The organism is Croceivirga lutea (assembly GCF_014235875.1).
GTDB lineage: Bacteria > Bacteroidota > Bacteroidia > Flavobacteriales > Flavobacteriaceae > Croceivirga > Croceivirga lutea.
Genome location: NZ_JACJUK010000007.1, coordinates 57672 through 164260, shown reverse-complemented (window position 1 = coordinate 164260; position 106589 = coordinate 57672). Strand labels below are relative to the sequence as shown.

68 protein-coding genes and 2 tRNA genes (1 of these 70 only partly in view) are annotated in these 106589 nt (G+C 38.2%); 14 read left to right on the top strand and 56 right to left on the bottom strand.

All coding sequences use genetic code 11. From position 1 onward, the window contains the following. Positions 1-1409 (top strand): galactose-binding domain-containing protein (locus H5V42_RS12990; protein WP_206682548.1); only part of this gene is annotated, 1409 nt, incomplete at its 5' end. Positions 1410-1783: 374 nt separating this feature from the next. On the opposite strand, the gene rhaT is transcribed toward H5V42_RS12990, so the two are convergent. The 9 genes from rhaT to H5V42_RS12945 form a co-directional block, all read right to left on the bottom strand. Then, on the bottom strand, positions 1784-2836 hold the full coding sequence (gene rhaT / locus H5V42_RS12985; protein ID WP_185783600.1) for an L-rhamnose/proton symporter RhaT: 1053 nt from the start codon (positions 2834-2836) through the stop codon (positions 1784-1786). A gap of 26 nt (positions 2837-2862) precedes the next feature. Continuing rightward, positions 2863-4260: a sulfatase gene (locus H5V42_RS12980; protein ID WP_185783599.1), complete on the bottom strand. Its 1398-nt coding sequence runs from the start codon at positions 4258-4260 to the stop codon at positions 2863-2865. Next, a complete protein-coding gene (locus H5V42_RS12975; protein ID WP_229665672.1) occupies positions 4253-5695 on the bottom strand; it encodes an arylsulfatase in 1443 nt (480 codons plus the stop codon). The genes H5V42_RS12980 and H5V42_RS12975 overlap by 8 nt, the downstream gene beginning before the upstream one ends. 85 nt (positions 5696-5780) lie before the next feature. Continuing rightward, on the bottom strand, positions 5781-7202 hold the full coding sequence (locus H5V42_RS12970; RefSeq protein WP_229665673.1) for a sulfatase: 1422 nt from the start codon (positions 7200-7202) through the stop codon (positions 5781-5783). Positions 7203-7407: 205 nt separating this feature from the next. Beyond that, positions 7408-8502: a PKD domain-containing protein gene (locus H5V42_RS12965; RefSeq protein WP_206682547.1), complete on the bottom strand. Its 1095-nt coding sequence runs from the start codon at positions 8500-8502 to the stop codon at positions 7408-7410. Between the two features lie 33 nt (positions 8503-8535). Further along, positions 8536-9948 carry an arabinose isomerase gene (locus tag H5V42_RS12960; RefSeq protein WP_185783596.1) on the bottom strand — a complete coding sequence of 471 codons (1413 nt, stop codon included), beginning with the start codon at positions 9946-9948 and terminating at the stop codon, positions 8536-8538. A gap of 63 nt (positions 9949-10011) precedes the next feature. Then, entirely contained in the window at positions 10012-11346 is a 1335-nt protein-coding gene (locus H5V42_RS12955; RefSeq protein ID WP_390809402.1) for a sulfatase, read from the bottom strand. A 177-nt stretch (positions 11347-11523) separates the two neighbouring features. Further along, a complete protein-coding gene (locus tag H5V42_RS12950; RefSeq protein ID WP_188669521.1) occupies positions 11524-12750 on the bottom strand; it encodes a mandelate racemase/muconate lactonizing enzyme family protein in 1227 nt (408 codons plus the stop codon). A 10-nt stretch (positions 12751-12760) separates the two neighbouring features. Next, a complete protein-coding gene (locus H5V42_RS12945) occupies positions 12761-15988 on the bottom strand; it encodes a family 78 glycoside hydrolase catalytic domain (protein ID WP_185783593.1) in 3228 nt (1075 codons plus the stop codon). Between the two features lie 227 nt (positions 15989-16215). Between H5V42_RS12945 and H5V42_RS12940 the strand changes: the two genes are divergently transcribed. Next, a complete protein-coding gene (locus tag H5V42_RS12940; RefSeq protein ID WP_185783592.1) occupies positions 16216-17115 on the top strand; it encodes an AraC family transcriptional regulator in 900 nt (299 codons plus the stop codon). Between the two features lie 101 nt (positions 17116-17216). Here the strand turns inward: H5V42_RS12940 and H5V42_RS12935 are convergent, their stop codons facing one another. From H5V42_RS12935 to H5V42_RS12880, 12 genes are all read right to left on the bottom strand, one after another. Further along, positions 17217-17429 (bottom strand): DUF1961 family protein, encoded by a 213-nt coding sequence (locus H5V42_RS12935; RefSeq protein WP_185783591.1) that lies wholly within the window; start codon positions 17427-17429, stop codon positions 17217-17219. 33 nt (positions 17430-17462) lie between these two features. Beyond that, positions 17463-17846, bottom strand: coding sequence for a hypothetical protein (locus tag H5V42_RS12930; protein ID WP_185783590.1), 384 nt, complete (start codon positions 17844-17846; stop codon positions 17463-17465). Between the two features lie 175 nt (positions 17847-18021). Next, positions 18022-19518 (bottom strand): sulfatase, encoded by a 1497-nt coding sequence (locus H5V42_RS12925; RefSeq protein WP_185783589.1) that lies wholly within the window; start codon positions 19516-19518, stop codon positions 18022-18024. Positions 19519-19612: 94 nt separating this feature from the next. Next, positions 19613-21040, bottom strand: a complete 1428-nt coding sequence (locus tag H5V42_RS12920) for a BNR-4 repeat-containing protein (RefSeq protein WP_229665674.1) — start codon at positions 21038-21040, stop codon at positions 19613-19615. Beyond that, positions 21033-24539, bottom strand: coding sequence for a glycosyl hydrolase (locus H5V42_RS12915; RefSeq protein WP_185783588.1), 3507 nt, complete (start codon positions 24537-24539; stop codon positions 21033-21035). Before H5V42_RS12915 ends, H5V42_RS12920 begins: the two co-directional genes overlap by 8 nt. An 8-nt stretch (positions 24540-24547) precedes the next feature. Continuing rightward, a complete protein-coding gene (locus H5V42_RS12910; protein ID WP_185783587.1) occupies positions 24548-26824 on the bottom strand; it encodes a glycosyl hydrolase in 2277 nt (758 codons plus the stop codon). Next, a complete protein-coding gene (locus tag H5V42_RS12905) occupies positions 26824-28392 on the bottom strand; it encodes a sulfatase (RefSeq protein WP_185783586.1) in 1569 nt (522 codons plus the stop codon). Before H5V42_RS12905 ends, H5V42_RS12910 begins: the two co-directional genes overlap by 1 nt. A 2-nt stretch (positions 28393-28394) precedes the next feature. Beyond that, complete coding sequence (locus H5V42_RS12900) at positions 28395-30869, bottom strand: heparinase II/III family protein (protein WP_185783585.1); 2475 nt, start codon at positions 30867-30869, stop codon at positions 28395-28397. 37 nt (positions 30870-30906) lie between these two features. Further along, positions 30907-31782 carry a 3-keto-disaccharide hydrolase gene (locus H5V42_RS12895; RefSeq protein ID WP_185783584.1) on the bottom strand — a complete coding sequence of 292 codons (876 nt, stop codon included), beginning with the start codon at positions 31780-31782 and terminating at the stop codon, positions 30907-30909. 11 nt (positions 31783-31793) lie between these two features. Beyond that, positions 31794-32684, bottom strand: a complete 891-nt coding sequence (locus H5V42_RS12890) for a ThuA domain-containing protein (RefSeq protein ID WP_241731902.1) — start codon at positions 32682-32684, stop codon at positions 31794-31796. A gap of 92 nt (positions 32685-32776) precedes the next feature. After that, positions 32777-34777 (bottom strand): hypothetical protein, encoded by a 2001-nt coding sequence (locus H5V42_RS12885; RefSeq protein ID WP_185783582.1) that lies wholly within the window; start codon positions 34775-34777, stop codon positions 32777-32779. Continuing rightward, positions 34774-35541, bottom strand: coding sequence for a 3-keto-disaccharide hydrolase (locus tag H5V42_RS12880; RefSeq protein ID WP_229665675.1), 768 nt, complete (start codon positions 35539-35541; stop codon positions 34774-34776). Before H5V42_RS12880 ends, H5V42_RS12885 begins: the two co-directional genes overlap by 4 nt. 193 nt (positions 35542-35734) lie before the next feature. Between H5V42_RS12880 and H5V42_RS12875 the strand changes: the two genes are divergently transcribed. Together H5V42_RS12875 and H5V42_RS12870 are read left to right on the top strand one after the other, a co-directional pair. Beyond that, positions 35735-37114 (top strand): 3-keto-disaccharide hydrolase, encoded by a 1380-nt coding sequence (locus H5V42_RS12875; protein WP_185783581.1) that lies wholly within the window; start codon positions 35735-35737, stop codon positions 37112-37114. Between the two features lie 37 nt (positions 37115-37151). Beyond that, positions 37152-38462 (top strand): Gfo/Idh/MocA family protein, encoded by a 1311-nt coding sequence (locus tag H5V42_RS12870; RefSeq protein WP_229665676.1) that lies wholly within the window; start codon positions 37152-37154, stop codon positions 38460-38462. 72 nt (positions 38463-38534) lie between these two features. On the opposite strand, the gene H5V42_RS12865 is transcribed toward H5V42_RS12870, so the two are convergent. From H5V42_RS12865 to H5V42_RS12855, 3 genes are read right to left on the bottom strand one after another with little or no spacing between them, the layout of a single operon-like run. Further along, a complete protein-coding gene (locus H5V42_RS12865) occupies positions 38535-41063 on the bottom strand; it encodes a heparinase II/III domain-containing protein (RefSeq protein ID WP_185783579.1) in 2529 nt (842 codons plus the stop codon). 2 nt (positions 41064-41065) lie between these two features. Next, positions 41066-42937: a DUF5060 domain-containing protein gene (locus tag H5V42_RS12860; protein ID WP_185783578.1), complete on the bottom strand. Its 1872-nt coding sequence runs from the start codon at positions 42935-42937 to the stop codon at positions 41066-41068. 31 nt (positions 42938-42968) lie between these two features. Further along, a complete protein-coding gene (locus H5V42_RS12855) occupies positions 42969-46499 on the bottom strand; it encodes a family 78 glycoside hydrolase catalytic domain (protein WP_185783577.1) in 3531 nt (1176 codons plus the stop codon). A 234-nt stretch (positions 46500-46733) separates the two neighbouring features. Here H5V42_RS12855 and H5V42_RS12850 point away from each other — a divergent pair, with 234 nt between their 5' ends. After that, on the top strand, positions 46734-48503 hold the full coding sequence (locus tag H5V42_RS12850; protein ID WP_185783576.1) for a sulfatase family protein: 1770 nt from the start codon (positions 46734-46736) through the stop codon (positions 48501-48503). 13 nt (positions 48504-48516) lie between these two features. Here the strand turns inward: H5V42_RS12850 and H5V42_RS12845 are convergent, their stop codons facing one another. The 22 genes from H5V42_RS12845 to H5V42_RS12740 form a co-directional block, all read right to left on the bottom strand. Continuing rightward, positions 48517-50142 carry a sodium:solute symporter gene (locus H5V42_RS12845; protein ID WP_185783575.1) on the bottom strand — a complete coding sequence of 542 codons (1626 nt, stop codon included), beginning with the start codon at positions 50140-50142 and terminating at the stop codon, positions 48517-48519. A 58-nt stretch (positions 50143-50200) separates the two neighbouring features. Beyond that, on the bottom strand, positions 50201-52372 hold the full coding sequence (locus H5V42_RS12840; protein WP_185783574.1) for a beta-xylosidase: 2172 nt from the start codon (positions 52370-52372) through the stop codon (positions 50201-50203). Positions 52373-52376: 4 nt separating this feature from the next. Next, complete coding sequence (locus H5V42_RS12835; RefSeq protein WP_185783573.1) at positions 52377-53789, bottom strand: cellulase family glycosylhydrolase; 1413 nt, start codon at positions 53787-53789, stop codon at positions 52377-52379. Between the two features lie 140 nt (positions 53790-53929). Continuing rightward, positions 53930-55498, bottom strand: a complete 1569-nt coding sequence (locus tag H5V42_RS12830; protein ID WP_185783572.1) for a RagB/SusD family nutrient uptake outer membrane protein — start codon at positions 55496-55498, stop codon at positions 53930-53932. Positions 55499-55508: 10 nt separating this feature from the next. Then, positions 55509-58556: a SusC/RagA family TonB-linked outer membrane protein gene (locus H5V42_RS12825; RefSeq protein WP_229665677.1), complete on the bottom strand. Its 3048-nt coding sequence runs from the start codon at positions 58554-58556 to the stop codon at positions 55509-55511. 543 nt (positions 58557-59099) lie between these two features. Next, the gene (locus H5V42_RS12820; protein ID WP_185783571.1) at positions 59100-60437 is read right to left on the bottom strand and encodes a sulfatase family protein; all 1338 of its coding nucleotides are present in this window, start codon (positions 60435-60437) and stop codon (positions 59100-59102) included. A 6-nt stretch (positions 60438-60443) separates the two neighbouring features. After that, positions 60444-63272, bottom strand: a complete 2829-nt coding sequence (locus H5V42_RS12815) for a family 78 glycoside hydrolase catalytic domain (RefSeq protein WP_241731900.1) — start codon at positions 63270-63272, stop codon at positions 60444-60446. A 366-nt stretch (positions 63273-63638) separates the two neighbouring features. Beyond that, a complete protein-coding gene (locus tag H5V42_RS12810) occupies positions 63639-64208 on the bottom strand; it encodes a hypothetical protein (RefSeq protein ID WP_185783570.1) in 570 nt (189 codons plus the stop codon). Between the two features lie 148 nt (positions 64209-64356). Then, a complete protein-coding gene (locus H5V42_RS12805; protein ID WP_185783569.1) occupies positions 64357-65244 on the bottom strand; it encodes a glycoside hydrolase family 17 protein in 888 nt (295 codons plus the stop codon). A gap of 18 nt (positions 65245-65262) precedes the next feature. After that, positions 65263-66690: an MFS transporter gene (locus tag H5V42_RS12800; RefSeq protein ID WP_185783568.1), complete on the bottom strand. Its 1428-nt coding sequence runs from the start codon at positions 66688-66690 to the stop codon at positions 65263-65265. Between the two features lie 27 nt (positions 66691-66717). Continuing rightward, positions 66718-68019: a glycosyl hydrolase family 17 gene (locus tag H5V42_RS12795; protein ID WP_185783567.1), complete on the bottom strand. Its 1302-nt coding sequence runs from the start codon at positions 68017-68019 to the stop codon at positions 66718-66720. Beyond that, entirely contained in the window at positions 68016-71450 is a 3435-nt protein-coding gene (locus H5V42_RS12790) for a hypothetical protein (protein WP_185783566.1), read from the bottom strand. The genes H5V42_RS12795 and H5V42_RS12790 overlap by 4 nt, the downstream gene beginning before the upstream one ends. Positions 71451-71548: 98 nt before the next feature. Next, entirely contained in the window at positions 71549-73768 is a 2220-nt protein-coding gene (locus H5V42_RS12785; RefSeq protein WP_185783565.1) for a PKD domain-containing protein, read from the bottom strand. Positions 73769-73814: 46 nt separating this feature from the next. Continuing rightward, entirely contained in the window at positions 73815-74651 is an 837-nt protein-coding gene (locus H5V42_RS12780) for a glycoside hydrolase family 16 protein (protein ID WP_185783564.1), read from the bottom strand. 23 nt (positions 74652-74674) lie between these two features. Beyond that, on the bottom strand, positions 74675-76087 hold the full coding sequence (locus H5V42_RS12775) for a carbohydrate-binding protein (protein ID WP_229665678.1): 1413 nt from the start codon (positions 76085-76087) through the stop codon (positions 74675-74677). A gap of 10 nt (positions 76088-76097) precedes the next feature. Continuing rightward, positions 76098-79286 (bottom strand): glycoside hydrolase family 2 TIM barrel-domain containing protein, encoded by a 3189-nt coding sequence (locus tag H5V42_RS12770; RefSeq protein ID WP_185783563.1) that lies wholly within the window; start codon positions 79284-79286, stop codon positions 76098-76100. A 314-nt stretch (positions 79287-79600) separates the two neighbouring features. Beyond that, positions 79601-82402, bottom strand: coding sequence for a helix-turn-helix and ligand-binding sensor domain-containing protein (locus H5V42_RS15355; RefSeq protein WP_185783562.1), 2802 nt, complete (start codon positions 82400-82402; stop codon positions 79601-79603). Between the two features lie 57 nt (positions 82403-82459). Further along, on the bottom strand, positions 82460-82735 hold the full coding sequence (locus H5V42_RS12760) for an ATP-dependent Clp protease adaptor ClpS (RefSeq protein WP_185783561.1): 276 nt from the start codon (positions 82733-82735) through the stop codon (positions 82460-82462). Between the two features lie 12 nt (positions 82736-82747). Next, entirely contained in the window at positions 82748-83584 is an 837-nt protein-coding gene (gene prmA / locus H5V42_RS12755; RefSeq protein WP_185783560.1) for a 50S ribosomal protein L11 methyltransferase, read from the bottom strand. A gap of 10 nt (positions 83585-83594) precedes the next feature. Further along, complete coding sequence (gene tpiA, locus H5V42_RS12750) at positions 83595-84344, bottom strand: triose-phosphate isomerase (protein WP_185783559.1); 750 nt, start codon at positions 84342-84344, stop codon at positions 83595-83597. A gap of 25 nt (positions 84345-84369) precedes the next feature. Beyond that, a complete protein-coding gene (locus H5V42_RS12745; protein WP_185783558.1) occupies positions 84370-85467 on the bottom strand; it encodes a BT_3928 family protein in 1098 nt (365 codons plus the stop codon). Then, positions 85464-86006: a DUF1599 domain-containing protein gene (locus tag H5V42_RS12740; protein ID WP_185783557.1), complete on the bottom strand. Its 543-nt coding sequence runs from the start codon at positions 86004-86006 to the stop codon at positions 85464-85466. The genes H5V42_RS12745 and H5V42_RS12740 overlap by 4 nt, the downstream gene beginning before the upstream one ends. Positions 86007-86078: 72 nt before the next feature. On the opposite strand from H5V42_RS12740, the gene folP reads away from it, so the two are divergent. Genes folP through H5V42_RS12725 form a run of 3 tightly spaced genes read left to right on the top strand, consistent with a single transcriptional unit; the run spans position 86079 to position 88538 of the window. Next, a complete protein-coding gene (folP, locus tag H5V42_RS12735) occupies positions 86079-86912 on the top strand; it encodes a dihydropteroate synthase (RefSeq protein ID WP_185783556.1) in 834 nt (277 codons plus the stop codon). 25 nt (positions 86913-86937) lie between these two features. Further along, entirely contained in the window at positions 86938-87723 is a 786-nt protein-coding gene (gene cdaA, locus H5V42_RS12730; RefSeq protein WP_185783555.1) for a diadenylate cyclase CdaA, read from the top strand. Next, on the top strand, positions 87723-88538 hold the full coding sequence (locus tag H5V42_RS12725) for a DUF3667 domain-containing protein (protein WP_185783554.1): 816 nt from the start codon (positions 87723-87725) through the stop codon (positions 88536-88538). Before cdaA ends, H5V42_RS12725 begins: the two co-directional genes overlap by 1 nt. Here the strand turns inward: H5V42_RS12725 and H5V42_RS12720 are convergent. Together H5V42_RS12720 and truA are read right to left on the bottom strand one after the other, a co-directional pair. Then, the gene (locus H5V42_RS12720; RefSeq protein ID WP_185783553.1) at positions 88535-90307 is read right to left on the bottom strand and encodes an ABC transporter ATP-binding protein; all 1773 of its coding nucleotides are present in this window, start codon (positions 90305-90307) and stop codon (positions 88535-88537) included. The genes H5V42_RS12725 and H5V42_RS12720 overlap by 4 nt on opposite strands. After that, complete coding sequence (gene truA / locus H5V42_RS12715) at positions 90304-91047, bottom strand: tRNA pseudouridine(38-40) synthase TruA (RefSeq protein ID WP_185783552.1); 744 nt, start codon at positions 91045-91047, stop codon at positions 90304-90306. The genes H5V42_RS12720 and truA overlap by 4 nt, the downstream gene beginning before the upstream one ends. A gap of 88 nt (positions 91048-91135) precedes the next feature. Between truA and H5V42_RS12710 the strand changes: the two genes are divergently transcribed. Both H5V42_RS12710 and H5V42_RS12705 read left to right on the top strand, forming a co-directional pair. Next, complete coding sequence (locus H5V42_RS12710) at positions 91136-91630, top strand: metallophosphoesterase family protein (protein ID WP_185783551.1); 495 nt, start codon at positions 91136-91138, stop codon at positions 91628-91630. Next, positions 91627-92550: an MBL fold metallo-hydrolase gene (locus H5V42_RS12705; protein WP_185783550.1), complete on the top strand. Its 924-nt coding sequence runs from the start codon at positions 91627-91629 to the stop codon at positions 92548-92550. Before H5V42_RS12710 ends, H5V42_RS12705 begins: the two co-directional genes overlap by 4 nt. A 59-nt stretch (positions 92551-92609) precedes the next feature. Here the strand turns inward: H5V42_RS12705 and H5V42_RS12700 are convergent, their stop codons facing one another. Beyond that, positions 92610-93020 (bottom strand): DUF4293 domain-containing protein, encoded by a 411-nt coding sequence (locus tag H5V42_RS12700; protein WP_185783549.1) that lies wholly within the window; start codon positions 93018-93020, stop codon positions 92610-92612. A 196-nt stretch (positions 93021-93216) separates the two neighbouring features. Here H5V42_RS12700 and rho point away from each other — a divergent pair, with 196 nt between their 5' ends. From rho to H5V42_RS12685, 3 genes are all read left to right on the top strand, one after another. Then, complete coding sequence (rho, locus tag H5V42_RS12695; RefSeq protein ID WP_185783548.1) at positions 93217-94893, top strand: transcription termination factor Rho; 1677 nt, start codon at positions 93217-93219, stop codon at positions 94891-94893. A gap of 147 nt (positions 94894-95040) precedes the next feature. After that, entirely contained in the window at positions 95041-95679 is a 639-nt protein-coding gene (locus H5V42_RS12690; protein ID WP_185783547.1) for a hypothetical protein, read from the top strand. A gap of 742 nt (positions 95680-96421) precedes the next feature. Beyond that, positions 96422-97078 (top strand): hypothetical protein, encoded by a 657-nt coding sequence (locus tag H5V42_RS12685; protein WP_206682545.1) that lies wholly within the window; start codon positions 96422-96424, stop codon positions 97076-97078. A 3-nt stretch (positions 97079-97081) separates the two neighbouring features. On the opposite strand, the gene H5V42_RS12680 is transcribed toward H5V42_RS12685, so the two are convergent. The 7 genes from H5V42_RS12680 to proS all read right to left on the bottom strand — a co-directional run bounded on the left by H5V42_RS12680 (position 97082) and on the right by proS (position 105999). Next, positions 97082-99154 carry an SPOR domain-containing protein gene (locus H5V42_RS12680; protein ID WP_185783545.1) on the bottom strand — a complete coding sequence of 691 codons (2073 nt, stop codon included), beginning with the start codon at positions 99152-99154 and terminating at the stop codon, positions 97082-97084. Further along, positions 99144-100607, bottom strand: coding sequence for a hypothetical protein (locus tag H5V42_RS12675; RefSeq protein WP_185783544.1), 1464 nt, complete (start codon positions 100605-100607; stop codon positions 99144-99146). Before H5V42_RS12675 ends, H5V42_RS12680 begins: the two co-directional genes overlap by 11 nt. Continuing rightward, a complete protein-coding gene (locus H5V42_RS12670; protein WP_185783543.1) occupies positions 100607-103699 on the bottom strand; it encodes a hypothetical protein in 3093 nt (1030 codons plus the stop codon). Before H5V42_RS12670 ends, H5V42_RS12675 begins: the two co-directional genes overlap by 1 nt. 175 nt (positions 103700-103874) lie before the next feature. Beyond that, the gene (gene rpsT, locus H5V42_RS12665) at positions 103875-104126 is read right to left on the bottom strand and encodes a 30S ribosomal protein S20 (RefSeq protein ID WP_185783605.1); all 252 of its coding nucleotides are present in this window, start codon (positions 104124-104126) and stop codon (positions 103875-103877) included. A gap of 64 nt (positions 104127-104190) precedes the next feature. Continuing rightward, positions 104191-104262: transfer RNA gene (locus H5V42_RS12660), tRNA-Glu, on the bottom strand. A 94-nt stretch (positions 104263-104356) separates the two neighbouring features. Beyond that, positions 104357-104428 (bottom strand) — tRNA-Glu (locus tag H5V42_RS12655). A gap of 95 nt (positions 104429-104523) precedes the next feature. After that, positions 104524-105999, bottom strand: coding sequence for a proline--tRNA ligase (proS, locus tag H5V42_RS12650; RefSeq protein WP_185783542.1), 1476 nt, complete (start codon positions 105997-105999; stop codon positions 104524-104526). Positions 106000-106097: 98 nt separating this feature from the next. Here proS and H5V42_RS12645 point away from each other — a divergent pair, with 98 nt between their 5' ends. After that, a protein-coding gene (locus H5V42_RS12645) for a hypothetical protein (RefSeq protein ID WP_185783541.1) crosses the window boundary here: on the top strand, positions 106098-106589 show its 5' portion. Its footprint extends 879 nt past the window's final position; the window shows 492 of its 1371 coding nt (coding positions 1-492); its start codon is at positions 106098-106100; its stop codon lies beyond the right edge, outside the window.

Below are 106589 nucleotides of genomic sequence, written 5' to 3'. Positions count from 1 at the left end.
ATAGAACGGACTGTTGTTCCGGGCGTTTGCAGGGTGCGAAACTTTACGTGGGAAATAGCGAAAGCAATGATCCAAACGATTTTACAGAGGTAGCTACGTTGACCGGTAGTGGAAATTTGCAAAATTTCAATAACCTCGATGTCAGCGGGCGTTATGTGATGGTTCGTCACGTACGGCAAGAGTTCCTGAGTTTGGCCGAGGTGCAGGTGTTCGGAGAGTTAAGCACCGACGCGCCTAAAGCGAATATAGCTTTGAACAAACCCACGGTGCAGTCTTCTACAGATTTTGACGGGCCCTCGTCCAGGGCCGTAGATGGGAATACTCTAGGGAATTATTTTACACAAAATAGCGTTACACACACCGGTAGAGAAGCTAATCCATGGTGGCGCGTAGACCTTGGTGACACCTATGATATTTCTGATATTGAAGTGTTCAATAGAACAGACTGTTGTTCCGGGCGTTTACAGGGTGCGAAACTTTACGTGGGAAATAGCAAAAGCAATGATCCAAACGATTTTACAGAGGTAGCTACGTTGACCGGTAGTGGAAATTTGCAAAATTTCAATAACCTCGATGTCAGCGGGCGTTATGTGATGGTTCGTCACGTGCGGCAGGAGTTCCTGAGTTTGGCCGAGGTGCAGGTGTTCGGAGAGTTAAGCACCGATACAACTACAGATAATAACCTAGCCTTGAACAAACCTGCGGTGCAATCAACATCTTCACCCGTTTGGCCGGGGTCTGCCGCCCTCGCAGTAGATGGGAATGCTTCAGGGAATTATTATACACAAAATAGTGTTACACACACTAGTAGAGAAGCTAATCCATGGTGGCGCGTAGACCTTGGTGACACCTATGATATTTCTAATATTGAAGTGTTCAATAGAACGGACTGTTGTTCTGGTCGTTTACAGGGTGCGAAACTTTACGTGGGAAATAGCGAAAGCAATGATCCAAACGATTTTACAGAGGTAGCTACATTGACCGGTAGTGGAAATTTGCAAAATTTCAACGGAATTTCCGTTCGTGGTCGATATGTATTGATTCGTCATGTTAGATCAGAAATACTTAGTCTAGCCGAGGTGAGGGTTTTTGGTTCACTGGCCACAGGTACTACAAACCTCAAAGCGTTTGTTGCTAGTAATGAGATAGAGGAAAATACCAGCGTTTCTTTATATCCGAATCCTACGTCCGGTGAGCTGTTTGTTAACTTCACGGAAAAATCAGAAAATGAAACTGTTTCACTGGTAGTTTTCGATGCTAACGGAAAGACCTTGTTCGAAAAGGACTATGGTTTCGATTATGGGATTGTCGAAAGAATAAATCTTGATTTTCTTCCCAACGGGATTTATTTTTTACAGATAATAAAAGGGACTGAAAGGCAAGTTGAATCCATTGTGATTTCAAAATAAATTTCTTTAAGTCAAACAATTAGCCTGAACTATTCCAAGCTGTGTTGCTGGATGGTTCAGGCTTTTTAATTTTCATTTATACAAGTATGTAAACCTAACTATCTTAACAAAATCAACCCCTTCTTTTTCCTAGGCAGTATCTTAACAGGTGTCAATAAGCTAGAAGGAACCCAATTCGCCTTAGCATCCCAATTTTACTATGATAGAATTGTTATCCATTCTTGAGTCTGTTCATGGTCATTAAAGTACCTCTGCGATAACCGCTACACTTCCCATGTTTAATTTTGAATAACTAACAAAGCCAATATGGTGTTAGGTTAGCACTTGTTCCTTATTGCAGGTTGCAGTTCAAAGCTGTAGTCAGATTACCATTTTTAAATAGAATTCCCGATCCCCACCAAAACCACCGACAAAAGAATAACCCCAATACCGGCGATTATGGTCATTTTGGTTTTTTTTGCGACTCCTTTCCATTCTTTGCGATAGATGCCCCACAGGTTCGCGGTTAAAATGATGGTGGACATATGCAGTATCCAAGAGCTGGCTCCGTTGCCTAGTTTACTTTCTCCCATTCCGTAAAAAAAGAACTGTAAAAACCAGATGAATCCGGCTAAAGCAGCGAAAGCCATATTTTTGGCAATAGGGGAGTCCGTATTCACGAAATCGGTATATGATTTGTTTTTAAGGCTTAATAGGATGGTCCAAACGAGGTTGGTGGTGAGTCCGCCCCAAAGGATGACCACAAAAGTGACGTTGTTGGCAAACAAACTATCGTGACCTGCTGCTATGGCCGCCTCCGCCAAGGGTTTGCCCGATTCAATACCGAAATTGAAAAAGGCACTTAGAATTCCGGAGAGTATGGCCACAACTAAGCCCTTTACGAGATTGAACTCCACCACGGTCTTCTTTTTTTCCGCGTCAGAAAGCTGTTTTTCTTTTAGCATTCCGGCCTTCCCGCAAACCGCAATGCCCAAAATACAAACGACCACCCCCAAGAGAACAACCTGCCCCCCCGTAGATGCCAACATTTCGGTAAAGGTCACCTTTCCCTCTGAAGGAACTAGATTGTAATAAATAGGCGGAACCAATGCCCCAAAGGCAGCGCAAAATCCAAGTACAACAGAATTGCCCAAAGACATCCCAAGGTAGCGTATCCCCAAGCCGTAGGATAGTCCGCCAACACCCCAGAGCAGTCCCATGACGTAGGTGAAAAAGAGTAAACTTCCTGATGCATCAGCAATGATTTCAGTAAAACCCGGAACGGTCAACCATGCGGCAATGGGTGGCACCACTAACCAAGACATGAGACCACCCACCATCCAATAACTCTCCCATGCCCATCCCTTGACCTTGTTATAGGGCATATAAAAACTACCGGCCGCTACGCCGCCTAAGGAATGAAATAATACGCCTAATAGTGCTTGCATACTTTTTGGACTAAAATCGGTTCAGATTATATTTTTTCTACATACTCAGGATTCAGCTGGTCTGGAATTGGCGCATCGGTTCTTTTCCACCATTGTTTCAAGAGGCCTAACAGCTCGTTGGTTTTGTCAGGATATTTTTCAACAAGATTATTCTTTTCACCAATATCATCAGCTAGGTTGTACAATTCCATCCCATCATCTTCAAAATAATAATGTAGTTTCCAATCGCCTTTTCTTATCACTGAACCAGGACGGGTTCTAAACAAAGGGTCCCTGTTTTCATTGTCATCTACATTATAGGCCTGTAAATAAATGGGAAAATGCCAAAATAGCAGACGTTCCAAGTTTTCTTCCTTCTCTTCCAAAAGCACCGCTAAATTTTCACCATCCAAGTTAAGGGAGTCTGACGCAACACCAGCGTAATGCAGAATTGTTGGAAATAGGTCCAGATTGGTTATCGGAATATCCGATGTTGTCTCTGGCCTTATTTTTTCATTAAAAACAAAGAAAAAAGGTTCCCTGATTCCACCTTCGTAATAACTACCTTTACCTGCCCTTAAGGGTTTTTGTTTGGTGATGCCGTACAAGCCTCCATTATCTGATGTAAAGACAATCACTGTTTTTTCAAACAATCCCTTCTCCTTTAATTTGTGGACAAGCAAACCGATATTCCTATCCAAATTATCGACCATGGAGGCATATTCGGCGTTTCCTTGACCCTGCCAGGGCGACTTTTTCGCGTATTTAGGAACAATACTATCTACGGGCATGATGGGCACATGTACTGCGTAAGGAGCATAGTTTAAATAAAAAGGTTTTTGAACCGTATCGATGAATTTTAGGGCTTTTTCAACAATCAAATCCGTAAGGTATTCCGCACTTCCTTTTTCTATGGTCACATTTTTATAGGGAGGATAGTAGCTTTTGGGGAGCCCGTTATGACCCCCTGCGATGTTCACATCAAAACCGTATTCCAAGGGGTTGTCGCTCAAATGCCATTTCCCGGCTTGGCAGGTCGTATAACCGTTTTCCTGCAGGACTTCTGGAAGTATCTTAAATTGAGTTGGTAGGGTGTGGGTATTTTTTGTGGGAATAAGTTTTCTGTCTTTGGCTTTTCCGCGTTCGGAAGAATTCACAGTATAAACACCGTGCCGGGGCGTCCATTGACCTGTCATTAAACAGGCCCTACTCGGGGCACAATTGGAAGCGGAAGCGTAGCCGTTGGTAAAGACCATACCTTGGCTGGCCAACTCATCTAAATTGGGGGTTTCGTAGTATTGACTGCCCATAAAACCCACATCTTTCCACCCCATATCATCTACATTGATGATGATGATATTGGGTCTGGTTATTTCTTTTGGTTTAGTACTGCAAGAACTTATTATGAGAATAAGCAAGGGTATAATACGGAGGAGTTTATTCATTGTTCTGGTAATTTTCAAATTCAAAGCGAAATACTTCAGATGGTGTTCGTTCTTCCTTCATGATTTGTTCAATCCTAGCTACGATTACCGGATTGTCTTCTGCTATATTATTTTCCTCACCAGGGTCTGCACTTAAATCATACAATTCAATTGCGGCATCTGGATTGTTGGCCATATTCAAACGAATCCCTTTCCAATCTCCCATTCGAACGGCCTGTTTGCCTCCCCGTTCATGAAACTCCCAGTACAGGAAATCATGTTTACGTTGTTCTTCACCGAGCAATTCTGGCAGAAAGGAAATTCCATCCGTATTTTCAGAATGGGATAAATCCACTAAATCTACAACCGTTGGAAGAAAATCCCAAAATGCGGATACATGTTCAGAAACAGAATTTTCCTTAATGGTTTTTGGCCAAAAGGCAATCATCGGTACCCGAATGCCCCCTTCATATACATCTCGTTTATATCCCTTAAATTGTGCATTACTATTAAAATAATCGGGGTCAGCACCTCCCTCTTGATGCGGACCATTATCAGAAGTGAAGACAATCAGCGTACTGTCAGCAATACCCAAATCTTCAACTTTCTTTCGAATTTCACCAACCTGCTTATCCAACAAATACACCATTGCAGCAAAGGCCGCATGGGCTTCCTTTTGTGAACCGTAAGGGCCTTTTCGATACTGTGTACCATCATCTAGACCAACATATTCCTTTTCGGGTAAATATTTTCCTCGGAATTTTTGGAGCAAGCTATCAGGTACCAAAAGCTCGGCGTGGGGAATAATGGACGGATAATACATAAAAAAAGTCGTGTCCTTATTTTTTTCTAGAAACTCCAATGATTTTTGATGTATCTCATCCGGCGCATACGTTCCTTCTTTTTTACCCTCATTGTCTATTAGGGCTACTTTATTTTGATTCTCCCATAAATGATAAGGATAGTAATTATGACCCATTCGCTGACAATTATAGCCATAGAACATATCAAATCCTTGCCGGTTGGGGTCACCTTCAGAACCGGGATACCCTAGGCCCCATTTACCAAAGGCCCCGGTAACGTAGCCTGCGGATTTTAAAAGTTCTGCAACGGTGATCACTGATGAATCCAATGGGTATTGCCCTTCTGGCCTAATTTCTTTGTTGCCCCTTATGAAGGTATGGCCCGTATGCAGACCTGTCATTAAAGCAGAACGAGAGGGCGCACAGACTGTGGAACCGGAATAGTTTTGCGTAAAAAGTATACCATCTTGGGCGAGCTTATCCAAATTTGGGGTTTCAAATTTTTTCTGTCCTGTAATGCTTAAATCGCCATAACCCAAATCGTCGGCCAAGATGTAAATGATATTAGGCTTCTTTTCAACAACCCTTTCCTTTTCTTGTGCTTTCTCCCCACAAGAAAAAAGGATTATTGGTAAAACAATACATAGTGCCAACCGAAAAGTTTGCCCCTTATTTTTTTTATTTTTAAAATTGATTTCTACCATTTGCTATCCAATCGAAAATTTTATTTACGCCATCCTAGTTTTTTTGTAAAAAATCCTCTCCCCATTTCTCCCTTAATTCCTTCGCCAATTGGCTTACTGTTTCTTGATGTTCTGGAAGCTCCGCCAAATTATTCAATTCTAACGGGTCTGTTTTATGATCGAACAACATTCGGGCATAGGCAACACCATCATCCTTTGTCCATTCGGTATAAAACAAATCACCTTTAATTAAAGTCACCGCATCCTTAAATTTAGATACCGCCCAATCCTTTTCTTGTGGTTCCCCATTTAAGAGAGGTACAAAACTTTGGCCTTGAACGGTCTTTGGCACCTCTAGGCCAACCAATTCGGCCAAACTGGGGTAAATGTCGATATATTCTGTAATCGCATTTGTTGTTTGCCCATTGGTTTTTCCAGGAACTTTTAGTAGTAAGGGTGTTCTTAAAGCAGTTTCAAAAGTGACATGTTTACACCATAATTTGTGGTCTCCCAAATTCCAACCATGATCACCCCATAGAATAACAATCGTATCATCTTCTAGATTCAATCGTTTCAATTCGTCTAAGACTAAACCTATTTGGGAATCAACATAACTCACACAAGCATAATACCCGTGAATGAGTTCTTTTGCCAATGGCTCTGGAATATCTCCTTTTTTGGGAATATTATTATACTGACGCAATTCGCCAAAATTATGAAATGCCTTTTTGGGTGTACTTTTTGGCTGCGTATGGCTTTCAGGTAATTCAATTTTGCTTCTATCATATAAATCCCAATATTTCCTTGGGGCATTAAAAGGTAAATGGGGTTTCATAAAACCGAGGGCAAGAAAAAATGGTTGGTCTCCATGCTGCAATTTTCTTAAATCCGCAATGCCTTTTTGGGCTATTTTACCATCAAAATAGGTGCTGTCCGCAATTTCAATGGTCTCGAAGGCCGGTCCGTAACCAATATCTAATGCTTCTTTTGCATTATTGGGCATTTGATAGTCCCTTACATTGCCTTTGGGAAACCATCTGGAATCCCACGCGGCAATATCATCTTTACCATTATGGTAAATCTTTCCGTTAGATATGGTCGTATAACCATTTTGTTTTAACAACTGGGGTAATGAGACTGCTTCTGGGTAATCTGCATCTTTCTGGGTTCGAGCATCTAAAAATCGATAACGTGTAGGTCTGGAACCGGTAAGTAAACTTGCCCTTGATGCACCACATACAGGCACATTACAATACGCACGATTGAAGACCATGCTCTCGCTGGCCAGTTTATCCAAGTTGGGTGATGCTATATGCTTTGCCCCATAAAAATTCAATTCAGGCCGTAAATCATCAACCGCAATAAACAGTATGTTTTTAGGTTTGTTAGGCTGGCTTACTTCTTTTTTTTGTGTCATATCCTTACATGATGCGGCCAAGAGACTGCAAGTAAATAGGTATATGATGAGTTTTTTCATTTTAAGAGATTGCTTGAGCGATTGGAAACCTTAAATGTTTATTTCTTAATCCCTGAAAATACAATTTGGAATTGCTCAGACTATCCTGTTAAGTCCTGTTTTGCTAGTTATGGCTTAACAAACCCGAACCAAAGAACAATTGAACAGCTTTGCCAGCTTATCAATCCTATTCTCATTTTCAATATTGACTTAAATTTCTGCCATACTATTTCGTAACAATATCCCAAACTTTGGAACGTATAGATTTTCCACTTTCATCTTCCACAGTGAGTACCACGGTCCAGTGTCCTGTGCTAGAATATTGATGTATAGGATGACGCTCTTCTGAGGTAGTACCATCACCAAAATCCCATGTCCACTTTTCAACGCTGCCTAAGGATTCGTCTTTAAACGCAAAAATCCGCCTGTCTCGATCAACTTCAACAAATGACCAATTAGCTTGCAATCCGGGTTGTAACGATTCAATCAAGGGCATTAAACGAAATGCATTCATATAATCGCCATCATGAATCATGTTGGTATTGTGGGCCAAGTTTATAAAATCTTTTCGCACTTTATTTTCATTGTCATAGTCTAGAACACACCACGACATGGAAATTATCTCGTTCTCTTTTAGTTCTGATACTACCGAACTATTGATGCCTTCAATAGCAGCGTAATCAAATGGTGTTATCCAAAACTCCATTTTAAGCGTACCTGATTTGCCTTGTTCTAAATTATGACTATAGGCTGCATTTGCAAAAGGAAAATCTTTAATCCAAGGGGTATTGCCCCAAACCATGGCCCAGTCTTTATGTATTGCGGGCATAAAGACATGATAGTTCTGCGCATGTGCACCGTGCCCTCTAAAATGTAATTCTTCGATTGGAATGTTTCGCTTATTTGCATTCCATTTTTTAATGAAATTTCCACCGGAAACATCAGCATCAACTACCAATTCAAAGATATCTTGTTTGATATTCAATTGTTCAAACTCCCAGAAATCATCATAAACTTCCACATAAAAATAAAGCCTATTCAAGTTTTTCACCCAGCCTACTTTTACTGAAATATCCAAATCGTTGGCATCAAGGTTAAAACCGATACCATTGACGGTTTCTTTCATTTGGTCCAAACCAATAGCATAGGAATCGGGAACCATATTCCAATCAGAAAAATCTCCGTCTATACGTGGCATTTTATGTTGTGGGAACTGGAAAATGGTATAAGTGGTATCTGGATTTGCAGTGGCATACAATCTATGCCCAGTGCAGGTAATTGTAAAACCAAAAACAAGAAATAAAAGAATATTTTTCATCATAATATGTTCATTAAACTCATTTCAATATCAACTTCAACAAACACGCACCACCCTAAGATTCAATAGATTCCCCAGTTTTTCAATTTTGTTCGCAATATGACCCACGCCAATAGCACAATGGTGCGATGGCCCTTGTTTGGACCATTCGTTCATAAACGCCCTTGCCCCAATGGAAAAACGGTAACGACTGTTGGTATTGCCAATGTGTAACACCGGTCCTTCAACGGATTCGCCTTCGGCCACTAACAAAAACACATCGTCTTTTCCTTCAACAACGGAGAGTAACGTTACCGGACCGTGCTTTACGGTCATTTGAATGGATAAGCCCTTGCCCGGTTTGCCATGATATACGGGCAAAGGAACTAATTCCACGTTTCCTTCTGCAATGGCAAAATGTGCAGGACCGTCATGCCCTAACATTACAATATCATCATTGAAATCCATCGCATAAAACTCAGAGAACGAACCACCAACCCCAAAGGCATCCATGATTTTCATGGCTTGGGCATTCTTGACTTCGTATTCGCCTGCAACCGGTACGTTTTTCCCTGTTAGCAAGGTGTTTCCAGCAATTACTGAAGTCACTATATTTTCATATTCGTTGCCGTTTTCGCCTTCGTAATAGTAGGCCAAAGACCCTAAGTCATGGTTTTGTACTAATTTGTCCAAGGCTATCGATGTTTTTGCAGCCCTTATCAGTTCGGCATCTTCGCAAGCATCAACGACTTCAAAGGTGTTTTGGAACTCCGCTAACTTTCCGTCGACTTCAACAGCGGTAACGGCATCCCTGTATTTTTTAAGTTCACACATTTCCACGATTTCGATGTGCGTACCAAAAGCGGCGGATTGTTTGGTCAAATCGGAATATACATCCAACATACCGCCGTAATAGTGACCTAAAACGCCCAAGCGATTGTGGTTCATCACAGATTTTACACGGGCGGCATCAATCCAATCTTGAATCTCGGTCCAAACGGCTGGCTCGTCTAAATATCCGGTCACAAATTCATACCCTATGCCTGAGCGGTTAAAAACATTCGCCAGTTCTGGTACGGAACAGGCTTGGCAATGCGCTAACCATTCGCCAGTCATTTTTCCGCGGTCGCCCAAGGCATTAAAACGTTCGTAATCTATGGCGGCCACGGGTTGTATGTTCAAAATCACCACAGGACAATTCAACTTTTGTACCACGGGTAAAACGGTTGAAGACAACGCATAAGTGGAGACATATAAGAATAGCATATCCACATCTTCCGTTTTTAGGGTTTGTGCCGTTTTGCGTGCCTTTTCCGGGGAATCCACCAAACCCACATTGACCACCTCGGCCCCAAAACCTTCCATCTTTTGAGCAATCTGATTTTGATAGCCTTGCAAACGTTCCAACAAACCCTCAAATTGTGGCCAATAGGTATCCAACCCTATTCCGAATAATCCAACTTTTATCATTATTTGATTTATTTTAATGTTACGTCAAAAGACCTCTTCCGTTTTACAGGTGACTTTCTAGCATCAATCCAACCTTGTTTTTAGTTTATACGTTAATTCTTCCACCAGTTCCTCATGTTGCCCTGCCACGTTCTTTGTTTCCTTTTCTGTTGACGTATGGTCGTATAATTCCACAAATCCGTCTTTATGAAGAATCATCCTATGGGTTGGCGTTCTTATGGTTGAAGCCTTGCCGTTATACGCTATGGCGTCATGACCTGTGGTATTTGGGTCCGCCACTATTTTTTTTAAGGACACCCCATGGCCGTACTCAGGGATTTCAATTCCGGCCAAATCACATAAGGTGGGAAAGATGTCCACGGTTTCAACAATAGCATCTGTACTGGCCCCTTTGTTTTTCATTTCTGGATGGTGAATTAGTAGGGGCGCATGTAATGATTCCTCAAATAAACTATGTTTTCCCCAAATGCCGTGTTCTCCCAAATGCCATCCGTGGTCTCCCCAAAGGACCACAATAGTGTTTTTGTCTGCCCCAGTTCTTTTCAATTCTGCCAGTATTTTGCCCACTTGGGCATCTGCATAGCTCACACATGCCGCATAGTGCCGACGAACATCATCGGCAAATTCAGGGTCCGTATTAGGATTTTTACCCCAGCGATGGTATCTCATAAATTCGCCTGAGCCGTGCCATGTGGTTTTTCCTTTTGGTTTTTGAGGATATTTTATCTCTGGAAATACAACGCCATTGTACCTGTCATAATACGTTTTTGGTGCACCAAAGGGTAAATGTGGTTTGATGATGCCGACCGCCATAAAAAATGGAATGTTGGTATTCTCGGCAAGTGAGTTCAATTGCCTTATAGCTTCATTAGTAATTGCCCCGTCTGGATACACATTATCATCTCCTGCTACGGTCTGAAATACATCCATTTCGCCCGACTTTACCCTTACCTCTCCATTGGCTAAACCGTGCATCATTCCACGTGGATGTTCCCATTCCGCAACGGGCACAAGATGTTTGTCCCAAGCATTAGGCATTTCAACTATTGAACTGTCATTCCAATTCTTGCCACCTCTCCCCCCTGGATGATGTGAAACTTTCCCGACAGAAACCGTAGTATAGCCATGCGATTTAAACCATGCTGGCATCGATTTATCCACCTTTTGAGTGCCTTCGTTCATTATATCTGCTCTTTGAAAAAGAGCATTATTGCCTACGGGGCCAAATTGTCCTGTCAATAATGTGTAACGCGATGGACCACAACTTGGGGAATTCACAAAATGTTTGCGGAATCTAATCCCTGTTTCCGCAAAAGCGTCAATATTTGGTGAGCTAATATGCGTTGCGCCGAAACTCTTTAATTCTGGACGAAGGTCATCTAGACAGATGAGCAACACATTAGGTTTTTTAACAACTTCTATTTTTTTACAGCTCGTAATGACAAGCGATAGCATCGCATAAAAAAAAGGACTGATTCTTTTAATTCTCATCATTATACTTTTTGAATAGTTTACAGATTAACATTCCTCAAAACGATTTCAATTTTTATGCTCGGGCATTTATTCGTTTAGTTTTTAAATGTCTATATATAATTTGGTCATGCTTTTTAGTCGTTCCTCGTCCAATACCAACCCAAATCCAGGTGCTTTCTCCAAGGCATAATAGCCGTTGGATAGTTTTTTGGTGGGTGATTTTATAATACAATCCATGTACAGGGCAGAATCCTCTTTTTTCTCAATGGCTTCTACCCAATCGGCTCCAACACCTATGGCCAGTTGTTGCCATGCCGAACAGGCTGGGCCTACCAAACTATCATCCCCCACCATAATTTTACCACCTACCTCACGTATTTTGTTTGCTAGTAGTGCCGTTTGTTTGAAACTGCCCATAGTAGATGGGTGCATGTTGAAGATGCGCCCCATATCAGGTCGAATCGTTTCCATACCTTTCCACGAAGGTCGCATGGGCTTATCGGGAATTAAAGAGAGTTCGCCCACCATCCCTTGTAAGGTCGCCCATTGATCGTTGCTCATTTCGGCAGGGTCCTCAATGGCATTTAAACCATTGTCCTTAAATACGTTTATGATATCGGCAAGTTCCTTCAAGGAACTCCAATTTTTGTAACCACTATTAACATCTGAAATTACTACTGAATTCTCTCCCAATACCCCTCGAATAATCTTCAATAATTTCAGGTCAAGCTCCTGCTCACCGTACATCTTGAATTTAAGGTGATGGCCTAGGTTTTGTTCCAGACTTTTTTCTGCTTCTTTTCGCACTTCTTCCTCATCTTTATACAGAATGCAATAAAGTCCAGGTACGGCATCACTATAGGGTAGATCAAGCAGTTCTACTCCGGGTTTTTCTTGCAAACGACCTGCAACATCTAATAGTGCCACATCCATAAATTCCATTTCCTTTAAGGAAGTGGCACTGTCGGGCACTTGTTGTGATTGCAACAATTCTTGAGCTGCCGAAACGGTCAGTCCCTTAAATTGTTTTACATAGTTTACCCAACTCACCGGTTGCAGATCGGGTACATTTCTTGAAGCTGGAATTTCAGACCAACCATAAAAGTCCCCTGCAGTCAATTTCATAAACAAATGTTGGCGGTTGTACCAGGTTCCGAAAGAAAAATACCTAGGTATATTGATATCGTATCTATACAATTCAATCTTGGTTATCTTTTCATCCAGTAGCGTAGTTTTTCTTTTATCCAAACAAGAACTCAATAAGGGATAGGTCGCGCCTACAAGTCCCAAGGCTGACACGTCTTTTATAAATTTCCTCCTATCATTCATAGTATGCCGATTAAAAAATTCTGATTTCTGAAATGGATGGCGGCGCAGTAGCCTTTTCAATTAAAATCCGGCACTTGGTGGTCGTTACCTTTTCGAAATTGTGTTTTTTCGTTACCTTATTTGTGCTGGCAATTGTTACATCCTGCCAAGTACCTTCTTTCCATATCTGGATTTTAAAGTCTGTAATGGCATTGCCTACCTCATTCAATTCAATCATGCTAAAGGTTTGGGGGGCAATCCAAACGACTTCCAAATATTGGTTTTCTACTTCTGCTGCCAACCAGCGGGTTTCATCATCGGAATCATTCGCTTTAAAGGCCTCAAAACCTGGTAGTTTTTCGGTTTCGATATACATGGAAGATGCACTTATCCTCCCCAATTGCGCTAAATTTTCTGTAGTACCCAATGGTGCTGGAAAGGATGTTTTTGGCAACTCCCCTACCTGAAAATCATAAATACCTGAAACCGCTTCAAAAATCACATAGTTACCTACTGCATCATTGGCTTCCACCCCTACATATTGCAGTCCCTCTGCATTCTCAGCAAGCACACCATTTTCCGACACCACTTCTTTAGAGGTTGCGGGCAGATAAATATTGGCCGTGGTATTAATAGGGACTTCCACATGGAAGGTCGCATCTTTCCCCGATTTTTTCCAATTGACCACCACGTTTCCATACATAGATTCGTACTCGGTGTTTGCAAATTCCAAATCGCTGACCACCGCGGGTTTTATCATCATCTGTTGCATACCCGGATGTTCTGGTTGCGGACGAATACCCCCAAAACCTTTAATAAAATAGCCGCCAATACCCGTGTAACAGGTATGGATTTGGCTGACTCCTACGGCCGACCAACGCTCGGGCCACACCGTTTTGCCCTGTTCTAGGAAATAACCGTAGCTGGGGTGGTGTTTATCTTTTAGCAACTCGTAAATCAGATCCATGCGCTCCCCGGATTCTAAAAAATATCGCGTGTACAAGGCCTGACCCGAACTGCCCGTATCGTAATAGGGATACTTGTACAGTATGTTGTCTACCAGATTATTATAGACCTTTTTCTTTTCGGCATCAGGTGTCACTCCCGCCAATAAGGCAAAAGCCTGATTTACTTGTTGGCCGTTAACATATTTTCCTGTTTCAGGGTCATAAGACATTTGGTGCGTGGCGTTGCGCTGCACTTCAAGTCTATCAGAATAGGTGGCCACATCTTCTTCCTTACCTAAGGTGGAAGAAATTTTTACAGCATTATCCAGCATGTAAGCGTAAATACTATTGTTAAAATGCAATGCATTGGGAGAATTGCTACTTGTCCAAAAATTACCTCGCGGGGTACACCAATCTCCTAAACCAGGAAATTCCCGTGCCCCACGTTCTCCGGCAATGAGCGGACCTCCATTTTCATGATCCGAATGTTCGTACATCCACGTCATCCATTTTTGCATGGATTCGTAATTGTCTTCCAACACTTTTTTATCGCCTAACATTCTATAGGTTTCCCAAACGGTCAAGGGGTTATTGGCCTTCCACATTAGAAAGGGTCGGTCGTTCTCATTGATGATGGCCCGTATTTGTCCGTCAGGCAGTTGGGCATCCCTTGTGTATTGTAGGTATTGGTCCATGTAGGCACCACTCTCAAAATTGGGCAGCGCATCGCCATACATGGCAGCGACGGTCACTTCGCCCCAGCCTCGACGTTCCCGATGGGGGCAATCGACCAAAATACCATCCATGGTATTGGCGATATAGGTATCCAAATTGACTTGATAAATTTTATTCAATTGCGGGTCTGATGATTCAAACGAACTGATTTGCTTCCGGTCGTTCGTGACCACATAACCTTTGATGTCTTTTAACTCCGGTTCGTAACTCAAGCCGTGAACGGTCACCCAACGACCACCGGCCACATTAAATCGATTTTCGAATTTACCCTTACCCGTTGTGCCATAGATGTATTTGCTTTTCTGTTTCCAGTTGGAGGTAACCTCTTCTCGGTCGCTGATTTCAAATAAAATGGAATCGCCTTCCTTACCGTTATACAGTTCCATCTCAAAAAAACCGGTGTAATTTTCACCCATATCAATACGATAGGTGCCATCGTCATTTTTGGCCACACCAATAGGTTTTACTTCTTTGAATCGTACCTGTGGTTCTACCATTTGAGAACTCAGTTCAGCAGTGATGGGGGTAAATCGCCTGTTTTTGAATTTGCCCCTGCCAATTAATATATCTTCCAAAACCACCACATCCTCCTTAATCTCTTTCAGTGCTTTATTTAATGCCCTGTGGTCATAAATCGCAGCATTTGCCCAGTCGCTATCATCGTAGGCAAGGGTATTCCAATCGTCTTCTTTTTTTCTATCGTCGATGGTTTCGCCCCCGAAATCCAAAATATCCCAATCACCGTAATATTCGCTATGACTTTTTTTGCATTTCCAAGTTTCGTCGGTATAGAGTGAAATTTGTTCAGAAGCTGTTTCTATTTCGGCCTGAGCCTTAAAGACGAATGGCGGATTTCGATACTCGGTAATCCTGTCCCAACGCGCCCAACCAGCGGCATGCCAAATGGCGATGACATTTTTTCCTTTCTGAAGTAAATCGGTAACATCATAGGTGAGGTAGGGAATCCGCTTTTTCATATAAGAGGAAACGGGATTCATCACGTTTTGGGTGACTTTCTCACCGTTGACATAAAGTTCATGGTACCCAAAGGAGCCTACATAAACCAAGGCCGATTCAACATTTTTAGTTAGTTCAAAGGTTTTACGGTACCAATTATGGTCCGTCTTTTTTTGGTCTTTTTTATGAATCCAATCACCTTTCCAGTCGGTTGTTTGTAAGAGTCCCATCGAAAAATGGGCAACTTCGCTCCAAGGGGAAGCCTGGCCTTTTGCATCCCAAAAACGAACCTTCCAAAAATACTTCTTGCTTGAGGCTAGTACTTCACCTGCATATCTAACGTTTACAGATTGGTCGGAAGTCACCTTCTTCGAATCCCAGACAACAGCATCGTCTTTATTAAAATCACGCGAAACCACAATTTGATAGGCCGTTTGTCTTTCGCCCCTCGTAAAATTTTCTTTCATCAGCTTCCAACTAAATCTAGGTGTCGTATTGTCAATTCCCAAAGGATTTTCGCGGTACTCACATTTTAAATCCGTAACGGTAATCCCAGATTCAGAGTTACATCCTATGAGGATAACAAAAAGTGTTGTATAGAAAAGTCTCAAAATTTTCATGGCATCAATAGTTGAAGGTTATTGTTTTTATCGCACACAAATAGCATATTTTGTTTCTTCATTTTAAGATTGTTATAGATTTCTTTATTGATAAACCAATTACCACAATTGAGTTGATTTCAATTTTTAATAATAAATCCCCATTTAACTTTCATAATTCATACAATTTCGAGAAAAAGTAACCCAAGACCAATTAACAATTTGATATATTTATTGCACAAAATGATATGGAAAATAGCTATCGAAAATACTTATTGGTCTTTGAACGGGACAAGGCTTGGGGATTTTACATCAACAATCTGGGGCGGACCAAAATTCCAGCAAACTCCAACTATCCAAGTACGAATCATCCTGATTCTTATATGTTTTCTTGGGAAAACGGCAGGGTTTTGAATGAATTTCATCTAGTATTGATTACCCAAGGGGAAGGGGAATTTGAAAGTAATCCCACAGGAAAGGTCAGGCTTTTGAATGGGGATGTATTCTTGCTCTTTCCAGGGGTTTGGCACCGGTATAGACCAGAGCAAAATAGTGGCTGGACGGAACGATGGATAGGTTTTTCAGGTACGATTGCCAGGCAGTTCATTGCCAATGGATTTTTCAGCCCTGAAGACCCGATAATTTCCAATGCCGACCAAGCCCAAATTTTAACCCTTTTCGACAGGCTCTTTTTGTTATTTGAAAGAGAGGACTTTGGTTTTCAACGAACAGCTTCTGCACTTTGTTTACAGCTCATGGCTGAATTGTATAATCTAAAGGCAGGGGGGCTAAATGTAGCGGAAATGAATACCATGGTCAACCAAACAAAGTCCATCATGTACAATCATATCGATTCATCCATCAAGCTAAAATTAATTGCCAAGCAGCTTGGGGTAAGTTATTCCAAGTTTCGACTGGATTTTAAAAAACAGACCGGAGTATCTCCTTTACAATATTTTTTAAGCTTAAAGATTGAAAGAGCCAAGGAGCTCCTCTTGGCTACGAACAAAACGCAGAAAGAAATTGCCTTTGAATTGGGGTTTGAAAGTGATTTTTATTTTAATCGAATTTTTAAAAAGAAAACGGGAATTTCACCTGGGAAATTTAGAAGTGGTACTAAAATCAAACGGCCATCACTGCAATTTTGAGGTAGTATGGTCCAAATAAATTGATTTTAACCTAAGTGAAGCTAATCTGAAATCCATAGGGAGAATCCGACAAAAATCATCAATCCAAAACTCAGCTGTACTTATTTCGTATAAATCTTGAAATTAGTGTAGCGTGCAGAACGCGTATGCATATGCCTTAGTCCTATTCTGCCGTCTTTAATTGGTACTATATTGGATATATCCCATTCAAAATATTGTTCTATACCATTATGCTCCATTTTAAAACTGAGTTTTTCCGCAGTTTTGATGGCCGCAATGTGGTAAGTCTTACCAGTTTCAAAAAATCCTTGCATATCAAAAGAAGGTTTAATTTGCGTGCGCTGGAACTATTGTTCTCTCAGCTTTGGATATCTTCTGGCCCTAACGTAATGAAAACCATCTCCGGTATTTCCAAAAGCAGCAAAACTAATATGAAAGACGTTCATATTCTCAAAGTACTCGCGCATGGCTGGTACTTCGCGCTTCTTATTCCATTTAGAAATATCTTCTACATGAGGCCCTTCCCCATCACCGGTAGCTTGGATATATAGGATATTCATGTATTTGTTGGCCGTATCAGTCCTAGTGTAATCGAATTCTATTTTCATATCTCCGTAAAAGGATTCTTTTGTCCATAAAACTGCATGGTGCGCATCATTCGCCGCCTCGGGTCCCGCTTTAAAATGCATTCCGTTATCTGAGTTTTCTATGCTGGCTTCCAGACCGTCCAAGAACCAAAGTTTTGACCAATCTTCGGTACAGTCATCATGAAATGTCAAATTCCATTCTCCACGATCACTACCTTTTTCCGAGACTAACGCTTGGTTGTTTTTACAGCTCATCATAACAACTATTGCTGCTATACAGATGAGGATTGCTTTCATTATACCCGATTCTTGTATGATTTTATTTAATTGAACTCGTTCTGGCTTTCTGCTCTACAAAATAAGGCTGGAATTTATACATGGATTTTTCATCCCAATTGGCATTGTTATCAGGTAGCAGCTTCTTTAATTCTTTGATTTTGTCATTATATTCATCGTTACCTGCAACATTTTCCCATTCATTGGGATCTTTGCTATGGTCGTACAACTCTTCTGTACCATCTTCATACTGAATATATCTAAACCGATGGGTTCGTACCGCATGATTGTTCATACCGTAGGTTGTTAAGGCATAAGATTCCTCAACGCCTGCATCTTTATTCATCATTGGAACTAAGCTTTTGCCTTCATTTTTATCATATGCAGGAAGCCCACTTAACTCTAATAAGGTTGGATAAATAGACAGCATTTCTACAGGAGCATCAATTTTTTTGCCTTTAGTTAAGTTAGGTGCCGCAAATAATAATGGTGCTTTGGTTGCGGTTTCCCAGAGCCCGTGTTTCGCAAAGGTTTCTTTTTCCCCTAAGCGGTACCCATGGTCAGACCATAGAACAATTATTGTATTATTTGCGTATACACTATTCTCCAAAGCATCTAAAACGCGACCTAATTCATTATCTACATAACTGATGCAGGCTAAGTAAGCTTGTACAATTTTTTTCCAGTTACCCGTTTTTTTAGCCCATTGTGTTGTTGGCATCATGGGCAAATCGTTTATCTGTAAACCAACATTGGGTATATCATTTAAATCGTCTGCTCGGTAAGGTGGGGTTTCAATCTCCTCCAAAGGATATAAATCAAACCATTTTTGAGGAACATATAAGGGCACATGAACCCGTAAAAAACCAAGTCCTAAAAAAAAGGGCTTGTCATAATCCCTTTGTAAGCGTTCTATGGCCCAATTGGCAGATGCATGGTCTGGCATTAAAGTGTCTTGTTCAGGAAAGGCACCCCAATCCGTACTGGTTTTTCCATGAACTCCCCTGATACCTTTTCCAAAACCGTCCCAAACAAATCGCTTTTCAGGTACCGGGCCAAAGCCTGGCACCCTACCACCAGATTCGTGAAACACACTATCGGGCGCATGGATATGGAATAACTTGCCAATACCCATGGTATGGTAACCATTTTTACCAAAATATTCAGGTAAAAAGGTGATGTGCTTTGTAGCGGGATTTTCTGGTCTTCGAATCTCATTATCGCCAATCATTCCGTAAATACCTGTATTTGATGGCCGTAGACCTGTCATAATCGATGCTCTTGAAGGACCACAAAGTGGTGCCTGTACATGTGCATTGGTAAAGGTCACCCCCATTTTGGCCAACCTATCAAAATTGGGGGTTTTTACATTTGAAAAGTTATCGATTGGACCTATCATATTATTCAAATCGTCCACAGATATAAATAATATATTGGGACTAGTAGTTTTCTCTAAAATAGGTTTTTCCTTATTTACTTTGGGTTTGCAAGAATTTAATGTCATACTTACAACTACCAAACAACACACTATTTTATTCATCTGTTTATTTTTATTGTTTTTTCATAGGTCAGATGTAATTCGCCAATAACCATCTTGGTGAGTATCAAGACTTGTTATGGCTCATTTCATACGTTTACTTTTTTGATTCTTCTAATACGTTTGCACCTTCTTTTTGCCTTAAAATTGGGCCATCATCCCCTAACAAATACATTCTTCTGTAATCTGTACCAGGTTTTCTTTCCGCTACTATCAATCGGGCCTCTGGGTGCGAATTTTGAATTAATGTAGAAATGGCAAAATTGGCCTCGGGTTTGGTCAATAAGATTCGCGATTTTTGAAAGGAGTTGCCATGTGCTGGGGCATCCCATCGTGCTACTTCTCCGGTTCCTTTCGAATTTTGTGCGGCAATATAAAACTGAACCTCGTTATTGGAAGTCAGTTCGATATCTCCATTGCCAATGGGCAGGCCGGAATTTTGAACTGAAACCCATTCGGTGTCATCCCATTTGAAATAGCGCATGCGTTTAGGACCACTTCTTTTTTCGCCAATATCAGGTCCTACGGTGATGCCGATATGCGGATTTCCATTAGCGTCTACCTCGGTAACTCCTTGAAAAGTCCAATCCGTTCCTGTATTTGCCACCAAAGCCTTTTCATCTGCCATTTCTTTGGTCAAGGGTATTTGTAAGGGTTCATTTTTTACGTTTTTCCATTTCCCAAGCTTGGTGTCAAACACCATGTAATACACATGATGTCTTTCGGGTATATGCCCGCGTTTGTCTTGGGCGTTCTTATTGTCCCTACAAATATGGTAATCAAATGCTACGATGATATCGTCTCCGTGACCTCTACCCAACCAAGGGTACCAAGAGTCTTCGGCCTCTATTTCCGTTCTGCGTTTGTGTTTTAAAAATGAAATGGGTTCGCCGAAAGTACGTCCGTTATCCGTAGATTTTTGGTACACCCAATTGCTGCGGTGCGCCCCGTGGCGATAGAATAAATAGATATCACCGTTATCCATTTTAATCATTTGATTATAGGTGCCAAAGGGTGAAATGTTATCCAAGGTTTCCCAACTGGTAATATCCAATGGTTTTTTTGAAACCGCGTGCAGGTTTTTACCATAATGATGATTCCCCAAGGTATTTTCCCCGTGTTTTTTCATGCCGCCATGCCCCCCAAAAGTGATGTGTATATAGCCGGCGTCATCAATCAGCATTGAAGGCTTGCCGTGGTTGTCTATTCTCTTTTTGCGGTTAGGGTCCTTTCCCATTTCGCTTATGCCAGCCCTAAACGGTCCCTTCCATTCTTTGGTCCCATGGTTGTAGGAGGCTACGTAGGGGTCTTCTTTTGGACCTTGGTAGCAGACGTAAGTGATACCTTCATGGTAAATACCGGCAGGGTGTTGCACCACGGCAACTGCATTGCCAAAGCCGTTATCCGCAAAAAAGTCGACCTCCGGCACATTATTTTCTGTTGTTGGTACGTTTTTTTTACTCGAATTACATGCGAACAGCAATACCGAAATGAATAGTAATAACATTGCTTTTTCTTTACTCATCATCGATATTTTTTAATTCCAAAACAATTATTTTAACCGGACCCAAAAGACCAGATGTCAGCAAGGCATCATCGGCTTTCCAATGGTTCCAAGAAGTAAATGTGCTGCGTTCCGTTGGGCGGTCTTTCCCTTCCGTTAGCCAAGCAGGCCATTCTTTTATTTGATTTCCTTTACGTTCATAGTCCAATGGTAAATTTTCGTCACCGATCAACCGATTGGGCCATAGATTGGTAACCTTTATTTCAAGGGTATTTTGCCCTGCTTTGACTAGGTTGTCGATAGGAAGTCGAAACGGTGGTTTCCATAAGACGCCCACTTGTTGACCATTGACAAACACTTCGGCAATGTTGTGTACACTGCCCAAATCCAGTAACAAACTATTTTCAGTACCGATTACATCCTTTGAAACCGTAAACTGTTTTTTATAGCTGGCCGTACCTGAAAAGTGCCGAATGTCGTCTTTAGTGGAGGTTGACCAAGAAATAAGTGTGTCAAAAGTGGCTTTTTTCTCGGGGAATTCCACTTCCCATGCGCCACGTAGTTCAATGGGTTCGGGGGTGGATTTTACTTCGACCGTTTTACTTTTTCCGTCCGCAGTCGCATAGGTTAAGACACCGGGATAAGGCGTTGCCCATTGTATGGCCCCATTTTTAAATAGCAGTTCGGGTTTTGGAAGGTCTTTTGACAGTTTAAGTATTCCACCTTTGGGGATGCTGCGTGTATATTCTTCCCCATCGGTGTTATAGGTGAGTTTTAAGGCGGTCTTATTGCCTTCGAGGTCTTTTGCGCCTATCAATTCATCTTGTATGGGAATATCGAGATTACCCGCTGCCACCATATCCTGTATTTTAGCGGTAATGTCGTGGATTTTGTAATTGGCTGGTACTCCTTTGGTCTCTGCCTTGAACTTACCAAAGACGGCCTTTAATATTCTTAGTGGCTCTTGGAACGCTTCAATGTGTATATGCTCTCTTTCTTCCGCAACCAGTTGATGGATTTTTTCACCGATTTGATATTCCATTCGGAATTCTTTCTTGTACCCCATGGCCGGGTCACAATCGCAGAACGCACGAGTCATCCTAAAATCAAGCTTTCCATTCGTTACCGCAGCGGAAACCTTATCTGTAATATCGATTAGACCTTCCTGTAAAAATGTCCCATACTCCGCTTTAATTACTTCCAAATTGGAAAGCGGCTCTAAATCCGGTCGTTGTATTTTTATCGAGGTTTCAACCAGATGCGGCTTGGTAATTGAATTTCTGAAAACCACAAATACGGAGGCTTCCATACCCAAGGAAATAGGAACGGTTGTAGTACCATCGGTATTTTCGGTAAACACTAATAGATCTTTGGTCTCTCCAGTTTCGGCATTCCATAATTCCGGCTGTTTGCCCGAAACCCTAAATCGACCTAAAATATCCCGACTTTCTTTTCTTGCATTGGCGATAAAATAGATATCGGCTTCCTTGGTTTTTCTATGGATGAAATTGATATCGGACCCATCACCACGTTCCACATTGAAATCCGCAAGTACCTCACTCTGTATTAAGTAGTTTTCGATGGAGGTATCTTTTACTGCTTCTGAATCCCACAAGGTTTTTGCCAAGGCTTGTATTTCGGCATCGGCATTGGAGTGATTTTCAAGGCTGGGGGACTTCTTCGGTTTCGCCCCAATGACCTTTGCTCCGTCAGCTACCAACTGCTCTACTTTTTTAATGGTTTCCGGCTTCATCCATTCCGAGGCGGTTAATTGTAGCACTTTATACGGACCGCTTTTTGAGGTATAGATTTCTCCATTTTCTACGAATAGTTCTTGCAGTTTGTTTGCCCCTATCAAATCGTAATCATAGCCCAAATTCTTGATTTCGGGCTTTAAAAAAGCTGTGTTTGGAGAAGATTCTCCAGTAAACACCAATACGTCTGCCACGCTTTTGCCTTGTTGTAATAAAAACTGCGAACGTGCAATGTAATCCATATAAACACTGCTTTGTTGCCACCAGGTATTCAAACGGTTAAAATCCGTACCGTGATAGCTCAGCGCTAATCCCGGGGCCACATCCCAAGGCTGGTGCACGTAAGTATGAAAAATAAAACGGGTAATGCCTTCTGCCCAAGCCCTGTCACCGATGGATTTCAATTGGGCAGGATGCTCGTTCCAACCACCAACTCCGGTAAAAGACTCCGCACCGACTATGGAACTGCCATTTAAATGGGCTATGGAGGAAACGAATTTTGGGGAATCAAAAAATGGGTAGCCACCGCTCCAGAACTCACACATGACGATATCGCCGGTGGCACCAACCTGCATATTGTCAAAAGGTCCCCAATACGGTTCCACGGATAATTTCATTCCGTTTTGGTGGCACAGCTCACGAAAATGGGCGTAGTAGTTTTCGGCAATCAAATCGCCAATAGTTCTTCTAAAATCCCATAGAAAGCGTTCGGAAATTTCGCCGCCATCTATATAATAGCCCGCCAAAGTTGGCAAATAGGCTGTTAGGTCGTACCCCCTTAATTTTTCAAATTCCGTATCAAAGCCTACCGTCCAATTGGTGGTTTCTACTTCGTAACTATCAATTAAACAATTGTTTACCGTGGTACCGACCAAATCTCCCAATGTATCAATAATGGGCTGTACCCCACCTTGCCAATAGGCATCAACGGCCGTTTTACTCATTTTATCAACCTCTAGGCCCTTGGCTTCCAAAGGAGCTGGTCGGTTCGTGGTACCTATTGGGGTGTGTCCCATTCTTAGGATAATCCACTCGCCCTGCGGTGCCTTCCATTTCAACATTCCATCTTCCGAGAGTTTGGAGGTAATATCAATAATTGCGTCTTTAGAAACAACGGCGTCTTTTGAAATACTTTTCGTATCCGGTACTAAATGATTCCGGATGCGTTCCGAGAGGTTTTTATAATCTAGATTATCAATCTTGATGTCCGCTTTTGGTTTTGGAAATGCCAATATGGCTATGTCCCTGTAGTACTCAAATTTCGTTTCAGGTTTTGGTAGGACAGCGTTAATTGGTTGTCCTCCTTTCACTTCAAGTTCACTAAAAACCACGGTTTGCATGGCATGGGCTTCTGTTACCCAAGGTCCGCCACTAGACGACCAACCCGGACCGTTGTGAAATGCCAACTCCAAATCCAACCGCTTTGCCTCTTCGGCGGAGAACTTGAACAAATCCAGCCATTCCTCGCTTAGATATTTTACGGGACCCTGTGGAAAACCCAAATGCACGTTGAATAATTGCGCTTCTTGAATTCCCACGAACTTCATCGCTTCCAAGTCTTTTGTGATTCCAGATTTGGAGACATTACCACTCAGCCAATGCCACCAAGTGCGTGCTTTGGCCTCATTTGGCGGGTTTTGGAAGCCATCGCCCAAACTGAGTGGTGAAATTGATTTATGGTTTTGACCATACAAGATGGCCGAAGGTGCGCAAAAAAGAAATTGAAATGCGACTAAGAGAACTAATTTTGTACCTGTTGATTTCATTTTTGCCCTTAGTTTGATATCCAAAACGTAGCACTCACTGGTGCTAATTTTAAGTTAGCTTTTGTATACTGTTTATTTTCTTTTTCTAGATGTTCGGTATCCTTTAGGATGGAGATGTTCCCCGTATGCGGATTGGTCTCGTACAGCTCAAAATTTCCTTTTAGGCTTACCTCCGTGGTAATGGGTTCATCGCTGGAATTGGAGAAGAAATAGATTTGCCTACCGTCTTTTATTTTATGGATGTAATTGAATTTCCCAAAATCCGTAGCCAATATTGGATTAGGTGAAAATTGAACATCGGGAGCTAGACTTGTATTAATCGCATCGGATACATTTTGTTCATTTGGATGGGGAATATGAATGGCCTTTCCCTTAGAAGGATTATCGTTATGCTTGGTTTTCGATGTCAATGGAGCTTTTGGGTCTATTCCGAATATTTCTTTGACCAAGGTTTGCACTTTTTCATCTTGACCCATCTTTGAAGATTTAAACGGTAACTGTCCCGTTGAAATCACCAAACCGCCCTTATCGTAATATTCCTTTATTTTTTGCAAGGTTTTTAATGAAATCACTTTGCATCCCGTAAGGATAAGTGCCTTATAGTTTTGCGCATTTTCCAAATTATTCAGGCGTACCGAACCTTGGTCAATTTCGTATTTGTCATCCAGAAAATACTCGGGGTGGATAAACGTAAAATCTTGTCTAATATCGTTGGTCAACAATCCACTAATTTCTTGATAATTGGTTTCCGGGGAAACAAAAAATCCCTGTCTTGGATTATCGGGGTCTTCAAAACGGTACCATCCTGCGAGTTCTTCAAAGGGATAAAAAACACCTACTTCGGATACACGTTTCCCGCCTTGCAACAGCATACACGACCTGCCGACAAATTCGGAATAAGCGGGCAAGGCAGGAGCTATTTTTTCACTATAGGGAGAAACGAGCGGCGAAATATAAACTTGTTCAGGGTTATACCACAAGCCATGCGGCACCACAAAATTGACCCCGCGGGAAAAAATATCCATAACGGATCTGTAGAGCATTAGCGAGTCGAAGGTTTTTTCCTTGTACGCCCCATAGATTTCAGTAGAGACGACAGGTCTGTCGTAATAATCGGCTGCAGAACTGATGAGCTTATGTCCGTTTTGTCCAAATTGATATCCGATAATGGCATCGGTCAAGGGCATGGCGGTATGCCGGAAGAATTTAAAAATATCCCCGTTCATATCAATGGGCGTGGGGTCATAATTACCGGGTGGGTGCCCGGTGTCTTTTAAACCGTTCGCTTTTGCCCATTCACCTATTAATTTGGGAAAACCTTCTGCCAGCAATTCTGCCCTCGTATTAAAAAACGCATGGCGTACCGATTCCGTTTCGGGTCCAATGTTGTACCAAAGCGCAGGATACCAAGGCTTAGGGTCGTAACCATGTAATTCCTTAAATTTTTCATTGAATTTACCCGTCCAAGTCCGTGGGTGTTTCCAAAAACCGACATCATCAAAAAAGGTGGTTTTAATGGTATTGCCGAAATAGGAACCAAAGTTTTCTTTATGTACGTCATAGGTCAGTTCCATCATTTTACGCACTGCCACGGTATCTAAATAATCAACTACGGGATATGCTTTGTGGTAACTATCTTTTACCATAAGGAAGTACATAATCTTCCAATTCCCTTCGGGAACTTTCCATTTTGTGACTCCTTTATCAATAAACAAACTCAGTTCAATACGCTCTAGGGTTTCTGCATTCATGGCGACCGCTGAAAGTAATTGTCCCGCTGGCACCCGTTCACTTAAATTGGCCGGACCTGTGATGGTTTTTTCCACCTTATCCAATCGTTTCATGGTATGCTCTGGAAACAGTTCGCCTAATTTCCCGCCTGCCATTCCACTTGGAAAATCATTGTCATCATAGAGAATGACCTCCATATCCAATTCCTCGGCCGTGTCCAGTACATCTTGAAAACGGTTCAGATATTCCGCAGAAAGAAATTCTGGTGTAGTTCCCGGCCTATCATTTTTTTTAGGGGCAAGGGGCAACACGCTTATTCCAGAAAAGCCTCCGAGTTCTTTGGCATCTTTCATTTGTTGGTGGATGCCTTCCGTGGTCAACTCCCCATTGATGTGCCAAAAGGGCATGGGTTTATATTTATTTGGTGGATGCTTGAAATCTTCGATTAAGTTTTTGGAAACCCCTTGTTTTTCATTGACACATGAACTGAGTAAGAGTGCAAAACATAAAGCCCATAACCAACCTATCGTGTGTTTTCTTATTCTATTTTCCATTAGTCTTTGGTTGTTTGACTGCCCCACCAATCCGCATTGGGTTTAAAATCGGGACGTAACATTTGTAATCGTTGTTCTTCTAGTTGTCGCAGTTTTTGTGTGGCTATTTTTTGAAGGTAGGCGTTTTCCAATTCAGCATCATATAGGGCATCTGACATAGGAAATTCAGCACCTGTACTTTCTAAATACTCAAAAAGTTCCTGCTTTAATTGCGCAGTTACAACTTCGTTAGCTTCGGAAACGTCAGTTGCCTCGCCAACATCTGTTTTTAAATTATACAGCGCATCCCGGCCATCTTCGTGATAATGAATCAATTTCCATTTACCCCTTCGGATGATGGACGAGGGTTCACCACCTTGGTTCCCATAATGAGGATAATGCCAAATCAAAGGACGCTCTTTCAAGGCTTCTCCAATCAACAATGGTTTTAGACTGGTACCGTCTTGATGTTGTTGGGGTTTGAGGTCAAGACCGGTAAAATCTAAAATGGTAGGATACAAATCAGCTCCCGTCACTGGAACGTCTGAGGTTCTTTCTTGAGTTTCTAACCAAGGCACTTTAATGAAATAAGGTTCTTTGATACCGCCTTCAAATTGGTATCCCTTACCACCTCTTAAAGGGAAGTTGGTTGTGGCATAATTATCCCCAGAAACCACACCACCATTGTCTGAAGTAAAAATGACCATGGTGTTTTTATCCAGCCCAAGGGCTTGAAGATTGGTTAACACCTTTCCGACCGCATCATCCATACTTTCGACTAGGCCCGCGTATACGGGATTGTCTTGTTGTTGCCGTATTGGTAAAAAATGACCCATTTCAAAACCTACCTTGGCAATACCATTTTTAACTGCCTTTGCTTGATATTTGCTCCATTTTTTTTCGGTGGTCTGTATGGGGCCGTGAACCGCATAAAAGGATAGAAAAGCAAAAAAAGGTTGCGCTTGATGCGCTTTTATAAAACTGACGGTTTCATTCGCCAAACGCATACTTAGGTTTTCACCGTCTTTATTATTGTCTAAATTCGGATTGTTGAACGGCGAAAAATAGCCTCCACGGGGGCTTCCTGAACCGGTGCCACCGATATTGATGTCAAACCCATGGTCTTCGGGCCAAGACCCTTTCTCGCCCAGATGCCATTTTCCGGCAAAAAAAGTAGTGTACCCCCTAGCCTTTAAAGCTTCCGCAAGTGTTATATCTTCTGATGGTAGTTCCCTTATGTATTCTGGTGGCAGCAGTTTATTGAACCGTCCCTTTTTTCGCCATGCCTCGCCCGCAGCTGCGCCAATCCAATCGGTAATACCATGCCGTGCCGTAAACTTTCCGGTCATAATGCTCGCCCTAGACGGACTACAGACCCTTGAGTTGGCGTATCCTTCGGTAAAAACGGTACTTTCACTTGCTAGTTGGTCAATATTAGGAGTTTCATAGAAACTATCGTTTCTAAAACTCATATCGTTATAGCCGTAATCATCCACCAAAATGAACAGCACATTCTTATGTGATTTCGGTTTTTTACAACTTGCCATGACAAACAAGACAAGAAGGATAATAACTTGACTTGTTTTCATCTTTAATCTATTTGCTTAAAACGTTCTATTCCCCTTCTATCGTTTGCTGCTTCCAATGCGTTTTTTTGCCACTGCAAACGGGCTCCTTCACCAATATATAAAATGACTTCGTTTTGATCCAAACCATTAACGGTACGGACAATACCAAACCTACCCTCAAACAATAAGTCCAGTTCCGTATTGTGATATAAAGCGTCTTTCTTTTCTTGTGAGATGATATAATCTGTAATTTGGATTGCACCGACTTTGGATACGACTATGGCACCCAAAAGTTTATCTCCATCCCATAGGGGATTGACTTTTTCAACGCTTGATGCTTCGTTTAATGAAGGTTCCAAAATCGCCACAAACGGTCGCTTCCATGCCTCTCCCTCTTGTCTAATTGCAAGTACTTGCGTCTTTTTGTACACATAGCCATGTTTAGCTTCTCTAGTGGGTGGTGCCAAGGCTTTGGTGTATGCCCTAGAAACCCCATTAGGAACAAATAGGTGCATGTATCGGTCATCGTATTTTACATCAAATCTTACTTTGACCGCTTTGTCCGTTGCTTTGGTGGTTTCGGTTTCTTCAAAATAACGCCAACCAGGTGATTTGGTTACATCGCCAATATCATTTTGATAGCGGTCTGTTGGTTGTAAAGCTAGTTCTTGGCTACTGGAATCTAGAATATGCGCGCTATCACCAATATTGTGGTAGATATAATCATGAAACTTATTCTCCCCATTTGACTTGGAGCGAAAAACATCCAAGTAATATCCTGTAGTTGCACTGGTTCTAATCGTGCTCAGTGTGCGCTCTTGTGTTGCATCGTTCACGGTATCCTCTAAAAATTGGGTCGCAAAACTGAATTCATCGGCAATCCCTTCTTCCAAATGTTTTGGTTCGGCGGCTATATTGGCCACGGTATTTTGCCAAACGTTTGCCCTCCGTTTCCAAGAGCCCTCATCAAGTCCATGCGAGGTTCCGTTTACCACAATGGTATTGTTGCCTGCATATAACCTAAAATAATGTTCGTGAAGCGGTATTTGTCTTTCGGGTACTGTAGGCGGAAGTCCAGCATTGGGCGCCATGACGTAGCCTGCGCCATAAAGCTCCATTGAAATACCCGTTACGTGTGAATGCACGTAGTGAGCGCCCCCGATGATTCCGCAGAGTCCGAATAGCTCGTTTTTTTCGGGTACATAATTTCGCTCTAGGGCTACTCCGGCATGGGTTACGACAACGGTTTTTTTATTGAAATCTAATTGTTCATCCTGTTTTTTGGGGATAGGCACTCCCCAAAACAGTTGTAAGTGCTGGTATTGGTCGTAAGGGCCGCTACTGGTCATACTAGGTCGGTAACCACCATTGGCCTCATAGGCTTGTTGTAAGGCCAATTTGGCTTTCTGTTCAATTGTAGTATACCTACGCCGTTGGGCAACATGTAGCGCATAGCGGTAATTGTTGGCGGAGAAATCATTATTTCGTTTAGAATCACCGTAGCGAACAAACCGTCGGTCGGGGTGCCTTAAGTAATCGTATAAAAAGCTGCCGTTGAAAATATATTTTGCCTCTTCCGTCACCTTGAGTTCTGGTTTGATACGGTCGATGATGTTGAGGTTCATCGATACAATGGGCATAAAGCCATAGCTCAGCGACTCTGGCCATAATCCCTGCTCAGAAAAAATGGGCAGAATGGTGTTTTTAAAGGAATTTTGATGTGCCGTACCCTTCTCCCAAAAGATATTGAACAATCGTTCACGTTCGGTATCATCTTCGATACATAAGATGGTGAACAAAGCGCCAGGCGAAGTCAGAATTGGATGGTTGCTAACCACCTTACCGTGAATATCAGGTTTTCCGTATTCCTGAAGTACGTTGCCGACGATATTTTTCAGGGCTTTTTGTGCTTGTCCATTGTCAAAGGGAATATATTTTTCTTTGGAAATGCTGTATACTTTAGTGCCTTCTTTTTTTAGAAATGGATGTATGAAATCGTAGGTCAACGCAATATGTGGATAGGTGGTTCTGGGGTCAAAAAATGCATTGCCAGTTATGGTCGTCGTTTGTGGTGAACGGGGAGCCAATTCTTCGATGTAGACTTGTAAAATATCAGCCGCGAACTGCGCATATGCTTCTTCTTGGGTGAGGTAATACAACATGCCTGCTTCCGATGCCAATTTCAATAAGGCATAGTGTTGTGCGGCCAAAGGTGAGGCAGCCTGTTCCCCTTTCTTTTTTCTACCACTGCTAAATACAGGTATATTGCCCAAAACCTCGGTCGGCTTTGTTGCGTGAACTTTTAGTTTGGTGTCAATATTTTGATGCAGTTCCTCTACGATTGCCTTTGCCCAAGAATGGGTTTCAATTGTTTTTAACAGTTCAGCTCTTTCACTGCTGGTTGTATAAATTACTGGATGTTCTAAAGATTGGGCACCCACTAATCCGATGCAAAACAGCAAGGTCAACTGTGTTATAAGTAATCTCAACTGTTTCATTTATGGTGTTTGTTTTTATTTGAACAATGTGTTAAACTTAAGGGAGTTCCCTATCTATCCATTTTGGAAATTTTGAAATAGGACGAAGGTGCATGTCCTTGATATAACATTCCGCACTTTCCGATTGTATCTGTAGCTGTCCTGAATCCAGTATGTTTCCTTCCTTTGAAATCGCATCGGTCAATGCCAGCACCACATTTCCATTAACTACATGTGCCGAACTATCGCCCAACACGTAAAGATCAACGCGGGTCCACTGTCCGTGCGGACTTTCAACGTCAATTTTACGCTTTACACGTACACCATTATTTATCAAATTGGAACCGTCCGACCATTTGCCCTCTTCATCCACGGTTACTTTTGCTTTTGTGCCCGCCAAAGTGTACAAGTCGCCAAAATCACCTTCCTGAATTTGAAATTCAAGACTAGACTTCCAAACGTTCCAAAACGCACCATGTTCTCCGTGACAATGATAGAGCAGACCGTTATCCCGTTTGCGTTCCAAACGCGGTTCATATTTTCTTTCGCCCCATCTGAACAAAAAAGTGAGGTGGTAGTTGGCATATTCTTTTTTTGACGTTAGACCTGCATATACCTCTCCTGATATATTAAGGATAAGCTCACCGTTTTCATCTTCGGTCACTGAGAAAATACCCATGGGGTCGCCCAGACCAATAGGTGCTTTATTTGCTCCATTTTCATCTTTTTGATAGTTTTTTGGAAGGTTTTTGACAGAGGGTTCAGGTACCCCTGTCCATACTTCCCATTCCGATAGGTTTTGGTCCAAAAGGGATACCCAATCTTTTGATTTAATTTTTTTAATTGGATTTTTAAAATCTTTTTGTGCCATCATTTGATAATGACCCGTGACTAAAAAGACCGAGATTATCACGATAAGGGTATTGTTTTTCATGGAGCGTTGGTTTAGTGTTTGCTTAGTTGAAATGTCCTTTTGTTTGGTGCTGTTTCAGTTGGAAAATCTTCGGGTATTTTTTGGGTCACTTTCCCTGTTGCCGCCCATTCCGTTCCCCGTAAAAATGATACGATAAAGCCGACATTTTCAAAGGAATCGGTGTCATGCCCCAAGGTGGTGTGAAAAATACGACCCTCACCATAGTCGATGGTCATTAGTAAAGGCTCATTTCGGTCTGTGGGAGCGGTTTCACTCAAATCTTTGCCAGTCGCCAAAATGGTCATGTTCTTTGCCGGCCCACGAAGTTTGGCATAGCATTCATCGATGCCCGTAAGCCAAACCTTTGGCATCCCTTTGGTGATTGGGTGTTCTGTATCTCTTATTGTGACGGGAAAACGATGTCGTTTACCATGGGCACCAGCTTTTCCTACAGTATTATCCGTGATTTTTTTACCCATATTGTCATAATAGACATAGGGCCCATCTTTTTCGGTTCGGTTGCCCCAGCCACCCAAGCCAATCATGGTGTTGTAGGCTTTCCATTCGGGGAAGGAATTATCGGCAGCGTGTACGCTTACAAATCCGCCGCCCGCGTTTATGTACGCTTCAAAAGCTTTTTGGGTTGCCTCTGGCCAAGGGGCTGCACGCCAGCCAAAATTACTGACCACTACATCATAGTCGGAAAAGTTGGGGCCAAAAGATGCATCCGTTATTGGTTCCTCCACCAAAGTTACATCCCCGGTACTGGCCAAGGCTAGAAAATCTTCTTCCCGTTCTGCCTTCCAAACACTTTTGGTGCGTTGTACCGTAACACTAAAAAGCCCTGATTCTTCTAAATATTGTTTCATCATGATGGTAGACTTTGGCCACACGGCATGGTTGTTTTGTCCGTCAACAATCAAGACTTTCAATTTGTTTTGGGCACAACCTAGAAATGACGTTAGAAGAATCACATATAAAATGGACTTTACAGGAGTTACATATCGCTTCATATTCAAGGTGCTTTTTCAATATGGTTCAACAAAATATGCTTTACATCATCTACCGTACCTAGGTTTAACCCACCATTTGTGGCACCTGTTATCCAATACAGCACCATTCCGGCATCAGAACAGTCCCATTTTCCTTTTTGAAATTTGACCACATCATCGACTTCCGCGATTTTGCCCAGTAACCACACCCACTGAATTCTTGGGTCGGGGTGTTCTTTTGCCCAGTCCCATCGGTCTAGGTTCACTTTCAGGTTAACGTTTTGGTCGGGTATTCTAACCTCTTCCACCCCAAAATCCAATATTTGTTGCCAGGTATAAAAATCGCCTGCATCATCGTTGGCGGGGTGGTGTGTGACTACTTTTACGAATTGGTGCTTTGATTTTTTTGAAGCCTCCAAGGCCATCCCTATAATATCAGGTTCTCCAGCTTCCACAATCCACAAAGGGTCATCGGCAGAAGAAGTATTAATCGCATTTGCCAAATCTGCCACTGTCTCTTCTTGCTGCCACTTGGCATCAAAAAAAGTAAGGTCGTCAAAACCACCCCAGCGCCTTGCGGTTACATCACAGGCTGTTTGCATTAGGGCGTGCCGTTCTTTTTCTGCCCGTTCTGAAATCCGTTCTACCCGCTCTAAATCACAGCTATGCGAATAATGCACCAACCTATCTTCTAGTCCCGCAGCACGCAATAGGGAAATGGAAACGGCCGTGCCTCCCAAATCATCCGGATCCGGAGAATTGCCATCGGCAACAATAGCAATGCGGCCTTTTGGATCTTTGATCGTTGGGGTTTCAGCCTTATTTTTCACCATCAGTGTTGTTGATGCCCTACTGACGATTTTCCCTTTTCCAACGGGAGCAAAAATGAGTCCTGACCAACGGGCCCTGGCCCATTCCTTACCATCTTTGCTGCCAATTTTAGAAACTACGGTAATCTTATCCCCTTTTTTAAAAGACACATTTTCCCAAACTTTGTTCGCTTCTTTGCCTTCTTCAAATAACTTTTGGGAAAGTGCTGGTGCGAATGTGCCCAACTCTTTTTCATTGATAAGTACCGTAAATTTTGACTGCCCATCGTTTTCACCAACACCCACAAAAACAACATCGTACGCACCGGGTTTAAAGGTGAACTCCGTTGTAGTACTGGCTTCTTTGTTTTTATTCGGATTGATGGCCAACCAACGACCGCCAGCATCTTTGTAATACCCCGTTTCCTTCACAGGAAAATCGGCTACGGGCAGGGTTTTATTTTCAATGACCGAAGTACTTATGGTTTCATAGTAAGATGGCTCCGTCCATTGTATTCTTGCTGGAGGTCCTTTTTCTGAAGGAACAAAATTCTTATCGGTAGTCAACATGAATCTATCCATAGCAAAACCATCTTCGCGCATGCTGAACTGTATTTGGTGTAATCCGGGTTTATCAATATCCAAATAGATTTCATGGTCAAGACCACAGTGCTCTTCTTTGGTGCGTTGTTTGCTGGCCCACGTCCACTTGTTTTTACCATCGCACCATTGCATACGCTGCCCATGTTCGGGCCATTTCCCATTCAAGCCTACATGAACACCATTGTCTTCGCTACCCGTGCTGTACGCCCTCGCCCAAACATAATACCGCCCGGGCGTATTGATTTTTACTTGATAATGAATAATGGCCAATTCACCGGGGGAATTCGAAAAATTGGTTCCCTGCACCAATTTATCGTCATGTGTGGTTCGGGTATCGGGCAGAATTTTGATAAAGCCGTTATTACCTGAACCTAAACTATAATTCTGATTGGCTTGATTTTTCGGAGCTTTGTGCTTATTAAATCGATACCACTGACGTTGGTCCGTTTTGGTTTGTTTGAAGTAGAATTCCGCTTCAACGGCTACCATGCCATTTTTTTCTTCAAAATAGTTTTGTGTATCAAGGATAGGAAGCGCTAAATCAGATTCTTGCGCATGTGCGGCAAGTAGCTGTAGAAAAACAAAAAGGGGTAATGCGAGTTTGATGTTCATTGGTTGAATTCTTTAAGTCTGATGTTGCGATATGCAATGGTCATTGGTGGCCCTACATGTACCTGTACGCCCAATAACCCTTTGTTTTTTCGATTTTCAGTATCGTTATCGATGACCACACTCATCACCTGTCCGTTGATAACATGCACCATGGTATTGCCACGAACAATGATGTGGCATTCGTTCCAATCTTCTTCGTTGATAAAATTGAGCAATTCCTCTTTATCGCCCACGGTAGCATAGGCTTTAGGTTCCTCAGCATTCATAATTTGGGTGAATTGACCACGTAATGCCAAAAATTTTCGGGCCCGCTCCTCATAATTTTGTCCTGTCCAACGACCTTTTCCATCGATGTCGCATTGGTATCCTTTTAGTGCATAAGGCGTATCTTCCACTTGTACACTTCGGTAATTGACCCCTGAATTCCCATCTTTAGAAACCCGATATTCCAATTTTAGCTCAAAATCACCGGGTTGCCCTCCGCGCCAGATTAAAAAAGAGTTTCTTTTCAAAATGGTTTCTGGGGTGACTTCCCCAATAATACTTCCATCTTTTACCCGCCAATAGGTGGGGTCTCCTTCCCAACCTTTGAGGGATTCTCCATCAAAAATGGATTGGAAACCCGTATCATCATCTCCCACAGGTTCTGGAAATTTCTGCTGTGCTTCCAATACATTAAAAGCAAAAACGATTGGTAGCATTACCAAAACCAACTTTATGGTTTTCTTCCTGATTGGCCATGCAGGGGCATCATTCCGTTTCATCAGCATTATTTTAATTCGATTATTCACCCTTTAAAATGTATTACAGCAAGCTAGCATTTTGATGTAGTAATGCTGTCCTGTGGTGTGTGGTAGCATAATTGCGGATTTTATTCCGTGTCCCGCATGAGACTACAGGATAGTTTCCGCTGAATTATCGGTAACTTTAAGCGCATAGTTAACTAACAATTTGAGCATGAAATACACTGAACTAAAAGACTTTTTTATTGCATTTTCTTTTGCGCTGTCTTTAGCCTTATTCATAGGCTGCGTTGAAGAGAGCAAAGACCATTTAACCCCTATTTTTGATGGGGAAACCTTAACAGGATGGCATACCCTAGGTGGTGAAGCTACCTATAAAGTGGAAAATGGAGAGATTATTGGTACAACCGTCGCCAATACACCGAACACCTTTTTGGCCACTGACGGAAGATATTCAGATTTTATTTTGGAACTGGATTTCAAAACGGACTCCGTCTCTAACTCGGGAGTACAAATACGAAGCAATAGCGTGCCGTGGTATCGCGATGGCATTGTTCATGGCTATCAAGTGGAAATAGACCCTTCAAAAAGGGCGTGGAGTGGCGGAATTTATGATGAAAAACGAAGAAAGTGGTTGCATCCGCTAGAAGGCAATCCTACAGCGCAAAAAGCATACAAACCCAATGACTGGAACCATTTTAGAATTGAAGCCATTGGTGACACCCTAAAAACATGGATCAATGGCGTACCCGCTTCCCATTTGGTTGATGAGATGACCGATGAAGGATTTATCGCCCTTCAGGTGCACAGCATCGGTAAAAATGGAAAACCTGGCGTTGATATCAAATGGCGAAATATTGAGTTTATCACCGAAAATGTGCAACAATACAGCCAGTCTACCCCGTTGCCCGCAGTGGTGACGAAAAACCAACTCACTTTTGATGAGAAAAAAGCAGGATGGAAAATGCTTTGGGATGGAGAAACCACCAACGGCTGGCGTGGTGCGAAGTTGGAAGAATTTCCTGAAAGTGGATGGGAAATCAATGACGGAGTCCTCAGCGTTTTAGCTAGCGGTGGTGGTGAATCTGCAGCAGGCGGTGATATTGTGACCAAAGAAATGTATGCCAATTTTGAAGTCAAGGTCGATTTTAAAATTACCGAGGGCGCCAATAGCGGTATCAAATATTATGTGGATACGGAACTGAATAAAGGCGAAGGTTCTTCCATAGGATTGGAATTCCAGATTTTGGACGACGAACGCCATCCAGATGCTAAATTAGGCAGTCACGAAGGCAGTAGAACGGTAGGTTCTTTATACGATTTAATTCAAGCAGATACCGATAAGCACATGAACCCCATAGGAGAATGGAATACGGCTCATATTGTATCTAAAGATAACCAAGTTGAGCACTGGTTAAACGGAGTTAAAATATTGGAATACGAGCGGGGCAGTGAAGACTTTTTAAAATTGGTTAGCGAAAGCAAGTATAAGGATTGGCCCAATTTTGGCCTTTATGAGAAGGGTAACCTTCTTTTACAGGATCATGGAGACCTAGTGTCCTTTAAAAACATAAAAATTAAGACCTATGAGTAAGCAGAAGAGCAGGAGGAACTTTGTAAAAAAATCCGCCTTGGGAGGATTGGGTTTGGTAAGCGCATCATCAATGGCCATGAGTGCCAAGAGTTACAACAGTATTATCGGTGCCAATGACCGTTTGCATGTTGCCATTGCAGGATTAGGACGCAGATTGGGAGCCTTCTATGCGCCTATTGCCCATAAAAAAAGTAATGTACGTTTGGCCTATCTGTGTGACCCCATGCAAAGTCAAATGACAAAGGCGGCATCAAAATTTAAGGAACACATCAGTTATGCGCCAAAATTGGAGCAGGATATTTTTAAGGTAATGGCAGACGATAAAGTAGATGTGCTCATCAATGCCACGCCGGACCATTGGCACACACCAGGTTCCGTAATGGCCATGAAAGCCGGTAAACATGTGTATGTGGAAAAACCCAGTAGTTGTACCATGGAGGAGAACGAACTTATCGTAAATGCAGCCAAGCAATACGGCAAGGTCGTTCAGATGGGGAACCAACAACGCTCTTCGGCGCATACCATACAGGTGATTAAAAAGATTCATGAAGGCGCCATTGGTAATGCTTATAAAGCCGTTGCTTTTTACAGCAATGGTCGTGGGCAAGTGCCTCACCAGAAAGCTGCAGCCGTTCCTGAAGGGCTGGATTGGAACCTATGGCAGGGGCCAGCGGTGCATAGGGACTATACCTCCGAAACTTGGAATTATAACTGGCACTGGTACGGATGGAATTACGGAACCGCAGAAATGGGCAATAACGCTACCCACGAATTGGATGTGGCACGTTGGGCCCTTGATGTTGGTTTTCCTCAAAAAGTGGAGGTGGATGCCACAAAAAGACATTTCGTAGATGATGGTTGGGAAATGTACGATACCATGATGGCCAAATATACTTTTGATGACAATAAGCAAATTGAATGGGACGGAAAAAGTAGAAACTCCTATAATACCTACGGAAGTGGGAGAGGTGTTATTGTCTACGGTACGGAAGGAACTGTTTTTGTAAATAGAGGTCACTACAAATTATTTGACCGTAAAGGCAAACTTGTAGAAGAAGTCTCTAGTGGAGGCCAGGAAGGCGGTGTCGCTTTGGGCGGCGGTGGCGATATGTCTACCGTTCACGTAATGAATTTCTTTGAGGCCGTTAGGGGCAAAACCACAGCAAATGCGCCCATTGATGATGCCAACGTTTCTATGGCGATGGTACATTATGCCAATGTTTCATCACGCATAAAACAAAATTTTGAAGTGGACCATATCAAAGGAACCATGTTCAATAGGGATGCCATGAAACATTGGAGCAAGCCTTATGAGGAATCTTGGAAAGATAAGTTTTTGACTTTATGAGAAGGATATAAAGCTAGCATATAAGACCATCAACGGAATACTTCCTTTTGATGGTTTTTATTTCCATAGCTATCACTTAGGCTCAAATTCACCCTTTACCTTAGGCGCTTTTGAGGTAAAATCGACATATCCACTACCTGATGTTGCGTTGCTTTGCAGCGTATGTTCTGCAATTTTCAAAAAGCTTCCATCACCAATATAAACCTCTTTTAGGCCATCCGCTTCAAAAGTAACAATGGCAAAATGGCCTTGAAATTCGATGGATTTTTCAGCAACCGAAATCGTACCGTTTTTAAATGGTGTCAGTACGTATTGAACGAGTGTTTTATTATTTGCCGCACTGGTTATCTTGACCCCTTGAAACTTACCGTTATGAGTCAATTTCTCGACACTTTTAACTGAACTATTGTTCACGTCTCGGGCAAAAGGTTCGTAAATGGCTACAAAAGGCCTGGTATGCGCTTCCCCTTTTTGACGTACGACCAGTGTCGGTGTCGGTAAAGTGTCATAAGGTTTGGGTGCTTCAAAGGTTTTGGGCGCCATGACCTTGGTATAGGTACGTCCGTTAAAACCTGGCATAAACACCTTCATATAGCGTTTTTTATCTTGAAATTGCTCCGCCTTAAAAAGCAATTCCATATCTTTTGAGTAGGGACATGACGTTTGTACCTCCTTAAAAAAATGCCACCCCGGATTTCTATATTTTTTGTTGCGTTTCCATTCCGCATCAGCATTGGTCATGTAACGGTTGGGGTCAGGCTTCAAAGAAATGTCCTTGTTTAAAAAATCAAGGGATTCCCCTAAATTGTGGTAGAGGTAGTCGTGGTATTCATTGGGCAGTTTTGACTTTGACCTAAAAATATCCAAATAATAGCCCGTAGTCGGTGAGGTTCTCACTAAAGCCAAGGTTCGTTCTTGCTCGGCCTCAGCTTTGGTGCCACCGCCGTCATAAAATGTTGTTGTGGAAAACGAATAATTTTCTGATAATGCGGCTTGTTTGGGCATAGGTTCCATGACTTTTAGGGCAACCGTGTCCATTCCCAGATTTACCCATTCCCCTTCGCCCTGTGATGCTCCATTTACGATAACCGTATTATGGGCCGCGAAAATTCGGGAGTAGTTTTCATGGATATCTTGGGCATACTTTCCTCTACCATTATCTACACCTAGTACTTTACCCTCCCCATATAGCTCTATATACATTCCAGAAGCGTGACCATGCACCATGGAAGCTCCACCTACAAAGCACATTAAACCATCATCAGGATTACCGGTGTTGCTTAAATTTCGTTGCAGAAAAATTCTAGCATGGGGCTGTTCATCGGTTCTGGGCAGTTCAATAGAGGTTTCCTTTTGTTCAAAGTCATCATAGTACCACATCAAAGCTTCTAAACCTTCTCTTCGATATTCTCCTTTGGCCATTGCGCTGCCCAATAAGTTGCTGAACTGCTTTTCTAATTTGGGTACGCTATCAATTTTACCCAGCTCATAAGCCAACTCATAGGCATGATACGGTGTTTTATACTTGCGGTGGCCGTCGCCCCAAAGTACAAGTTCACCATTTGGATTGACCAAATAGTCCAGACGCTGAATTGCCCAAGGAATATTCGAGTAGGTCCTTCCCAATTTTAAGTTTGGGTCATATTTTGTTAAAAGAAACATCAGCTTGGTGGAACGCTCGGCAACATCATTGGTGTATTGCGATGATTCGGGCCAAATATCCCCTTCGTTTTTATAGTATTTGGACACCTTGGCCAATGCATCTTGATTCGAAGAATTCTTGGTCAAATAATACTCTAAATACATATTCCTCTCCTTAATATCTTCTAAAGCCAGTGCATTATAAACAAGGCAATTGGATTCTAATACAGGATGATTGGAATTAATCATGCCATTGTCCACAACCAAGCGCGCATAGGTACGGAAAACCTCTTGTGCTTTCTCGATAGGAAAATCAACGGTAGCTTTAGCGGCCACATCGTAGGGCATGCCACCTTTTGCAATGAAAGGGGCGACAAAATCGTAGGCAATAGGATACTTCTCACCGATAAGTCTGGATTCCCTTAAAATATCATCAGGACAAAGCCAACCGCCACGAGGCCGCCAATCTGAGGGTTGCAACTGTACGATGCCCATTACCGCTGTGTAAAGAATATCAGTGGCGTATTGGGCATAGGTTTCATCGTTCGTTAAATAGTAAAGAAAACCGGCTTCTTTGGCCGATTGCAAATAATCGGACAATTTGTAAAAATTGGCCATCTCTTCATCACTGGCATTGTCTAAATTTTCATGCTTGCCCTTTTCGCCTGTGGTAGTATAGGTAAGAGGTGGTAATTTGCCTTCTGCTTCCTTGGCCCAGTCCAGTGGTATCCCTCTGAGAAAGGTATCTTTTGAATCTTTATATAGACGTACTTGGGCGTCTACGCTTTGCTTTAGTTCTTCATAGGTCGCTTTGGCCCATCCTTTATTTTCAATCTTACTTAGCATCTTTGGCCGCTCCTCTGCTTTTACCCAAATAAAAGGTCGTGCTCCCTTTTCACCAGTACAGCCCAAAAGCAATAGGCAGATGGATGCCGCTAAAATCGATTTTATATATTGCATGTTTATGATTTTATGGCTTGCACCAGTGCAATCCAGTCTTTGTTGGTTTCCTTAGGAGGAGGGCCGAAATTCACCCTGCCATTTGCTTCCACTTGAAGTATAGAACCCTGTACCAGTGCACCGCCGTTTCTAGGGTCATACCATTGCACGGAAAATAGTTCTCCCGAACTTCCTAAATCTAAAGATGAGGTTTTGGTGCCCATAGGAAGATAAACCACATAGACTTCGTTCCTTTTAGCAAAGCAGAAACCAGGGTGCTCACCCAATAGTTCATTTGCCGCCGCCATTTCCCAAAACGGGATTTCATTCTCAAAAAAATGCAGGGCATGTCTGTTTTGGTCCCAAAACAAATCCCTGCTCCTAAAGTCCTCACAGGTAAGGTCAGAGTTTGGACTGGCGTAGCCAAAATACCATTCCACTCCAAAAGCCCCTGCCATAAGGGAACCCCAAAGCGCGTTTGCCCGTGCTTCGTTATGCTCGGCATCTTCATCGTCGGGTAACAAGGCAATATTGGCCTTACCGGGTTCATCAACAGAGAGCGCCCATTTTCTGCCCGTAGCATTTGATTTTTGACGCCATTTCAAGACCCTTGGATTAACATCCACAAAATCGGGTGCGCTCAATTGCAATGATGCTCCCGTTAACGGGGATTGGTCACCGATGAACTCTTCGTAACGGTCATCTTTGTTCGGAAAGGTATGCATGACCAAATGATGGTCGTAAGGGTCAAGCTTTGTAACATAATTGGCAACTTTCAATACCTCTTCAGTAGGTTGGTTGTTTTCCTCGCCCAAATTCCAGTTCATGGATAAATGATGGCCGAAACGGGCAATCAATTCCCGATAATATAATTTTCCTTCTAAACCAAAAACGCCATTATCCATTAAATGGTCGGTCTCTGTTTCATGGGTCTTGAAATGCAAGAACATGCCACGGGTCTCGGCAAAATCAAAAATACGTTCCCACTGGTCCAGTTTAGATACATCGAATCGTGTTTTATGGAAATGGGTTTTCCAAGCTTCTAGATTCTTTTTATCACTGGCGTAGGCCTCATATTCCGCTATCGGTTTTGAAAGGAGATATGGGAAAATATTTCTATCATCCCCATCGACATTAAAGGTGAGAAAAGAGAATACATTGAGTTCTTCTGAGGCAAGATAGTTAATGGCTCCCAACAGGTTTTTGCCTTTACCTTCTTGCCATGTATAGGATTCTCCATCCATAGGAAAATCCTTGGCATGCGGCTCCCACTTTTTTAGAAAACCTAGGGCATTGGTCGCGGCATCAAAATCGGCATAGCCCAAAAGATTTTCAGGAGCATCTACGCCCAGTTTGATAAAGTAGTCTTTGGTTTCTTCGAATTGCAGATAGGATTCTCCAATATAATTTAAACGGCCCTTGGCTCGATTATCAATTCCTATCTTATCACTGTCAGTGACTAGAAAGCTTCCGGAACAACCATCCATAAAACCTGCGGATGCTGCGGCATCAAAAGTATCCGCCACGGCGATTTCACTTCCTTTTTTAAAGGATACGGCATACGTCCATGCTCCGATATCGTCGGGTGTAAATCGCACTTGCCAAATGTTTCCAGTAGAAGCACTGGTTTCAGAGGCATTGCCATCGGCAGCATAGAAGCCAGGTACCGTATACCTTTTATCGCCATGGCTGAAAGTCACATCCAGACGATAGTCTAAAAAAGGATTTATTTCGGCGAGTTCATCGGTTTCAGGGCCTTCAAAGGAAAGCGTGATACGATGCCATTTTTTAAGTTCACCATCAATTTCGGGAATAATTTCCTTTTTACACGATAGCATCGATAGGACAAGAACAACTACGGACAATCTTACTGCAGTTCTATTCCTTTTTTTCATTGCCCTATGTTGTTTTGTATCCTTCCCTAAACTAGAAAGAATTGATTTTTAATTGTATCGTATGCTTACCGGGTGCTAATCTGATGTACTCAAATGCCGCTGGCACTTTTTCTCCATTATGGATAAAGTCTTTTCCGTCTAAATTATTCAATGAAAACTCTGCAACCATATTACCCGGAATTTCAATTTCGTAGGTCTGCAAACGTGGACCGTTATAGGTATAGGTGCCTTTAATCGTACCCCTTACCGTAGGCACTTCAATACTACTGTTTTTTAAACTGCTCATTTGGGGTTTGATGGTGGCTATACCGAAGCCTGGTGTTTTGGGTTTTATGCCCCATAAACCTCTGGGAATTACGTTAGCTGGTGCCGCGCCCCAAGCATGGTTCCAGTCTAGGTTCACTTTATACTCATAATCCCAAGCTTCTAAACTAATGGTTGAGCCTACTCGAATCATATTGTACCAGCTTCTTTTTGCTTGACTCGATAATAGTTCAAGTGCATAATCTTCTTCACCTGCATTGTATAAACCATCCATTAAAAATTGTGCGCCATAAACGCTACAGGCCATTCCACGTGATTTTACATAGTTCACCACAGATTCAAAATGTTCTTCAGGAACCAAACCGAATGCCAAGGGCATCATATTGGCATGTAAAGAGGCATGGTCGGTGCCAATACCATCTACATAAATACCACGTTCTTTATCGAACATTTGTTCGTTAACCGCTTTTTTGGCTTTTGCGGCACGAAGTTCAAAATCCAAAACCTCATCCGTCTTTCCTAAAACCTTAGCAAACTCTGCCATAATTTTCATGTTCTCGTAAAAGAAGGCATTGATGACCGTGCTGTAGGGCTGAAACACAAAACCATCGCGCTCACCTTTTGTTTTGCTTCCTGCAAAATTCTTTGAAGGCCAATCTACAATATCCGTCAATGGCTTTTTATAACCTTTTTCAAACCCGAGTTTGTACATAAATTCCTCGGTAACTTTTGTCGATGTTATTAAACCGTCCTCATTGGAAAGTTCAAAAAGCGTTTTGTGTTTTAATGGCTCGTAATAGCGTTCTATCAATTCTGTATTTCCGGTATACATATAATCGGCATAAATCAACAGTGCCACATGCTGCTGCCATTCGGTGGGCCATGTTGGATTTTTCATGAAATACTCAATGGTACGCCTTGCGATAGCATATTCCCTATCGGTTGTGTAATGGCTTAACTGATTTAAGTAGGCATCGGCCTCATATGGAATACGCTCCCTATCGCCATCCACATAAAGGCCTGCAAAGGTTGTTGCTTTAATAGAGTATTTACAGAACTCCCAAATTTGGTTTAAAATTTCATCGTTGCTTTCAAAACTACTCGCCGCATCATCCCAATAACTGGTATAGCGCAATTGCTGGAAATCTTCTGCTTTTAAGTCGCTTTGCGCACCTTCCACTTCTGCATATCTAAACGGCTGTAATACGGGCCATCCTTGTTGTAACGGAATCGCCTTACTTGGTCCTTTCATACGCTTATCAGGCACAGGTTGGATGTTAATCTGATATTTTGTTTTTCCAGGTTTTACTTCAATAGTAACTTCTTGATAGCGAATATTACTTTTTGCTGGAGGAGTTCTGTTTACATTCCCGTTATCATCAAGCATCTCGCCAATTCTGACCGTTAAGGTATGTGATTCCTTTGCTTGGTAGTTGAAGTCTATCGTAGCAAAGGCTGCCTTACCAAAATCCATAAAATAGAAATCACCTCTTTTTTCAAATTTAGTAGGATGTACCTTGTCTATGAGGTATTTATTTTCTGTGGATATGATATAGCTATCGCTTTTACCCGTAGTGAATTTCTGTACTTGGGAATAGTTGACCAAGCGATTTTCCTCATCCCAAATACGTACTTTCCAATAATAGGTTTTGTTGGGCTCGAGGGGAGTTCCAGAGTATTCAACATTGGTGGATGCGTTGGAAGCCACTCGTTTGCTATCCCAAACGTCACCGTTATTGGCATCGATACTTCCTTGGTTTGAAGCCACCAAAATTTGATAGCCTGATTGAAATTTTGAGGCCAATGGCACTGTCCACCCAAACTCTGGTTTTAAATCATAAATTTTTACATCAGTTTCAGGCGCTCTTATTAATTCTACCGTTAAATCAGAGGGAGCCGACCGGTAATCGTCACTATTCTTTCGAATCAAGGCATCGGTAGACTTTCTGAACGCGTCTATTTTTGGAGCGTAGGCAGGGTCTGTGGCCAAATTGTTGATTTCTTGGGGATCTTTCTTTAAATCGTACAGCTCCTCAATGGTCTTGTCGTTAACGTATCTGAAGTATTTCCAATCCTTTGTTCGTACACCTTCACTGGGGGCAATATTTTCAAAGTCCCAGATATGCTCAATAAGTACGGTATCGCGTTCAAAGTTTTTTGTTTTGTTGCTGGCAATAGGCATTAAACTTTTACCCTGCCAAGTATCTGGAGCCTCAATACCCGCTAAATCTAGAATAGTGGCTGGAACGTCAATATTAAGTGCCAAGGCATCACTATCTTTTTGTTTTTTCTGACGGGGGTCAAAAACGAGTAATGGCACTCGAACGGAGTTGTCGTACATCAGCCATTTGCCAGCTAGTTGACGTTCCCCTAAAAAGTAGCCATTATCGCCCATAAGAATAATTACGGTATTCTTATCAATTCCTTTTTTCTTGAGCTGCTCCCTAATTTTGGCAATCTCACGATCAATTCCTGAAAGCATTCGATAATAGCCCTTAACACTATGCTGGTATTTTTCTGGGGTATCGTAACGCCATGTCCAACGCAGGCGGTTAAAGCCATCGCGAACGATTTTTGGTTGCGCTTCAAAATATTTATCCTCACCCAGTTTTGGTCCGGGCATGCTCATGTTTTGTAACAACGCGTCCGATTCTTCTTGCCAAAAATATTGGTCTTCAGCAGGGTCATGGGCGTGCGGTGCGCTAAAACTCAAAGAAAGGCAGAAGGGTTCCTCACTACTGGTATCCGCAATAAAATCAAGTGCTTTTTGACCTGTGTAGCGTGTTAAGTGAACCGTATCTTTACCTAATGTTTTGTAGTAATATCCTCGTTTATCTTTAAACCTGTTATTACGGTCATAAGATTCATATTCATCAAACTGCTTTTCTAAACCATTGTAACGCACGCCATATTTTCCGTAAAATGCCGTGGTATAGCCATTTTCTTTTAGTATTCTTGGGTACGAGTTGGTCATATATTCTTCACGGATATTACCTGTCTGGAAATTAAAGTTGTGGGTTCGCTCGTAGAGCCCGGTTAATATACTCGCCCTACTTGCGGCGCAGATGGGCGTGGTGACCATTGCATTTTTAAAATAAGTGCCCTCTTTGGCCAGTTTGTCCATTTCTGGCGTGGTAATCAATTTATTTCCGGCATACCCAATGGCATCAAAGCGCTGGTCATCGGTAAGAATGAAGATGATATTGGGTTTTTCTTTACTTGACACATTATTCTGTGCAACAAGAGTTTGACCAACGATAAAAAAAATGATGAGCGGAATTATCTTAATTTGCTTCAAAATAGTTTGGAATTTGCAGTTAAGTTAGTAGTTTGAACTAAATACAATAAGCATTCAACAATAAAATCAAACTTAATTTTAAGGAGTTGCAATCCCATCCTGTTCTATCCTGAGGATAAGCTTTATTCTAAACCCAGTTCAGGACATACGATGTTATACGTAACAGTACAGGTTATTAATTTACCTTTAAGCTTGTAATATTGTGCTGGCCCATTAATCACATAAGCTCAAATTATGATTGACTCAGCAATCAACATTAAAATAAGAACAGGTTTGTTCATTATATTAATTATGGCCATTAATGGTTGTAAAAATGAAACAGGTGAAAAAAACAGTAGTAAAATAATAACAATTGAGTTACCTAAAAAACCCAATATTCTATGGTTAGTTACTGAAGATATGGGGGCCTATTTACCCATGTTTGGCGATTCTACCATAGCCACACGCAATCTAAGCCGCTTGGCTAAAGAAGGGGTCATTTATCCTAACTTATTTTCTACATCAGGTGTCTGTGCGCCCAGTAGGGCAGCGATAGCAACGGGAATGTATCCTTCCAGTATTGGTGCCAACCATATGCGGACCACTTCCTATACCGAAGTAACCGGTTTGCCAAAATATGGAGCCATACCGCCACCAGAGGTGAAAATGATTAGTGAACTCTTGCGCAGCGAAGGGTATTACTGCACCAACAACTATAAAACCGATTATCAGTTCAAAGCACCCATGACCGCTTGGGATGAGAGTAGCCCATATGCCCACTGGAGAAATAGAGAAAAAGATCAACCTTTTTTCGCGGTGATGAATTTTACCGAAACCCATGAATCGGGTTTGTTTGAACCTTATGGTTTTAGGGAAATTGAAACAAGACACTACCATTCTGGCAATCAAAATTATAAATGGCAAAACTTTGGCGGCTCACACGCCAAAAATAGAATGACTGAGGAAAAAACCCCTGTTCATCTTTCAAAAGAAACCCAATTTGATATTCCCCCTTATTTGCCCGACACTCCTGAAGTTCGTCGCGATATGTGGAAGCTCTACAACAATATTGCCGAAATGGACAAGCAGGTAGGTGCTGTTTTGAAGCAGTTAGAGGAAGATGGTCTTTTGGAAAATACCATCATCTTTTTCTACGGCGACCATGGTGGGCCTTTGCCTCGACAAAAGCGGTTGATTTATGATTCAGGATTAAATACTCCTATGATTATTCGTTTTCCTAACAAATGGAAAGCAGGTACTGTCGATGAACAATTGGTTAGTTTCGTTGATTTTGCGCCAACCTTGCTCTCCCTTACTGGAACAAATCCGCCCGAACATTTGCAAGGAGAGGCATTTTTGGGTGAATTTGCACATGACGAAGAACGCACCTATATTCACGCGGCAGCCGACCGCTTTGATGGATATACCGATGCCATACGTGCCGTTAGGGACAAAAGGTTCAAATACATCAGAAATTACCGCCCGGAGCAGGGCTATTATCTACCGATAGACTACCGTGAAAAGATACCGACCATGCAAGAATTGTTACGACTGCGCGATGCAGGTGAATTGGACAGCATTCAGATGCAGTGGTTCAGAGCGTCAAAACCTATTGATGAATTGTATGATTGTGTAAACGACCCGCACGAACTCCATAATCTAGCCAATGACCCTAAATATGCTGTGAAGCTAAAGGAACTTCAAAACGAAATGGACCGTTGGATAGCAAAAATTGGAGATCAACCCAATCTACCGGAAAAGGAATTGTTAAATCAATTATGGAATGGTGCCCAAACGCAACCCAAAACAGCCATGCCTAATTTCAATGTACAGGGAAATCAGGCAAGCATAAACTGTTCTACAGCCGGTGCATCTATTGGTTATAAAATTATAACTAATGGAAACGAGCCTGAAAATTGGTCGGTTTATAATGGAACTTTGTTAGTACAACCAGGTGTTGATATTAAAGTTCAGGCTCACCGAATTGGATATAAACCCAGCGAAATTATTAAAAAAAAGATATAGTTGATTTCTCAATCTACAAGGTTAACTTACTAAAAGCTATCATTATATAGCACACAATTAGCAAAGTTATAATTGTGATTACAATATCTTTCCAGTTATAGCTAGCTCTGGTCATTGCTTTTTGCTCGCTGGTAACACTAGAAAAGGTGAGACCTTCAATTTTCTTTTCTGAGGGTTTCTTATAGAGTAAACTTACCCCTACGCATATTAATACACAAATCATAAAAAAGTAAGCCCCGAACACCAACCAATTAATATCTGCTATAACATATAATATAGACTCCTTAGCAAAACTATCCTTAACAATTTCTAATGTTAATTTAGAAAACCCAATCGCGAACCCAGCAATTAATGTAGCAATAGCACCATTAGCATTAATTCTCTTATAAAATATTCCAAGAAGAAAAACTGCTGCAATAGGAGGTGATATATAGGCTTGAACATTCTGTAAATACTCATACAATCCACTAGAAAGTTTTGTAATAATAGGTATCCACAATAATCCTAAACCAACAACAATAAATGTAGCTATACGCCCTGTTTTCACGAGACTTTCTTCTGGCTTATTGGGTTTGAGTTTTTTATAAATATCTAACGTAAATAAGGTAGAGCAAGAATTAAATACCGAAGCCAACGAACTCATTAAGGCAGCCAATAAACCAGCAGCTACTAAACCTCTTAATCCAGAGGGTAGAATACTACTCATTAAAACCGGAAAAGCCTCATCTGGGCTGTTCCAATCTAATTTTCCTTGCATTTTTAATCCTAGAGCAACTACACCAGGTATAAGAAACAAGAATACTGGCATTAATTTTAATAGTGCTCCAAAAATACTTCCTCTGCGAGCTTCTTTAATATTTTTTGCAGTAAGTACTCTTTGAACAATAACCTGATCAGTACACCAATACCAAATACCTACAATGGTGCTTGTGATAAATAAGGGTAACCAAGGGTAATCTGAATCCGTATTTGGCCTCCACATATTGAAATATTCTGTACCGACAGTAGCTTTTAAATTAGACCACCCTCCTATTTCAGACAACCCTAAATAGGTAAGAATACCTGCACCTATGACCAGAACAATTGCTTGAATCGTCTCTGTGTATACAACTGCCCGCATACCTCCTAAGACAGTATAAAGACCAGTTAGTACTACCGTAGCAACCGCCCCAATCCAAAAAGGAATACCCATTAATGAAGAAACTACTACACCGCCAGCATAAATGGTAACTGACACTTTTGTGAGAATATAAGCGATGATAGATACCACAGACAATACCCATCTTGACCGAGCGTCGAAACGTTTCTCTAAAAATTCTGGCATGGTAAATACTCCACTTCTAACATAGAACGGAATAAAAACCCATCCTAACATTAATACAATCCAAGCATGTAGTTCATAAATAAGTAATGGCATTTTGTCTCCAGCTCCATTTCCTGCAAGACCAACAACGTGTTCTGAACCAATATTTGAAGCAAATATGGAAGCGCCTACAACAAACCACCCTAAGTTTCTACCTGCTAAAAAATAGTCTTGAGTATCTTTCTGTCTTTGTTTAATGACCCACCAGGCCACTGCTAATAGTAAAATAAAATAACAGCAAATTACTATCCAGTCTAAGGAGTCTAAGTTTTGCATTTCAGTTCTGATTTTAATGGTTAGATTTATTAAATGATTAGGCGAGTATAAAATGCTATTACTTAACTATAAGTTTTACTGATTTAAGGTCCTTGTTAAGTGAAGAGCTTCCTACATAAATTGTAAACATACCAGGTTCAACCACTTTGGTTAAATTTGCATCTAATAGTGCTAATTCATCAAAACCTAAATTAAAACTAATAGTTTTTGTTTCTCCTGGAGCTAAAGCTACGCGTTCGAAACCCTTTAAAAGTTTTATATATCTGCCGACGGATGCAAAATCGTCCCTTATATACATTTGTACAACTTCATCACCTGCAACCTTTCCAGTATTTGTAATTTTAACTGAAACTTTGGTACTGTCGATATTTGAAATGGTATTTTCAGCTAAGATTGGTTCACTTATATCGAAAGTGGTATAACTAAGACCAAATCCAAATGGAAAAAGAGGTGATTTATCATTGTCTTTATATAATCCTTTTCCTGAACCAATAAAGTCAGGTCTTTCAAGGTAAGTAACCGGTAATTGACCAACAGAACGAGGAAATGAAACTGTTAATTTACCTCCAGGATTTACATCACCAAACAAAGCATCAGCTATAGCATCACCCGAGTGCATACCTAAATACCAAGTTTCTAGAATTGAAGGTACATTCTCAGCAATGTAGTTAATGGTTAAAGGCCTACCATTTATTAAAACCACAATAATTGGTTTACCTGTTTTATGTATAGCTTCGACTAACTCATTTTGTACACCATACAAATCCAAATCAGAACGATCTACACCTTCACCACCCGTTTTGCGTGAGCCTCCAACCACCAAAACAACAGCATCAGATTTTTTTGCCGCCGCAATAGCCTCTTGAAAACCATCTTTAGAATTACTCAATAAATCACAGCCTTTGGCATAATTAATTTTGATGTCGTCACCGACCTTCTTTTTAATACCTTCCAATGCCGAAACATAATATGGGGGCAGCCCAGAATAACCACCCAATAAAGAATAGGTCCCTTTTTTGGGCCGCTCCTCATGTGCATTGGGGCCAATTACCGCCAAAGAAGAAATCTTGGACTTATCTAAGGGCAATAAATTGTTTTCATTCTTTAGCAGAACAATCGCCTTTTTTGCCATTTCATAAGAGAATTCCTGATGTTCTTTTCTACCTACATTTACTGTTGCGGTATCAATCGCCATTGGTTGAACATCAAATAGACCCAATTTGTATTTTGCGGTCAGAATACGTGATGTTGCTTTGTCAATATACTTGACCAATTCAGGATTCTTCGTTAATGTATCCAGCAATACATTGGGATGATAGGAGGATAAGTCAATACTTTTTCCAATGACTAAATCCATATCAACCCCAGCTTTTAATCCTAAGATAGCTGACTCGGCTCTTGATTCAGAAATAAAGTGCATTGTTTCCAAACGTGCAACATCATTATTATCTGAAATTACAAAACCGTCGAAACCTAATTCATCTCGCAAAATATCTTTTAGCAACCACGTATTCATGTGGTTTGGTACTCCATTATAATCTTGATGACCAGGCATCACGGAACCTACTTTAGCTTCCTTTATTGCTGCTTCGAAAGGTGGTAAATACACCTCGCGTAGACGTCGCTCTGACATATCACTAAAACCACCGTTAATACCACGTCGGTTTTCAGGATAGCCAATAAAATGCTTGGCAGTAGCTATAACATGATTTTCATCAAATTGCTCGTCACCAGTACCTTGCAAACCCTCTATAAATGCAACGCCCATTCTAGAGACCAAATAAGGGTCTTCCCCATAAGATTCTTCAACCCTGCCATATCTTGAATCACCAGATATGACATCTAAATTTGGTGAGTAGCAATGCGTAACACCTAAAGCACGTGCTTCAAGTGCTGTTTGGGAAGCCATTTTTTTTATGAGCTCTGGTTCCCAAGTAGAACCTGCAGCAATAGCTTGAGGATAAACTGTTGTGTTCCCATAATAATCAAGAACTAACCACATACCATGTAATGCTTCTGCATACTTCATATATGGAATACCTAAACGCTCATTAGCTGGTGCGTCTTGGGTCATTTCTGCAATTTTTTCCTCAAGTGTCATTTGTGACATCAAATCAACAACTTTTGCCTGAATTTCTTTATCCCTATCATCAGTTGCATCCGTTGTTTTTGTTTCGCATCCACCCAGTATAATTGTGGTGAGGCAAAAAAGGAGAAATCTATTTTTCATTGTTTTATTTTTCATCGGTAGGTTCTTCAAAATCCCAAATCCCAGGAACTATTTTAATATTCAATTCTTCTTTACCCTTAGGCCACCTTAAAACAATGAGTTTTTGTGTTATAGGTTTCCAAACCACATTTTGTGGATCAAAGTCTTTTGGGCATTTGTAAACTTCCAAACCAGTATTTTTAATGGGATTATGGTAAAGTATTATATCATTTTCAATAAGCATTGAAAATCCATCAGGGTAATGCCGGTTGGCACCAACAAAAAGGGTTGAGGGACCCTTTTTATTATCTGGTGTAATATTAACATCCAACGTTCTTGTTGCATGGTTGAATATAAAGGACTGAATATCTCCCGCAATGTTTTGTGGATATGGCCTTGCGATTATATCGGTAATGTATTTTCGCTCTACCGTGCCCGCATCTCTTTTATCGCTGAAAATAGCCCAAGTTGAAGGTCCACCAGGTAAGAAATTCTGCATGGTACGATTTCCCAAGAACCAGGCCTTTATGCTGCCCACGCCCATTTGATCAAAAACCTCGGCGGTACGGATATAAAGTTCCCTAAACTTCAACTGACCTAATTCTCCTGACATAAGTGTATCAGTGGAGGCAAAAGTGGGAAACCCCCATTCTCCGATTAAAATTGGGGCATTCAACAAATCGGATTCTTTATCAAAACGATTCATAACCGGTTTGATAAAATCTATTTTATCTTGATAAATATGTGGCGCAAATATTAGGTTCTCTCGATTTATCGATGTTTTGACCTCAGCATACTGATTGTTGTCAATGGCCTCACCCTTATTCATAAAGATGGACTGAATCAATATTTTTTTATTCGGATTGATTGCATGACAGGCATCTATAATTTTTAGATACAGTGGAATTAGATAGGTGGATGTAAGGTCGTCATACGAAATATCCATGTTCAGCTTTCTGGGTTCGTTGACAATGTCATAGCCCAAAACAGATGGTTCATTAGCGTATCGTTTCCAAATTACGCCCCATGCTTCTATATACGTTTTATATTCCTCTTTCTTGTTCTGCCAAAAATCTTCCCAAACAAAACTATCGACACCGTAAACCGTCATTTTAAATATGGTTTTCATCCCAGCATTTCTGCCTAAATCGACCAAAGTGTCGAGTTTCTTTAAATACTGTTCATCCAATTCTCCTCCGGGAAAGCTGCTCAGTTTTCCAAGTTCCAACCGAATTACCTGTGAATTGGCACCCAATCGCACCATTCGTAGATAATCGTCGGCGTCAAAAAAGACCTCTCCTTTATGATCGTTGGTATTAACTACAAAACCTCTTGGTATCAAGTGACGACCCCGTTCATCGCGAAGACCATGTTTTATTTGCCCAAGCAAGGTTGTTGAAAATAGAAGAGTTACGAAAAGTAATGGATAAAGTCGCATTCTTACAAATATCTTGAAATATACTCTTAGCGTGTAAAAATTCTATCCCGTGGCATCCTGTGCAATAAAAAAGAGAGGATAAAATTTATCCTCTCTCTTCAACTAAACTGAATTATTCTAACAAATAAAACAACTCTTTATTAACGGTAACCGTTGTTTGTAGGATCTGACTCCAATAGTGCTGGATTCTGTTCTAATTCTTGCAATGGAATTGGTAACAAAACATGCCATGGTCTAATATTCTGAGCTGGGTTCCAGAACCTGTATTCAATATTTTCCATTACGTCAAACAAAATTCCCCATCTTATTAAATCATATCGTCTATGCGCCTCAGCAGCTAATTCCCATTTACGTTCATCGTAAATAGCTTCTCTAAAACCTTGTTGGTCTAATCCTGTTAAATCCCATTCTGCTTGTGTTTCGTAAGCTCTTTGGCGAATTGGATTTAAATATTGAAATGCACCTGCAGGACCATTCAATTCATTTTCGCATTCTGCGGCCATCAAATACACATCAGCTAAACGAAATACCATTCTATTGTCCTCATGGTTGAATCGTGGTGATGTTGCCAGATCTAAATTCCAAAATTTAGCCATATATGGAAAGTTTAATTCAAAACCTAAATAGTTATCAACGATATTTAAGGGTCTTCTTAAATCGTTCAATGGAAATTTTTCAGCAAAATCTTTTGCCGCAACTTGTAAGCCTGTACCATTAAAAGCCTCGCCTCTTGCCCTTAAAGCGTCACCCAAAGCACTTCTTTCATCTGAATTTGCTGGTTCATCCCGTAATCGAGGGTTGAACATACTGGGCCTCCAATTACTATTACCTGCAAAAGCCCTTCCTGGAAAAGCAGGATCAAATTGACCTGTAATGTCCCTAGCAAAATCTAAAGACCATATAATTTCAGCATTATACTCATTAAAGGGATCAAACACCTCTTCATATGTTGGCAACAACATGTGAGGTGACTGATTGATGATTTCTAAAGATTTACTCAAACCGTCTTGCCAGTTTTGCTGTTTCATATAGATTTTCGCCTCAATGATAGCGGCGGCCCATCTTGAAGCACGACCTCTTTGGTCATCTGCATATTCTGATGGTAAAATTGATTGGGCAAATTGCAAATCTTCAATCACCCCGTCAATGATGATGTTTTCATCTGTTCTACCCAAAACCCTTACTTCATCAAGCGTTAATGCCTCGGTATAGTAAGGAGCATTGCCCCAAAGATTGGTAATATGCCAATAGGCTAATGCGCGTAGAAATCTACATTCTGCGATAACCTCTGTACGCACATCTTCAGTTATAGACTCGTTACCAGTCACCCTATCAATAATGAAGTTTGAATTGAATACAACTCTGTACAAGTCTTTCCATGTATCCGATACACTCATTTTTTGAACTGATACATCGGCAAGTGCCTCGTCTAAACTATAATCGCCAATGGGCTGCACAAAATTTGCAGGGCGATTGGGTTCTATAATGTCAGCACCATTGTCATAAAAATGGTCGAGGCCAACCTGACCATAAATGGAATTGTTCTTTAAAATGGCATAAGTACCCTGTACAGCCTGTCGCGCATCGTTATCAGAAGCAAAAAAGCTTTCTGGGGCGATAACAGCTCTTGGGTCTTCTTCCAAGAAATCTTCACAACCAACGCTTGTGAAAATTATAAAAATAAGTATATATAAATTTTTTGTTTTCATATCTAATTTTTTAAAAAGTTACGTTTAGACCTAATGTAATAACCCTTGGATTTGGATAATTCGCATCTAAGAATCCTAGTGCTATGTTGCCAAATTGATTGTTTCCTTCATTAAAGTTATTAGCCTCAGGCTCAATCAATCGAGTTTTAGAAAATAATAACAAGTTAGTTCCAGATAAATAAACTTGTGCATTTTTTACACCATCCAAGCCGATTTTCTCAGTTGGAAAATTATAGGCCAACCGTACTGCTTTAAGACGTATGTGAGAACCATCTTCCACATATTCTGAGTTTATCGGCGTGTTTGTCACGGAGTCTCCACCTGCTCTTGGTATATTGGAGGTTGGATTGTCCAGAGTCCATCGGTCTCGTAAATCTCCAAATTTCACCGTTTCGCCACGATTGAAATAGTGATTTCGCATTCTTAAGTTAAACACCTCATTACCCGTAGTACCTTGAAAGAAAAATGTAAAATCAAGATTCTTATACGAAAATGAATTTTCTAAACCAAAAATCAAATCTGGAAAAGGACTACCTAGAACTACATTATCTTCAGTTGAGATAATACCATCTCCGTTCAAATCCTCAAATCTTGGCCCACCAACAACCTGTGATGATAAACCAGAAGCATCTATTTCTTCCTGACTTTTCCAAGTACCTAAATAATTTACTCCCGTGAAAACAGGAACAGATTCACCAACAATCAATCTTGTATTACCTGAACCTATTATAGGATCTACAACAAGATCGATAAATTCTTGGCCCCCTAAATCTAATATTTCATTCTTATTCCTAGCTAAGGTCAAGGTGGAGTTCCAACTAAAATCATCGTTGTTAATGTTTGTGGAATTTACCAAAAGTTCCCATCCCTTGTTTTCAAGAGCACCAACATTTTGTAATTGACTTGTAAAACCCGTTTGTCTTGGTATAGTCACATCCAACAATAAATCGTTGGTCTCTTTGTAGTAATAATTGAATTCTGTAAAGATTCTTCCACCAAATAGTGATGCTTCCAGTGCAAGGTCAAACGAGGTGGTAGTTTCCCATTGCAAGTTTGGATTTGAAGGTCTACCCAAAGTTAAACCAGGAACTTCAGCACCATTTAAGGTTGTATTTGCTTCAGTTAAAACACCTAATGTTCTGTAGGGACCAATAGCCTGATTACCAGAACGACCCCAACTAGCTCTTAGTTTTAAGTCTTTAAATACTTCTTGGTTTTGCATGAAATTCTCTTCGCTGATTTTCCAAGCCCCTGCAATAGAAGGATAAAATTCATACTTGTTACCTGGTGCAAAAACAGAACTACCATCTGTTCTACCAACCAATGTTAAGAGATACTTATCCTTATAGCTGTAATTTATACGACCGAAAAATGAGGCAATCTGAAACCCAGTATAACCACTACTTACAACAGATCTAATAGGGTCAGAATTACCTAAATTATTAAACCCAGTGGCATCACTGGTAATACCAAATGCTTCTGCTTGAGTAGTTTCTGTTTCTACTTTTTGAAATGATGCTCCACCTAAAACGGTCAAGCTATTATCTTCATCAATATCTGTTTGATACTGAATGGTGTTTTCGTTGTTCCAACCTACACTTGCTACAGTTCTTACGCTTGCATTACCACCATCCGTAATACCTACAGCTAAGTTACCTGGTAATTGACTAGAATTAAATCTATTACGCTTAACATTGTTAAATTCAGGACTAAAGGTAGAACGAATTATCCAACCTGGCGCTGGCTTGTACTCCAAATACGCCGTAGCCAATAAGTTATTGGTAAATGTCTCGTTGGTGTTCAACTCAAAATTTGCAAGCGGGTTATTAAATGGAGCCCCCACAACATCATTAAATCCATTAAAAGTACCGTCTTCATTAAAAGCAGGTTGTGTGTTTAAAGTTCCAAATAGGTTAGCACCAAAAGAGGTAAGACCATTATCTTGATTTAGTCTAGAATAATTTATACGAAAACCCGTTTTTAATTTGTCACTTATATTGATATCCAAATTGGATCTAAAAATAAATCTTTCGAGTCCAGAAGTCTTTACAATACCTTCTTGATTAAAATAATTGAAGGAGTTGTAATAATTCACATTTTCTGAAGCCCCTGAAACGGATAGATCTACATTATAAATTGGAGCCGGCCCCGTAGTTAAATCAACCCAATCATTATTGGGATACGTAGATGGATCATCTGGAAAAGGTATTGCCACTCCCCTAAAAGTATTGTGTTCATTTGTAAAAGCAATTTGCTCTTCTTGAGTTAATACATCGGGCAGTTCAGGAAGCATTTGCATACTTGTAAATACATTGACACTCACTTCAGGTTTTGAAGTTCCTGAACCACGACCACTTTTGGTCGTAACCAAAACAACACCGTTTGCACCCCTGGAACCATAAATGGCAATGGAAGAAGCATCCTTTAGAATTTCAAGAGATTGAATATCGCTAGGATTTATATTGTTCAAGTTGAAGTTGGTTCCGACCACAATACCATCAACTACAAAAAGAGGTTCGTTACTACCTGTTATAGAATTACCACCTCTTACTCTAATAGTTGTCCCTGCACCAGGAGCACCGTTTGCTTGGGTTACTTGAACACCCGCGGCCCTACCTTGCAAAACCTGATCGACGCGAGAGGCTGGTACCTGAGTAATATCTTCGGAACTAACAGATGCAACGGAGCCTGTTAAATCAGATTTACGTTGCGTACCATAACCAATAATTACTACTTCATCTAATTGATTACCTGCCTCTAAAACAATAGTAAATTGTGTTTGATTACCTACGTTTATTTCTTGCGGAGTATACCCTATGTATGAAACAACTAAAACGTCATCTGAATTTGCTTCTATACTAAAAACGCCATCAAAATCTGTTGAAACACCATTTGTTGTTCCTTTTACTATAACTGATGCACCAGGTAGTGGTCCATCAACATCTGAAACTGTTCCCGTAACCGTTTGTTGTGAGTATACGGTAAAAGAAAACAGCATAAATAAACATCCTAATAATGCGAATGCGTATTTATTACTAATTAATTTGAATTTTTCCATAAAGTCGTTATCATTTAGTTTTTAGTTCTGTTAATGGTTGTTAAATTATCGTTAAGAGTTAGTGTTCTCATCCTGTACTGTACTGTGCTGTAAAAAATGATAAATGGAGGAATATCATCAAAACAGCAAATAATTATTGACTTTTATTCATTTTCAAGTAAACAATCTAGACCTATTTATTTTTTTAAATTGCTCAAATTTTAACAGAAATAGACATAATTTATTAATGCTTGTATCATTATATGAATTTGTATTTTTCTTTTATTGGCGAGTTTAATTTTAGTGCATAAGAAAACCATTTAGGAAGCTAGCTACGAGCTTAGTGGCAATGACTATATTTAAGAATTTTGAATTGAAATGAAGTATGATGTCTTTAATAGCGGAAAATTACTTTTTTAGTAAATCCAAAAGAATAATACCTTCAACTTAGCTACTTTTTAAAGAAAACTTTTCAGATAATTATTTGGGAAAGCAAATCATTACTTTCCTGACCTGTTGATTAAATTTTTAAGTTATTTGAAGAGAAATAAGTATAAAATGCTGTTAGTTTTCTAGCCAAGAGGATTCTATTTTCATTTTGAGTTCAGAAACAACTTCTGGATGCTCGTTTGCTAAGTTGTTTTCTTCATTTGGGTCTGTATAGATATTGTAGAGTTCAATTTCTTTTTTGACCTGGTTATTTTCCTGATTCGGAAGAATTAATTTATATGGCTTAGTCATCACCATTCTATACTGTAAGCTACTATCTATGGTATTAAAATCATGGTCATAAATTTCACCGTAAATAGCATTTCTAGATTTTAATTTTTTTTCGTCTAAAACACTAATTCCATCTAAATTTTTAGTATTTCTTATACCTACTAAATCTAAAACTGTAGGAACCATATCTAAACTACTTGTTAATGTGATACTATCTCTATGTGGTTTTATTTTTCCTTTCCATTTATACATTATTGGTGTTCGGAGTCCAAAATCATAAGGGGAGCGTTTAGAGTTTTTATCATAACTTGAATTATCTTCATTTTGAATCCATCCATTATCACATACATATACGAATAACGTATTTTCTGTTTCTCCTTTTTCTTCAATATAATTCATTAAATCACCACAAGTCTGGTCGAACCATTCACACATTGCCCAATATTTAGCTACATATGGTGTTGGAGCTTTAGGAAGATATTTTTGTAATAAACTGTCTGGTGGTGTATGTGGAGCATGAGGTAGAAACGGAGCGTACCACATAAAAAATGGTTTCTTTTTTTCAAGGGCCAAGTCTATATAATTGTAAAGGGTATCCATACCCTTGCGACCAATTTCTAATCCGTAGTCGCCATGGCGTCCACCACGTTTAGGGTCACCATGCGTCATGCCATAATCAAAACCTCCATTTTTATAATTTCCTAGCCACCATTTTCCCGTTTGAAAAGAAAGGTAACCTTTGTTTTTTAATAGTTTAGGTAGCGTCTCTAGCGTATTAAAATGGTTGATAACTGCTTCATAATTTTTAGGTCTCCATGAAGAACGCCATGGTTGTGGACTAGATCTATCGTCTCCCGGTAACACCCGATCGTTACCCAAAACTAAATGTGTTCGAGGATAAACACCAGTTATTATTGATGCTAGTGAAGGGGAACATAGCGAAGTAGGGACATAACCCCTGTCAAACGTTAAACTTTCTTTTGCCAACTTATCTAAATATGGAGTTTCAATGGCTTTATGCCCCATAAATCCATAATCTGTCCATGCTTGATCGTCAGATAAAATAAATACAATATTGGGTAATTTTTCTCCCGTTTCAATTTCCTTTTGTTTTTCTTCTTTACAGGAAAAAATTACTAAAACGGCGAAACAAGCGAAAAAGGATTGATTCAAAAACTTCATTCTTTTCTATTTATTTGTTATTGCTTCTACATGGTACGTACCAGGTGAAACCTCGAAAGAAATGTTTCCATCTGTAAGCTCAACCATTTTAATGTTTTTCCACTCTTTCAACTGCTTACCATTTATTATTATAGCCTCTTTTTTGCTTGTAGGAATTGACATTATTGCTGAAGTATTTGGTGGTACTATAGCTTCTAAATAAAAGCTAGTGCCCTTAAGGTTCCAAGCGGATTTGATTTTTCCATAAGGAGACTCATAGGTAGCCTCGGCAGAAGTCAATCCCCCACCGGGCACTGGCGCAATCCGTGTTTTTTTATAACCTGGTTCAAGGGGTTTTATTCCGGCAATACGCTCGTACATCCATTCTCCTACCGCGCCATAAGCATAATGGTTCAAACTGTTCATGGATTCAGGATTGTATCCTTCCAATTTGCTGTAGCTGTTCCAGCGTTCCCACATGGTGGTGGCCCCTTGGTTAATGGAATAAAACCATGACGGATAGGTTTCCTTCAATAAAATTTCGTACATCAGGTCAGTTTCCCCCATTGTATCCAAGACCCTTGGCAACAATGGCGTGCCTATAAATCCGGTGCGTAGGTGATTGTCAGCTTCCTTAATCTTATCCAACAAATGTTTTTCAGCTTTGTTTCTATTGGCATCGGACAATAATTCAAAATCCAAGGCCAATAAATATGCAGTTTGTGTGGCTTTACTATTTTTAATTTTTCCCTCTTCATCAAAAAATTCCTGCTCAAAAGCGTTGGCAACAGTATGATAAAGATTTTGATATTTTTCTTTCTCTTCCAGCAAGCCCAATACTGCCGCTGCCTTTGCAGTGAGGTGTGCCGAATGGGCGAAAAACGCTGTGCCTATCAATTTTTTTGAGGTGTCACCTCGTTTGTTGCTTTCTTTGACTGGATGGGGCTGAAGCCAATCACCGAAGGAGTCCTTCATAGGCGAGAGATTATCCTCAGATTGCATTTGGTGATAGTTGACCCAATTTTTCATCATTTGGTAGTTCTCCTGTAATACGGTCATATCACCCGTTCTTTCGTAAATAGCCCAGGGAATAATCACTGCGGCATCTCCCCATCCTGCACTTACCCTATTGTTTTCAACAGCGTCTGGCACGACAAAGGGAATACCACCATTTTCGTATTGTGATTCCCGTACAGACTGCAACCAACTGGACCAAAATGAATGCACATCGTTATTAAATATGGATGTTGGGGCAATTACCTGCGCATCGCCGGTCCAACCCAATCTTTCATCACGTTGCGGGCAGTCAGTAGGAATGTCGAAAAAGTTTCCCCTTAAACCCCAATTGATATTACTCTGAAGTTGATTTAGTTTATCATGTGAAGAAGTAAAGGTTCCATTTTTATCAAAGTCAGAGTACTGCACTAAACCTGTAACCCATTCTTTTTTGGGGGTAGCGGATAAATCATAACCACTTAGTTCCACATATTGAAAACCATGAAATGTAAAGATAGGGTACCAATCTATCATACCATCCTGGGATGCGATATAGTAATCGGTAGAGCCTGCGGAGCGGTAGTTGTCGGTATAAAAACTTCCATCAGGATCTAACATCTCTGAGAATCGAACCCTAAGTGTATCTCCTTTTTTCATGGGAACTTTAAGCTTCGGCACGCCCACCATATTCTGCTCAAAATCAAATATGATTCCGGTTCCATTTTCTAGTTCAATGATGTTTTTAGCAGGCATTTCCATTTTTGTTTTAACAGTATGATGTCTTTTTGGTGAAATTTTAACGGTTTTATCCAATTCGGTAATTTCTACGTTTCTCCAATTAGCATCCTCAAAACTTGAAGTGGCCCATCTTGGCATTTCAAAATTGGCATCATAAATTTCGCCATCATAAATTTCTGCAAACCGGATTGGGCCTTCTGTGGTACCTTTCCAAGTTTTATCTGAGGAGATAACTTGTTTAGAACCGTCAGCATAAAGTATTTCTAGCTGAGATAGTATTTTGGGAGAACCCGTTTGTCCCCAAATCATCTTATTCCATAACAATCGTCCAAAATGCCAACCTGAAGCCAATTGAAAACCTATAACATTTTCACCTTCTTGTAACATGTCGGTCACATCATAAGTAAGGGATTCAATGCGTTTTTGATAGGGTGTCCAGCCAGGGGTCATCACATCTTCACTAATAGCCTTCCCATTAAGAAAACCTTTAAAAACCCCTTTTGCCGTCACATACAATTTTGCAGATAAGAGTTCCTTATTTGTTTCAAATTTATTTCTTAGGTATTGAGGGGTATGAATAGTAGTGTTGTTTTTTCCTTTTATACTATCCTTTCTAGTATCTAAACCAATCCATTTTGCTTGCCAATCTTCATTATTTAATAATCCAAGCTGCATATGTGCTACTTCGCTCCAAGCTGAAGATTCTCCTTTAGTATTCCAAATCTGTACTTTCCAATATAGTTCATCACGTGATGATAAGGGCTTTCCTTCATAAGAAACATATAGGGATTGACTAGAACTGACTTTCCCTGTATCCCATATATCTGGAGAATCCGATAAAAGTTCAGGTGTGGAAGCTGCCACTAAATGATAAGATGCTTGCTCATCAATTTCTTGTGGTAATTTCCACGAAAAGGAAGGCGTAGCGTCATAAAAACCTATAGGGTTCTCAAAACCTTCATTAAATGTCAAATTAGTTGGTGGAGCTATTAATTTCTTTTGGTAACAGCTTTGAAGAAAAAGAATAAAAGAAATTAATAATACGAAAATGGAAAAACTTTTTCTTACAATTTTAGGTTTTCTACGAATTTTATTGCTCATTAACCTTAGAATTAATAACAAGTTTAAACTTTTAATTATTCTAATGCATCCTGTACTATCTGATAACTTTTTACTAGCTAATATTGATATTTAAGTTTGTCGACTATATTTTAATTTTTCTTTACAATGGATTTCTGCGCTGGAATAAACTAATTATTTTTATTATAACCCTTATTTCTCAAGATTTATAGGTTGCCTGTTCTCACTACTAGACCTTCTAAAACAATGCACTAAATACTAATATTCCAGGATTTTCTTGTCTTTTACAACCTTACCTGATTGGTTACTATGTGGAGTTCTATTTTTGGTTCTCAGTAAAAAAGTACATTCCAGAGCTTAATTTTTTAAAATTTTATTAAAGCCTTGAACTGAGCATAGTTTAATGATTTAAAAAAATGCGCTGTTATCTAATAATAGTTTTTCATTTTCACGCTCTAAACTATCTAAACGTTGTTCTAGCTGTTTAATTCGGTCTTCTGGACTTTCTCTTAGAATGGACTTGGCAATACTAAATATCGTAAACAAAAAGCTAACAGTAACTGCCCCTAATACAAAACCTAACAACAAGCGTTCTCTACGATATGTTATTTTTTCAGCCTTACCTAAGCTTTGTTTTTCTTCAACACTAAGTTTTCTAGTGCTTGCTAATTGGTCTAAAAAATTATCCCATTTTTCTTCTTCCTGTATATATAAATCAGTAAAACCACCTTCATCAACAAAATCTTCTGTACTAGCAGTGGATGAAACCATAAAAATTTTTGAACCATTACCACTCATTATATCCAGTAGATTATGGTCAAAATCGATAATTTCTAAGATTAATTTTTCAACATATTCTAAGCTATATGCAGGTCTTAAAAACTCATCGTACAATAGCTGAATTTCAAAATAGTCTTCGCGCTCAGCGGCATAGCTTAAAAACTTGTCTTTAATTTCTGCTTTGAAAAATTCACTCATTTAGTTGTTTGGTATACTTGGTTAAAAGTCGAACTAAATTTAAACTAAATGATAAGGTAAGTGTTACCTTCTGGTTAAAGACTTATCAACTAAGTTTTAAGAAGGTTAATTCTGATAGGCTTTTTTAAACTTTCGCAATTAATAGTATCTAAAATTTTAAATTTTCGTTGGAATCCCAGAGTCCCCAAAATGCTCCCACATCTCCTTCATCACCCACTTTCCAAGATTCGTCAAATGACGAAAAGTAGAAGATATCTATTTGCTCTTCTTTAGACCATTTCTGGGTGTTCATAAAATATTTTAAATAATTATCATAAGATGGATAAGCCCCTTCTAGATTAGTTCCTTGACTTGGCCATCCTGTTTCTGTTATGATAACCTTTTTACCATTACCTGCTCTTTGTGCTTGCCTATACATATCTTTCATATACATTAGCGCATAGTCCAAATCACAACCTTCCCAAAACGGATAACAGTTTGCTAAGATTACATCACACATTTCTGTAATACGTGGTCGTTCTCTAAACTCATAATAAGCATCTACATAACCAACGGGAATAGTTGTAATCGCCTTTTTTCCAAGAGTTATAAATTCTAACAATTCATCTTCTTGCAAATCTCCTCTATACATAACTTCATTACCAATTGCCGCAATATCTACGTAGCCCTCATTGGCAAGCTTTATTAGACCATCTAACTCTTTTTCATTTTTTTCTTTATCATCACCAAGCCAAGCTCCAGTTAATGTTTTTAGTCCGTATTCCTTTGCAATTTTAGGTATTGCCTCATTACCATCTGTACAAGAAAATGACCGTATCCAATTGGTAAACGGTGCTATTATTTTCATCCTTTGATGAATCTGTTCTTCTGAGATAAGATTACCAGGTTGTTGATTATCTTGATAAGGACTAAAACACAAACCGTGCATGCCTTCTTTTAAGAGTTCTTTAGCTTGGTTTTGTAATTCACTAGTTGTTTTGTTAACATAATCTAATGAGGCTAAAGACAAATATTTTTCTTTTCTACGTGAAGACATTTTAAAATTTTTAAAATTCTAATCAGATTTACGAGCTTCTAAGGCCTCTCTTATTTTATTTGCTCTCTCTTCTGTAACGTCATAGCTTTTCATTATCCACATAGCAATTAAGGTTCCTGCTACCGGGAAAAAACAAAAAATTGCGTGTAGCCCTTGAATAGCGTCTGGTTGCTCAACAGTTGTTAATTCAGGATTAAACCCAACCATACCTAAAAAAGCAGCACCTAAACCTCCTGCTATGGCAAACCCTACTTTTACCATCCACCAATAAATTGCGCCAAAGACACCTTCTCTACGCTTACCTGAATTGAGCTCATCTATATCTATAATATCAGCAGTCATTGACATCATAATTGTAAACAAGCTTCCAATTCCAAAGGAAAAAAACGGTAATGAGATAATATATAACCAAGGCTTGCCTGGTATAAAAAGAAAATACATCATTATATAACCAACAATTGAGATTGCTTGAGAAATCATAAATGCTTTTCTTTTTCCCATAGTTTTTGACATCCAAGCTACTATAGGTATAACAATAAAAGTTGTTCCTAAAGCTCCCAAACAACCAAACAATGAAACCCAAATGCCTGATGCCTCGGCATCGCCATTAAATAGCTTATAAACTATTATGAAAAAAGTTAGTGAGGATACGGCATAAAAAGCATTGTAAATAAAAAAAGTAGAAAAGCATATTTTTCTGAACTCTGGCATTTTAAATGCTTCTTTAAAGTTCTGTGCAATTTTCACTAGACTACCACCAACATTAGCGGCATTTAAAGGTTCATAATCTTCATTAAGCGTAGATTTACTTTTAATAAATAAAGCAGGAACTATTGCACAGATAGCACAAGGTATAGCTACCCAAATTGCTAATTCTCTAACAGCTACGTCAGCTGAAGGAAACCACTCTGGGTCATACATAATTACCCAAAACCACGGAGCAATAACCCATGCCCACTGTCCAATCCATTGGGCAATTGCCATTATATTAGTACGTTCATGAAAATCTTCACTCATCTCGTAACCCATGGCCACATATGGCACACTAAATAAGGTTAGACCTAAATAAAAAATGATAGACCATATAAAGAAATACCAAAAATTAAATTGAACCGTATTTTCTTTAAATAACTGCCACATAAAAACATATGACACTCCCATTACTATACCACCTAATAAAACATACTGTCTACGTCTTCCCCATTTTGATTTTGTATTATCTGATATAAACCCCATAATAGGGTCTGTAATAGAATCAAATATTCTAGGAAACAGATAAATCAAAGAATACATCCAACTAGGAAACCCCAAATCTTGGACTAAGACAACCATAAAAATTCCTAAAATTGCAGGAAACATTTGGTTCGCAAACATGCCAATACCAAAGGCTACTTTTTGACCAAAGGGTACTGTTCTTTCTAATGTTAATTGATTTGTTTTACGCATCTGTTTGGTGGTTTTAAAGTTGTACAATTAGTTATTCATAAGCAGTGATTCCTTTGAAGGTGGTGTTTTTACTTGTAAGAGTAAACTATCTATATTTCCGTTAAAAGTTTTTTTAATTGGTTTGTCACCGCGGCTAAGACCATCAAAATTTCCATTATCAACCAGGTCCCAAATAGCATATTTAGCTGCTCCACTTACTGTAAATAATCCGAAATGATTTTCAGAACCCTGAGGGTTTTGAGCATCTTTCCAGGGTTCATTAAAAGCTTCAAAATAAAAACAAGAAATACCTGAGGTGTTTGTCCAATCTCGCATGTAACGATAGTACAATCCTTCTTTAAATTCATCGCATGCTTTAGACCCATTATCACCATAAAAACCATTAGATACACTTGCCCAACCGGTTTCTCCAATATGTATAGGTTTGTTTACACCTAACGATTTCATGTATGCTTCAACTTGGTTGTATTGATTTTGAGCATAACTCAAAGCCCTTTTCATGGCTTTTTTTATTTTCTCAGAATCTGATAAAGCAATTTCATCTTCATGAATACCCCAAAAACTAGGATTATAATGCGTGTCGTGCATTGGATAAGTGTGTACAGATAAATAATCAACTTCCTTAATTAAGGTATTTAAATCTTCAACGTGATATTCGTTTCCACCACCACCCCATGAGGCGAAGTTATCTGAACTGGTTATCCATAAATCTTGTGAGAGTTCACCTTTAGACTTTAAATTTTGCAAATGCTTTACCCATTTTAAGATAATCCAAGGTTCTACATAATAGGCAGTAGCCCATTTTACCATGGCTTCATTACCTACCGCAATTACCTTTACAATATCTGGGTATACATTAGCCAACCGTACCGCCTCTTTAATTTCAATTGCATTACGTTCACTTTCTTGATTGTGTATGGGTTCTTTATTTGTCCAAGCATTTTTACAATCAATCCAAGCACCCAACATAACGTACATTTCAAATTCTGAATTTTCTTCTTTTAACTCTCTAATAGCTTTCAGAACATTTGCTGCGTGTGGTTTATGAACTTTATAAGTTCGTAAAACTTTTATATTCATAGCAGATAAAAGCCGCAGGTCTTCTTTTAGTTCCTCAATGGTTGGCTCTATACTATGGTCTGCAAGACGATAACCCCCGTATGAAATAGCTTGGTAGTGAACATTACCTAAAATATCAGAAGCTGTTACTTTTTTCACGTTTGATTGTTTTTCTGTTTTAGTTTTTGTCTCATTTCTACACGAAAAAGCAATGAAAAAGACTAAAAGGCCTATTACGACTCTAAATAAATAATAGTGCTGTTTTGTCATCTTAAGCTGCTTTCTTTAATTTCTAATTTCACTTGTACAATTTCTCCACTACGAGCTACAAGACTTTTGCTGGTTTCAACAGACAGCGTTTTGCCAGGAAAAATTTCGTTAGTACCGTCTGCTTTTGAAAGAATTAGTTTTTCTTCTTTACCTATACCATAGATAATTGGCACTTGGCATAAAGTAAAAGCTAGATGGTCTTTTTTAAGTTCTATTTCTGCTGTTTCTCCTTTAAGATTAACATACTTAAAAGTTGCTTTTTGCTTTAAAAATTCCGCTTTTCTTAATAACGTTGGTCTTAAGTGAATACGACCATCTTTTATTTGTACTCCTAATTCTCCGAATCTGCTTAAAATATCTTCTTTAACCTGCCCTGTCATACCTGGTTGCTGTGCACCTTTACCAGCTGGTGTATGGGAATAAGGGTCAGTTGGGAACGCACCATACAATTCAGGGGACTTATGTACACCTATACCCTCATTAATTTCATAATAATGTTCTAGCATTCTAGAGACCTCTTCTACTCTAGCCCCACTTTCTATTGCATTTAAACAACATTCTTGCGTTGCCAACAACAACTTAGAAACCATGTGCCAATAAATTGAACCTAGGCCTTCATAACCATAAAAGGTACCTGAGCGCCCCGTAAAAGCTTTGTGATTAAAAACATCTTCAAAAATGCCTAAAACCTTTTTCTCTTCGGTTTTAGCTAATGTGGCATATTTAGAACTTCGTAAATGCGTAAATGCTAATTTTACATCATTAGCATTTCTAAAGTTTCCATTAAAATGGAAGGTCCCAGTAATACTTTTAGTAATTAAAGTATTGTCACCGTCAGCAACCATTTTAGTTAATAGCGATGACGTATTGATTTGGTTTTCAGATATGGTATTCTTTTCTATAAAGAGAGGAAGGTTCTTATTTGGATAAAGTAAATAACTGTATTGGTCTTCTCTGAACAATTTGCTTTTCTTTAAACCATCTAAAACTTTCAATGCAGATTCTGTAGACAAATAGTTGGAGCTCAAAACTGCTACTTGTCCTTCTAACATTTCGTCTAAGTAAGAAATTGAAATACTGTTATCATCATTTACAGTAATAAGATTATAAGCATGGTACATACCATTTTCTCTGCAATTTGCATCGATTGTATGTTCTATATATTCCAGAGAAAGATTTACAAATGAGCACAATTCTTTTGTTGTGAGCGATTTCTTTTTCCCAGAAAACTTATTTGCATAAATTTTAGTACGGTAGTCACTTGCCGCTTTACCTAAAGCATCTACTATTCTTTTTCGCTCATAATCATCAACTGAATTTTGAAGTACTGATTTTTCAGTAGTAAGCGTATGTAAAACAGCTTCAAAAAATTGATACAATTCAGTGGCTACCTCAAATGTTGTTTTTTCTGTGCCTTCAAAAATGGGTTTAAAAAAAGCTAAAAATCGTCTTAAATAGCACAAAGTAACCATAGACACCCCGTTACCCACTAGGGCGTTATTGGCATCATTCCATTCTGGTCTTTGTGTATTCATCCAAATACCAGCTTCTGGAACAAAATTGGAAACCTTTGCAAGGGTTGTTGCCAAAAATTTTTCTAAAAAATTTGCAGTTATAATTTCACCTTGTTGGTTACATAATAGCGCACCATCAGCCCCAATTTTTTCACGATGTTTTCTGATGTTCTTATCAGAATGCTCATCAAACTCTATAGTATTCTTAGGATTTTTTAAAATATGGGTATACTCTTTTATTTGATAAGGAACATTAGCGTAGACAAAAATCTCATTATCTAACAACCTACTAATGGCGCCAGGATTTAAATTTTCTGAAAATTCTAAGAATTTTAATAAGTAAATAATTTGATGATCACCCCAATACCCAATATAACTCCAAGGATTATCTGGTTCAATTGTCTCCCAATCAAAACCACCTTTTGTAACTCGGTAAGGATTATAACCATCAAACGTAGAGGCATTTAAGAATTTAAAAATCATGCCCTCAATAAAATTAGGGTAAGCTATGGCTAAGGCCTCCCAGTTTTGAAATATGTCTCTCCAATTTCCTTCATAGTCTAAGATTTTAGAGCCATCTTTCTCACTTCTGGTATTTATTGAAAAACGATTCCAAGGTCTACTAGGGTCACCATGTCTTCTACTAAACTTGAGTGGTAAATATTCTGTACATAATCTTGTAAAATGAGCATTACCTTTCTTAATTGCTAGTTTTTGCAACGCTGAAGTTGAAAAAGAATCTGGAAGTTTCTTTAAAGCTTCTTTTAATTCTTCATATATCAATCTATTAGCACCTTTTAAATACGTTGCAAAATCAGCCTTTTCAATAACATAATCTTTATCAAAGATTCCACCTCGCATAATATTGAACATGGTATTGCTAAAGTGTCTAGAATCTTTAAAATCATCATTAGTTTTTTGAAGCCCATCTGCAGCAGCACAAAGTGAAATTAAGTTTTTAGTTCCCTTGGTAATATCTTCTGTGATTTTACCAATAAGATTATCATTATTTTGGATTTCGTCTGCTAAACTAAATACCGCTGAATGGTCATAATTTACATTACCAATGAGGTACCAATATTTTTTAGCATCTTTTTTTAATGAAAAGTCACTTTGAACAAAGTAGGCGCCTTTTTCTGCTTTGATATCAGTTTCTTGAGAGATTTTACCATCTTTTCTGAAAGCGTCTAATTGTAAGGAAGAAAGTAGGTACTTTGGTTTTTCTAGCCCATGTGACCACACCACATTTGCTTTAAGTGCCTCACTGGGTTCTGCTTTATCTACGATGATAGCGCTTAATGCAAAAATTCCTAAGCCTACCTTTTCTATTAGTTCTGTTCGTTTGTAAGCATCAACCAAATTACTGGAATTTGTCTGCGTATAACTATCTACTCCGTAAGGCATTATATTTTGAAGACCATCTAATAAACTTATTGAGACGGAATCTAGATTATTGTTACACAATTCTGCTGAACGTACAAAACCATATAGATTGCTACTCGCCCATTGGTATTTAAACGTAAGCTGTAAATCATGATTAATCTCTTCGAAAATTATTTTATTACCATACGTGTTTTTGTAAAGGTTACGAGTAATTTTATAGTTTGTAGTACCTAAATTTGAAAATGGCTCCCATATCCAAACTTTATTGCTTCTTACAATTCTCAGAATAGTTTTACTACCTGTGATTTCGCTCGATTCAGTAATCTTATCATCTGTATAATATGGAAATAAAGCGTATTCCGCATTTTTACGACCAGCAGTTAAACCGCCATTACTTGAAATAAACATCCAGTGATTAGAATCACTAACTATACTCATGAAAAATGGTCGTAATTTGTTGCTATTGGCGATTTTGAAAAATTTTTCGCCATTAATTAATACCGTATTTAAGCAACTTTCAGAATGGTTCTCCATTAAAATACTTTATAATCTTTCTTGATTAATTGGGGATAAAATAGGCTAGTAAAAATTTACCAGCCTATTTCTTAATTTATCTACTGAATTCTAACTAATTATTCTTGAATGATATCATCTATGTAGTAGATGGCTTCTGTTGCTACGTCAACCTGGTTTGATTCATCGTAATCTGGAAAAATCACGAATTTATCATAACCATCAGCCAAGTCTATTGCTGTAGTTGACAAATCAAAAGTTAGCTCAACCCAAGTATTAGCTTCTACTAAAGTTTGGTCTACGTTATAAGTAACTATTGGCCCTTGGTTACCTTCTTTTTCTAACTGAAAGCGAACATTAATATTTGGATTAGGAGACCACATTTTTACTTTGAATGTAGTGCCTCCTGTTGCACTTATGTCTTCTGAGAAGATATTGAATACTCCTGAATACCATGCAGAACCCACCGTTTTATTAAATTGATATACGGTAGCAGAGGTATTTAAACCAGATTGGTCTGGGTTTGTAGTTGTGGCGCCATTTGCTCCATTATCAAAAGCTCCTGAAAGCGAACCACCACTTTCAAAATCTACAGTAAATCCTGAACCATCACCAGGGGTTGAACCATCTCCTCCAGTATTACTATCACTGCCATCTCCGCCTTCTACTAGAGATACGTTATCTATTACTACAGTACCAATGGCTCCACCCATGTCAAACAATACACGGCTATTAGCGCCGCCAAAATCAGCAGCAGCAAGCTGTAACTCATAGGTTTGTGATTCTGTATTTAAACTAATTTCAACTGCTGTATTAGTAAATGGCGCTTCATTTAATCCTATACCAGCTAATATGGTTCTTTCTCTATCAGATGATGCATCAAACTTTAAAATATAATTGGTGCCTTGTGTAATGGCTACAACCTGACTTAGGTTTACATCAAAAACGTTACCTGCAGCTTCAACATTTGCAAAATTGAAACTGTTTCCGCCATCTTCTTGTACATTAGCAGCATTACCAATCCATGGTGTTACACCTGCTTCAAAATCTCCATTAGTTAAAAGACCGCTATCAAAGTCTGTTCCACCATCGCCTGCACCGCTATCACTACCATCTCCACCTTCAACTAGAGAAACGTTATCTATTACTACAACACCTACAGCACCGCCCATATCAAATAATACTCGGCTATTGGCACCACCAAAATCAGCAGCTGCCAATTGTAATTCATAGGTTTGCGTTTCTGTATTTAAATTAATTTCAACAGAAGAATTAGTAAACGGCGCTTCGTTTAAACCAATACCAGCTAGCATTGTTCTTTCTCTATCTGAAGAAGCATCAAACTTTAAAATATAATTAGTGCCTTGTGTAATTTCAACTACCTGACTTAGGTTAACATCAAACACATTACCAGCTGCTTCAATATTAGCAAAGTTAAAACTGTTACCGCCGTCTTCTTGAACGTTAGCAGCATTACCAATCCAAGGTTCTACACCAGCTTCAAAGTCTCCATTAGTTAAAAGACCACTATCAAAGTCTGTTCCACCATCGTCTGTGCTACTATCACTACCATCTCCTCCTTCAACTAGCGATACATTATCTATTACTACAGTACCAACGGCTCCACCCATATCAAATAACACGCGGCTATTTGCACCACCAAAATCTGTAGCGGCTAATTGCAGCTCAAAAGTTTGGGTTTGTTCGGTTAAATTAATTTCTACCGCTGTATTGGTAAAAGGTGCTTCATTCAAACCTAAACCGGCCAAAATGGTTCTTTCTCTGTCAGATGATGCATCAAATTTTAAAATGTAATTTGTTCCTTGAGTAATTTCTACAACTTGGCTTAAGTTAACGTCGAAAACATTACCTGCCGCTTCAACATTGGCGAAATTAAAACTGTTACCACCATCTTCTTGAACGTTAGCTGCATTACCAATCCAAGGTTCTACACCTGCCTCAAAATCTCCATTGGTTAAAAGGCCGCTATCAAATTCTTCTTCCTCTTCTGGTATGTTAATAGAAATACTTGCACTAGCCGTATCAGAATCTCCAGCAACGTTAGATGCAGTCATAGTAACCGTATAATCTCCATTTTCATATACCTGAGTTGGATTTTGTGAGGTAGAAGTATTGCCATTACCAAAATCCCAGCTATAAGAGCTTGCGTTCTCAGAAGTATTTATAAAAGTTACGGTACCAGTGGCTTGGTCAATTTCTTGTGAAAAGCCGGCAACAACCTCTGGCAACATTTCTTCATCATCATCACCGCAGCCAATAAAGGCTAATAATAAAATTGCTAAGGAAAGTATCTTTCCCTTTTTTAAAGTCAAATTCATAGTCAAAAAATTAAATTAGTCTAGTTTTTGTTTTTATAGTTAATAATTATTCATACACTCTAACATAATCCACTAACATGGTTTGTGGAAATTGCGTTTCTGCATTTGGGGGGCCTACAAAATTGCCGCCCACAGCAACATTCATTAGTAAAAAGAAAGGCTTATTAAACACCCATTCTCCTGTAACATCTTCTGGTGTTATCTGGTTATAAAGCACATCATCTACATAGAAATTTATGGCTTCTGGCGACCACTCTATTCCGAAAATATGGTAGCTCGTATCAAAGCGGTCATTTTGCAATCTGTATTCTTTTGAAATTGCATTACCGGCAGAATATCCTGGTCCGTGAACACTACCTATCAATACCGTTGGGTTTTGTCCGCGATATTCCATAATGTCAATCTCACCAGCACCTGGCCATTGATTTTCATCAATATCTGCTCCCAACATCCAGAAAGCTGGCCAAATACCCTGGCCAGTAGGCAATTGAATTCTGGCCTCAAATCGACCATATTTCTTATCAAATAAGTCTTTGGTCAAAAGCCTAGCAGAGGTATACTGTGCACCTTGAAAAGTTTCTTCTCTAACGGTGATTTCTAGATTACCATTGGCAATTCTTACGTTAGTGGGCCTATCTGTATAATATTGTAATTCTTGATTACCCCAACCATCTCCATTTGGGCCTCTTCCTATATTATAACCCCATACATTTGGGTTAGGTGTACCGTCTGTTTCAAATTCTTCTGAAAGAATTAAATTCGAAAACGTGGTTACCGTTTGTGTATCATCAACATTACAACTCCAAAAGCTTAGAAATGTTATCAATAATACTGGTATACAGATATTTACGTGTAATTTTTTTAACTTCTGTTTTTGTTGCATAGTTCTTTTTTAAAAAGCAATTTTTATTTGTAATAGTAGATATTATCTACAAAAATGTCTGAAATGGTACTATCAGAAACAAAAAACAGTAATCCTATCTGAGACCTATCTGCCAAACCTGTGAAGTCTGACAAGGGGAAATCAAAACTTACCCATTCATCTTGTCTTAAATCTGAAGCGTTCAGTGTTATTGTACCTGAAGATTCATTATTTCCTACAGCATTAATGAGTTGTACTCTAATAAAATCACCCGAATTAATTTCCTCATTAACCTTGATATCTAAATGAAGTGTGGTCATTGATGAAGCATCTATAGGTGCCACGTTTAAAAAGGTTCCTATACCAACAAAATTTAAATCAGTATAATTGATTATCTGGTCTCCATTAAAATCTAATGGCGGAGCACCACCTTGAGTGGTTTGACCATCTGGCGTAAAAAAACCATTATAATAATCTACTGGCACATTAGTATAGGCATCACTAAATACCGCTATAACATCTTCACTATTTCTCGCAGGTGGTGTTGGAGCGAATAAAAATTCGTTTTCAACATTTAGTACCAAGGACCCTGAAGCTTCTACATTGGAAAGAGCCGCTGTGATTGTTGTTTCACCTAGATTTGTAATGGTTATATCACCTAACTCATTAATTTGTGCAACAGCTGGATTTGATGATGAAAAATCAAAATAAGATGGTGATGCTATCACTGTGATATTATCACCGTTTTCTAAATTAACAGTTTGTGTTAAGCCTGTTAAAGTCTGATTTATATTTACAAAACCGGGTTGTTCAACATTTTCTCCATTGAGAATTGAAGGTCTAGGTTGCCCAAGGGTTCCAGTTTTTTCAAATTTTATTTCATCAAACCAAAGGGTATACCCACCCTCATCACCTTCAAAAGAAGCTCCTTCGGCTAACCAAAATAATCCGGTTTGGTTAAATAATTTTGAAGGGTCTGGTATAGGTATGGTATACTTCTCCCAACGGGTACTAATTTTTAAATTTTTAGTTGTTACTTGAAATTTATTACCCGTTTGTCCTTCAATTCCGAAACCAATATCATTAATATCAGCTGCTTGAGAAGCTTTGGCGTAAAAGGTTAAAGCGTCAAAACCAGATAAATCTCTTACTACTGTTGTATTGAAAGTAGCTCCAACAAAACCATTACCAAAAGCAGGAACATCAAAACGCATTGAGGCTGTACCTGCAAAAACTTCATCTGTATCCACGCTAAAAGCTTCTGGGTCGGCTCCACCATCTACAAATGGAAAATAGTCTAAACCTGGAGAAAAAGTGTCTATAAAAACGTCTCCGTTTGCAGGAAATGTTGCAAAAGTGACATCGTCAGAAAAATTTCTTTCACAACTTACAATTACTAAAAAACCAAGCATTGAAAGCAGGTATATTTTATCTATTTTGAGTCTAAAACTTTTCATTTTTTGCTTTTTATTTTCCAATGTTGATGTGGATGTAAGTCATTATTTCCCATTCTGAACCATTATCAAAACCTACAGGACTTATAATAGGTTGTGTTGCAAATTCTTCTGTAGTATTAGGCGCATATCTTGGAGAAAATTCATTTAAAGACCTCCATATTCCGCGAATACCTACTTGTGTACTTGGTAGAATAAACCAATCTGGCTTACCTAAAGTGGTAGAAACATCTAACATTAATTGTAATGGAAATGTTAGGTTGAAATCTCGATGATAATCAAAAGGACCCCAGTCATTAACTTTTACATGAGTAGCCAGTTTGTAGCTCTTATAAATAGCTCTGATATCTCCTCCAAACCGTTTAATTAACCGCTGGCTGTCACCGTTACCTTGACCGTTACCGTAGTAGAAATTTCCTATAAACCCTAAATCTGGTCCTTGTTTTGAAACCATTCTCGAATGTATTTCCCACAAATCTTCTGCCGGAGCAGAATTTGGGAATGCAAAAAATTGACGGTTTGCTAAGAAACCAATGTGCGCATCCATTGTGGTTGGTAAATGCCTGTATACAAATCCAAGATTCATAGCAAAAGTTGCGTCCTCTGCCCTATCATTATCCCATTCATACATCCAAGTGCCTGGTGTAGGATCAAAAGAAATTAAGATTTCACTGCCTATAGTTTCTCTATTTGCCCTAACAGAAAAAGGGTCATCTATGATATTTCGTAATCTACCTGGAGCTTGCACATCATTTGGAATGGCTTCTACCAAAGGTTTTTGTATCATAAAATTAGGAGCAATTTGAAATTTACCTGCCGCTATTGTAAAACCGGTTAGCAAACTGGTAACATTACCGCTACCGGTATCTTTTAATTTCCAACCTGTAAAAGTTAATGTTTGGTCAGCACCACCATTTGCTATTAAACCCATTGCAGACGCCTGCCCATACCAATTAAACTTTCCACCTTCATAAGTGATTTTTATTTTACCTCCCCAATTATCAGTGGCTTGAATTCTATCTTGGTAAACAACATAATTGCCAGATTCACCTCTAACATCTTGAAAAGCAATTCCGTTGAGTGGACTGCCAGACCATAAACCACCTACTTCAACACCTAGTTTACCAAACTCTCTTTCGATAGCTATAGCTGCTCTTTCTGTTGGCCAAGGTGGAATAACCCCACTTCGTAATTGATTCACATCTAATATTCTGCGGCCATTGTCGTCTAATTCTACATCTGTTTCAAAATCTCTATGATAAATTCCTGTTACATCAAATTTGCCCAGTTGTTTTTTATATTTAAAAAGCATAGTTGGGTTGGCACCCCACCATAATTGTGGCCCTACGGCAACTTTTAATCCTTTTAACGGACCTTTACCATCTATTTCTGCTCCCAAGATTTCACCATTGTAGATATCTAAGTTTGGACCATAATTGGCTTCTGGATAAAACCCAAAGAAGTCTCCTTCATAACCCCAATGATAATGGCCGGTTCTATAAAAACCCCTTAAATCAAACTCTTTTGCATTCCATTCAAATTCAGCTTGATAAACTCTTAACCTATTAACATCTGATACTACTACATCTCCAAGGTCAGTACTAACATCTATTGGACGTGAATTATTCTCATAAAAAATTTCATTTATAGGATTTTGAGCAACATTTCCTACAACATTTAAATTAACCTCAGCCCTCATATTCGCTGCCGGTTTGCCCTCTATGCCAACAAAATAGGACTGCATGTGGTCAAAACCAAGTTGATTTGGAAAGGTATTTGGGTCGTCTGGATTGGGATTATCTGGTGTAGTAATTAAACTACCTCCGGTGCTAAATGATGAAAATTTTGCTTGTAGGTTACTTATTCTCAAAAGATTACTTTGTTCAGCATTTAAAGCTGCTTTATCTCCTCTAGCTTTGAGAACAGCATCCATCAATTCTATAGTATCGAAATAATTGTTTAAAAAATTACTGTCAACTCCATCCTCATAAGGGTTCAATTTATGAGCTTCTTTTAAGGCATAATAAGCAGCTCTTGGGTATAAATCATACAATCCTCTTGGTGAAGTTTGGCCTTTTGCACAAATTCCAAACCATTCTTCATTCATGTTGTTTACACCTTCAGCTTTTAAATCTCTTGAATAACCACCGTTGGACCAAGATGCATTATTGTCATGCACATCAGCGTTTTTACGGTCGTCAAAACCAAATTTCCACCAGCCATCACTAAACTGAAAGGTAAAACCACCAATAGAATTACCAGCCTTACCTAAACCTGCAGCATTGGCATAAATTTCTTTCCAATTACCTACCATATAATAAGCCTGAGAATATTGGTCTTCTTCATTTGTTATTGCATTGAAAGCGTCTGCACCAAACTCTGTAAACATTATGGGTTTGTTATACGTTTGCTTTACCACATCAAACATATCTCCGAAAGAAACACCTCTATACGTATTGGTACCATATATATCTATATCTGGGCATTCTTCGGCAATTATATCAAGAAATAAAACGTCACCGTTACATAATGCAACGGGATGAGCACCATCTATCATTTTCATTTTTTTGGCTGCCTCATTCATCAATCTATACATAGGCCTACCCCTCTTCTCGCCTATGAATTGTTTTTCTTGTTCATCATCAGGAAAATCTTCTGTTTCTGCACCTTGCCAAAAAAGTCCATAGTTATTTTCATTACCAAGTAAATACATTAAAAGACCAGGAGTATTTTTGTATTCTTGAGCTAATTGCTCTATTTCTTGCATTAATAATGCTTGCGTTTGCGGCTCATCATATATTGTAACTGGTGTCCAAACTCCATTAATTGTAAGGCCATACCTACCAAACGAATGATTCAACATGGTATAGATACCATATTGCTCATAAATGTATTTTATCCATTTTGCTGGCACACCTGTGTATTGGCGTATTACATTTACACCCATATTTTTTAAAAGAGACATCTCTTTATCTAAACCTGCTTTGATAATTTCATCAGATTTATCCCAAAAACGGGCATTTACAGTATTTGTGCCAATTGGAATGTAATCCCAGTTCATTCCGTTAATCATAAATGGCTCATTGTTTACGTAAAGCGTATAATCTCCATTTGAATCGCTATTAACATAAACCTTATCATTTTGGCTATAAGATTGTGAGGTGATGAACAGTAATAGAATTATTAAAATTCTGTATTTCATTTGTATGAGTTTTGAAGTTCCTTTGAATAACTGTTACTGAATATTATTAGATTAAGTGATAATCCAAACTCCGTAATAACAGTACTACACTTCTAAAGGATGGTCACTAAATTAAAATTAGAAATTAACAAAACAATAATTTAAACCCATACAAAAAGTATACATATCAAAAAATGTGTTTATTTTTTGACTATTCCGCAATTTAACAAGATATTCAGCTGCTTTTAAAAAATCATCCACTTGCTAATTTTGGTAGTATAATTAGCTAATGTATAGGTAATGTTGTGGTGAATTTTCTGGTTTGTAGTGTTGATTTATAGACTTAAAATATAGTCTACCAAGTTTTTATCATGAACTAAGCCCATTTTTTTACGCAGGCGGTAACGTTTTACCTCTACACTTCTTGGCGAAATATTAAAAAGAGGAGCTATTTCTTTTGATGTTAAATTTAATCGTAGATACGCGCAAAGTCTAATCTCGTTTGGAGTTAGATTTGGATGTGCTTCTTTTAACTTTCCTAAGAACAATTTATCCGCATTATTAAATGCCTCTTTAAATAACTCCCAATCATCATTTTTGCTTAAACTATCATCTATAAGTCTATATACTTGTATAAGTTCATCAGCATCTTTGTAGGAGTCTTGTAATTTGTTCTTGACTTCTTTTAACACATTATTTTTTCTAATTAAACTCATGGTAGAAGCAGCTAATTCATTACTTTTCATTCTATACCGTTCATTTAATTGTTGATTTTTCAGTGTTATAAGTTCCTGTTCGTTTTTAACCTTCTCTAATTGCATTTTACGGTTAGCCTCTTTAACCACCTTATCTTGCTTCTTTCTAAATCTATTTCTATAGAAAAAATTTAAAGACAGTATACCTAAAACACCAAGAATTAAATAAACAATTTTCATAGTTATTGAAGCATACCAGGGTGTTTCAATTGTAAACTTATAACTTACGGGTTTGTTGGAGATTTTTGTCCCCATTTTAGAACGTGCTTGAAATTCGTATTCTCCATAGGGCAAATTATCAAATGATATTTCAGATTGTTCTGACCAATTACTCCAATTTGGGTATTGCCCAAGAAGTCGATATTGATATTGAGGTTTTATATGACTAGGGTATTGTGCCGTATATAAGCTAAACAAAAGACTGTTTTCGTCTTTCTTTAATTGTGCTTCTTCATCTAAAGATAGTGGCTCTTTTTTATTGGCTGGTTCCAGCTTTGAATATTTGAATATTTGGGCAATTTTGGCTGAACCATTGTCATAAATTTCTCTTTCTAAGTTTAGCGTAATAAAGCCAGTTCCTTTGCCGAGAATATAGGTATTTGATTGTGAGAGTGGTGCAATACTTTCATAGCCTGCAATGGCATCTCTTATATCCGCGTTAAATGGAAACTTATGAATTACAGGCGCTTCACCTAAGCTTTGTGTTTGCACATTAATCAATTGATTTTTGGTAAAAAACCACAAACGATTATTTTCTACAATCATTTTACCAGAGGTAAATTCCTCTTTATCATATAGTGTACTCAGCACGCCATCTTTTGAAAATTTTGATTCGCTATAGTCATATTTGTAGACTCCTTTATGGTACGCAAAAAGAATTTGATTTTTATAATTAGTTATTGCCGAATTATGCCCCCGAAGAGCAGTATCTACTTTACTAGTTTTTACTCTTTTATATTCATCATCAACAATCAACTCAAACAACCCTTTATACTCATGGTTCACAAAAATCTTATTTGCCAATGGTTCAACAAATCTTGCAGAATTATTAAACCCTTCAATCTTATTTCTAAGTTTCCAGGTATTTTCTTCATTACTTAAAACATAAATACCATCATAATTACCTTGAATCAATAACTTTTGATTATTCTCAATTTTTTTTATGGTCCAAGTACCTGGAACATCTAGGATTTTTTTTGCCTGATCACCGTTGATTAAAAAAGTACCTGAATGATGCCCACAAAATAGATGTCCATTAATCATTTCTAAACTCCAAACCTGACCTTTAGTGCCTTTAATAAGATTAAAATTCTGATTTGAATTTATTGGTTTTACAAAGAGACCTTGGTTAGAACCTATATATAAATTGTCTTTGTAAACTAAACAAGCATAAACACTACCAATATCTCCGTAATTATCGTTATAAATTCTAACCGGAGAATTTAAATTAAAGCTGCTAATACCGTAATCTTGCCCTATCCAAATAGTATTCTCTGAATCTCCAAAAAGAGATAAAATTGTATTGTTGGCAAGACCATTTTTTTCGTTGATATGATACGCTAACTCACCATTATCATCAAGTATAAGTAAGCCATTTGAAATTGTTCCTATTACTAGGCTGTTATCTTTTAACCTAATTGCACTATAGGCAGATGTTTCCTCTAAAACGTTATCAAGGCTTGTTTGCCATTTTTGAACTCTATCATTTTTTATTCTAAAAAAACCTTGATTCCGGGTTAGAAAAACAAAACTTTCGGCATCTTGATAAAAAGTAATTACTTCATCCTCTGTTAATGGATTTTGATTAAAAACTTTAACTTTTTTACCAGAAGTTAAGGTGTAAATTCCTTCATTAGTAATATGAAAATAGATTTGCCCGTCAACGTACCATAGTTTTGGAAATGATGATTGCGCATCAATGATGTTGAAAGAGTCATTGATTAAATCATATGTATATATTCTTTTTTTAGATTGAAATAGGATGTAGTTATCTACATGCAAAATATTCCAGAACTCCTCATCATCTAGGGTCTTCTCTATTTCTTTTGATAGTGAAGTATACGCTAATTTACCAAAATTGTTTTTTTGCCAATAACCAAACTCTCTGTAACAGCCCGTGTAAATTCTATCGGCTACAACTTTAACTGAACGTATAATGGTGTTATTAGGAGCCTTATATAGACTCCATTTATTTCCATTAAACTCTAATAAACCTTCGTTATTTGCGAAATAAAGTAAATCTTCTTTTGATTGTGAAATAGCCCAATTCTGATTTTCACCTTTATAATGTTGGGGAGAATAATAGGTTATGGGAGGTATTTCTTGCGCTTTTAGTCCTAAAAAAACAAAAAAAAAGCAACTTAACAGAGAACCAATTTTCACAAGAATTTTCTTTATCTATAAAAATAAGAAATTTCGTTCAGGAAAAATTAATTTATATTAAACAATTTCAGCACTTAACCCTGCTTCTAAAAGCTTGGAACAACGCGGTTTTAAATCATTGTACTCGCCTGTTTTTACAGTGCATTTACCTTTATAATGAACAATTAAAGAACATTGTTCTGCTTGTTGAGGGGAGTGTTCACAAACCGAAATTAACGTATTAATTACGTGATCAAACGTATTTACATCATCATTATAGAGTACAATCTCATTTACGTCAACTGTTTCCTCCTCCAATAAAAGGTCTTCCTGAAATTTTTCTTGTAAACCCATTATCTACTTCATTTATCTCGAAAATACATATTTTGCTGATATCCAGTTATTTTTTTCTAGATTTTTTTCAAAATACAAATTATGCTCCTCACATTTTGAGGATATTATAGCTAAATCTTCTGTATAGAACCCACTTAAGAATAAATGACCGTCTGGATTTAAAATGGAACTGTAAACAGGAATATCTTCTAAAAGAATGTTACGGTTAATATTCGCTAAAACCACATCGTACTTTTTTGCCCCTAAAAGTGAGGCATCACCTTGAAATACTTTGATAAAATCGCAATTATTTCTTTCTACATTTTCTATGGAGTTCAAATAACACCACTCATCTATATCTATTGCATCTACATTTGAAGCACCTTTCATAGCAGCAAGAATTGCTAATACTCCGGTACCACACCCCATATCTAAAACCGTTTTTTTCTTAAAATCATGAGCTAAAATATGGGCTAACATCATGTGTGTAGTTTCATGATGACCTGTACCAAAACTCATTTTTGGCTCTATGATAATATCGTAAGTAACCGCTTCTTTTGGGTGAAACGGTGCTCTAACCATACAAGAATCACCTACCTTAATTGGCTGAAAACTTCGTTCCCATTCTGCATTCCAATTCTGTTGCGCTATTGCTTTTGTTGTCCAAGAGATTACCGATGCATTACTTTGAAATATATAGCTCTTCTTAATTCTTGAATCATCAAAAGAACTACCTAAAACATAGGCTAACATTCCGTTTTCGGTTTCCACAAAACTCTCAAACCCCAACTCTGAAAGTTCAGCCATTAGAATTTCTCTGGTTGGCTCAAGAGGTTTTATGGTAAAGTTGTATTCTAGGTAGTCTGACAAATGGTAAATATTAGATTGCTTTTATTATAGCCGTAAAGTCATCACACTTAAGCGATGCTCCTCCAATTAAGCCACCATCAACATCTGGTTGCGAAAAGATTTCTTCAGCATTATTAGGTTTAACACTACCCCCATATAAAATGGTTACTTTTTCTGAAATACCTGAATTGTAAGCTTCTTCTATTTCTTTTCTAATAAATGCATGCATTTCTTGAGCTTGCTCAGGTGAGGCTGTTTCACCAGTTCCTATAGCCCAAACAGGCTCATATGCTAGCACAATTTTACTCCAAGCTTCTGCTGGTAAAGCATACAGTCCGTTTTTCAATTGGGAGGCTACTACATTAAAGTGGTTACCAGATTTTCTGTCTTCAAGTTCTTCACCAAAACAAAAGATAACACGCATGCCTTTTTCTATGGCTTGATTTACTTTTTTAGCTAGTAAATCATCTGTTTCACCAAAATGAGAACGTCTTTCTGAATGCCCTAGAATTACAATATCTACATCGATATCTTTTAACATTTCCGCTGATATTTCACCAGTAAATGCACCATTATCAGCAAAATGCATGTTTTGTGCTGCTACTTGAATAATGCTATTTTCCACATGCTTTGCAGCCGATTGTAGATTGACAAAGGTTGGGGCAATAATCACTTCTGCAGTGGTATCTGGTACTTTTGCAACTAACTCAGAAACAAGTGCTTCTGTTTCAGTTAAATTTTTATTCATTTTCCAGTTACCTGCTACTATTTTAGACCTCATGTTGTTTCTTTTAATTGGTTCTTTGTTATAAGTTGATGTTATCTAAATCGTTATAATGTACCTTTTGGGTAATAGTTCCTTTATTTAAAACCATTACCCCAGGATTTGACCTGATTATTGTTTTAAGGGTAGTTTCATCTGTAAAATAAAACTCAAAATCTAGGTTATATTCTTTTGTTATTGCTTCACCTTGACTATTACTAGAGGCTGACATACCAATTACGTTGTAACCGTTTTTCTTTGCCGTATCAACCAGTGGTTTTAATTCAGCAAAAGCTTCTAATTCACTTTTAGCTAAATCATAAGCAATAACCATTAGTAACTTAGGCTCTTCTAAAAACTCCGCTGTAAAATCTTCACCTTCTTTTTCAATAGTAAAATCGTGTACCGGAGGTTCATAACCTTCTTGAATTAATGTTGTTTCTACATCTATAAATTCTCCGTCCTCAACTGTAGGATACTCCCCATTTGTAGTCACTATTTTATCTACTCCATTTACCTTGAATTGCCATGCATATTCATATACGGGCTGCGGTGCATTTTCGGGTATCTCCATACCTTCTTGAATGTTTGCTCCAATTTTGTAGGGGCGAAAATCTTTGCTTGGTAAATGGTTAAGCACATGAAAACCAAACCAAATGCACGCTAGTAAAGTTGCACCTTGTATTACTAAAGTTACTTTTTGATTAAACAAAGGTTTTATGTATTTAACGCCATACACAAGCACTAAAATTAGAACTAGTAAAATAACGTCTTTGGTAAAAGACTCCCAAGGGGTAAGTTTAACGGCATCTCCAAAACAACCACAATCTGTAACTTTATTAAAGTAAGCTGAATACCACGTTAAAAACGTAAAAAAGACAATCATTGCTAACAAACTGTAAACGGTAAACTTACGCCAGAGTCCTAGCAACAACATCACCCCAAGTACGACTTCAATAACAACTACAATGAATGAAATAGTTAGGGCGATAGGCATTAAAAATGGTAAGTCTAAAACACCTTGACTAAAGTATTCTTCAAGTTTGAATGAAAATCCTAAGGGGTCATTTAGTTTTATTAAACCGCTAATGATGAAAAGAACACCTACAAAAACCCGACAAAAACCTACTAAATATTTCATTTGTTCTCATTTAAATGAATTAAGGCAAAAACCGCATAATTGACCATATCTTGATAATTTGCCGCAATACCCTCACTAACCAATGTCTTACCTTGGTTATCTTCAATTTGCTTTACACGTAATATTTTTTGCAGTATAAGGTCTGTTAATGAACTTACCCTCATATCTCTCCACGCTTCACCATAGTCATGATTTTTATCCATCATAAGTTGCTTGGTAATTTCAACTTGTTCATTGTATAATTGTAAAGCCTCTTCAATATCAATATCAGGTTGTTCAACAACGCCTTTCTCTAACTGAATAAGACCCATTATTGCATAGTTTATAATACCTATAAACTCTGGCTGCTGCCCTTCATCTACCTTTTGCTCTGTATTTTTTTGCAATCCGCGTATGCGTTGTGCTTTAATAAATATTTGGTCTGTTAAAGATGGAAGTCGAAGTATTCGCCAAGCGGTACCATAATCTTTACCCTTTTTATAAAACAGTGACCTACACTGCTCTATAATTGCATCGTACTCGGTTAAGGTTTGCTGCATGTAGTCGTGTTGGAATATCGTAATTTCGTCAACTAAGGTGCCTCAAAGCACCTGTCAAATATACGGAAACCCATGACAATAAATTGTAAAGGACAACTAGTTGATTTTATAGAACCCAAAGTTATGGGTATTCTTAATTTAACCCCTGACTCTTTTTATGATGGAGGTAAATATAAGGACGAAAAATCTGTACTAAATCAGATTGATGTTATGCAAAACGATGGTGCTACTTTTATTGATATTGGGGGGTACAGCTCAAGACCCGGTGCAACCGATATTTCTATAGACGAAGAATTACATAGAGTTATACCCATTATTGAATTAGTACTTAAACACCATCCTAAACTACTAATTTCTGTGGACACTTTTCGAAGCCAAGTAGCTAAAAAAGCGGTTGCAGCTGGTGCAGCAATGGTAAATGATATTTCTGGAGGTGATTTAGATTCGAGCATGTATTCAACTATTGCTGAATTGCAAGTACCTTATATTCTAATGCATATGCGCGGAAACCCGCAAAACATGGCTCAGAAAACGTCTTATGATGATTTAATAAGAGACATCTTTTTTGAGCTATCAAAAAAAATTGAACATACCGTAAAACACAAAATAAACGATGTAATTATAGACCCAGGATTTGGTTTTGCTAAGACTGCGGAGCAAAACTTCTGTTTACTAAAAAATTTAAGTTTCTTTTCTAACCTAGACAAACCTCTATTAGTTGGGCTAAGCAGAAAATCTATGTTATGGAAAACTTTAAAAATCTCGGCCAAAGAGGCTTTAAATGCTACCACATCAGCTAATACAATTGCCTTATTAAATGGAGCAAATATATTACGCGTACATGATGTAAAAGAAGCTCATGAATGTATTAAGATAGTAACCCAATTAAAAAACGCTGAATGCTAAGAGGCATTTTTCTATTTTTACACTGATGGATTTTCTCAACTTCCTAGATTTTAAGGTTACCGATTTTATAGATATAGTTCTCGTAGCAATTTTACTTTACTACGTGTACAAGTTGGTAAAAGGTACCGTTGCTATTAATATTTTTATTGGAATTGTTATTGTTTGGGTGCTTTGGAAACTAACTGAACTACTTCAAATGAAAATGATTAGCAGTGTTGTTGGCGGTTTTATGAATATTGGATTAATTGCCTTAATCATTGTTTTTCAACAAGAAATTCGCAAATTTTTACTGCTCATTGGCTCTACAAACTTTGCTTCTAAACGGAGTTTTGCTAAACACTTTAAGTTTTTAAAACAAGAAGCCATGCCTACTGATGTTGATATTGATGCAGTTATTGGCGCATGTAAAAACATGGGTATGAGCAAAACTGGTGCTATTCTGGTTATTGAACGCACCAATAGTCTAGATTTTGTAAAAAATACGGGGGACCAAATGAGTATTAAAATAACGCAACCCATTATTGAAAGTATTTTCTACAAAAACAGTCCATTGCATGATGGTGCTGCAATAATTCAAGATAATTTTATAACTGCAACACGTGTTATTCTGCCAGTTTCTAATGAGCGTAATATACCATTACGCTATGGCCTAAGACACCGTGCTGCCATTGGCATAACAGAAAAAACAGATGCTATTTGTTTGGTGGTGAGTGAAGAAACAGGAATGATTTCTTACATTAAAAATGGCGAATTTGTTCTTTATAAAAATCTTGAAGAACTTACCCAAACCATTAAAAAAGATATGAGTTAATGCAATGTAAAAATTGTGAAAACAGCTTAAGAACAGATTATAGTTACTGCCCTGACTGTGGAGCTAAAGTTATACGCAATAGAATCACCTTTAAAAATCTTTGGTATGACCTTGCTGAACGGTTTTTCAACGTGGATAATACTTTTTTAAAAACATTTATTGACTTATTTAAAAAACCTGAAATTGTTATTTCTGGATATATAGAAGGTGTTCGTAAAAAATATATGAACCCTATATCCTATTTTACTATTGCCCTGACCTTAGGTGGACTACTACTTATTTTTATGAAGAAGGATTTAATAGAATTAACAAACGCAGGACAAATGGCTGCTGGTGCTGATTCTGCTGCTGCACAAAATGCAATAATGCCTCAAGTTAAAAAATGGGTGGAGGCTATGTACGAATATCAAAACATTTTTTACCTTGCTTCTATCCCCTTTTTAGTGGTTATTTCTAGAGTAGTTTTTTGGAACCGCAAAAAATATAATCTAAGCGAACATTTTGTAATTAACCTCTACGCGTATTCACATATGTCTATTATTGTGAATACACTTTATCTCTTGAGTTCTTTTAATTCAAAAGTACTGATGATTGTTTCTCAGCTAAGCCTTGTAGGCTATGTGGCCTATTACGTGTACATGTTCAAAAGACTATTTAATTTGAACTGGCAATCTTTAGTCTTGAAAACACTGTTGTTCTTATGTATTCTAATGGTACTATTTATAATCTTCACCGTGGGAATTTCAATTTACATGTTTACACAACCAGAATTTTTGGAACAAATAAAAGCTGCTAAAGAAGCACAAGGGAGTTAAACCATTTCTTCTGCCATAAACTGAGCTTCGTATAAATCTCTATAATATCCTTTTTGCTCAAGTAACTCGCGATGATTACCCATTTCTACAATTTGACCCGCATCCATCACAAGAATTTTATCTGCTTTTCTAATTGTTGCCAATCTATGCGCTATAATAATGGAGGTTCTACCTTCTGTTATTTTATCTGTAGCTTGTTGTATTAATTGCTCAGAATAGGTGTCTACTGAAGATGTAGCTTCGTCTAAAACTAATATACTTGGGTTGCTTACATATGCTCTTAAAAATGCTATTAATTGGCGTTGCCCGCTAGAAAGCATAGTACCCCTTTCTTTTACATTGAAGGTATACCCACCAGGTAAACTTGAAATAAATTCATGCACCCCTATTTGTTTGGCTGCAGCCTCAATTTCGGTAACCGTTACCGCTTCATCTTTAAGCGAAATATTGTTAGCAATGGTATCTGCAAATAAGAATACATCTTGTAAAACTATTGCAATATGAGACCTCAGATTTTCTAATTGATAATCTTTAATAGCAACACCATCTATCAGAATTTCTCCCGAATTAATTTCATAAAATCTGTTCAATAGATTGATTATGGTTGATTTACCAGCGCCAGTAGCACCAACAATAGCAACAGTTTCCCCCTTATTTACTTTAAATGAAATTCCATGAAGTACTTCTTCATTTTCTGAATAACCAAATCGTACATTTTTAAATTCTATGGAACCTTGAATTAATTCTTTTACAACACGACCTTCATTTGGTATCTGGCTATCAGTATCTAAAATTTTAAATACCCTATTTGCTGCAACCATACCCATTTGTAGAGTATTAAATTTATCAGCAATTTGGCGTAGTGGTCTAAACAATAAATCAACAAAAAAGAAAAAAGCTACAATGCTACCCACGTTGGTGTCTGCTCCTAAACCTAAATTCTGCATTAAACCAAAATACACCACTAAACCTGTAGCAGCCGCTCCTAACAATTCTGCCACCGCAAAAAAGATACTATTGTACCAAACTGTTTTTAACCAAGCATTCTGATGTTTTTCATTAATTACTCTAAACTTTTCTTTTTCTAAAGTTTCTCTATTAAAAAGCTGAACAATTTTCATTCCTGAAATTCGCTCTTGAACAAAACTATTTAGATTAGACACTTGTGCTCTCACCTCTGTAAATGCAGCTTTCATTGCTTTTTGAAAAAGCCTGGTGGCGTACAAAATCAATGGTAAAATAGCAAATACGGTTACCGCCATTTGCCAATCAATGATAAGCATGGCTACTATGGCTGCTAACATTTTTAAGAGGTCTGCTACGATTACAAAGAAACCTTGACTAAAAATTTCTCCAATACGTTGCATATCTGCAACGGCTCTGGTTACCAAAACCCCAAGAGAAGATTTATCAAAATAGGTCATTTTAAAACCTAATATTTTTTGATACAATTCAATTCTAATATCTTTTATAACTGATTCGCCTAAAAGATTTGCGAAATACGTAAAGAGCAATTGAAAAACAACTTGGCCTATTAAAACGCCCAGCATAGCGATAATCAGAGTCAAAAGAAGCGCCTCATTTTTATCTGTAATTGCCTCATTAACTATCTTTCTAACTAGCAAAGGAATTGCAATCGCAAAACCTGCTTGTAATATTGCACTTAAGGCAGTAGTAAAAAGTACACTCTTATACGGCTTTGTTCTATTAAACACCCTTTTAAAAAGCCTATAGTCAAAGGCTTTGCCCATGTCTTTCTCTGCACTCATATAAAAATTTCTTCTGGGTAATCTACCTTTGTCAAATATAGCCCTTTTGCAGGCACTGAAACCCCAGCTTTACCCCTGTCTTTGCTTTTTATAACCTCATGAATCCATGCTACAGGTTTCTTTTCTAAGCCAATTTCAAGTAAGGTACCCACAATGGCTCTAACCATATTTCGCAAAAAACGGTCTGCGGTTATGGTAAATATCAATTTATCATTTGAAATTTTCCATTCTGCTTTGCTAATGCTACACAAATAGGTTTTTACATCAGTATTTGATTTAGAAAAACACTCAAAATCAGTGTAGGTTGCCAAAAGCTTTGAAGCAGCATTCATAGCCTTTACATTTAATTGTTCTCTAACTAAATGAGCACTATCCTTATAAAAAGGATTCTTTTGTTGCACTACCCAATAATCATAGCTTCTTGCTGTGGCATTAAAACGGGCGTGAGCTTCTGAATTTACTTTTCTAATGTTGATTACGGCAATATCTTCTGGTAAAAAAGCATTTAACCTATAAACCAATTGTTCTGAAAGTATAGCATTTTCATAATCAAAATGGGCGTACAATTGTTTGGCATGTACACCAGCATCTGTTCTACCAGCACCAACCACTTGCATGTTTGTTCTTAACAATGTAGATAGTGCTTCTTCTAAAACTTGCTGAACTGTGTTTGCATTGGGCTGCCGTTGCCAGCCATGATAACACTTTCCATCGTATGACAGTTCTATAAAGTACCTCAAAAAAGTTTAATTTATGAGAAGTGCCAAAGATACCTTAAACAAAAAAAAGACCTTTGGTGTACGGTTACTTTAGCATATTTTTAGCGTTATGACAAAAGTATTATTGCTTTCTGATACGCATAGTTATATTGATAACACCATTTTAAAATACGCAAAACAAGCTGATGAAATTTGGCATGCAGGTGATATTGGGAATCTTGCCGTTACTGATAAACTTAAAAAAATTGCACCCTTAAAAGGCGTTTATGGTAATATAGACGACCACAATATTCAAAAAGAATTTCCGGAGCACAATCGGTTTTTTTGTGAAGGAGTAGATGTTTGGATTACCCATATTGGTGGATATCCCCACAAATACAACATTCGGGTAAAAGATGAAATCAAGAAAAACCCTCCACGACTTTTTATTTGCGGTCACTCACATATATTAAAAGTGATGAATGATAAAAGTTTAGGGCTATTGCACATGAATCCAGGTGCTTGTGGTAAACATGGTTTTCATCAAGTGCGAACCATGCTACGATTTACAATTGATAAAGAAAATATTAGCAACTTAGAGGTAATTGAATTGGGTAAAAGATGAAAAAACTAGTAGCAATCCTATCATCATTAATTATTTTTTCTGGCTTCGCTCAAGAATCTAATGTTTCTCTTATCGTATTGGGTACCCTACAAGACGGAGGTAGTCCTCATATTGGGTGTAGTAAAAGTTGCTGTACTTTATTATTTGAAAATCCAGACCCAACTCGCAAAGTGGTTTCTTTAGGTATCTTAGATAGTACTAATCAAAAAACCTATCTGTTTGAAGCTACCCCAGATTTTAGCGCCCAATTGCAGCAACTACAACAACACTTAGAAGGTAATTTAAACACCCCTAATGGTATTTTTCTCACTCATGCTCATATTGGCCATTATACTGGTTTAATGTATTTAGGAAGAGAAGCTTTAGGTGCTAAAAATGTACCGGTTTATGCCATGCCAAAAATGAAACACTTTTTAGAAAACAATGGCCCTTGGAGTCAGCTTGTCTCTTTAAATAATATGAACTTACATCCACTAGCTGCAAATACTAAAATTCAACTTACCAATGCTTTAACAGTAGAACCTTTTTTAGTTCCACATAGAGATGAATTTTCAGAAACTATAGGTTATAAAGTTTACGGCCCAAACAAAACAGTTCTTTTTATTCCAGACATTGATAAATGGGCTAAATGGGAGAGTTCTATTGTAGAAGAAATTAAAAAGGTAGATTACGCTTTTATAGATGCCACCTTTTATAGTGGTGAAGAAATCAATAACAGGGCTATATCTGAAATACCTCATCCTTTTGTAATTGAAAGCATGGAACTTTTTAAAGAGCTTTCTAAAGTTGAGAAATCCAAAATTTATTTTACCCACTTTAATCATACCAATCCTTTGCTTAATAAGCAAAGCAAAGCTTACCAAGAAGTACTAATGGAAGGATATAAATTAGCTACCTATGGTTTGCGAATTAAACTCTAAAAACAAAAAAGCCCCTGAAATCAGGGGCTTTTTGCACTAATACTACTAAGATGTTAGGTTTAACGCAAACGATCAACAGATTTTACAAGATCTTCATCCTTTTTGATAGCCCTGTTTGCCAGGGATAGAAAAACGATAGAAAATACAGGAATCAGCATCCCAATACCCTTCTCAGAAACCGCCGTCTCTCCGGATAAATTTAGCGACCGGTAAACGAAAAATCCTAGTAAAAAAAGATTAACTATAAGGTTCAATCTGTTTAATACAAATTGATTTTGTCTCTTTTTAAACAAGAAAATTGAAAGTAAAGCCAGAACTGCAATTGCGTAAAAAACTATAGAAATTACTAGTTCATTGTTGGCAAAAATCTCACCATTTTCAGTCTCAACCCATAGATTTACAAAGAATGGTAAAACCGCATTCAAAACAATTACTATGGCCAGATATAACGTTTGTATACGCTGTATCATTATACAATCATTAAATTAGAGTGCAAAAATAAACCTCTTTTCGACAAATGACCCTTCTTGTTAAAAAATAATTTGTATACTTGCAGCGTAAAGGTTAAACACTTACCTCGGGATTTCTTTCCCAATAGTAACAACAACCAAAAGTTTACTTCTAAATAAACTCTTAACAACTAGTTTAATTTATTCTTACTGATTAATGTTCGAGATATCCGCTCTAAAAGCTAAAAAATTAGCTGAGTTGCATGAAATTGCAAAAGAATTGAACGTACCTAAGTTCAAATCACTAAAAAAACTTGATTTAGTCTATCAAATTTTAGACGTTCAAGCTTCAAATCCCAAAAAAGTAGAAGCTGCTGTAGAAGAAGCGAAAGTAGAAAATGCTGACGCTAAAAACACTAAGGCAACACCTGCTCCGAAAGAAGACAAGCCCAAACGCACTAGAACCCCTAGAAACCAAAGAAAGGATGATAGCGGCGACGACAATAAAAGTAGTGAACCAAAAAATCAAGACTCAAAAAGTATAGACCCAAAAAGTCAAGACCCGAAAAGTCAAGATAATAAAGGTCAAGCCAACAAAAGTCATGACAACAGACCACAGAAGAATGATAATTCTTCTGACAACAACACCAATAGAAACAATCCAAAAGGTCATCAGAGTAATCGTAGAAATCAACAAAATAATCGCAATACCAAGCGTGAAAAAAACAATAACTACGATAAAGATTTAAAGAATCGTTACAAAGAACCAGAATACGAATTTGACAGTATTATCACTAGTGAAGGTGTCTTAGACATTATGTCTGACGGCTATGGTTTTTTACGTTCTTCTGATTACAACTACCTTTCTTCACCAGATGATATTTATGTATCCCAATCACAAATTAGGTTATTTGGATTAAAAACTGGCGATACAGTTTTAGGTAATATTAGACCCCCAAAAGAAGGGGAGAAATACTTTCCTCTAATTAAAGTAAGTAAGATTAATGGCTTAGATCCACAAGTAGTTAGAGACCGCGTTTCTTTTGAGCATTTAACGCCATTATTCCCAAAAGAAAAATTTAATTTGGCAGATAAGCAGAGTACGCTTTCTACCCGAATTATTGACTTATTTTCTCCTTTAGGAAAAGGCCAAAGAGGTATGATTGTTGCCCAACCAAAAACGGGTAAAACAATGCTTTTAAAAGACATTGCAAATGCTATTGCTGCCAACCACCCCGAAGTATATCAAATTATCTTGTTGATAGATGAACGACCAGAAGAGGTTACTGATATGCAACGTAACGTACGCGGAGAGGTAGTAGCTTCAACATTTGATAAAGAAGCAACAGAACATGTACGTGTTGCTAACATAGTAATTGAGAAAGCAAAACGATTGGTAGAATGTGGGCATGATGTTGTTATTCTATTAGATTCTATTACACGTTTAGCTAGAGCTTATAATACCGTACAACCAGCCTCTGGTAAGGTACTTTCTGGTGGTGTTGATGCCAACGCATTGCACAAACCTAAACGTTTCTTTGGAGCAGCTCGTAATATTGAGAACGGTGGATCATTATCTATTATCGCAACTGCTTTAACTGAGACAGGTTCTAAAATGGATGAAGTTATTTTTGAAGAATTTAAAGGAACTGGTAATATGGAGTTACAGTTAGATAGAAGAATATCTAACCGTAGAATCTTCCCAGCTATTGATTTAATTTCTTCTTCCACTAGACGAGATGATTTATTGTTAGACGAACAAGCTGTTCAGCGTATGTGGATTTTACGTAAATACCTTGCTGATATGAACCCTGTTGAAGCTATGGAGTTTATAGAACAGCGTATGAAACAAACTAAGAATAACGAAGAGTTCTTACTTACAATGAACGAATAGTGTAAGCTTAAATAAAAATAAAGCAATAAAACTTTTTAGTTAACCCCAGCCAAAAGCTGGGGTTTTTTTATGTTTCTCTCATTTAGCTAAAAATGATATCTTTACGATGTTTCCCCGCAGTACAAACACTAATTTATATCTAAAATTATGAAGAACTTTAAATCTACTTTAGGGTTTCTCAGCTTGTTACTTTTTGTTACCAGCTGTCAAGAAAAACCTAAAGAAAACACTGCTGGGGAAGAAGAAAATACGCCCCCTACTGCCGAAGTAATGGCTCCAAAACAGCTTATCAGCTTGGATAAGGCCGACGAATTATTCAAAAACTACAAACAACGGAGGGCTGAAAGTATAATGAAGTTTGAGACTGAAATGCAAGAAGCTGGAGATAAGGCTTTTGTTCCCACCCAATTTGTAACCTTTGATATTAACGTAATGAAAGATTATATAGCGTTCGTTGAACAAGAGGCTAAAAAAGGAGGCACAACAGTTGACAGTTTACGCATTTATTTGGGTAATTACGGTGATTTGGAAAAAGGCTGGAAAAAGAAAAGACGTAATACCGTTTTTGTGGTTCCTGCAGCAAAAGCCGAAGGAGGATATGGCGGTATTTACATAGGTGACAATGGCAAAGCACTGTTAATGAGTAATTTCTTCAAAAAAGAGGAAGATGATGAACCAAAATCTGAAGCATCTTTTATTCCCAATTTCAATTCTTTCCTTTATGGCAATGGAAGTTTAATTTTAAATGATGCTAACAACCACCCACCACCATATGGTGATTTTTAATTTTTTAAACTAAAAGGTGATACTCGAATTTTTAAAAACACAATATTTTTTAATTTTTTATGGAATCACCTTTTTGTTTTCCATGATTCATTACCGAAAGTACTTTGATACCATTTTTAAGTATTTTCCAATATTTTTAGCCTATACTTTTTTCAATGAATTATTGGGTTATCTAATTTATAATTTTGAAGATTTTCAGCTAATATATCAGCCTGCGTACAGTCAAAGTACTGGTCTAATTTATAATATATATTATTTTTTCTTCTTTTCTTTTTTTTTAAAGGTCTACTATGATTTATTGATTCACCTGAAATTCAGAAGATTAATTGGCTATCTTTTTTTGGTTTTTATCATATTAAATGTCGTAAACTCTTATTATAGTAATCCTTTAAAAGAGAGCTTAGTTTTTGCTTTTGTTTTTGGCTGCTTATCTATTTCGGTTCTCGCCTTTATTCACTTAAAAGAAATATATACTACACAAAACATAACTTTAAGAAAGCACAATCTTGCCTATTGGATAAGTCTTGGAATAATTATTTTTCATTTGCCATATAGTGCTCTAAAACTATTTAGAGTTTATTATGTGAATTTATATTCACCCCATTTACACTATCTATTAATCGTTTTTATGTATTTATTATTCTCAATTGGTTTTTTTAAATGTAGTAGAAAAGCATTTAGATAAATACAATCATAATACCCATCTATCTTTAATTTAGAATATTAAAACTTTGTAGCGCTCTTGATTATACTTGTATTTTATATGTTAGCTTTAGTTACCTCATTGGTAACCTATAAACGCTTTTACGATACACCTCTTGGGTTTTTTCCATTACTTATTGCCTATACCTTTTTTAATGAACTATTAGGGTTTTTAGTAATTAACTTTGAAGCGTTTTCATTTTTTGAAGAAACAGAAAATGATTGGCACAATGTTGTAATCTATAACATATACAGCCTTTTTTTTTATGGGTATTTGTATTGGGTATATCATGGCGTTTTAAAATCAAAAAAACATCGCAAACTTGTAAAAGTATTTGCAATAATAACCTATGTGGGCTATGCTGTTTCCTTACTATTTCAAGACCCTTTTCATTCTGACTTGTATTATGCGGAATGTTTAAATTCTATTCTAATAAATACCCTAATTGTAATTCACTTTAGAAAGCTTAAAAAACTAAATGTTGTTCAACCCAGCAAATACAATCTTATGGTATGGTTTAATGCCGGTATGTTTTTGTTTCACTTATACTACCCATTTTATTTACTTAATGGTTATTTAAATGTAGATTTTTTCTTGACTTATGAACTTCGGAAAATTTTGTGGATTGTGGTAAGTATTATGTATTTGTTATTTACCGTTGGCTTTTTGTTAAATAAAAGAAGAGCTTTTGCTTAACATCTACTTTCTAAGTAGCCAAGAATCTAATCCGGCTTGTTTTATTTTTTCTTTTGCTGGTATAATAAGTGAATTGTTTGAATACGGGCCATCAACTAAATAAAATAACCCCTTAGGCTTATCAAAATAACAAGACACTTGTAAATTGTGATGTTGTAAACGTTGCTGCTCGTTTTTAGCATTAGCTTGCTCCTTAAAAACACCAATGACCAAATAGTATCCAGAATCCCATTTATCTTCAAACCAACTTAGTTTTTTTGGCTTTGCCGTATCGATACTTTTATCAGTAGTATTAACTACATTAATATTCTGTTTTTCGTGAACTATACTAGAGGTTATTTTCGTTGTTGACTCATTAACCTCTGCCTTTTGATTATCAGCTAATTGCTTTTCTACTTCTGACTTCTTTAATTTATCGTCTGACAAATTTATCCCATCTGACTTTACAACCTTTTCATTCTTTTTTTCACTATTGTTAAGGTTGTAACTATTCTCAACTGAATTAAATTCCTGATTAGGCCTCATGCCTATTGCTTCAAAAGCTTTTAAAACCAATTTAGGTTTGCCTTCTGTGGTAAACAAACCCATATTTTTTTGAGGAAGTGTTTTCCATGGTAAAACACCAAAAACCTTTTTAGGCAATTCGGGAAAATCATATAATGTCCAAGCAATAAAATGCTTTTCTCCTGCATCAATTTTATCTAAGATTGTTTTATAATGTTCTAATTGCTCTTCTTCAGAATTTCCAAAAATTAACTTTTTATAGCTATGCAAACCAAATTCACCCACAACTACCGGTTTATCAGAAAAACTAGACCATTTTTCATATGTTCTATTAAATCGATTTACATCCTCATAAAAATGAAACGTAAATACATCGGTAGTACTAGATTCTGCAAAATGCGGATGTGGATGTAACCAACCTATAGTACTTAGGTGATTGGGGTCATAAAATTGTAGCCTCTGTATTGCAAAATTTAACCAAGAGGTCAGCTGTTCTTCTGAATGCACCTGCATATCTAAATCGGCTTCGTTTTTAATATCCCAAGCTAATATTGCAGGGTGCTCTTTAAACGGAGCTACCACTCCTTTTAAATGTTGTTCTGTTAATGTCCAATTTATAATGTCGTAGTTTCCAAAAAAATCAAAAAGAGTTACTACAAGTTTTAGATTGTTTTGTTGCGCTAAATCAAGGGTTTGTTTTAGTTGATTTACCATTTTTGCATCAACCTCTTCTTTACCAAAGTCATTGAAATTGACAAATACTCTAGCAGTATTAAATCCTAAACTATCTAACAGTCGAAAGTCTTGCGCAATGATGGTGTCGTTAAATTTATCACCATACATCTCCCAAGGGGTATCTTTGGGATAATAGTTAATGCCTCGTATGTAAAAGGGTTTATGATTTAATAGTAACTGCTTACCCTTACGTTGAACAATATTTTCTTCTACTGTCTTTATCCTTTGTTTGTCAATCAAAGTGGTATCGTTTCTTACCATATGACGAATACGCCAAAAACCGTCTTCGAGCAACATAACAATTTTGTAATTGGAGTACACATCTTGCTGAGTAATTAAAGAATCGTTTTGATAAATTTTATAAATTTCGTGAACGTTCTTATCATCAAAAGCTACCAACTTACCATCTGCCGAGAAAAAATTAATGTCGATATTATGATTTAAGGTGGTTCCATGAACGGTTAGATTATTCTCTTTATTAAAATCAATAATCTTAAATAGATTTACTCTTGAGCTATCAGTAAAAAAGTCAGCAATTCCCTTTTTTGTGTTTACAGACTGACTTAAATTTTTAACGTACCAGGAATCGGAATAATCTCTTTGTACTTCACCTTGATTCTTGGCTATAAATTCTCTTCCTGGGTTATCTAAATTCACCCAATTAAACACGGGTTTGTAATAATCATTAACCTTTAACACCTTGGCCATCATTTGCTCTCTGTCAGCACCTGATTTTACAAAGGCAATTACACTACTAATACCCCTGAGAATAAACAAATTAGCAATAACGAATACTGCAATTACTCCTACCCTATATACTGTTCTATTAATCTTCACTAAACAAGGGTATTTGGTGTTGTTCTTGAACGCCTAATGTTTCTATTTGTAACTCATAATCTCCTGGCGGGTAGTAAAAATCTCTAAGTATAAAATACGTTACTCCACCTACCGTACCTTGGTTGATTTCTTCCGCTTTTCCTTCGCCTTTAATTAAGAGTTTTACTTTGGTGCCGTTAGGTACTAATTGGCCCATGTAACTTTTTATTGGGCCAACTTTTATTTTTCTACCGTGGTTTAAAAAGTCAACAGGAAATTCAGCTACTATTTGTTCAAAGTCAATTTGTAACAAATCACTTTGTGCTAGTCCAGGGATAAAGGCCTGAATTTGCCAAGATTCTTCTGAATAGGGGTGTTGTATTTTGGTCGTAGCAATACCTTTTACCGTTTTTGCGTAGGCAGCTAGTTGCTTTCCCGTATTTGTTTTAATTTGAAAGTGGACAACAGTACCATTTTGAACGGTATTCCCAAAAATATCTGTGATTATTGAGGTCTGCACGGTAACCACCTCATTACCATCGGCAAAATTATGCTCTTTGCTTTGTGTTAGCGTAAAGTCTTTAGGAGTATAAGGGTAAATATCAGAAGTCTTTTCTTTGGTGGTTATTCCATTACGGGAGTTCATGCTCACTGTAATTTTACCAGTTTGATTGTAAGAGTAAAACCGTTTAAACGATACTAAGTCAAACGTTTCTTGCAAATGCATTTTCTGCATTTCTTTAAAATTTTCATGAACCGTTATCGGCGTATTATCTGGCATAGGATTGTCAAATTCATCCACAGGAACTACGGTCAACATACTAAAATCTACACCGCCTGCTAAAATGATTCTTGGCCCAAAATAAGACTCAATAAAATCGATATTTTCTTCCTTAGTAACTACTTGTAGACTGTCTTTTAGAATACTTTTTTCGCCATACAAAAGATGAATGGTATAATCCCCAATTTTTTGGGTAATAAAATCAGGAGTTTCATATACTAATTTACCGTCTTGAACAGTGTCTTTTACCACAATAGAACCATAACTTGAAGCATACATTACTGTTATGGGAATAGTATTGTAACATTCCATTTCATAGGTTGCTAGATGAGTTTGATTAACTTCGATTAATTTCTCAGAGTTGGAAACCACTTCGCATTCAAACGTTTTATAGGTTTTTTTCTGGTAAATTACCTTGTCTGTACTTGTTGTTTTTTTTACAACTATAAAGAGAAATAAGCCCAAAATTATACTCGATGTTATGCCAACTACTCTTGAAAATGGTGAAAGCTTTTTATAATCTTTAAACGGATAGTTTAAAATACGTTTTATAACTAATGCATTAACCCAAATAAACTTAAACGGCCACAATAGCCATGCACGGCGATATAGGACTTTTCTTCGCTTTTTTATTTTATTACGAAAATCTTGTACCCGTTCAAAAATAGCGGTTATGGTTGGGGGTAATTGCATTAATCTGGTGAACCTATATAGTTATTGACTTCAATTTTTATTTTTGAATAGATATCTCCGTTAACCGGAATTAAGTCAGTATAAAAGAGAGAATCTTTGCGGTGTGCAAGGTATTTTTGTTTGATATCATCATTAGGTAGGCCATTAACAAACCAGTTATCTTCTTTTTGTGGATAGGTGTAATGACAATCAAATTTTTTAAGTCTGAATTCAAACGGACTCTTACGTTGAGGCCGTGTGGCTACCATAACTACAACATCTTCTACCCATACCAGCTCATTATTATCGTTATAATAAGACACTAAAAGCTGCGGTATGGTAACATCTGAAATTCCATAATTATAAAGATAGCCCGTAATAACATCACCTTGAATGTTTAAATCATTTACGCCAATTTCTCTATACAAATCTTGACTTGTTTGGTTAGCCGAAGCCTGAAGGTCAAAAACAGCAGGTACATCTTCCCAAATCATTGGGGTAAATGTATCTGGTTCAAATACTTGAGGCATACTATCTTTAATTTTCTGCCATGCAACAGCCTCAAAATGAATTTTAAAAGCTGAAACCTCTTTGGGCAAAAGTTTGTGTTTTATAGTATTCTGAGCATTGTATACCCCTATCTCCTTAAAATCAGCCGTGTAAATGGTGGATTTCAAATCTAAATCAGCAGGCAAATTGTCTATATTCTGAACTCTTCCAATGATGTAGAATTGATTATCATTCTCTACCATCTTTGCCTCTAAAATTTCCACTACGGGTTGGGGTACAATATCTTCATGAAAGGTTTGTTGCGTAGTAACTCTTCGCCTACCGTGATTTTTATACTTAGGTTCTCCAATACTAAACAATTGATCGTTTGGTATATCAACATCAAAGACCTCTGGAACAATATACCATTTGTTGTCTTTCTTTTTATTAAGTTCAACAACCGCGGTGTCTTTTACATAGGTTAATGGGGTAATATATTCTGTAAACACCTTTGCTTTAGCATGATTTTTAGTGCGTTCAAATATTTCAAAATCTACCGCATTTAATTTACCGTAAGAACTCAATAAACCATCACTAACAGATGTTTCTAACATAAACTGGTCAAATGTTTTACCGTAATCTGGGTCATAGTAAGAATGTGCTTTTTTAAAGCGTTTAAAATCTAAATCGTCATGGTAAGCTAAGATTACATTCTCAGGTGAAATTTGTTCTTGACTCTGTATAAAAAACAGGTAAATACCAAAGAGAATCATCCCGGTTGTGAATACAAACCAACCCCCAAGAAGCAAACCAAGTTTGGGTTTAAAACTTTTGGGTACCATTTTAAATTTATCATATGGATTTGAGTCTACTGGTCTAAGCTTTAACGCTGAAATAATTATAATTCTAATATTTACAAATAAGGCAATTAACACTGTGGCTACGGGTATGGTACCCCACATAATCCGTTGCCATCTAGGATAATCTTTATAAGGTTTAATATCTGGTATGGGTTGTACCCCGAGCCTTTGCCATACTGCAATGCCATTAGCTAATGGTTTAATACGTTCCCAACCACAGAAATAAAGTATAGGGTCGTAAAACTTATCATTAGAGAAAATAAATTTAATGTTGTATTTATTAGGTACTGTTAAAAACTGCTGAAGTGAGCCTAAACCTTCTACCCCTAAAAATTTGGCGTTTTCTAAGCGTTCTACCGCTCTAGTGGTAAGTTCTGGTAACCTTCTAGCAGAATGGTAGTTTCCATCTATTTGCATGGCGTGAGTGTTTGCAGAAAGCCACGCCATTTGGTCTCCAAATCCTAGGGTCATATACCGCCATTTGTAATGCTCGTCTGCAGATAAAAAATTTATAATTGGCAGCATATTTATTTTCTGCGGTTGCAGCGGTTTAAAATACCCCAGATTAATGATGGATACCGCGTTAAAAATGATTAGAAATGCCACAATTCCACCTAATGCTCTATGCGCAACATTACCCAGCTTACGTTGTATTAGCTCCTTAAAATCTGTATGCGCAAAACGGTATAAAAACTCACCGTATATAGGTAAGGCCATAATAGAACCCCAAAGTGTAAAACGGTCAAGGGTTAAAATATTAAATGCATTAGAGCCTAAAATCATTTCTGGTAAAGGGGTTGTTCCACCAGTACCTAGCAATGCAAGCATGGCAAAAGAGAGTCCAAAAAATATGTATCGTTTAGAAAAAAATCTGTAGAATAAATACGGAAAAATAAACATTAAAAAACCCCACGGAATTATAAAAAAAGCTAATCCGGAAGAGGTAACTTCTAAAAAACTATCTCTTGAACCATGCGGAATTGGCACCTGTGTAATAGGTTCCTTCATAGTAGTTATCCAATAAGGTAGTATTAAAACAATAAGGCAAAAAACTACAGATAACCCAAATATTACAATTCTTGGTAAACAAGGTTTCAATGCCTCCATAAAATGTTTTAAACGAACGGCTTTAAAACTGCCAGCTATTTCGGAGGCATAATCCATAACTACTGTACCCATTAATGGCAGAATAAAAAACACCATTCCAAAAAGAGGGGTAACATGGTGAGAAGTTATGGTAAACGCCATCATAGACATACAGGCTATGTAATGTTTTACCTTACCTGTGCTAATGTATTTATACACTTCGGGCATTGCATGCATTAACATAGACACACCAAATAGGCTGGGGAGTTGTCCAAAAACATGAAGCGTTTCAATAAAAGATGAAGAAAAAACTGCTATTAGTGCCGTAAAGCCTGCAATATCTCTATTACCCGTCATCATTTTACCATAACGATAGGCACCTGTGGTAAATAGAATAATAGCTACAAAGCTACAGACGAACAAACCAAACTTTAGGCCACCTATATAAGAAAACAAACCAATTAGTTGGTGTACTAATGGTGGATACGTCATTACACTAAACCCAGTATACCATCTTGGCTCCCACGGGTTCCACCAACTTTTTGCATAATGGTCAGCAAAAAATAAGTGAATTAGCGCATCATATGTTTTTTCTATGGTGAAGAATACTCCGGCACCATGAAAAATTAACGCCAATATGAGCGCAATTACTAGATATTTATTTGTTTTTATTCGCATTGCTATAATAGAACGCAAAATTAAAGTGAATCGTTATAATTCAATTTCACTCTTACAGCCCTACACAACTATTTTGTAGGATTTTACAACATTTTTATTTTCAAATCTTGAAATAAGACCAAAAAAAAGCCCTAACTGCGAAGCAATTAGGGCTCAAAATTTTTTAAAAACAGAATTACATAGCAGCAACTTTGCTCGCTAACTTACTTTTTAAGTTAGCAGCTTTGTTTTTATGAATAATGTTCTTCTTGGCTAATTTATCAATCATACCAACTACAGTTGGTAATAAAGTCTCAGCTTCTTTTTTATCTTCTTCATTACGTAATTTCTTAATTGCATTACGCACAGTTTTGTGCTGATATCTATTACGTAAACGTACTGCTTCGTTTCTTCTAATTCTTTTTAATGCTGACTTGTGATTCGCCATTTTTTCTGTTTCTATTTTTTGTTTGGATTTTGAATTGATTTTCAAAAACCGTATTAACCTTTTGTAGCCCGTAGGGGAATCGAACCCCTGTTACCAGGATGAAAACCTGGCGTCCTAACCCCTAGACGAACGGGCCATTATTTTTAAACGTAAAACTTAGAATTTATAGTTTAAAGTTTCTTAAAAGCCTTCATTAAAAACTTTAAATTCTAACTTTCACAATTAGTTTGTAGCCCGTAGGGGAATCGAACCCCTGTTACCAGGATGAAAACCTGGCGTCCTAACCCCTAGACGAACGGGCCATAAGCTAAATGAACGTACGTTGCATAATTTGCGGATGCAAAAATACAACTATTTTTAAGTATTGCAAATGCCTTGAAAAAAAATTTATTCTTTCCTAGTACGCCTTAGCAAACAACACTCTATTTGCTGAAGGTTTACCGGTTACAATACACTTACCTTCTTCTTTTTCAACATTTAAAGGAATGCACCTAATTGTTGCTTTGGTTTCTTCCTTTATTTTGTCTTCTGTTTCTATGGTACCATCCCAGTGTGCTGATACAAAACCACCTTTTTCTTCCAATACCTCTTTAAACTCTTCATAGGTGTCAACTGGTGTTATGTTGGCTTCTCTATAATCAAATGCCTTTTTGTAAATATTGTTCTGAATATCCACTAAAAGTCCTTCAATTTTTGTCACCACATCATCAAAGGCTATAGATTCTTTTTCTAAAGTATCTCTTCTAGCAATTTCAATAGTTCCGTTTTCTAGGTCTCTTTTACCAATTGCTAGTCTAACAGGAACACCTTTAAGTTCGTACTCGTTAAACTTAAAGCCTGGTTTATGTGTATCTCTATTATCAAACTTTACTGAAACACCCTTTTTTTGCAATTCTTTTACTAACGGATTAATTTTTTCAGAAATAGCTTCTAATTGCTCCATTCCTTTATAAATTGGTACAATAACCACTTGTATAGGAGCCAATTTAGGTGGTAACACCAAACCATTATCATCACTATGCGTCATTATTAAGGCACCTATTAAACGTGTTGAAACACCCCAAGAAGTTGCCCAAACATATTCTTGCTTTCCTTCTTTATTTGCAAATTTTACATCAAATGCTTTTGCAAAATTTTGACCTAAGTAATGTGATGTTCCTGCTTGCAAAGCCTTACCATCTTGCATTAAGGCTTCAATACAAAAAGTTTCCTCAGCTCCTGCAAAACGCTCACTTTCTGTTTTTACCCCTCTTATTACTGGCACTGCCATATGCTCTTCAGCAAACTCGGCATACACATTCATCATTTGTTTGGCTTCTGCCATTGCTTCATCTTTGGTTGCATGCGCAGTATGCCCTTCTTGCCATAAAAATTCAGCTGTTCTTAAAAAAAGACGTGTACGCATCTCCCATCGAACTACATTAGCCCATTGATTTATTAAAAGGGGTAAATCTCTGTAAGATTGTATCCACTTTCGGTACGTATCCCAAATAATTGTTTCTGAGGTTGGCCTAACAATTAACTCCTCTTCTAGCTTGGCATTTTCATCAACTACAATACCACTACCATCTTCTGCATTCTTAAGACGATAATGCGTAACCACAGCACATTCTTTTGCAAAACCCTCTACATGACTTGCCTCTTTACTCAAATATGATTTTGGAATAAAAAGTGGGAAATACGCATTCTGATGCCCAGTATCTTTAAACATTTTGTCTAAACCAGCCTGCATTTTTTCCCAGATAGCAAAACCATAGGGTTTAATTACCATACAACCTCTTACTCCTGAATTTTCTGCAAGGTCTGCCTTGACAACCAATTCATTATACCATTTTGAATAGTCTTCTGCTCTACTCGTTAGATTTTTACCCATTTATGAAAGTTTGGCACAAAACTTGTGACTATTTTAACGTAAAATAAAAGGTCAAAGCTAACCATATTTTTAAATTGTTGAATAAAAAATTGTTTCAAATGAAAGCTATATTACCCCGCCAAAACAAAATTTTTAAGCTAGCCAGCTTTCTTGGCTTAGCATTAGCTATTACTTCTTGTGGTTCTTACCAACAAGCATCATATTACGATGATGATGGTATTTACAGTCAGGCAAACCGTACAGTGTCTGTCGAAAAAAGAAATGCTGAAGCGGTTCAAAATAGAACTGTTGAACAAGACAAGTATGGTGATTATTTTGGTCAAAAAGCCAATCAATATGATGAAATTTTAGATAGCGAGATTTTTACAGACGTTGACGATTATTATAGTGATGTGGTTAACGACTCTATTCCTTTAGGCGAACAAACTGATTATTTTGCTTACAATAATACCTATGAAGGAAATCCAGGCTGGGGTGATAATCCTTCAAACGTTAATATAAATATATATGATAACGGCTGGGGTTGGAACGCTGGTTGGGGTTGGAATAATCCATGGCTATGGAATGCAGGTTGGAACGGCTGGGGCTGG

Coding starts and splice junctions, on each gene's coding strand:
- H5V42_RS12675 (WP_185783544.1), bottom strand. CDS start 100,607: ATGCAATTACCCCCAACCATAACCGCTATTTTTGAACGGGTACAAGAT.
- H5V42_RS12810 (WP_185783570.1), bottom strand. CDS start 64,208: ATGAGTGAATTTTTCAAAGCAGAAATTAAAGACAAGTTTTTAAGCTAT.
- folP (WP_185783556.1), top strand. CDS start 86,079: ATGACAATAAATTGTAAAGGACAACTAGTTGATTTTATAGAACCCAAA.
- H5V42_RS12700 (WP_185783549.1), bottom strand. CDS start 93,020: ATGATACAGCGTATACAAACGTTATATCTGGCCATAGTAATTGTTTTG.
- H5V42_RS12960 (WP_185783596.1), bottom strand. CDS start 9,948: ATGATAAAAGTTGGATTATTCGGAATAGGGTTGGATACCTATTGGCCA.
- H5V42_RS12705 (WP_185783550.1), top strand. CDS start 91,627: ATGAAAAAACTAGTAGCAATCCTATCATCATTAATTATTTTTTCTGGC.
- H5V42_RS12845 (WP_185783575.1), bottom strand. CDS start 50,142: ATGCAAAACTTAGACTCCTTAGACTGGATAGTAATTTGCTGTTATTTT.
- proS (WP_185783542.1), bottom strand. CDS start 105,999: ATGGGTAAAAATCTAACGAGTAGAGCAGAAGACTATTCAAAATGGTAT.
- H5V42_RS12825 (WP_229665677.1), bottom strand. CDS start 58,556: ATGGAAAAATTCAAATTAATTAGTAATAAATACGCATTCGCATTATTA.
- H5V42_RS12880 (WP_229665675.1), bottom strand. CDS start 35,541: ATGAAACGGAATGATGCCCCTGCATGGCCAATCAGGAAGAAAACCATA.
- H5V42_RS12710 (WP_185783551.1), top strand. CDS start 91,136: ATGACAAAAGTATTATTGCTTTCTGATACGCATAGTTATATTGATAAC.
- H5V42_RS12775 (WP_229665678.1), bottom strand. CDS start 76,087: ATGAAAAGTTTTAGACTCAAAATAGATAAAATATACCTGCTTTCAATG.
- H5V42_RS12900 (WP_185783585.1), bottom strand. CDS start 30,869: ATGAAACAGTTGAGATTACTTATAACACAGTTGACCTTGCTGTTTTGC.
- H5V42_RS12970 (WP_229665673.1), bottom strand. CDS start 7,202: ATGAAAAAACTCATCATATACCTATTTACTTGCAGTCTCTTGGCCGCA.
- H5V42_RS12830 (WP_185783572.1), bottom strand. CDS start 55,498: ATGAAAACAAAAAATTTATATATACTTATTTTTATAATTTTCACAAGC.
- H5V42_RS12785 (WP_185783565.1), bottom strand. CDS start 73,768: ATGAATTTGACTTTAAAAAAGGGAAAGATACTTTCCTTAGCAATTTTA.
- H5V42_RS12915 (WP_185783588.1), bottom strand. CDS start 24,539: ATGAAATCAACAGGTACAAAATTAGTTCTCTTAGTCGCATTTCAATTT.
- H5V42_RS12835 (WP_185783573.1), bottom strand. CDS start 53,789: ATGCGACTTTATCCATTACTTTTCGTAACTCTTCTATTTTCAACAACC.
- H5V42_RS12895 (WP_185783584.1), bottom strand. CDS start 31,782: ATGAAAAACAATACCCTTATCGTGATAATCTCGGTCTTTTTAGTCACG.
- H5V42_RS12885 (WP_185783582.1), bottom strand. CDS start 34,777: ATGAACATCAAACTCGCATTACCCCTTTTTGTTTTTCTACAGCTACTT.
- H5V42_RS12760 (WP_185783561.1), bottom strand. CDS start 82,735: ATGGGTTTACAAGAAAAATTTCAGGAAGACCTTTTATTGGAGGAGGAA.
- H5V42_RS12690 (WP_185783547.1), top strand. CDS start 95,041: ATGAAGAACTTTAAATCTACTTTAGGGTTTCTCAGCTTGTTACTTTTT.
- H5V42_RS12740 (WP_185783557.1), bottom strand. CDS start 86,006: ATGCAGCAAACCTTAACCGAGTACGATGCAATTATAGAGCAGTGTAGG.
- H5V42_RS12840 (WP_185783574.1), bottom strand. CDS start 52,372: ATGAAAAATAGATTTCTCCTTTTTTGCCTCACCACAATTATACTGGGT.
- H5V42_RS12905 (WP_185783586.1), bottom strand. CDS start 28,392: ATGAAAACAAGTCAAGTTATTATCCTTCTTGTCTTGTTTGTCATGGCA.
- H5V42_RS12865 (WP_185783579.1), bottom strand. CDS start 41,063: ATGCAATATATAAAATCGATTTTAGCGGCATCCATCTGCCTATTGCTT.
- H5V42_RS12850 (WP_185783576.1), top strand. CDS start 46,734: ATGATTGACTCAGCAATCAACATTAAAATAAGAACAGGTTTGTTCATT.
- H5V42_RS12670 (WP_185783543.1), bottom strand. CDS start 103,699: ATGCGAATAAAAACAAATAAATATCTAGTAATTGCGCTCATATTGGCG.
- H5V42_RS12725 (WP_185783554.1), top strand. CDS start 87,723: ATGCAATGTAAAAATTGTGAAAACAGCTTAAGAACAGATTATAGTTAC.
- rhaT (WP_185783600.1), bottom strand. CDS start 2,836: ATGCAAGCACTATTAGGCGTATTATTTCATTCCTTAGGCGGCGTAGCG.
- H5V42_RS12935 (WP_185783591.1), bottom strand. CDS start 17,429: ATGCAAGGATTTTTTGAAACTGGTAAGACTTACCACATTGCGGCCATC.
- H5V42_RS12770 (WP_185783563.1), bottom strand. CDS start 79,286: ATGAAATACAGAATTTTAATAATTCTATTACTGTTCATCACCTCACAA.
- H5V42_RS12965 (WP_206682547.1), bottom strand. CDS start 8,502: ATGATGAAAAATATTCTTTTATTTCTTGTTTTTGGTTTTACAATTACC.
- H5V42_RS12920 (WP_229665674.1), bottom strand. CDS start 21,040: ATGAGTAAAGAAAAAGCAATGTTATTACTATTCATTTCGGTATTGCTG.
- H5V42_RS12800 (WP_185783568.1), bottom strand. CDS start 66,690: ATGCGTAAAACAAATCAATTAACATTAGAAAGAACAGTACCCTTTGGT.
- tpiA (WP_185783559.1), bottom strand. CDS start 84,344: ATGAGGTCTAAAATAGTAGCAGGTAACTGGAAAATGAATAAAAATTTA.
- H5V42_RS12720 (WP_185783553.1), bottom strand. CDS start 90,307: ATGAGTGCAGAGAAAGACATGGGCAAAGCCTTTGACTATAGGCTTTTT.
- H5V42_RS12820 (WP_185783571.1), bottom strand. CDS start 60,437: ATGAAGTTTTTGAATCAATCCTTTTTCGCTTGTTTCGCCGTTTTAGTA.
- rpsT (WP_185783605.1), bottom strand. CDS start 104,126: ATGGCGAATCACAAGTCAGCATTAAAAAGAATTAGAAGAAACGAAGCA.
- H5V42_RS12875 (WP_185783581.1), top strand. CDS start 35,735: ATGAAATACACTGAACTAAAAGACTTTTTTATTGCATTTTCTTTTGCG.
- H5V42_RS12910 (WP_185783587.1), bottom strand. CDS start 26,824: ATGGAAAATAGAATAAGAAAACACACGATAGGTTGGTTATGGGCTTTA.
- H5V42_RS12860 (WP_185783578.1), bottom strand. CDS start 42,937: ATGAAAAAAAGGAATAGAACTGCAGTAAGATTGTCCGTAGTTGTTCTT.
- rho (WP_185783548.1), top strand. CDS start 93,217: ATGTTCGAGATATCCGCTCTAAAAGCTAAAAAATTAGCTGAGTTGCAT.
- H5V42_RS12790 (WP_185783566.1), bottom strand. CDS start 71,450: ATGGAGAACCATTCTGAAAGTTGCTTAAATACGGTATTAATTAATGGC.
- cdaA (WP_185783555.1), top strand. CDS start 86,938: ATGGATTTTCTCAACTTCCTAGATTTTAAGGTTACCGATTTTATAGAT.
- H5V42_RS12950 (WP_188669521.1), bottom strand. CDS start 12,750: ATGAATGATAGGAGGAAATTTATAAAAGACGTGTCAGCCTTGGGACTT.
- H5V42_RS12780 (WP_185783564.1), bottom strand. CDS start 74,651: ATGCAACAAAAACAGAAGTTAAAAAAATTACACGTAAATATCTGTATA.
- H5V42_RS12945 (WP_185783593.1), bottom strand. CDS start 15,988: ATGAAAATTTTGAGACTTTTCTATACAACACTTTTTGTTATCCTCATA.
- H5V42_RS12805 (WP_185783569.1), bottom strand. CDS start 65,244: ATGTCTTCACGTAGAAAAGAAAAATATTTGTCTTTAGCCTCATTAGAT.
- H5V42_RS12795 (WP_185783567.1), bottom strand. CDS start 68,019: ATGACAAAACAGCACTATTATTTATTTAGAGTCGTAATAGGCCTTTTA.
- H5V42_RS12980 (WP_185783599.1), bottom strand. CDS start 4,260: ATGAATAAACTCCTCCGTATTATACCCTTGCTTATTCTCATAATAAGT.
- H5V42_RS12940 (WP_185783592.1), top strand. CDS start 16,216: ATGGAAAATAGCTATCGAAAATACTTATTGGTCTTTGAACGGGACAAG.
- H5V42_RS12925 (WP_185783589.1), bottom strand. CDS start 19,518: ATGAATAAAATAGTGTGTTGTTTGGTAGTTGTAAGTATGACATTAAAT.
- H5V42_RS12745 (WP_185783558.1), bottom strand. CDS start 85,467: ATGAAATATTTAGTAGGTTTTTGTCGGGTTTTTGTAGGTGTTCTTTTC.